General features: G+C 35.6%; 70 protein-coding genes and 4 pseudogenes. 57 read left to right on the forward strand and 17 right to left on the reverse strand.

The genetic code is table 11. The features are described from left to right. Positions 1-28: 28 nt before the first annotated feature. The 5 genes and pseudogenes from ACLHDF_RS29190 to mmsA all read right to left on the reverse strand — a co-directional run bounded on the left by ACLHDF_RS29190 (position 29) and on the right by mmsA (position 5,520). Positions 29-184 carry a class II fructose-bisphosphate aldolase gene (locus ACLHDF_RS29190; RefSeq protein ID WP_413921903.1) on the reverse strand — a complete coding sequence of 52 codons (156 nt, stop codon included), beginning with the start codon at positions 182-184 and terminating at the stop codon, positions 29-31. 28 nt (positions 185-212) lie between these two features. Beyond that, positions 213-2,112: pseudogene (gene iolD, locus ACLHDF_RS29195) on the reverse strand (3D-(3,5/4)-trihydroxycyclohexane-1,2-dione acylhydrolase (decyclizing)). Positions 2,113-2,127: 15 nt separating this feature from the next. Further along, positions 2,128-3,126: a 5-dehydro-2-deoxygluconokinase gene (gene iolC, locus ACLHDF_RS29200; RefSeq protein WP_413918286.1), complete on the reverse strand. Its 999-nt coding sequence runs from the start codon at positions 3,124-3,126 to the stop codon at positions 2,128-2,130. Between the two features lie 21 nt (positions 3,127-3,147). Further along, positions 3,148-3,966 (reverse strand): 5-deoxy-glucuronate isomerase, encoded by an 819-nt coding sequence (gene iolB, locus ACLHDF_RS29205; RefSeq protein ID WP_413918285.1) that lies wholly within the window; start codon positions 3,964-3,966, stop codon positions 3,148-3,150. Between the two features lie 90 nt (positions 3,967-4,056). Next, complete coding sequence (gene mmsA, locus ACLHDF_RS29210) at positions 4,057-5,520, reverse strand: CoA-acylating methylmalonate-semialdehyde dehydrogenase (protein WP_413918893.1); 1,464 nt, start codon at positions 5,518-5,520, stop codon at positions 4,057-4,059. 323 nt (positions 5,521-5,843) lie between these two features. Here mmsA and ACLHDF_RS29215 point away from each other — a divergent pair, with 323 nt between their 5' ends. The 9 genes and pseudogenes from ACLHDF_RS29215 (at position 5,844) to ACLHDF_RS29255 (ending at position 17,069) form a co-directional block, all read left to right on the forward strand. Further along, a complete protein-coding gene (locus ACLHDF_RS29215; RefSeq protein ID WP_413918284.1) occupies positions 5,844-6,608 on the forward strand; it encodes a DeoR/GlpR family DNA-binding transcription regulator in 765 nt (254 codons plus the stop codon). 207 nt (positions 6,609-6,815) lie between these two features. Continuing rightward, positions 6,816-7,811, forward strand: a complete 996-nt coding sequence (locus tag ACLHDF_RS29220; protein WP_413921904.1) for a LacI family DNA-binding transcriptional regulator — start codon at positions 6,816-6,818, stop codon at positions 7,809-7,811. 472 nt (positions 7,812-8,283) lie between these two features. After that, the gene (locus tag ACLHDF_RS29225; RefSeq protein WP_413921905.1) at positions 8,284-9,303 is read left to right on the forward strand and encodes a Gfo/Idh/MocA family oxidoreductase; all 1,020 of its coding nucleotides are present in this window, start codon (positions 8,284-8,286) and stop codon (positions 9,301-9,303) included. Between the two features lie 146 nt (positions 9,304-9,449). Continuing rightward, the gene (locus tag ACLHDF_RS29230) at positions 9,450-10,292 is read left to right on the forward strand and encodes a sugar phosphate isomerase/epimerase family protein (protein WP_413921906.1); all 843 of its coding nucleotides are present in this window, start codon (positions 9,450-9,452) and stop codon (positions 10,290-10,292) included. A gap of 68 nt (positions 10,293-10,360) precedes the next feature. Beyond that, a complete protein-coding gene (locus ACLHDF_RS29235) occupies positions 10,361-11,254 on the forward strand; it encodes a sugar phosphate isomerase/epimerase family protein (RefSeq protein ID WP_413921907.1) in 894 nt (297 codons plus the stop codon). 410 nt (positions 11,255-11,664) lie between these two features. Then, positions 11,665-13,089 carry a sugar porter family MFS transporter gene (locus ACLHDF_RS29240; protein ID WP_413921908.1) on the forward strand — a complete coding sequence of 475 codons (1,425 nt, stop codon included), beginning with the start codon at positions 11,665-11,667 and terminating at the stop codon, positions 13,087-13,089. A gap of 739 nt (positions 13,090-13,828) precedes the next feature. Next, positions 13,829-13,936 (forward strand): annotated as a pseudogene (locus tag ACLHDF_RS29245) (transaldolase family protein); the annotation flags it as partial. Positions 13,937-14,558: 622 nt separating this feature from the next. After that, positions 14,559-15,935 (forward strand): aspartate aminotransferase family protein, encoded by a 1,377-nt coding sequence (locus ACLHDF_RS29250; RefSeq protein WP_413921909.1) that lies wholly within the window; start codon positions 14,559-14,561, stop codon positions 15,933-15,935. 282 nt (positions 15,936-16,217) lie between these two features. Continuing rightward, positions 16,218-17,069, forward strand: coding sequence for a MurR/RpiR family transcriptional regulator (locus ACLHDF_RS29255; protein ID WP_413921910.1), 852 nt, complete (start codon positions 16,218-16,220; stop codon positions 17,067-17,069). 698 nt (positions 17,070-17,767) lie between these two features. On the opposite strand, the gene ACLHDF_RS29260 is transcribed toward ACLHDF_RS29255, so the two are convergent. Further along, positions 17,768-18,040, reverse strand: a complete 273-nt coding sequence (locus tag ACLHDF_RS29260; RefSeq protein ID WP_098579725.1) for a GlsB/YeaQ/YmgE family stress response membrane protein — start codon at positions 18,038-18,040, stop codon at positions 17,768-17,770. Positions 18,041-18,280: 240 nt separating this feature from the next. On the opposite strand from ACLHDF_RS29260, the gene ACLHDF_RS29265 reads away from it, so the two are divergent. The 4 genes and pseudogenes from ACLHDF_RS29265 (at position 18,281) to ACLHDF_RS29280 (ending at position 20,939) form a co-directional block, all read left to right on the forward strand. Beyond that, the gene (locus tag ACLHDF_RS29265; RefSeq protein ID WP_340444251.1) at positions 18,281-18,505 is read left to right on the forward strand and encodes a hypothetical protein; all 225 of its coding nucleotides are present in this window, start codon (positions 18,281-18,283) and stop codon (positions 18,503-18,505) included. 85 nt (positions 18,506-18,590) lie between these two features. Next, positions 18,591-18,752: a hypothetical protein gene (locus ACLHDF_RS29270; RefSeq protein ID WP_413921911.1), complete on the forward strand. Its 162-nt coding sequence runs from the start codon at positions 18,591-18,593 to the stop codon at positions 18,750-18,752. 1,098 nt (positions 18,753-19,850) lie between these two features. Then, positions 19,851-20,192 (forward strand): hypothetical protein, encoded by a 342-nt coding sequence (locus ACLHDF_RS29275; protein WP_413921912.1) that lies wholly within the window; start codon positions 19,851-19,853, stop codon positions 20,190-20,192. A 126-nt stretch (positions 20,193-20,318) separates the two neighbouring features. Continuing rightward, positions 20,319-20,939 (forward strand): annotated as a pseudogene (locus tag ACLHDF_RS29280) (recombinase family protein). 137 nt (positions 20,940-21,076) lie between these two features. Here the strand turns inward: ACLHDF_RS29280 and ACLHDF_RS29285 are convergent. The 4 genes from ACLHDF_RS29285 to pruA all read right to left on the reverse strand — a co-directional run bounded on the left by ACLHDF_RS29285 (position 21,077) and on the right by pruA (position 25,389). Continuing rightward, entirely contained in the window at positions 21,077-21,238 is a 162-nt protein-coding gene (locus tag ACLHDF_RS29285) for a hypothetical protein (protein WP_413921913.1), read from the reverse strand. A gap of 34 nt (positions 21,239-21,272) precedes the next feature. Beyond that, a complete protein-coding gene (locus ACLHDF_RS29290; RefSeq protein WP_413921914.1) occupies positions 21,273-22,661 on the reverse strand; it encodes an amino acid permease in 1,389 nt (462 codons plus the stop codon). 169 nt (positions 22,662-22,830) lie between these two features. Further along, positions 22,831-23,751: a proline dehydrogenase family protein gene (locus ACLHDF_RS29295; RefSeq protein ID WP_413921915.1), complete on the reverse strand. Its 921-nt coding sequence runs from the start codon at positions 23,749-23,751 to the stop codon at positions 22,831-22,833. A gap of 72 nt (positions 23,752-23,823) precedes the next feature. Further along, positions 23,824-25,389, reverse strand: coding sequence for an L-glutamate gamma-semialdehyde dehydrogenase (gene pruA, locus ACLHDF_RS29300; RefSeq protein WP_413921916.1), 1,566 nt, complete (start codon positions 25,387-25,389; stop codon positions 23,824-23,826). Between the two features lie 754 nt (positions 25,390-26,143). Between pruA and ACLHDF_RS29305 the strand changes: the two are divergent. Beyond that, positions 26,144-27,406: pseudogene (locus ACLHDF_RS29305) on the forward strand (Glu/Leu/Phe/Val family dehydrogenase). A 221-nt stretch (positions 27,407-27,627) separates the two neighbouring features. On the opposite strand, the gene ACLHDF_RS29310 reads toward ACLHDF_RS29305, so the two are convergent. Continuing rightward, positions 27,628-28,251, reverse strand: coding sequence for an FMN-binding negative transcriptional regulator (locus tag ACLHDF_RS29310; protein WP_413921917.1), 624 nt, complete (start codon positions 28,249-28,251; stop codon positions 27,628-27,630). A gap of 165 nt (positions 28,252-28,416) precedes the next feature. On the opposite strand from ACLHDF_RS29310, the gene ACLHDF_RS29315 reads away from it, so the two are divergent. The 7 genes from ACLHDF_RS29315 (at position 28,417) to ppsA (ending at position 35,732) form a co-directional block, all read left to right on the forward strand. Next, entirely contained in the window at positions 28,417-29,826 is a 1,410-nt protein-coding gene (locus ACLHDF_RS29315; protein WP_413921918.1) for a PLP-dependent aminotransferase family protein, read from the forward strand. A 405-nt stretch (positions 29,827-30,231) separates the two neighbouring features. Beyond that, a complete protein-coding gene (locus ACLHDF_RS29320; RefSeq protein WP_413921919.1) occupies positions 30,232-30,609 on the forward strand; it encodes a hypothetical protein in 378 nt (125 codons plus the stop codon). A 14-nt stretch (positions 30,610-30,623) separates the two neighbouring features. Further along, on the forward strand, positions 30,624-30,761 hold the full coding sequence (locus ACLHDF_RS29325) for a hypothetical protein (protein ID WP_413921920.1): 138 nt from the start codon (positions 30,624-30,626) through the stop codon (positions 30,759-30,761). Further along, complete coding sequence (locus ACLHDF_RS29330; protein WP_413921921.1) at positions 30,748-30,855, forward strand: hypothetical protein; 108 nt, start codon at positions 30,748-30,750, stop codon at positions 30,853-30,855. The genes ACLHDF_RS29325 and ACLHDF_RS29330 overlap by 14 nt, the downstream gene beginning before the upstream one ends. A 223-nt stretch (positions 30,856-31,078) precedes the next feature. Continuing rightward, positions 31,079-31,237, forward strand: a complete 159-nt coding sequence (locus ACLHDF_RS29335) for a hypothetical protein (protein ID WP_413921922.1) — start codon at positions 31,079-31,081, stop codon at positions 31,235-31,237. Positions 31,238-32,488: 1,251 nt separating this feature from the next. Further along, on the forward strand, positions 32,489-32,974 hold the full coding sequence (locus ACLHDF_RS29340; RefSeq protein ID WP_413921923.1) for a hypothetical protein: 486 nt from the start codon (positions 32,489-32,491) through the stop codon (positions 32,972-32,974). 139 nt (positions 32,975-33,113) lie between these two features. Next, the gene (gene ppsA / locus ACLHDF_RS29345) at positions 33,114-35,732 is read left to right on the forward strand and encodes a phosphoenolpyruvate synthase (RefSeq protein WP_413921924.1); all 2,619 of its coding nucleotides are present in this window, start codon (positions 33,114-33,116) and stop codon (positions 35,730-35,732) included. Between the two features lie 105 nt (positions 35,733-35,837). Here ppsA and ACLHDF_RS29350 read toward each other — a convergent pair whose 3' ends face one another. Next, positions 35,838-36,584 (reverse strand): gamma-glutamyl-gamma-aminobutyrate hydrolase family protein, encoded by a 747-nt coding sequence (locus ACLHDF_RS29350; protein WP_413921925.1) that lies wholly within the window; start codon positions 36,582-36,584, stop codon positions 35,838-35,840. A 290-nt stretch (positions 36,585-36,874) separates the two neighbouring features. Between ACLHDF_RS29350 and ACLHDF_RS29355 the strand changes: the two genes are divergently transcribed. The 13 genes from ACLHDF_RS29355 (at position 36,875) to ACLHDF_RS29415 (ending at position 52,283) form a co-directional block, all read left to right on the forward strand. Continuing rightward, a complete protein-coding gene (locus tag ACLHDF_RS29355) occupies positions 36,875-38,413 on the forward strand; it encodes an ABC transporter substrate-binding protein (RefSeq protein ID WP_413921926.1) in 1,539 nt (512 codons plus the stop codon). A gap of 59 nt (positions 38,414-38,472) precedes the next feature. Next, positions 38,473-39,426 carry an ABC transporter permease gene (locus tag ACLHDF_RS29360; RefSeq protein ID WP_413921927.1) on the forward strand — a complete coding sequence of 318 codons (954 nt, stop codon included), beginning with the start codon at positions 38,473-38,475 and terminating at the stop codon, positions 39,424-39,426. 9 nt (positions 39,427-39,435) lie between these two features. Next, on the forward strand, positions 39,436-40,344 hold the full coding sequence (locus ACLHDF_RS29365) for an ABC transporter permease (RefSeq protein ID WP_413921928.1): 909 nt from the start codon (positions 39,436-39,438) through the stop codon (positions 40,342-40,344). Next, positions 40,341-41,339, forward strand: coding sequence for an ABC transporter ATP-binding protein (locus tag ACLHDF_RS29370; protein ID WP_413921929.1), 999 nt, complete (start codon positions 40,341-40,343; stop codon positions 41,337-41,339). Before ACLHDF_RS29365 ends, ACLHDF_RS29370 begins: the two co-directional genes overlap by 4 nt. Then, positions 41,332-42,321 (forward strand): ABC transporter ATP-binding protein, encoded by a 990-nt coding sequence (locus ACLHDF_RS29375; RefSeq protein WP_413921930.1) that lies wholly within the window; start codon positions 41,332-41,334, stop codon positions 42,319-42,321. Before ACLHDF_RS29370 ends, ACLHDF_RS29375 begins: the two co-directional genes overlap by 8 nt. 228 nt (positions 42,322-42,549) lie before the next feature. Further along, on the forward strand, positions 42,550-43,503 hold the full coding sequence (locus tag ACLHDF_RS29380) for a hypothetical protein (RefSeq protein WP_413921931.1): 954 nt from the start codon (positions 42,550-42,552) through the stop codon (positions 43,501-43,503). A gap of 152 nt (positions 43,504-43,655) precedes the next feature. Next, positions 43,656-44,138: a Cys-tRNA(Pro) deacylase gene (gene ybaK, locus ACLHDF_RS29385; RefSeq protein ID WP_413921963.1), complete on the forward strand. Its 483-nt coding sequence runs from the start codon at positions 43,656-43,658 to the stop codon at positions 44,136-44,138. Positions 44,139-44,321: 183 nt separating this feature from the next. Further along, complete coding sequence (locus ACLHDF_RS29390) at positions 44,322-44,606, forward strand: DUF5316 family protein (RefSeq protein ID WP_413921932.1); 285 nt, start codon at positions 44,322-44,324, stop codon at positions 44,604-44,606. 468 nt (positions 44,607-45,074) lie between these two features. Beyond that, positions 45,075-47,141 carry a transporter substrate-binding domain-containing protein gene (locus ACLHDF_RS29395; protein ID WP_413921933.1) on the forward strand — a complete coding sequence of 689 codons (2,067 nt, stop codon included), beginning with the start codon at positions 45,075-45,077 and terminating at the stop codon, positions 47,139-47,141. Further along, a complete protein-coding gene (locus tag ACLHDF_RS29400) occupies positions 47,113-48,519 on the forward strand; it encodes a sigma-54-dependent transcriptional regulator (RefSeq protein ID WP_413921934.1) in 1,407 nt (468 codons plus the stop codon). Before ACLHDF_RS29395 ends, ACLHDF_RS29400 begins: the two co-directional genes overlap by 29 nt. A gap of 138 nt (positions 48,520-48,657) precedes the next feature. Then, on the forward strand, positions 48,658-49,677 hold the full coding sequence (locus ACLHDF_RS29405) for a TAXI family TRAP transporter solute-binding subunit (RefSeq protein ID WP_413921935.1): 1,020 nt from the start codon (positions 48,658-48,660) through the stop codon (positions 49,675-49,677). 61 nt (positions 49,678-49,738) lie between these two features. Then, positions 49,739-51,085, forward strand: a complete 1,347-nt coding sequence (locus ACLHDF_RS29410; RefSeq protein ID WP_413921936.1) for an MFS transporter — start codon at positions 49,739-49,741, stop codon at positions 51,083-51,085. 229 nt (positions 51,086-51,314) lie between these two features. Further along, a complete protein-coding gene (locus ACLHDF_RS29415) occupies positions 51,315-52,283 on the forward strand; it encodes an alpha/beta hydrolase family esterase (protein WP_413921937.1) in 969 nt (322 codons plus the stop codon). A 126-nt stretch (positions 52,284-52,409) separates the two neighbouring features. Here the strand turns inward: ACLHDF_RS29415 and ACLHDF_RS29420 are convergent, their stop codons facing one another. Together ACLHDF_RS29420 and ACLHDF_RS29425 are read right to left on the reverse strand one after the other, a co-directional pair. Continuing rightward, the gene (locus ACLHDF_RS29420; protein ID WP_016763750.1) at positions 52,410-52,565 is read right to left on the reverse strand and encodes an aspartyl-phosphate phosphatase Spo0E family protein; all 156 of its coding nucleotides are present in this window, start codon (positions 52,563-52,565) and stop codon (positions 52,410-52,412) included. A 350-nt stretch (positions 52,566-52,915) separates the two neighbouring features. Next, entirely contained in the window at positions 52,916-53,056 is a 141-nt protein-coding gene (locus ACLHDF_RS29425) for a hypothetical protein (protein WP_413921938.1), read from the reverse strand. Between the two features lie 536 nt (positions 53,057-53,592). Here ACLHDF_RS29425 and ACLHDF_RS29430 point away from each other — a divergent pair. Then, positions 53,593-55,044, forward strand: a complete 1,452-nt coding sequence (locus tag ACLHDF_RS29430; RefSeq protein WP_413921939.1) for an NADP-dependent glyceraldehyde-3-phosphate dehydrogenase — start codon at positions 53,593-53,595, stop codon at positions 55,042-55,044. A 106-nt stretch (positions 55,045-55,150) separates the two neighbouring features. On the opposite strand, the gene ACLHDF_RS29435 is transcribed toward ACLHDF_RS29430, so the two are convergent. Continuing rightward, entirely contained in the window at positions 55,151-55,447 is a 297-nt protein-coding gene (locus tag ACLHDF_RS29435; RefSeq protein WP_413921940.1) for a hypothetical protein, read from the reverse strand. A gap of 324 nt (positions 55,448-55,771) precedes the next feature. On the opposite strand from ACLHDF_RS29435, the gene ACLHDF_RS29440 reads away from it, so the two are divergent. The 11 genes from ACLHDF_RS29440 to fsa all read left to right on the forward strand — a co-directional run bounded on the left by ACLHDF_RS29440 (position 55,772) and on the right by fsa (position 68,542). Next, complete coding sequence (locus tag ACLHDF_RS29440; protein ID WP_413921941.1) at positions 55,772-57,544, forward strand: PrpR N-terminal domain-containing protein; 1,773 nt, start codon at positions 55,772-55,774, stop codon at positions 57,542-57,544. A gap of 258 nt (positions 57,545-57,802) precedes the next feature. Continuing rightward, entirely contained in the window at positions 57,803-58,693 is an 891-nt protein-coding gene (gene dapA, locus ACLHDF_RS29445) for a 4-hydroxy-tetrahydrodipicolinate synthase (RefSeq protein ID WP_413921942.1), read from the forward strand. A 52-nt stretch (positions 58,694-58,745) separates the two neighbouring features. Then, positions 58,746-59,912 carry an iron-containing alcohol dehydrogenase gene (locus ACLHDF_RS29450; RefSeq protein WP_413921964.1) on the forward strand — a complete coding sequence of 389 codons (1,167 nt, stop codon included), beginning with the start codon at positions 58,746-58,748 and terminating at the stop codon, positions 59,910-59,912. Between the two features lie 17 nt (positions 59,913-59,929). Beyond that, on the forward strand, positions 59,930-61,243 hold the full coding sequence (locus ACLHDF_RS29455; protein WP_413921943.1) for a four-carbon acid sugar kinase family protein: 1,314 nt from the start codon (positions 59,930-59,932) through the stop codon (positions 61,241-61,243). A 44-nt stretch (positions 61,244-61,287) separates the two neighbouring features. Next, positions 61,288-62,301, forward strand: a complete 1,014-nt coding sequence (gene pdxA / locus ACLHDF_RS29460) for a 4-hydroxythreonine-4-phosphate dehydrogenase PdxA (protein ID WP_413921944.1) — start codon at positions 61,288-61,290, stop codon at positions 62,299-62,301. A gap of 333 nt (positions 62,302-62,634) precedes the next feature. Continuing rightward, positions 62,635-64,059, forward strand: coding sequence for a sodium:solute symporter family protein (locus ACLHDF_RS29465; RefSeq protein ID WP_413921945.1), 1,425 nt, complete (start codon positions 62,635-62,637; stop codon positions 64,057-64,059). Between the two features lie 37 nt (positions 64,060-64,096). Further along, positions 64,097-65,293 (forward strand): sialidase family protein, encoded by a 1,197-nt coding sequence (locus tag ACLHDF_RS29470; RefSeq protein WP_413921946.1) that lies wholly within the window; start codon positions 64,097-64,099, stop codon positions 65,291-65,293. A 29-nt stretch (positions 65,294-65,322) separates the two neighbouring features. Next, positions 65,323-66,069, forward strand: coding sequence for an SDR family NAD(P)-dependent oxidoreductase (locus ACLHDF_RS29475; RefSeq protein WP_413921947.1), 747 nt, complete (start codon positions 65,323-65,325; stop codon positions 66,067-66,069). 80 nt (positions 66,070-66,149) lie between these two features. After that, entirely contained in the window at positions 66,150-67,052 is a 903-nt protein-coding gene (locus ACLHDF_RS29480) for an AEC family transporter (protein WP_413921948.1), read from the forward strand. Between the two features lie 254 nt (positions 67,053-67,306). Then, positions 67,307-67,816, forward strand: coding sequence for a hypothetical protein (locus ACLHDF_RS29485; protein WP_413921949.1), 510 nt, complete (start codon positions 67,307-67,309; stop codon positions 67,814-67,816). A 57-nt stretch (positions 67,817-67,873) separates the two neighbouring features. Next, the gene (gene fsa, locus ACLHDF_RS29490; protein ID WP_413921950.1) at positions 67,874-68,542 is read left to right on the forward strand and encodes a fructose-6-phosphate aldolase; all 669 of its coding nucleotides are present in this window, start codon (positions 67,874-67,876) and stop codon (positions 68,540-68,542) included. Positions 68,543-68,604: 62 nt separating this feature from the next. Here the strand turns inward: fsa and ACLHDF_RS29495 are convergent, their stop codons facing one another. Next, on the reverse strand, positions 68,605-69,498 hold the full coding sequence (locus ACLHDF_RS29495; protein ID WP_413921951.1) for a sigma-70 family RNA polymerase sigma factor: 894 nt from the start codon (positions 69,496-69,498) through the stop codon (positions 68,605-68,607). Between the two features lie 326 nt (positions 69,499-69,824). Here ACLHDF_RS29495 and ACLHDF_RS29500 point away from each other — a divergent pair, with 326 nt between their 5' ends. The 3 genes from ACLHDF_RS29500 (at position 69,825) to ACLHDF_RS29510 (ending at position 72,368) form a co-directional block, all read left to right on the forward strand. After that, entirely contained in the window at positions 69,825-70,349 is a 525-nt protein-coding gene (locus ACLHDF_RS29500) for a DinB family protein (RefSeq protein ID WP_413921952.1), read from the forward strand. Positions 70,350-70,619: 270 nt separating this feature from the next. Further along, entirely contained in the window at positions 70,620-70,940 is a 321-nt protein-coding gene (locus tag ACLHDF_RS29505; protein WP_413921953.1) for a PepSY domain-containing protein, read from the forward strand. A 372-nt stretch (positions 70,941-71,312) separates the two neighbouring features. Then, complete coding sequence (locus ACLHDF_RS29510; protein ID WP_413921954.1) at positions 71,313-72,368, forward strand: aldose epimerase family protein; 1,056 nt, start codon at positions 71,313-71,315, stop codon at positions 72,366-72,368. A gap of 414 nt (positions 72,369-72,782) precedes the next feature. Here ACLHDF_RS29510 and ACLHDF_RS29515 read toward each other — a convergent pair whose 3' ends face one another. Then, positions 72,783-73,205: a CBS domain-containing protein gene (locus ACLHDF_RS29515; RefSeq protein ID WP_413921955.1), complete on the reverse strand. Its 423-nt coding sequence runs from the start codon at positions 73,203-73,205 to the stop codon at positions 72,783-72,785. A 234-nt stretch (positions 73,206-73,439) separates the two neighbouring features. On the opposite strand from ACLHDF_RS29515, the gene ACLHDF_RS29520 reads away from it, so the two are divergent. The 8 genes from ACLHDF_RS29520 (at position 73,440) to ACLHDF_RS29555 (ending at position 81,189) form a co-directional block, all read left to right on the forward strand. Beyond that, complete coding sequence (locus ACLHDF_RS29520) at positions 73,440-73,904, forward strand: hypothetical protein (protein ID WP_413921956.1); 465 nt, start codon at positions 73,440-73,442, stop codon at positions 73,902-73,904. Positions 73,905-74,392: 488 nt separating this feature from the next. Then, a complete protein-coding gene (locus tag ACLHDF_RS29525) occupies positions 74,393-75,349 on the forward strand; it encodes a sugar kinase (RefSeq protein ID WP_413921957.1) in 957 nt (318 codons plus the stop codon). Positions 75,350-75,449: 100 nt separating this feature from the next. Continuing rightward, positions 75,450-76,460 carry an ureidoglycolate dehydrogenase gene (gene allD, locus ACLHDF_RS29530; protein WP_413921958.1) on the forward strand — a complete coding sequence of 337 codons (1,011 nt, stop codon included), beginning with the start codon at positions 75,450-75,452 and terminating at the stop codon, positions 76,458-76,460. 8 nt (positions 76,461-76,468) lie between these two features. Then, positions 76,469-77,488 carry a zinc-binding alcohol dehydrogenase family protein gene (locus ACLHDF_RS29535; RefSeq protein ID WP_413921959.1) on the forward strand — a complete coding sequence of 340 codons (1,020 nt, stop codon included), beginning with the start codon at positions 76,469-76,471 and terminating at the stop codon, positions 77,486-77,488. Between the two features lie 10 nt (positions 77,489-77,498). Then, positions 77,499-78,137 (forward strand): bifunctional 2-keto-4-hydroxyglutarate aldolase/2-keto-3-deoxy-6-phosphogluconate aldolase, encoded by a 639-nt coding sequence (locus ACLHDF_RS29540; RefSeq protein WP_413921960.1) that lies wholly within the window; start codon positions 77,499-77,501, stop codon positions 78,135-78,137. Next, on the forward strand, positions 78,134-79,231 hold the full coding sequence (gene uxuA, locus ACLHDF_RS29545; RefSeq protein WP_413921961.1) for a mannonate dehydratase: 1,098 nt from the start codon (positions 78,134-78,136) through the stop codon (positions 79,229-79,231). The genes ACLHDF_RS29540 and uxuA overlap by 4 nt, the downstream gene beginning before the upstream one ends. Then, a complete protein-coding gene (locus ACLHDF_RS29550) occupies positions 79,207-80,043 on the forward strand; it encodes an SDR family oxidoreductase (RefSeq protein ID WP_413921962.1) in 837 nt (278 codons plus the stop codon). Before uxuA ends, ACLHDF_RS29550 begins: the two co-directional genes overlap by 25 nt. Before the next feature lie 144 nt (positions 80,044-80,187). Beyond that, the gene (locus ACLHDF_RS29555) at positions 80,188-81,189 is read left to right on the forward strand and encodes a substrate-binding domain-containing protein (protein ID WP_413920036.1); all 1,002 of its coding nucleotides are present in this window, start codon (positions 80,188-80,190) and stop codon (positions 81,187-81,189) included. Positions 81,190-81,418: the final 229 nt, after the last annotated feature.

Below are 81,418 nucleotides of genomic sequence, written 5' to 3' on the forward strand. Positions count from 1 at the left end.
TAGGTAATCTACAGTCTATCAGAAGAGGCTACAATGATGGGAATTTGTCCTCTTGAGCTGCTTCTAAAATAGCTTCGGCCCATTGAAAACTATTAATATTAATCTGCGCAACCGCATACTTTTCTTCTTTTCCTTTCAAAAGCATCTCTTTCATGGAAACTAAACCTTTTAGTACCAACGTCACTTCTATCTCACCTCTCTTATTTAGCTAATTAGTATTGTTTTGCCGTCTCTAATTTTTGTTGTCTAAATTCGTGTGCTTTTTGAATACTTTCTTTATTTGATACTTCCGCCACGCCTACGTTCCACCAGCTGTCATAGCCATCTGTCATAGTCTTCGGTAGTACTTTAATATCAATTAAAGTAGAAACTTCTTGTTTCTTAGCATCTTCTAAAGCTTCCTTTAATTGTTCAATTGTATTAACACGATACGTTTTTGCCCCATATCCTTCTGCTGTTTTCGCATAGTCAATATTTAAGATTTGGTTATCATGGGTTCTGAATTCGCAGAAATAGCTACCACTACCATGATCCATTTGTAAATTGTTGATGCATCCAAAACCAGAATTATCAAATAGTATAATATTAATTTTTTGGCTATATTGAATAGCTGTTATCAATTCTGAGTGCAACATTAAGAAACTTCCATCTCCAACAAGTGAGTAGACTTCTTTTGTTGGTTCAGCCAATTTAACTCCCAATGCACCTGATACCTCATATCCCATACATGAATAACCATATTCAACGTTGTACGTATTTGGTACGGACGTATTCCAAATTCGCTGTACGTCTCCAGGAAGAGATCCTGCTGCAGTAATGATTGTACTATCTGGTGCAATCGTATCATTAACGGTAAGTAGAGCTGTTGTTTGAGCCAATTCAGTATTTAAGGTATCAGCGTACTCATTCAAAACATCTTGTGAAAAATGATTTTTAACTTCTGGATCAAAATTCTCACGTGTAAAGGTTACTTTACTTAAACGATCACGTTCAGTTATCCATTCATTCTTCAATTCAGTAATAGTTTGACCAAACTTACTTTCATAGCCGTCTAAAAGAGGTGCCAATTGTTCTAATGTTAGTTTTGCATCTGCAACAACTTGGAAGGCATCCATTTTGTATGCCTGTAAACGACTAACGTTAATGTTTAAGAATTTTGTTTGATCAAAATTAAAGGCAGTTTTGGATGAAGTAGCAAAATCCGTATATCTAGTGCCAATTCCAATAATCAAATCTGCTTGACGTGCTGCTTTATTAGCTGCTAGTGTACCCGTAATTCCCATTCCGCCTAGGTTATTCTTAAAACTAGACTCTACTGTAGCCTTACCAGCTTGTGTTTCGACTAATGGGATATTATGTTTCTCTGCTAGAGTAATTAAGATATCGCGAGCACCTGAATATTTTGCTCCTCCACCAACAAGAATAACTGGTTTTTTACTTGATTTAATTAACTCAGCTGCACCATTCAGCTCGCGTTCTACAGGTGCTTTGCGATCTAAATAATGCACACGCTTCTCAAAGAATTTTTCATCATAGTCAAATGCTTCACCTTCAACATCTTGTGCAATACAAACTGTAGCAGGGCCAGCTTTTCCGGGATCTGTCATCACTTCAAATGCACGAATTAAGCTAGACATTAATTGTTCAGGGCGTGTTACACGATCCCAGTATCTTGAAACAGGTTTTAAGGCGTCATTTGTTGTAACTGCCAAGCTATATTCCTGTTCAAATTGTTGTAAAACTGGATCAGGCTGTCTTGTTGCAAATGTATCGCCTGGAATAAACAGCACGGGGATATTGTTAGCTAAAGCTGTACCAGCAGCTGCTGCTAAGTTAGCTGATCCCGGACCAACAGAAGTTGTTACAGCGTAAATTTTCCGGCGTAACATTTGTTTACTGTAAGCAATGGCCGCCTGTGCCATCCCTTGTTCATTCTTTCCTTGAATGACCTGATTCTTGTTCAAGTGCCTGGCCTATACCTAATACATTCCCATGCCCGAATATATTAAAAATGCCTTCAACAAACGGAAACTCTTCACCGTCAACATGGATATATTGTTGATTTAAAAATTTAACGAGGGCTTGTGCTGTTGTTAACCTAATTTTCCCCATGGATATTATCACCTCTTACTTAGTTGTAACTGTTTCTTTTGAATATTCAGCAATTAATTTCTCGATTTCTTCTACCGTAGGCATTGCCTCAGAAGAACTATGTTTACTTACAACAATGGCTGCAGAAGCACTTCCATATTTTAGTGCCGTCTCAATATCTTTTCCTTTAATGAGTGCATATAAGAAGGCAGAGGCGTAAGAGTCACCTGCACCAAATGTTTTTAGTACCTTTGTTAAGTACGCTTGACCTCTAAATACCTCTCTTGACTTTGTATAAGCGTACGATCCCTCAACGCCATGTTTAATAACGATTAACTCTGGAGAATGGTTAAATAGATGATTTACAGTATCGTCATTACTACCATCTTTACTATTTTCCATCACATCAAACTCATCGCGTGTACCTACCACAACATTTGCTTGCTCGGCGACTAACGTATAGTAAGCTGATGTTTCATCAGGTGAAGCCCATGTATATGGACGGTGATCTAATTCAAAAACAATTTTCACATCATTTTTTTTCGCTAAATGTACAGCTTTTAATACGGCTTCCCGCGAAGGGCTCTTCGCTAAGGCTGTACCTGATACAAGAAGAATCTTTGCTTTCTTAATATACTCTTCACTAACTTCGGATGCTGTTAAGAAAAGGTCTGCTACTTCATCACGGTACATTAAGATGCTGCATTCTTCTGGACTTTTAATCTCGGTAAAAGCTAATCCAGACTTATGTCCTTCCTGATCCACTACCATATGAGAAGTATCTACTCCAATTTCTCTCATATATTGTTCAATAAAACGTCCATGCTGATCATCTGATAATTTGCCAATAAATCCTGCTTTTAGACCTAATTTAGACGTTCCAATCGCAATGTTAGCTGGTGAACCTCCAACATATTTCTTAAACGTCATGGTTTCTTCCATAGGACGGTTATATTCGACTGCGTTTAAATCGATGCATGCACGACCAATTGCGATAATATCAAATTCTTTTTCTGAGTTAAATTCAATCTTCATATTGCCAAATCTCCTCATTATTTATTTTCGTTCTAAAATCCATTCATGAGCTGGTTCGTTGTGAAACTTCCAAGTTCGTGTAGGTCCCGCCATAATATTTAAATAGTAAGATTCGTATCCATCTGGCACTGATACAGGATGATACCCTACAGGAACTAACACAACATCCCCATTTTCCACTGCCATCGTTTCATCAAGTGAACGGTCATCTGTATACACACGTTGAAAAACAAAACCTTGTCTAGGATTCATTTCATGGTAGTACGTTTCTTCTAAAAATGATTCATGAGGTAAGTTATCTTGGTCATGTTTATGAGGAGGGTAGCTAGACCAATTACCACTCTCTGTGAATACTTCTACCACTAATAAACTATTTGCAGAGGGATCGGAATCCGGTAAGATATTATGTACCAAACGTTTATTATTGTACTTTCCTCTATTCTCAACACTATTATCCTCTGCTTTTATGAGTCTTGTAGGCAATTGTTTCGTAGATGGGGAATAGCAAAGAATAACACGTGCTTTTGTAACGGCTTCAACCGTAAATGTTCGATCATTTGAAACATATACACTATCCGTTGGTTTCTTTTCGAAAACGCTTTCTCTAGTGCCGATACTTTCAAACGTTTCCTCTTGATCTGTTACATTAATTTTTCCTGTCAAAGCAACAATACAACATTCTACTTTTTCTAGTTCTTCTTTATAGATAGCTCCTGGGTCTAAATCTACAATTTTCATTCCTACATACTCTAATGATGAATTCTCACTTGTTACTTCATGAACTACTTTGACTCCTGGTGATGTTTCAACTGGATTGGGTTTTCGGAGTAATTTACTCATTTACTTTTCAACTCCTATATCGTTTAGTTATTTATGAATGGCTATTATCCCAGCTTAGGATACCTAGGATAATAGCCAATTTACTATTTTTTATTCAAAGGATGGTGCTTTATAATTTGCTGTTACTACTTTTTTACGCGTATAGAATTCAACGCTATCTTTACCGTTTGCAGGTAATGTTCCATAGAATGAAGATTTCCAACCAGAGAATGGGAAGAATGCCATTGGTGCTGGAACCCCTAGGTTGACACCTAACATACCTGCATCAATTTTTTCACGGAAATAGCGAATAGATGAAGCATTTGATGTATAAATGCATGCGCCATTTGCAAATTCTGATTTATTTGCTGTTACCACTGCTTCTTTTAAGTTCTTAACACGTACGATAGATAATACTGGAGCAAAAATTTCATCTTTCCAAATGTTCATGTCTGTCGTAACGCCATCAAAAATAGTTGGGCCTACAAAATATCCGCCTTCTGGCGTATTATCACGGCCATCACAAACTAATTTTGCTCCTTCTTCAATTCCTTTTTGGATATAGCCTAATGTACGTTGTTGGTTTTGCTCTCTAATAACCGGGCCTAGGAACACGCCCTCGTCTAAACCATTACCAATTTTTACGCCTTTAGCTTTTTCCACTAACTTTTCAAGGAATGCATCTGCGATACCTTCTTCTACTGTTACAACAGAACACGCCATGCAACGTTCACCTGCAGATCCAAATGCAGATGCCACTACGTTTGATACAGCAAGTTCTAAATCTGCATCATTTAAAACAATAGAATGGTTTTTTGCACCTGTTAAGGCTTGTACACGTTTTAAGTTTTCACTTCCACGTTTATAAACATATTCACCAACTGGTTGAGAGCCAACAAATGAAATGGCTTTCACTTCTGGATGATCTAGAAGTCCATTTACCACATCATGTGCACCATGTACAATGTTAAATACGCCTTTTGGAAGGCCAGCTTCTTCAAATAATTCTGCTAATTTTTGAGCTAACAATGGTGTTCTTTCAGATGGTTTAAGTACAAAAGTGTTACCTACTGAAATTGCCATTGGGAACATCCAACAAGGTACCATCATCGGGAAGTTAAATGGTGTGATTCCACCGACTACGCCGATTGGGTAACGGTAGTTTGTGATTTCTACATCCGTTGCAATCGTTGGAATTGAGTCGCCCATCATTAGAGTAGGAGATCCTGCAGCAAATTCAACATTCTCAATTCCACGCCCTACTTCACCTAATGCTTCAGCAAGATTCTTTCCGTTTTCGATTGTAATGATTCGAGCTAATTCATTTTTATTACTTTGTAATAGCTGTTGGAAGTTAAATAAAATTCTTGCACGTTTTTGAACCGGGACATCTTTCCATTTTTCAAATGTTTTTGCCGCAACTTCTACTGCATAATCAACTTCTTCTTTTGTAGAGATTGGAACTTGAGCAATTACTTCTTTTGTGGCTGGATTATATACATCTTCGTATTGAGTAGTTTTACTTTCTACCCATTCACCGTTTATGTAGTTTTTTATTTTTTCTACTTTTACCATTACTTTAGACATTTATTTTTCCTCCTTAATTGTAATTAAATAAATAGATGTTTCAGTATTTTCAAGATACTAGGTTAAATCATACTCATAAAAGAAAACCTAAAAATATATCGATTTTTTGTCATCTTTTTATAATATCTTGGTTATATTTTGGTTAAGTTAGATTAAATACTAATACTATAAATCACTTCAGTCAACCTTTAATTTTTCATTTTTTATAATTTTGGTGAAGTTTTGATGATTTGTTGGTAAAATATAATCATATAAACCATTGTTGTTTTTATTGATTTTAGAAGCTATTTTAATGCAAAGGGTGATAAAAAATGATTAAGGATAAACGTATAAATAAAATTGAAGAATATATTATTGAACACTCATCGGTTTCTTTAGAAGAGTTAACGGAGGTATTTCAAGTTTCCAAAAATACAGTTCGACGTGACATACAGGAACTAGTTGACAGAGGAGACTTTCAAAAAGTATATGGTGGTATAACTGTTAAGCAGGATAAACGTACAAGGTTAGAGTCTTTTCAAACTAGACAAGTCCGTAATCAAGACGAAAAGAAGAGGATAGGAAGAGTAGCTTCAAGTTATATACAAGATGGAGATATTATCTTCATTGACTCAGGAACAACAACAATTGAAATAATTGAATTTCTCAGTAACAAACAGATCACGGTTGTCACAAATAATATTGATTTTATTGTAAATGCACTTCCGTATGAAAACTTAAATATAATAACTATCGGAGGGATTCTTGAAAGAAAAACAAATTCATTCGGAACCATGAAATACATGAATATTTTAAATTCGTACAACATTAACAAAGCATTTATGGCATCAACAGGAGTATCCATCTCCAATGGTGTAACAAACGCTTCACCACTGGAGAGTGAATTAAAAACATCTATTGTTAAAAGATGCGGAGAAGTATTTTTGTTGGTCGATAATACTAAATTCGATAAATACGGATTAATGACTTATTGTGAATTAAATGAAATTCATTATCTAGTTACTAATAAAAAGCCTAGTGAGGCTTATTATGATTATGCAAAAGATAATCACATTGAGTTGATTATAGCTGAATAAGTGAAGAGGCTCTTTCTTGTTATTAGCGAGAATGAGCCTTTTTATTTGCTCATAATTTGGAACAGTTACTTAAAACGAGTTCGTTCAGGAGTTTTAACACTTATTTTCGAATGAAAGTAATCTTTACACCGGAATTGAACCATTCTATCTAGAATTAAAATAGGTTAGAATAGATGTATAAGCTGTTATGAGGAAAGAGGAGGAAAAATGAAACCAACAATATACGACGTAGCAAATGAGGCAGGTGTATCAATTTCAACTGTTTCAAAGGTACTGAATAATACAGGTAGTATTGCAGAAAAGACTAGAAAAAGAGTTAGGGAAACAATGCGTGAACTAAATTATCAACCTAGCGTGGTAGCTTCAGTCAAAAAGCGTATTCAAACTATCGGGCTTCTAATACCTAATATCGCAAATCCTTTTATGGCAGAAATCGCAAGAGGGATTGAGAATCATGTAAAAAAATATGGCTTTAGTCTAATGATTTGTAGTACAGATAATGATTTAAAAAATGAAATAGAATATATTTCTATACTAAAACAAAAATATGTAGATGGTGTGATAATTGCTACGGGGTTAAAAGAAAATAAAGCAATAAAAGAATTACTTAAAGCAGAGATCCCCGTTACCTTACTTTCAAGGGATGTATCATCACTAGCTGTGGATGCAGTTTTAGTGGATGATTTTCTAGGAGGCTATCAGGCTACAGAGCATCTAATAAGTCTAGGTCATGAGAAGGTTGCAATCATTACTGAAGATATTAATTTTCCTACTATACAAGCAAGGGTTGAGGGATATAAGAAAGCGCTTGAAGAAGCAGGGTTGGAATACGACGAAAGTCTAGTGTTTTCGAATAACACCTCGGTTGATGAAGGAAACCAATCCACACGTGAACTTTTAACTTCAGTTTCTCCCCCTACAGCTATCTTCGCTTCAACTGAATTTCTTGCAATTGGAGCAATACAAGGTGCACGTGAACTTGCAGTGAAAGTTCCAGAGGAGTTATCAATTATTGGATTCGATAACACTGTTTTGTCTACAATTTGTGATCCTCCTTTAACTACCATAGCTCAGCCTATTCAAGAAATGAGTGAAAAAGTTGTAGAGCTACTAGTAGCAGAGATTGAAAACCCAAAAGAAACTAAACAGCGTGTAGTTTTATCTCCAAGATTAGTAGTTCGAAAATCTACCTCGCATATTTGAATAAAAGATATAATTAAACTTTAAAGACAAGGTAAAAATGCCAATAAGACATTTTTACCTTGTCCTTTTTTATTTCTTAATTAACTATACGGTATGCAGCCTATAAACTTTATTTATTCAAAAGTTAATATAGCTATTTTAAAAAAAGAGAATGATATTTATTATTTATTTAAATTTTTAAAACATTATTGACAATAAAAAAAATTAAAGATAAACTCTTCATTAAGGAAAGAACTTTCCTTTAATTTTGTTAAAAAATTAGATAATTACTTTGTTTATATGTTTACATCAAGTGAAATAAGTAATTTTCGCTTGTTATTTCTTCAATTGTAAGGAAAGTGTTTTCCTTTTAGTCGACTTATGATGAATAAAAGGATTAATTACACAAGTGTATGAAAGCGCTACAAAAAATGTTGTAAAAAGCTCTTAATAAGAATGAGCGAATTAATATTTGTTTTAAGGAGGAAGAAAGATGAAAGAAATTAGAATTGGACTTGTTGGGGCAGGACGTATGGGAAGTTTTCATGGGAAATCTATTGCTCACAAAATTCATGGAGCTAAGCTTACTGCAATTGCTGATCCATTTCCAGGAGCAGCAGAGAGATTGGCGTCAGAACTTGGAGCTTCCAAAGCATATACAGATCCAAAAGAAATGTTTAAGGATCCAAATGTTGATGCGGTAATCATTGCAGCCCCTGCACGTTCACATGCAGAACTTGTTGTAGCTGCTACTAATGAAGGGAAAGCAGTTTTTTGTGAAAAGCCAATGGCAGTAACTTTAGAGGAAGCTGATAAAGCTATTGCAGCAGCTCAAGAAGCAAATGTTCCATTACAAGTTGGTTTTAATCGCCGTTTTGTTTCAAGTTTTAGAGCTGCTCACGATGATATTGTCGAAGGAAGAATTGGAACTCCACAATTATTAAGATCACTAACTCGTGATCCAGGACTAGGCGATCCGACTCCGATTCCAGAGTGGACAATCTTTCTAGAAACTTTAATTCATGACTTTGATGCATTACTTTATTTGAACCCAGGTACTGAACCAATTGAAGTGTACGCTGTAGCAGATGCACTTGTAAGACCAGATTTTAAAGATAAAGGCCTTCTTGATACAGCAGTTGTAAATATCCGTTTTGATAATGGAGCAATTGCAACAGCTGAAGCAAATTTCCAAGCAGTATATGGATATGATGTACGCGGTGAAGTATTTGGTTCAGCCGGAATGGTAACGGCTGGAAGTGTACAACAAACAAATATGGTCCGTTACACAGCAGAAGGAATCAGTAGCAATACATGCCGACAAGATACGGAGTTACTACATGATGCTTACGTCGCTGAATTAGCTTCTTTTGTAGAGTGTGTACGTACAGGAAGTACACCATATGCGACAGGTGTAGATGCTCGTAGAGCTCTTTCAATTGCACTGGCTTGCATTGAATCAGTTAAAACAAATGCACCAGTAAAAGTTAAGCAAAATGTACAGCTAGTCTAAACAAAGTAATTGCATTGAAAAATAGCTATTTTACCTATACCTAAAAAGAAAGCGGTATCATTATATATTTATCCTGTTCTTTTAGGTATAGATTTCTGTAATGCACATTTTTAGATAAATTAAATACGTAAAAGAGGGAGAAAAGAATGAAGATTTCAATTTGTAGCTGGACTTTTGGGGATATACCTTTAGAAAAGACAATGGAGTTTGTAGCTAATACGGGATATGACGGAATTGAAATTAGGGCGGCAGTAGATGATTATAATTGGAACGATATTAGAAAACATGCAGAAAATTTAAATCTAGAAATAAGTGGTTTAACAGGAGATACTGGTTGGCCAAATGAAGAACAAGATTTAGCAAATGCAAGTGCAGATAATCGAAAAAAAGCAGTTGCTTACTTTGAACGCCAAATTGAAGCTGTTAAGGAAGTAGGAGGAGAGTATTTAGTTGTTTGTCCTTCTGCTGTTGGTAAAACAGCACCAATGGGAGCACCAGGAGAAGATTGGAAATGGTCTATTGATTCTGTACAAAAACTAACAAAAAAAGCAGAAGAACTAGATATTACACTTGTAATTGAACCTTTAAATAGATATGAAAGTTGTCTTGTTAATACTGGAGCTCATGGTGTAGATTTCGTTGAAGAAATTAATCACCCAAAGGTAAAAATGTTGCTAGATTCATATCATATGAATATCGAAGATCCAGATCTTGAGTCACCTTTTTTGAATGCAGGTAACAAACTACATATACTTCATGTAGCTGATAGTAACCGTAGAGCAATTGGACGTGGCCATATTGACTTTACTTCATTTATTTCTGGAATTAAGAAGGTAGATTTTGATGGATATGTTGTCGTTGAAGCAATGGCTCCAGGTCCAAATCCTTTCCAGCCAAATAAAGGAGCTAATATGGATATGATCTATACCTTTACGAAAGAAAATTTAACTTTCTTACAAAACAACTTTAAATTTACGAAACAGCTTTAAATGATAATATCTCTTTTTTATAAAAAACGTGTCTAAAGGAAAGATAATATGGAAGAGGGATTTTTATTATGAAAATAAAGTTTGGGACGGCTCCTTGTTCCTGGGGGATATGGTTTGCTGAAAACGAAAAGCAAACGGATTGGAAACGTTGCCTTGATGAAATACATGAGGCCAAGTATGAAGGCATTGAGCTTGGACCGTGGGGATACCTCCCTAATAAATATCACCAATTAAAAGAAGAACTTGAGAAGAGAAATTTAAATCTAACTGCTACAACTCTCATGGACGACCTTACTTCTGATAGCACAACAGAAAAGATGATTGCGACACTTGATGAAATGGCACAGTTACAACTGAATTTTTCAACTGCTCGATATGTAGTTTTAATTGATGCATGTTATACAGATCTTTTTACGGGAGAACTTATTCGACCAAAAGTGCTAACTGATAGTGAATGGGATAGATTTGTAAAAAACATCAATAAAATAAAAAACCATGCAAAAACAAAATATGGACTTGAAACTATATTTCATCCTCATGCGGAAACTCATGTTGAAACAGAAGAACAAATTGAGCGTTTATTGCGTGATACAGATATTAAATTGTGTTTAGATACAGGACATCATGCTTATGCAGGAGGTAACCCTATTACTTTTATGCGTAAACATTATCTCCGTATCCCATATCTTCATATTAAAAATTGTAATTTAAAGATAAGAGAAAAAATGCAAAAAGAAGGCTGGTCCTTAGCAAAAGCAGTAAGTGAAGATATTATGTGTGAACCTCAACTTGGTGTGGTAGATATGAAATCATTTTTCAAAGTCCTACAGGATGTTAACTTTAAGGGTTGGGCTATTGTTGAACAAGATATGTACCCTGTTGCATTTGAGAAACCACTTCCAATTGCTAAGAGAACGAGAGAGTATTTACAAAAAATCAGTCAAGAAACGGTAACAAATTAACATTTATTATTATGTCCTTATATCTGAACGGAGTATAAGGACACAATTTTATAGCTATACAGCATGAGAGAATTTATATAATATGCACTCTTTGTATACTAGGCTATCCTCACTCAACAACTCTTGGTTTATTGGTTAGGATTTATAACCTCTACATAATGAAGTTAAATCTTTTTCTAAAACAAAAAGTAAGCGCTTTAAAATAGAGGAAGATACTTATAAAAAACTATCATTACACATAGAGGCTATCACTTATAGAATAAAAAGCACCATAATTTTCTGAAAATTTAATCAAATTTAGATATTAAAAGGTCCGGTAAAGAACCAAATTTATTTGATGGTTAGGCCTATAAGCCTAATATGGTTACCTGTTCATTTGGTCATAGAAATTTTATAAGGGGATGAATAAATTGGAGATAAATAAGGGGAAAAAGAGAATAACAGACATTGAAGTATCAGACCAAGCTTCTGAAAAAGTGGGATCGAAATGGTTTTCCTATATGATTTATTTCTTTGGTGGCTTAGGTGGATTGTTATTTGGATATGATACAGGGGTTATCTCAGGTGCCTTGCTCTTTATTAAGCAAGATTTAGGTTTAGATCCTACATTGGAGGGTTTTGTGGTTAGTAGTGTAATGTTTGGTGCAATATTAGGTTCTGTAGTGACTAGTCCTCTATCCGACAAATTTGGACGTAAAAAACTAATCGTTATACTTGGTTTGCTTTTCACTGTTAGTAGTATTGGAACAGCTTGGCCTCCTAATGTTTATGTAATGATTGTCTTTAGAGTTTTACTTGGTATTGCAGTTGGAGGCGCATCTGGGTTGGTACCTATGTATTTAGCAGAGCTAGCGCCTGCCGCAAAGCGAGGAATAATAACGGCATATAATGGAATCATGAATGCAACAGGCATGCTTTCAGCTTATGTAGTCAATTACCTGCTAGCACCATCAGGAGATTGGCATGTTATGTTAGGAATTGCAGTAATCCCTTCTGGTTTATTATTACTTGGTATGCTGTTTATGCCAGAAAGCCCAAAATGGTTAACACAGAACCGTAAATCAAATAAAGCAAGAAAAGTCTTGTTGATGACATATGACAGTATTGAGGAAGTCGACAAGGAAATGTTTGTAATGGAATCCTTAGCAAAAAGGAATGAGAAAGGAAACTTTTCACTTTTATTTGCTAAGTGGGCGCGTCCAATTGTATTGACAGGAATATTGGTTGCTGTCTTTCAACAATTAACAGGAGCTAATACCATCTTTTATTATGCACCATCTGTTTTGTCTGCTGCTGGGTTAGGGGATTCAGCTGCAATCGCCGGTACAATTGGTGTTGGGATTGTAAACTTATTTATGACAATTGTTGGATCTTATCTTGTAGATCGATGGGGACGGAAAAAATTGTTGCTGTTAGGTAGTATAGGGATGGCATCAGCCTTAGTAATACTAGGGTTGGCTGAATTGATACCTGGTATCCCACCTATGTTAATATTAGTAGCTATGTGTTTCTTCATGGTTTCGTATTCTACTACATGGGGAATGGTTGCTTGGGTTGTATTAGCAGAGATTTTCCCACTAAAAATCCGAGGAATGGCAATGGCTGTTTGTACGTTCTGTTTATGGAGCTCTAGTGCAGTTATTGCTTTAGGGTTCCCGATAGCTGCTAACGCATTTGGACCAGCTGCTATTTTCCTATTCTTTGCGGGACTTTGCATACTTAGTTACTTCTTTGTTAGAAATAAACTACCTGAAACAAAAGGGAAGACGTTAGAAGAAATCGAATTAGACTTTCGTTTTGAGAAAAATTTTGAAAAACAACAAATGGTTAAATAAAACGATAAAATTATTAGAAAGTCTCAGTAAGCCCTGCATTAATCAATCAAGATAAAAATAGGATATATAATAGGGTGAATAACCACATATTAGTACTGTCTTTGACCCTTACTTCCATAAGGGTTCTTTTTTATGGTGGATTCCGCCAAAAGTGATTATGGCAACTCCCTTTGAATAGCTAGTTTTTTAAAGAATCAATGATAGCAAGAAAACAAAAGTTTCTAAAGCGCTGAAATTTGCATCGAATGATTCATTTTATACGTAAAAACAAATTTAATTTTCTCAGAGAGCGTTTCCCTGCATAGTAAATACATATATTTGACGTTTTCCTACCCGAAAATAGTGAATTTTTCATTTAGTGAACAAATTATGCTCCTAAGAGGGCTTACTCAAGCTTGTTGCTTGCTTTATTAATACCACGTAGAAATTAGGATGAAGATGGAGGGGACAGTTTGATACAGCGTAATCTTATTTTTTATCCATGTTAATTGCTTCTAGTTTTTCGGAATATATAGAAAAAGACTGACTAGGAATTGTTTCGTTACTTCTCTTTCTTTTTTATAATAAGGAAACGACCCTCTAAAGAGGGAGTTTCACTTTATAACTGTGGTAATTTCAGGTAGAATGAAAGAGGCTCCTCAGCGATCTTGAAGCTTGGGAAAGTATAGATTTCATACATATAACTCTATTGTCAAGAAAAAATAAATTTTGATTTTTAAACTATTGGAGGAAAGAAATTATGAAATTTTTTATTGATACTGCAAACCTTGAAGACATTAAGAAAGCATACAAAGTGGGAGTTTTATCTGGCGTTACAACCAATCCATCTCTAGTAGCAAAAGAAGGCTAAAGGGTGAAAGTGGAAAAACGTCTCTAACACTTTTGCTTCCTCTTCAGATGGAGAGGCAAGATCTACCCAGAACCACTTAATTGAAGGTCAGATAAGTGATCAAGGGGGACATCTTCTTTGACGTGTAAGTTTTGTGTAATAGCCACTTTCGAATCATGATGTTGTTCCCCCATGTGATTAATGCTTCTCTATTTATAGTATGTTACATAGAATAAACAATTAATCCCACTGCTAACAAGGTAATGAAATCTTTCGGATGTTTTCTTCTCTTTTCTTCACTTGTATCGATAAGGTTAGATAAAAAAGAGAAATTCTTATTTGTTCAGGAACTTTCATCTTTTTTTCACTATTAAATGATAAATTAATTGTTAATCATGCTGTAAAGCATTTTTTCATAGATATTCCCCTTTCCATTTTCAGGCTTACCTATAAGAGGTGAGCTTTTTTTCTTATAATCTGCATTTTATTTACATAATGTTTTTTTATCGGTAGAAGGTCCGTTATTTAAACTTATTTCCTTTAAATCAAGAAAATCTCCCTGTTTTGAAATTTATATTTCATGATATAATATTTAATGAAATTATTGTTTCTTTACAAATAATACAGTGGAGGTTTTTTTATGAAAATTCAAGAAGAGGTACTACTTTCCGAAAAGACTAAAAAGTCTGCAAGTTTTTTCCGCAAAGCATGTGAAGTAATTCCTGGAGGTGTTACAGCAAACATTAAATATTTTAATCCTCACCCATTAATGATGGAAAAAGGAGAAGGAAGTAAACTTTTTGATGTGGATGGAAACGAATATATTGATTATCTTTTATGTTATGGTGCTCTGATCTTAGGACACGGACATCAGCAAGTATTTGAGGCTGTAACGGAACAAATGATGGAGTCGGGTACAACTATTTTCGGTACGCCGCATAAAATGGAAACAACGATGGCAGAAAAATTAGTTGAATTATATCCTGGTATTGAAATGGTTCGCTATACAAACTCAGGGTTAGAAGCTACACTTTTAGCTATTCGAACAGCGGTTGCCTATACAGGCAAAGAAAAAATTGCTAAATTTGAAGGTCATTATCATGGGGGATATGATCAAGTTTTAGTAAGTGTTAATCCTGATATAGATAAAGCAGGGGAGGCAATAGCTCCTAAAGCAGTAGAGGAATCAAGAGGACTGCCAGATTATTATCTTGATAATACAGTGATTCTTCCATTTAATGATTTAGAAGCAACAGAAAAGATTTTAAAAGCTCATGCTCACGAACTAGCAGGTGTAATTTTAGAACCTATTCAAGGTGGATTTATCCCAGCTGATCAAGATTTCATGACTGGTCTTCGTAAAATTACGGAGGAACTTAATATTGTGTTGATTTTTGATGAAGTAAAGACAGGTTTTAGAATTTCACTTGGGGGAGCACAAAAAATCTATGGAGTTAAACCAGATATTACTGCTTTAGGAAAAGTACTTGGCGGAGGTTTTCCAGTAGGGGCTATTGGTGGTAAAAAAGACATTATGATGATTAGTTCTGCTAGAGATGGACGTGATATTTTAACAGCTGGAGCAGAGAATAAGAATAAACAAGATCCTCTATACCATAGTGGGACATACAATGGTCATCCAACTATACTTGCGGCAGGTTTAGCTACAATTAATGTATTGGAGCAGGAAGGTACAATGGACCAATTATTTGCAAAAACTCAATTATTAAGAGATCAATTAGAAGAAGTATATAAATCCCACGGGTTGACTATGCAAACAGTTGGTATGGGGAGTATTTTTAATATTATTCTCGGTGACGGGAATATCAAAAATTATCGTGATATGAGTAAAGTAGATACAAAATTACGTAAAAAAATTGATTATGAGTTATTGAAACTAGGTGTCTATACGAAGCCACTTAACCGTTACTCTACGTCCGTTGTTCACACAGAAGAAGATATCCAACGTACAGTAGCAGCACATGACGAAGCAATTAAGCGTGTAATCAATAAATAATACATCAATTCATTAAGAGCTATAATAACTATGCACATGCATAATTTGTTATAGCTCTTCTTTTTATTAGATGCTTCTATTTAATATGTAAATGTTTTCGGAAAAGTATAGACTAGTCGTTATCGGTAATCTTTTAAAAACCTTGAAGGGCATACGCTAGAAGGGTATTCTAAAACTAATCAATTTTTTGAAGGGCATTTTAGTTTATAATGGTGAATATATAATTTAAAATAATTTTTAGTATATATAACTCGATTAGATCGAAGGAGATTATTAAATTAAATGGAAAATGTTTATAAGCATATTGCAGAACAGATGCCTACTATGAGTAAATCAAATTTGAGAATAGCTAAATACATTTTAGAAAATCCTAATACGGTTCCTTTTTTAACTGGAGATAAGTTAGCCAAGATTACAGGGGTTAGCCCTGCAACTGTTGTGCGCTTTGCTACTTTTTTAGGATATTCGGGTTATCCAGAACTTCAACAATACATGCAAAGCTCTGCCCAACAACAGTTGACAACAACTGAGAGGCTCAAAATTTCCAAAGAAGTATATAATGACCAAGATCAAAGCGTATACGATATCTTTTTAGATGATATTTCAAACATTAGATCCACTTTAGATAGATTAGATATAGAGGTCTTTAAAAGTGCGGTAGAGAGCCTAATTAAAGCTAAAAGAGTATATATTGTGGCAAATAGAAGTGCTACAGCTTTAGGCGTATTTTTACAGTACTATTTGCAACTCCTTTTAGAACAAGTCGAGCTCATTCATTCAATTGAGAATGTATCAGAACGTATATTTGATTTAAATGAAGATGATGTAGTAATTGGAATTAGTTTTGCACGATATACGAAAAGTACACTAAAAGTTCTTTCATATGCGAAGGAAAAAGAAGCAACAACCGTTGCAATAACAGATAATCTATTATCGCCTCTAATACCTTATGCAGATATCCCATTAACAGCATCTAGTCAAATGCCGACTTTTATTGATTCATTTGTAGCTCCACTTAGTCTTATAAATGCATTAATTATATCTGTGGGAAAAGAAAAAGAAGAAAACTTTCAGGATAAACTAGAGTCCCTTGAGGAAATATGGGATAAATTTAATATTTTTTATAAAAATTGATTGAAATAGAGTTAAATTATACGTACATAATAAAATAAATAAAGCAAGCTCCCCTTGAAGATCTGCTTTATTTATTTTATTTTAGTCAATACAACTCCTATCAATCAATTGTATAACTGATTCTATTTAAATTATCTAGATGATAAAAACTTATCTATTAAGTAAACTACTCAAGATGTATAAAAACATCACGGCTAGCTTCTAATTACGTCATGAAAAAAACTACTGGTCCCTGATGAGCCAGTAGTTTTTTTCTGTTTTCAGAATGTATATAATATACAGCATTAGTTAACATAAACACTCTTTCCGGAACAAATAAAAAAACACCCTGCCACGCGCCCAGGGGGAGTGTTCAATAAAGTATAAATAACTTTAAATGTTGCCTGTAAATAAGAACTTCCGTTCTTTATTTCTAAACATTCTCCATAATAATAATAAGCGACCTTATATATTCTAAACTGAATTAACAAGGTCGCTTATATTATATTCTGATTTAAAATCTTTTTGTCTTTTCCTCTAAAAAGTACCTTACTTTTCATTAAACTCTTGACTCATTATCATTGTCATTATTAATTTGATTAAACAAAAAAGTAAGATAAGAATCTAGTTCAAATCGATTTTCTTCAAAAAAGTTAGATAACATAGACTTGTTTTCTTCTTTCGCTTTTAGTTACTCCAATTTAAATTTTTTCGCTATCTTATGCATGATGACTATGATTATTCTTTTGACCCATTTTTCGTAAAATAAAGCTTATAACTAATACTAAAATAATTGATCCAATAATTGCGGGAATGATTGCGAATCCACCAACAACTGGTCCCCAATCCCCCAAGATAAGGCCGCCTAACCAAGCACCAATAAAGCCTGCAATAATATTGCCAATAATACCCCCAGGAACATCACGCCCCGTAATCAAACCAGCAAGCCACCCGATAATTCCACCTACGATTAGCATCCATAGAATTTCCATCAGTAATTCACCCCTTTTAAAATATTTAGTTGACTTTACCCCTATCTAAAACCAATTAATCATGGTATTTTTTTCTTATTTAGCGTCTTTTCCCTCATTTTATTTATCTTTATAATTGAGTCAAAACTTCGATAAGGATAGGTTTAAGATCACCTTCGTTAGGATAAAAGTAAATAAAATATTTCACCTATAGGAGGAGATCTACATGGATATATATAGTCGAAACAGGGGGGGATTAAAATGACAGAGTCAAGAAAAAAATCCCCTCATCCTCAAGAGACTAAAAGAAGGGATCATGCCGAGCAGTATCCTACGGAGAATGAAACTCTATTTGATCGCTTTAAAATTGAAGAGACAGTCGATCCAATACCAACTGAAGAGTTAAAGATAGAAAAACAAGATGAAAGGAATAAAAAGAAAACTAAAAATGAATCCTCCACTGAAAATAAATATAAAAAAAATTAATATTAAATCAATAGCATGAAAAAGTAGATATTCTAATTACTTATTAAACTAAGTTACTAAAAAGTATTTGAAAGGAGTCGGAAGAATGGAAAAAACAGAACTACAGCCGGTTTTTGTTTATTTACATCCAGATGTATTAGCACAAGGGGGTATTTATTTTATCGGACTAAATAAACGAGACAGGGAGCTTCCTCCGGCGAGTATTGAACATTTACGTTTAGATATGGCTAAACAATATTTCCCTTGAGATCTTGAAGCTCACCTTGTTGTAGAAGAAGGAAGATTCCAATAGGATGCTGTAAAAAAAGACTATATAGAAATCGTCGCCTAATAAAAATCTCGACATTTTACTATGTCGGGATTTTTTGTTTAAATAGTTTATTTTATAGAATAGGGAGCTAACGCTATATAAGTAAATGAAGTTTCAAAATAGATAATAATTAAAATTCCCATCTTAAATATATGGAAAAGGTTATTATAGTGGATCCAATTTGAATATCTAACATGATTATTTTCCCAGTTTATTATAATAATTTAAATGGGAAATAAACAAGAAAACAAGAATGCTCTAAGGAGTTTTAAAGATTATTCGTTATCTATATAAATATTCTATTTTTCTTGAATTAATTAAACCTCTCTTACAGTAGATTTATTAAATTAAAGGGAGGAGAAAGATGCCAAATTTTAAAGAACAAAATTAATCTGTAAAGGAGTTTGCAGTAGAAAAGGCATACCTACAATTTATTTTTCCATTTGCTTTAAAAAAAGACCGTTCAGATAACCTAATTCAACAGCTTCAGAAACAAGGCTATGAATTTTTCACACTTAATAATGCCCAATTGCAAGATAAATACTACGGTGAACATACCGTTTCACATTATCATATGGAGAAAATTTTCCTACCTCATATTGAACCCATTATTTCCCCCTCTGATTCAACGAAAAAAGAGGGTTTTAGAAGATTCTCTAAGATATTTAATCAGGAGTATTTCCTAAAAGGAAAGTATCTTCAAACAAATTTTCAACTATTGTCCATAGATATTATTATTTGTCCTTTTCAAATAGGCATGATGAATATACGCGTTGAATTACCTGATAACATGTCTTATTCAGAAGTAATAGAATTCACTGACTTATTTCGTGTAATGGAACCACTCGTAGATGAAGATTCAGATATACAGGTAGGGACAAAAGTCAATCTTATAAAAGGATAAAAGATTTCATTTTCGAATCATTATGTCCTTTTATGAAAGATTTTCTTGATCAAAAAAATATAACTTCTTTTTATTTTGGAAGCTTACCTTTTTATATAGATGAAAGACTATATGTGGTAGGATATATAGCATTGCAAGAAGGGAGTATCCTCGATGTAGAAGAAATTTATCGATTAGGAAACATCAGTGGATTTGACAATAAAGGTCATCCGTTTATTGGAGCAAAAAATCCTGCTTATATGAAGCGATTTTATGATAATCATGTATACGACAGATGGGCAGATGAAACGTATTATGTGGTAACAGATTATACATTTTCCTGTATGACCAAATCACAGGGAGAAGTTACATACATGCTTGCCAACCAAATGTTTGGACAATACTACTATTCCTTTCTTCTTTTTTGTTATTACCGAATTGCACTTATGAAGCTTACCTATGACCAAAGAAAACTTCATAAAGGTATAAAATGAAAAGACTGCTCATCGAATATTGTAGGTGTTTTATAAATTTAGATAGTTTATTTCGGATAAAAACAAAATAAGTAAAGAAACAATCATAAATCTAATTTTTTAATATTGAATAATAAAGGAGAAAAAATGGAAAATAGAAGATTTGGATACATACGTGTGAGCAGCTGAGATCAAAATGAAGGTCGTCAACTTCAATCGATGCAGGAAGTGGGTATTTCTTCTCGTGATATTTTCATTGATAAACAAAGTGGAAAGAACTTCAATCGCGAACAGTATCAATTATTAAAAAGAATGATTCGTAAAGGGGATACCCTTTACATTCATTCCTTAGAGCGTTTTGGTCGCAATAAAGAAGAAATTCTTCAGGAATGGAATGCCATTACAAAAGAGATTGAGGCCGCCATTGTAGTTTTAGATATGCCGTTGTTAGATACAACTCAGTATAAAGACAGTCTCGGAACATTTATTGCGGATTTAGTTCTGCAAATTCTATTTTGGGGGGCTCAAGAAGAACGGGACCGAATTCGTAAGCGACAACGTGAGGGAATTGATGCTGCGCTAAATAAGGGAGTGTCTTTTGGGCGACCTAAAGCTCAAGTCAGTCAGGAGTTTATTGAAGTTTATAATCGATGGAAGCAAAAAGAAATTACAGCCGTACAGGCAATGAAGGAAGCAAATGTAAAAAAGACAACGTTTTATAAGTTAGTAAAGCAACATGAAAATACGCTTGGTGTGACTAATATATAATAGGAAGAAACTCGTCTGAAAATTGCTTACTTTTGAGAGATAAGCTTATTTTAGACGAGCTTTTTATAATGATTATGAAATAAACGTTAACTTTTAAAACTTATAAACGTTAATAATGAATCATACAATAAAAGTGATTAGTATACATCCAAATCTAATTTAGAATCATTAAAATAAATAACCTCTGAAAGGATTCTACAACCTTGGATTTCTTTGAAGGCTTTTCTTGCTTCTATTTCGTTTTCATATTCAAACATTGTAGTATTGTTTAGATTTGAATAAGTAGTGATTATCCACATAAAAATAGCTCCTTTATTTATATTGATTTTAAATTTAAGAAATATTTTTCTCTATTTCTATTTTTGTTATATTCCTTCTGTTTTTTGTAAGAAAGAAAGATCCTATAATGAATAAAGCTATTAGTAAAGTTAAAAAAAACTGTATACGTAAAGAATCAATAAAAGGCATTGCAATAAAAATACTAGTAATGCCAACAATCGTGCCGTATGTTAAGTAAGGGAACAGCCACATTCTTATTTTGAGTTTCTCAGGCCGCTCCTTTTCATAATTTTTACGCATACGTAACTGAGAGAAAGCGATTACCAAATATACAAGAAGAGCGACTCCCCCAGAAGCATTGACTAGAAACAAAAAAATCTTATCAGGAGAAAGATAATTAAAACCTACGCTGATATAAGAAATAGTTGTACAGCCTATAATTGCATTAAAAGGAATTCCTTTTCTATTTACCTTTAAAAATAGTTTAGGAGCATCTCCTTTCTGAGCCATAGAAAATAACATGCGGGAACTTGTATAAAGACCTGAATTTAAGCAAGAAAGTACAGCTGTTAACAAGATAAAATTCATTACTTGAGCTGCTGCTGGAATATTGACGATTTCTAACAGCGATACAAAAGGACTTTTCATCAAACTAGAAGAATCCCACGGAAGAACTGTTACAAGAATCAGGATAGAACCAAGATAGAAAAGTAAAATTCTGTAGATGACGGTATTTGTTGCGGATATAATTGCTTTCTCTGGATGAGGTGATTCACCTGCTGCTGTGGCTACGATCTCAGTTCCCATAAATGAAAACATTACAACCGTTACTCCTAAAAAGACCGAACTGATTCCATTGGGAAGGAATCCGCCTCTATGAAAAAGGTTAGATGTTCCAGGTGACTCTACTCCTGGTATAAAACCGCATATGATAGCCCCTCCAAGGATTAAAAACAGAACAAGACTCACTACTTTAATTAAAGAAAACCAATATTCAAATTCACCAAAAGACTTAACAGAAAATATGTTAGTTAAGGTTAATAGAAAGGTAAGAATTAGGCTCACAGACCAGGATGGCAAAGAAGGAAACCAATATTGAATAATTGTTGAACCAGCTATTGCTTCAACGGCAATAACAATAACCCAAAAGAACCAGTACAACCAACCAATTGTATATCCGGCCCATGGGCCAAGTGCTTCTCTAGCGTAAGTAGCAAACGAACCACTGGATGGATTGGCTGTTGACATTTCACCTAGCATCCGCATTACTAAAATGACTAATAAACCAGCAAATGCGTATGAGATAATTGAACCAGGACCTGCAGTATTAATTAATGTTCCACTTCCGATAAATAGTCCAGCACCAATGACACCACCAAGAGAAATCATTGTGATATGACGCGTTTTTAATTCTTTTTTGAGCTCAGGCTGTTGATCATGCATATCTTATAACCTCCTTTGTAAGAATGAATATCCCTATCCATTAAGTAAGAAAATTTAATAGTTGAGCAGAGAAGAAAGTCATTAGAAAAAGCCTTTGCTCACATAACAAAAGCTCTTTAACTCTTAGCAGAATCTAGTTGACATCTAAATATTATGAATTTTTAGATGTTTACTTAGAAAAGAAGCCTTTTAGTGCAAATGCAACATTTTGTGGTCTTTCTGCCATACGACGCATAAAATATCCAAACCAGTCATTTCCAAAAGGGACATACACACGCATTTTGTAGCCTTCTTTGGCTAAACTCAATTGCATATCGGTTCTAAATCCATACAGCATTTGAAACTCAAACTGATTACGATTAATATGATGCTTTTCAGCAAATCCTTTTACTTTTTCGATAATATTATGATCATGAGAGGCAATTGCTGTATAGCTTCCACTTAATAAATGTTCTTCAATAATTCTCATATAATTATTATCTATTTCCTTCTTTTCTTGGTAAGCTACTGTAGGAGATTCTTGATAAGCCCCTTTAACCAATCTAAGAGAAATGCCTTTTAAGTCTTTTACATCTTGCTCAGCTCGAAATAAGTATGCTTGAATAACTGTACCTACGTTATCATAACCATATGTTTGACGTAATTTTTTTAAGGTATCTAACGTAATTTGGCAATGTGCATGGTCTTCCATATCAATTCGTACAAAATTATTATATTTTTTTGCCGTTTCAAGGATTCGACGCATATTTTCTATACAGAAATTTGGATCAATATCCAAACCAAGCTGAGTCATTTTAACGGATAGATTACAATTTACCTCTGATTTCCCCATAGCTTCTAATGTACGTACGTTATATTGTGTTGCTTCTATAGCTTCTTCTCTACTGGATACAAATTCTCCTAAATGATCAAGAGTGCAAACTAACCCCTTTTGATTTAATTGATTTACTTTTTTGATGGCACTCTCAATTGTGTCCCCCGCCACAACTTGAGAAGCTCCAAATTTAAGACCCCATTTTTTTGCAGCCTTATTTAGTACTTTGTTTTGAGAAGCATGAAGAAAAACATTTTTTGAAACCTCTGCCAACATGAAAATTTCCCCCTAAATATATATACGTATTATTTTCAGGTGGGACAGCCTAGAAAGGCTGTCCCATTGTTTTTAAAGTGCTGTACTTGTTGTTTTTGCTTGCATGTGCAGGATTAAATAATCAGGTCCTCCGGCTTTTGAATCAGTTCCAGACATGTTGAATCCGCCAAACGGATGGTATCCTACAATTGCACCTGTACAACCACGGTTGAAATAAAGATTACCTACATGAAATTCTTCTTTTGCTCTTTCAATGTGAGCAGGTGTATTAGAAAGTAATGCACCCGTCAGAGCATAGTCAGTATTGTTTGCAATCTCCATCATATGATCGAAATCTTTTGCTTTACAGAACGCTACAACAGGTCCAAAAATCTCTTCTTGCATTAAACGTGCTTTCTCATCTACATCTGCAAAGATGGTAGGCTGGATGAAGTAGCCTTTAGAATCATCAGCTTCTCCTCCTGTCATTAAGCGACCTTCTTCTTTGCCAATTTCAATATAAGATAATACTTTTTTATAAGAAGCTTCATGGATGACTGGCCCCATATAAGTCGAAACTTCTTCTGGGCTTCCAACTGTTAATGTTTTTGTTAATGCAACTGCTTTTTCAAGTACAATGTCATATACATCCTGATGAACCACAGCACGAGAGCCAGCTGAACATTTTTGTCCTGAGAAGCCGAATGCAGAGTACACGATAGAAGATGCTGCTAAGTCTAAATCTGCATCTTTATCAACAACAACGGTGTCTTTTCCTCCCATTTCTGCAATTACTCGCTTTAACCATTTTTGCCCTGGCTGTACTTTTGATGCTTTTTCATAGATACGGCAACCAACTTCACGAGAACCTGTGAATGAAACAAAGCGTGTTTTAGGATGTTGAACTAAATAGTCACCAATCTCAGGTGTAACGCCAGGAATAAAGTTAAGTACTCCTTTTGGAAGTCCTGCTTCCTCCATTACTTCTACAAATTTTACTGCTACGACAGGAGTTGCATCAGCAGGTTTTAATAAGATTGTGTTTCCTGTAACGATTGCTGCTGCTGCAGTTCCTGCCATAATAGCTAATGGGAAATTAAATGGAGAAATAACGATGCCTACACCAAGTGGAATATAATTAAATTTATTTTCTTCTCCTTCACGACTTTGTACTGGTACTCCATCTTTGAGTTTCAGCATTTGACGAGCATAAAACTCAAGAAAATCAATGGCTTCAGCTGTATCTGCATCAGCCTCATTCCAAGGTTTAGCAGCTTCTTTAACAAGATAACCTGAGAATTCATGCTTGCGGCGACGGATAATATCGGCTGCACGGAATAAAATATTTGCACGCACTTCTGGATCTTCTTTTTTCCATGTGTTGAATGTAGAGAGTGCTGCTTGCAAAGCTTTTTCAGCTAATTCTTGGTTCGTTTTAGACACTCGACCAATAATCTCTACTTTATTTGCTGGGTTAATCGATACAATTTTTTCATCTGTTGTAATTAACTCTTCACCAATGAATAGGGGATAATCTTTTCCTAGTTCGGATTGTACAGTTTCTAAAGCCTTATTAAATTCTTTTTTATTTTCCTCAAGTGTGAAGTCTGTAAACGGCTCATGTGTATATGCTTTGATTTCTGTAAGAGTTGTTGTCATTGTACTATTCTCTCCCTTAAAAGTTTTTATTAGATTTTTGATGTTAAAATCTTTCTTAGTACTGGCCAATACTATTTTCAAACTATAAATACTTATCAGATGATTAGTTCTAAAAATTAATAATGATAGATATATTTTAAAATTTTAGAACATTTAATCTTTATAAGAATGTATTATAAACACCTTCTATGGGTTTTGTACATACTTTTTTTACAAAAGTGTTAAATTTGTTTATTTTTGAACACTTTTGTTCATGAGATAGAATGATTATATTACTTTTAAGTTTTTATGCAAATATATGGTTAGATAATCTGACATATTTTTTATTTCTTCGCTATTTAATCGTTTTTGAGCAAATTTATTTCCATTTTTTAAATTGCACATGAATTTTAAAAATAGTGTTTGGCTACCATATGAGCTGATTTTTTATTTCCACAGAAATTTAATCTTAGATTCATTTAAATTAAAAGATTTTTATTGGTTGAATCGGGCCATAAAGTTGTACATAAATTTTTTTATTATAAAAATAACATGTTAAATTACCTGACAATATTGTTGCAAATAAAAATGCCCATAATATGATCATCTCGTCACATAGAGAAAATAGTTTTCTATTTTTATTTATAACTATTTAAGAGTTTTAATAAGACTACTCTTAAGTTTCACATTAATAAATTTGGCAAGTGGAAAGCTTTTTGACTATAAAAAATGACAATTAAAAGGGGAAGTGAAATGAGTGTTCAACCAAAAAGGAATGATTAAAGAAAAAGAAAACTCAAGAGAGCAAATGAATGCGTTAGAGAGAACCCAAGAAGTTATTCGTCTAGATCTTGAAAGAATGCACTATAAGCAGGAAGCATATGATTTGGTAAAGGAACCTTTAAGGTTACTAACTGTTCATATTCCTATAAGAATGAACAACGGTTCTGTAAAAGTCTTTACAGGGTATCGTGCTCAGCATAATGACGCCGTCGGGCCTACAAAAGGTGGGGTTCGTTTTCACCAGGATGTTACAGAAGAAGAGGTGAAAGCACTCTCTATGTGGATGAGTATAAAATGTGGGGGGGCAGATCTTCCTTATAGAGGAGGCAAAGGTGGGATTCAGTGTGATCCCAGAACTATGTCTTTCAGAGAATTAGAACGTTTGAGTCGCGGCTATGTACGAGTCATTAGCTAAATTGTTGGGCCCACTAAGAACATCCAAGCTATAATTTGTTCACTAATTCACAAATTATAGCTTGGATGATGGACAAATATAGCCGTATTCGAGAATTTGGTTCACCTGGGTTTATTACAGGTAAACCCTTAGTTTTAGGCGGGTCTGTGGGAAGAGAATCATCTACTGCTAAGGGAGTAACTATAGTGACAAGAGAAGCTGCAAAAGTAGCAGGAATTAACATAAAGGGATCAAAAGTGATGATTCAGGATTTTTGGAATGTAGGTAGCTTTTTGGCTAAATCCCTTTATGATGAAGGTACGAAGATAGTAGGTATATCAGATGCTTATGGGGCTTTATATGATCCAGAAGGGTTGGATATCAATTATTTATTAGACAATAGGGATCCCTTTGGGACTATTACAAAATTATTTTCAAATATAATTCCAAATAAAGAGTTATTAATAAAACCATGTGATATCCTTATCCCTGCAGCTCTCGAAGACCAGATTATAGCGGAAAACGCCCCTGACATTTAGGCGAAAATTCTAATAGAGGCTGCGAACGGCCCCACAACATTAAAAGCCACCGAAATATTGGCTCAAAAAGGGATATTAATTGTTCCTGGTGTCTTAGCAAATGCAGAAGGAGTCATTGTTTCTTACTTTGAATGGATACAGAATCATCAAGGTTTCTATTGGACAGAAGAAGAAGTCAGCAATAGACTTGAAAATATTTTAAACACCTCTTTTCTAAACGTATATGATGCTTCTAAGAAGAATGATATTGATATGAGGTTAGCTGCTTATATGATAGGTTAAAAAAATGATAGAAGCCTCTCAATTTAGAGGGTGGATCTAAATTAAAAATAGGAAAAGGAACTTCTATATAATTTTCAAAAGCAGAGTTGGCGCCTTTCTTTGATAGGTACTAACTCTGCTTTTGAAATTTGCCTTCACAAATTCTTCTAAAATACTAATTTATACGGTGATAAAGAATGAAAATGTTTATTTATATAAAAATATAGGGGTTTCAATATTATGAAATATAGAATTGGTTTACGAACATTAAAAACAGGCGAACTAATTTAAATCTTTAATTTGTTTCATTGCATCTGCAAGTTGACGGGACTCTAACTCTTTTTCTTCATATAAATTGTGAATAATATTGTTATAATCTTCTTCATTACGATTTTGGCTTAGCTTATATGCAGCTTGAATGTCTTGTACTTTTACTCTAAAGCCTATAATACCCTTTAGTTCGGCTTCTAATAGACTAGACGAAAGTTTGTCCCATAATATTGGTGCTTTACGATGGCTCTCATATTTATATAACAGGTTAGTAAGTGACTTTTTTAGTTCATCTTGATTCAATATTTCTACCTTACCGTATACATGTACAGCCTGATAGTTCCATGTAGGCACATTTTCATCCTTATACCAAGAAGATGATATATAGGCATGGGGTCCTTGATACATTACTAGGGCTTCTTCGGATTCCTCAAATATCCTCCATTGTGGGTTTCCGTAAGCGACATGACCCGTTATGTAATAATTATCCTTTTCATTTTTTTCTAACAGTAAGGGAATATGTGTAGCAATTGGTTTTCCATTTTTCGTAGTAACGATAGTACCAAAGGAATTGTGTTGAATAAAATCTTCAATTTCCTCTACAGCAGTAATTTTGAAATACTTTGGAATAAACATAAAAAACTCCTTTCATCTCATATATAGATTTAAAAATGCGACAGGAAGCTTTCTCAAAAAATGAAATATTTGATATCGATGCTTGATATAAAATATAGTATTATACAAACTGACATATAAAAAGGTACAATTTTAAATAAATAAACATGTCAAAGAGGTTTTTAAATGAAAAATATTATTTTTGCCTTCGAAGATGACTTACCTAAATACAAACAAATCTATGAGCAATTTAAATTATTAATTGAGCAAGGAAAATTGAATGCAAATGAACAATTACCTTCTATCCGTGAATTAGCACAATCTCTTCAAGTGAGCCGAAATACGACATTAATGGCTTATGAGCAACTTGTAGCTGAAGGATACATTAGGGGAGAAGGGAGAAAGGGGTATTTTATAAATGAATTAGAGACTCTGCCATTTCAAGTCACGCTAAGTTCATCTAACAAAAAGCCATCAGAGTCATCAAACCCTATTCTTATTGATTTTCGACCAGGTGCTGTGGACCAGAAGCAGTTTCCTTTGAAAACTTGGCGAAGACTGTATAATCAGGCCTTGACATTACCGGAAAGCTTTCAATATGGAGAACCGTTTGGTGAACTATGCCTTCGAGAACAAATCGCTACGTACTTGCTACAATCTAGAGGCGTAAGAACAGAGGCAGATTCTATTATCATCGGCAGTAGTACGCAACAAATGCTTATTAATCTTGGGAATATACTGAAAAGTGATTTTCCCAGTGTTATAGTAGAGGATCCCGGGTATGATGGAGCTAGGGAAGCATTTCAATTCCATCGATTTTCATTTGAGGCTATACCAGTGCAGGAAACAGGTGCTAACCTTTCACAATTAGAACAAATGAAATCGAGGTTAATCTATGTAACACCTTCTCATCACAGTCCATATGGAGTAAGCATGTCCATCCAACAACGGCATACACTGATCCAATGGATTAATAAGAGGAAGGGGTATATGATTGAGGACGATTATGATAGTGAATTTCGTTATACACAACAACCTTTCCCAGCTCTTGCCTCAATTGACCCAGCAAGAGTCGTTTATTTAGGAAATTTTTCAAAATCCTTTCTTCCAGGAATTCGTTTAAGTTATATGGTATTACCGCAGCCTCTTTTAAAGGTATATAAAAAGCAGTTTTTATATTTTGAGAGTACTACGTCAATTCTTAACCAATTTACCATGGCTAAGTTTATGGAAAGTGGTGAATGGAGTCGTCATATTAAACGTATGCGCCTTGTTTATAAACAAAAAATGCACTATATAGTATCTGAATTAAAAACACAATTTAAGGACAATATCACGATTATCGGCGAGCAATCTGGTCTTTACTTATTAGTGAAAGTTCACTGGGATTGTTCAGAAGAACTGTTAATCCAACAAGCTTCTTTTTATGGCATAAAGGTGTACCCTACTTCTATCTATTTTGTTAACAATAATACGGATAAACCTATTATTAAGCTTGGTTTTACTAACCTTACTTTTGAAGACATTAAATCTGGTATAAGCCTTCTAAAGAAAGCTTGGCTGAAAAAACTACCTGTGATTATTAATTCTGTCTAATAATCACAGGTAGTTTTCTTTGTTTTGTAATAAATGGGACTATCTATTTTTACTATAATTCCAATATAGATTTAAAAACTTTCCTTAAGTGGAAGACTGATTTATATTTCTCCCCTCATAAAATAGCAATAATCGGGAAAACTTAATAGTTTTTATTGAATAAAGAACGTTTGCTCTTATAAAAAAAGAGAACAAATGTTCTTTGTTTAAGGAATACTTTCAATGGATTACGGGCAGCTACCAAACAGAGGCATTATTTGTATCGATACGAAATCATTTTTTGCCTCGGTTTCCTCTGTCATACGAGGATTAGATCCGTTAAAAACATAGGAGATATCAAACGGTCGGGGTCGGTTGTGTTAGCTGCCACACCCTTATTAAAGAAAGAAGGGAGCAAAACAGGTCGTGGCGCAAACTGTCCATTTATCCATTGGCTACAGCAAACAAACAGACGGGAGGTTCTCCAGGCAAAAGAAAATAGGGAGAGCTTCGAATTTAAGCCAAGATATCTTTCCGTATTGTTTAATCATCTTACATACGTTTGATATTGGTATACCGATTCGCTCCATTGGCATTTTATTATCAAATACCAGCATTCAAGAAGAAGAGCAAATGAGCTTATTTGAAGATAGTGATCAATGTGAAAGAGCCTATGCATTAGCCAAAACGATTGATGAAATCTGGATGCGTTATGGGAAGAATAGTGTTCTTCGAGCGTCAAGCTATCTGGAACATTCAACAGCTCGTTATCGAAAGGGCCTTTCAGTAGAGCATAAAGCATAAAGGGGGAAGATGCTATGCAGAACAGAGGAATGAAAAAATGGCGGCCGTTCGCCACTATGCCAGAGCAATACAGAGGATTACAGGAAATTATAAAAAAAGCAATCAGAGATACATCAACCTTTTTTAACAGAAGATCAAATGGAACAGATTAACTTCACCTTGATTGAAGCGCTTCATACACATAAAAAAGTATACCTTACCTATTATAATCATGGGCAATGTATAACAGAAACTGGAGTTATTTAGTTTGGTGATTCCCTTGGAGGATTATTTGTTTTTATAGATGAAAGACGTAAACAAACGAATAAAATGAGGTTAAGTGAACTAGTTGATGTGCGTTTCATGTAATAGAAAGTAATAAAACAGTTTATTTACATAAGATTTCCATACATAATTAGTATAAGCTTAAAGAGTACCTAATCATTTTTCATAGATTCATTTAATAATATGGCATAAGGAGGCCGATAATATGAAGCAGGTTTGGAATGAATTTGAGCAGTGGTTGAAGATAAATCGACCAGAAGCAGTAGGAACACTTAACGAGGCAGCTACTGAATCAGAAATTGTAGAGATTGAAAAAAAGATGGGACTAACATTCCCTCAGAACCTTAGAAGCATCAAACGATAAAAATCAACGATTGGATTTTAGAAGTTGATGTTGCAGAAAGGAATAAACAGTACTTAAAGGATTGGAATTTGTGCGATTGTCTATAGTAAAGTTTAATAAATTATATAGTCTATAAACAAGGCAAGCGGTCGCTGTGATAATTCCAAATCAGCTTACTCCAAAAATTTTATGAAGAAGCGTCTTTTCACGCAACTATCATCAGTGTGGAATGAAGCATTCTAGATTAAACCATCAGCCAAGAGACAGCAAAAACCTTCAAGAAAACGCAAAGGCATTAATATCCTTTGCGTTCTTTAATCAAGCTCCTGTAAACCAATAATAAGCCGTAGGCTTTCTTTCATCGTTGAAAACTGCTAACAATTGAATAGTATATGGCTGCAATGATTAAAAGCACAGCAACGATATATAAGGTATATCTTAAAGTTTTGGTCATAGAAATATTCACCTTTCTGTTTTAATTTTAATACAATAAATTTTTATTAGTTTGTTTAATCAAAGAAGATATGATGCATGAAAAGAATAGATGGACTCTTTTTTGTTTCCTGAAAGAGTTACTCATTATGATAACTAAAATTAGTATTATCATTTGCATATAGGGGAGAAATGCTGTTTAGATATGCTGGAAAAAAGTACTCACAAGAGTGCTTTTTTACTTTATTTTAAGGAACAATTCTAAAGAGATCCTTTGATAGATAGGTATTTCTACATACTCCATGTACAAAGAACTGGAAAAAATTCTCTTTGACAATTTATAATAATAGAGAACTGTGTCGAATCTTGAATATTGGAGAGATTACTATATGAGAAGACTACTTCCTTTTATAATTTTTACCATTTATTGCATTCCATACGTTTATTTATCTATGCAAAAAGATTTCGAAGAGGATTCAAAGCTAACCTATATAATCATGGCCATAGTCACAATAGTACTATCGTATCTAAGCGGGCTAATTAGAGCGGATTTATCACTCATTTTAGGAAATATAATTTCTTTTAGTACTTCATACTTTTATAACGCACTAAGGCTTCCCGATCCTAAGTGGGAGAAATATTTTACACCCTTTAATTCTGTTGAGCAGATAGTGCTGATAAGCCTCGCGGCGCTTGTACTGCAGATGATTGTTTATTCACTTGGGAGAAGACGAGCGAAGCGATACATTCAGAACGCTATGATTTCGAAATAAATAAAAAAGAGAGTTAGGCATCTGATGAGCAAGACTCTTCAGGTGACTAAATGAAAGAAGGATTAAAATGAGGAAAATTGCTGAAATCTTATCCTCTAAAAAGGAAGTTCTAAATGAGGAAGATCAACAAATACTTCAAAAGCTAATTAAGAAGCTGCATTCTTTTTCGCATGCTCCATTAAATAGAAAGCACTGCTTACGTATGCAACCGTTTAGTGAATCAGCTGAAGTATCACGTCTTGTTGGGAGTGTCATAAAGTCTTATGAATTAAAGTTAATGAACAACAGCTACCATAGTGACTTTGATATTATAGGGTACTATTACTGCATCGCATTACTTGCTTGCTGCGTTGCATTTGAAAAGGGTAATATAAAAGAAATTTATTCTGTATTAGAAAACGAAGTGATAAAAAATATTGAAAAGAATTCTCTTGCAGTCAAACGAGGTGGGGAGAATCGCAGCGTTATGGCACGTGTACTTACCTATTTAAAAAAAGATACGAATCAATTAGATAAACTAGTTCAACAACTTGAAGATGCAAAGCTAAAATAATATGTAATCGCTGACAAAATGTTATATAACTCTCTTCCTATCTTAATTATACCACATAAAAAAACGCCGATATAGACTGTTTATTCTCATTTACTGCTGGTAAAATCAATAAAACATTACCGGTTAGGAGAGATGTTGAATGAACTCTTTAGTTCTTAGCTTTCAAGAAATAAAAGAAACACAGCTTTCACTTGTTGGAGGAAAAGGCTTGAATTTAGGGGCGTTATCAAAAATTCAAGGAATACAAGTGCCGGAAGGATTTTATGTGACAGCAGTCGCGTATCAAAAAGCCCTTGAACAAAACGAAACGTTTCAAGAGTTGCTGAACCAGCTAATGATGCTAAAAGCAGACGACCGAGATCAAATTGGTGAGGTCAGCGAAAAAATTCGCCAAACCATTTTGGCAATAGGTATTCCTTCCGACGTTGTAAAAGCAGTTACTCATTACCTCTCTCATTTAGGCGAGGAGCATGCTTATGCAGTTCGTTCAAGTGCAACTGCTGAAGATTTGCCATATGCTTCTTTTGCGGGTCAACATGATACCTTTTTAAACATCACAGGCAAAGAAGCAATCCTTCAGCATATTAGCAAATGCTGGGCTTCTCTGTTTACAAACCGTGCGGTAACTTATCGTACAAAAAATGGATTTGACCATAGTCAAGTGCAGGTATCTGTTATTGTTCAACGAATGGTTTTCCCGCAGGCTTCAGGTATTTTATTTACCGCTGACCCAGTCACTTCCAACCGAAAGCTGCTATCAATCGATGCAGGCTTTGGACTTGGAGAAACGCTAGTATCTGGTTTAGTATCTGCCGATTGCTATAAAGTAAAAGAAGGAGAAATCGTCGATAAAAAAATAGCAGCTAAAAAGTTAGCTATCTATGGATTAAAAGAAGGCGGAACAGAAACCAAAGAAGTTCATTCCGATCTGCAGAAAACGCAGGCGCTCACTGACCGTCAAATTTTACAGCTAGAACGCATTGGAAGACAGCTTGAAGCTTCTTTTAATTGTCCACAAGATATCGAATGGTGCTTGGTTGATGATACATTCTATATTGTCCAAAGCCGGCCAATCACTACTTTATATCCAATTCCTGAAGCAGATGATCAGGAAAATCACGTTTATGTATCTGTTGGACACCAACAAATGATGACCGATTCCATGAAGCCACTGGGATTGTCTTTTTTTCTGTTAACGACTAATGCACCCATGCGTAAAGCTGGTGGAAGGTTGTTTGTTGATATCACGCATATGCTGGCTTCACCTGACAGCAGAAAAATGATATTAGGTGCCATGGGCCAACATGATCCGCTCATGAAAGACGCACTTATGACCATAATAGAGCGAGGAAACTTCATAAAACCTTTATTAAATGATAAGCAAGAACAGGATTCTTCGGGCAGAAGCAATAAAAGCGTGCCGTCTACGAATTCTAAAGCACAAATCGAAAACGACCCGACAATCGTTTCTGATTTGATTAAGAAGAATCAGTCATCAATAGAAGAGTTAAAACAAAACATCCAAACGAAATCAGGATTGGAATTACTTGATTTTATTTTGGAAGATATCGGAATATTAAAGAATATTTTATTTGACTCACAGAGTTCAGCTGTGTTTATGGCCGCTATGGATGCTTCATCATGGATCAATGAAAAAATGGAGAAGTGGCTAGGTGAAAAAAATGCGGCAGATACACTTTCTCAATCTGTACCAAACAATATTACTTCGGAAATGGGTCTGGCGCTATTGGATGTTGCAGATGTGATTCGTCCTTACTCAGAAGTCATTGATTATTTACAGCACGTAAAAGATGATAACTTTTTGGAGAAACTGGTTAAGTTTGAGGGTGGACAGGAAATCCAAGACGCGATCTATGATTATCTCAGCAAATACGGCATGCGGTGTCCCGGAGAAATTGATATTACAAGAACTCGCTGGAGTGAAAAACCAACTAAACTTTTGCCTCTCATTCTCAGCAACATTCAAAACTTTGAGCCTAATGCCAGTAAACAAAAATTTGAAAAAGGCCTGCATGAAGCCTTAAAAAAAGAGCAAGAGCTATTAAATCGATTAAAGCAATTGCCGGATGGTGAACAAAAAGCAAAAGAAGCAAAAGAAAAAATTGATCTCATTCGAAATTTTATTGGTTATCGTGAATATCCCAAATACGGCATGATTAATCGCTATTTTGTTTATAAACAGGCTCTGCTGAAAGAAGCCACTCAGCTCGTAAAAGACGGCCTTATTTATGAAACAGAAGATATATACTATCTGACGTTTGAAGAACTTCGTGAAGTTGTACGTACACATAGACTTGATTATCAAATGATCAACAAGCGTAAAGAAGAGTACAAATTATATGAAAAGCTAACTCCGCCGCGTGTAATCACGTCCCATGGTGAAATCATTACAGGTGCGTACAAACGAGAAAACCTTCCACCCGAAGCAATTGTAGGTTTACCTGTTTCTTCAGGTGTGATAGAAGGGCGAGCGCGCGTCATTTTAAACATGGAAGATGCTGATTTATCAGATGGAGATATATTAATCACTTCCTTTACTGACCCTAGCTGGACCCCGTTATTTGTAGCGATAAAAGGCCTTGTTACCGAAGTTGGTGGACTGATGACTCACGGTGCGGTCATTGCACGCGAATACGGATTGCCAGCGGTTGTCGGAGTGGAGAATGCTACTCAGCTGATAAAAGACGGACAGCGAATTCGTGTACATGGAACAGAAGGGTATATTGAAATACTGTAAAAGCTTATGTGCTGTGACTATGTTGTGCATCTTTGGTTAATACAAAAAGGCAGCCCATTGTAGTTGGCTGCCTTTTTCGTATTGGTGACGAAGTAGATTGGAGCGTTAAATAGTTACCTTTTTCTTAGTCGAATGCTGCACATGTTCCATAAACAGTTTAAACAAGTTTAGCATTGAAGTATGTTCTTTTGCCATCATTTCTGGATGCCACTGCACGCCGACTACAAATTGCTCTCCTTGTTTTTCAATGGCTTCAATGACTCCATCTTTCGCCCAGGCGGAAACTTCAAAACCAGAGGCTACATCTTTAATCGCTTGGTGGTGAAATGAATTAATAAGAGCTTGATTGCCATAAAGGCTATGTAAGTGTGTTCCTTCTTTAATGATAATGGAATGAGAAGGGTCGCTTGTATTGCTGTATTGATCGTGTTTGATAAATGACTCTTTTATTTCTGACATGTCTTGATAAAGAGTGCCGCCGTAAGCAACGTTTAAAATTTGTAAACCGCGGCAAATCGCTAATACCGGCTTTCCTTGATCAATAACATGCTTTAGCAACAGCCGTTCAGACTTATCACGTGCTAAAAAAGGTGAGCCTGTTTTAGTTGTCGGTTCTTCTCCATATAAAAGGGGATTAACGTCTTGTCCGCCTGATAAAATTAAGCCGTCTATATTTTCTGCCTGCGCTTTAATCATTTCTTCGTCTTCTAGCACTGGCAAGATAAAAGGAACCCCGCCGTTAAGCGCTGTTGATTCGATATAGTCGTTGTTTACATACGCTCGCTTATACCCTGGAAAACGTCCTCCTTGATCCACAATAATGCTTCCTGATATACCAATTAAAAGTCCCAATGTTGTTTTCTCCTTTTTTATTAAATTACCATTTTTCGAGATGTTTTTTCTTTTTTTATTTCGTTAATAAATGGTTCTCAACTGCTTACTCTATAAGAAATAGATAGTTCCTTTATTCAACTATTATACAGATATACCATATTTTTAATGAAAAACGATATAATAGCCTCTGTATGTCAAAAATTCTAATTGCCAAAGGTAAAAGGTAGTGCTACAATTGTTCACATTCCTACTATTCTTCTTATTATAGTCGGATTAAAATTTTATACAAGGAAATAGGAGTGATTTTAGTGAAAAGGACTTATTTACTTTTCATCTCTCTTTTAGCCATTGCCCTCATTGTAGCAGGGTGCAGTGGTAACGCAAGCAAAAATTCTTCAAGTGAAAAAGAAGGAAAAGAAGGCGGAACGCTAAACGTCGCGTCTCAAAGTGAGCCAGCAACGCTAGATGCTCAAATCACTGGGGACTCAGATGTTAAAGATGCAACGCGCAGTATCTATGAAGGGTTAATGATTTTAGACAACAAAGGAAATCCTAAGCCTGACTTAGCGTCTAAAGTAGATATTAGCGATGATAAAAAAACATACACGTTCCAATTAAGAAAAGGGATTAAATTTCATAACGGTAAAGAAATGACTGCAGATGACGTTGTCGCTTCTATTAACCGCTGGATTAAGCTATCGTCTCTTGGAAAAACGAACTTCTCTGGTGCTGAAATGACAAAAACCAATGATGATACAGTTGAGCTTCATTTACAGTCACCTAATGTTAACACGCTATCTTTATTAGCTGATCCAATTCCCGCAGCAGCTATTTTACCAAAAGAAGTGGTTGACAATGCATCTGATGAAGGGATCAAAGACTACATAGGAACAGGCCCATATAAAGTAAAAGAATGGAAGAAAAATCAATATCTTTTATTAGAGAAATTTAAAGACTATTCTTCGAAAGGCCGCGAAGTTAAGAAAACTCCTCACGTCGATGAAATTAAGATTAGTTTTGTAAGCGATGAGTCAACTAGAATTTCTGGTATTACAACCGGACAATTTGACGTTGCGCTATCTGTATCAAGCGATAATGCCAAGCAAGTTGAAGGCAGCCAAAATGCAAAAGTAGAAATATCACCAGGCGGATTTATGGGACTTTTCTACAACGCAGACAAAGGCGTCTTTAAAGACATCAATGCACGAAAAGCAGTTAACGCAGCTCTTAACTCAAAAGATATTTTAGATAGTTCTTACGGAAGCTCAGATTATTACAAGCTTTCTTCATCCATTGGGAATAAAGAGTATCCAAATTACTACAGTACAGCCGGAAAAGAAGAATATAACCAGCATGATAAGAAAAGAGCAAAAGAATATTTGAAGAAATCTGGTTACAACGGGGAAGAAATTCGATTAATGGCGTCTCGTGATTACCAAGATCAATACAATACAGCGGTTGTGGTTCAACAAGAATTAAAAGACATTGGTATGAATGTAAAACTAGAAGTATACGATTGGGCGACGTTCAGCGATAAAATGAGCGATACAAATCAATGGGACATGTATCCTGTTGATTGGAATGCACGTTCTACCATCTTCCAAGGATTCTGGACTACAAAAGGTACATCAGTTGAAAAATCAATGGACTACTTAAATAAAATTAAAGCTGCTCCTTCTGTAAAAGAAGCTCGCGGTGACATTGATGCGATTCAACAATACGTATGGGACGAGCTTCCATTCACACTTATTGGTCATAAAGTGAACATCAATGCCGTTTCTAACAACGCAAAAGGCTATGAGTATAATTTAGGTCCAATTTTCTATGATATGAGTTTAACAAAATAATATTTTACTAATTTAATAAGTAGAGGGCAGGTGCTCTCTGCTTTAGAAAGGAGTTTACGATGGGAGCTTATACAATTAAGAGACTTTTTGCACTAATTCCTGTTTTATTCATTGTGTCTATTGTTGTGTTCTTAATTACGCGCTTAACGCCTGGAAGTCCTGCGGCTATCATTTTAGGACAAGGAGCAAGTCCGGAACAAATTGCAGCGCTGAGCAAAGAAATGGGATTGGATGAGCCTGTTGTGAATCAATACTTTATTTGGCTATCTAACATCTTCCACGGAGATTTTGGCTATTCCTATTTTTTAAATAAACCTGTGCTCGGGGCGATTTGGGATAACGTAGGCCCTACGGTTTCTCTAGCGATACTCGCACAAATTTTTGGCGTGGCGTTTGCTTTACTATTCGGTATATATGCAGCTAAACATAAAGGAACGATTCGTGATGAAAGCATTATGGGAGCCAGCCTTTTAGGTATTTCCATTCCTAGCTTTCTTCTCGGTTCATTCCTTATTTTGCTTTTTGCTGTACAGCTTCGACTTTTCCCTGTTTCAGGATACGTTCCGTTAAATGCTGGATTATTTGAGTACTTAAAATATTTAGTTTTACCAACGATTACGCTTGGAGCGATTCAAGCTGCATTAATTACTCGTATGACGCGTTCATCTTTACTCGATACCATTTCTGAGAACTTCGTCAAAACGGCAAAATCAAAAGGATTAAATGAACGTACCATTATGCTTAAGCATACGCTGCGCGTGAGTTTTTTACCGATTTTAACAGTTATCGGAGAATCATTTGCGGGGCTTGTGACCGGAGCGGCGGTAACAGAATCATTATTTAACATTCCGGGGCTAGGCCAACTGATTGTTTCATCAATTGAACGCCGAGATTACGCGCTTATTCAAGGAGCCGTACTTTTAATTACGGTTGCTTATGTGGTAATCAATTTAGTTGTTGATCTGCTGTATGCTGTGATCGACCCACGTGTACGCAATTCTTATCATGATTAAAGGAGGGTGATGAATGTGAACGTACAACAAAATACAGAAAGCATTTCAGTAACTGTAAAGAAAAAAAGAAACCCAGCAGTAGCGCGCTTTTTCTCAAATCGTTTGCTAGTCAGAGGAACAATACTTATTTTATTATCTATTTTGATTGCTATTTTTGCTCCGCTCATTTCTCCTTTTGGTAGCTTACAAATCGACCCTGCAAATCGATTAGCGCCGCCATCAAGCACGCACTGGTTTGGGACAGATAACTTTGGACGAGATGTATTTAGTCGGACAATGTACGGAGTCAGAATATCATTAATGATTGGAGCCGCAGTAACGATTATCGCCACTGTACTTGGGTTAATCGTTGGACTTTTATCTTCTTATTATAAAATTCTTGATTATATCTTAATGAGAATTTGTGACGGCTTGTTTGCTTTTCCTTCTATTTTGCTAGCAATTGCAGTCATGGCTGCTCTAGGACCAAAAACAAGCAATGTTATTATCGCACTGAGTCTTGTATTTATTCCTTCAATCGCCAGAATTGTTCGTTCAGCTGCGCTTGTTGTAAAAGAAAAAACCTTTATTGAAGCTTTAAAAGCTCAAGGCGCAAGCTCGTTTCGAATCATTTCTTTTCATATGGCGCCAAACGTCTTATCGCCTTTAATCGTTCAAGTAACGTACGTGTTCGCGGTGACGATTCTAACAGAGGCGTCACTAAGCTTTTTAGGAGCTGGGATTCCTGCGCCAACACCAAGCTTGGGAAATATGCTGTATGACGGAAAGCTTGCAATTTACAACGCTTGGTGGATGACTGTGTTTCCTGGTGTGTTTATCATTTTAATTGTACTGGGTCTTAATTTATTTGGTGATGGCCTGCGTGACTGGCTAAATCCGAAAAATGTAACGCTGAAGAAAAGGAGGAAAAAACGTTGAGTAACGCTCTTTTAAAATTAGAAGACTTACAAGTAACTTTTACAACTTATAGCGGAGAAGTAACGGCTGTTGACAACGTATCTCTTCAATTAAATAAAGGAGAAGTATTAGGGATTGTCGGTGAATCCGGATCTGGAAAAAGCGTAACGTCCGAATCTATTCTTCAGCTATTAGACCAAGACTTAACAAGCTACGGCGGCAAAATTTTATTTGAAGGAAAAAACTTATTAGACATGTCTTCAAAGCAAATTCAGCAGCTAAGAGGAAACGAAATCTCAATGATTTTCCAAGATCCTATGTCGTCCTTAAATCCCGTTATGCCAATTGGAAAACAAATTGCTGAAGTAATTCGTCTGCATCAAAAAGTCTCTAAAAAAGAAGCGCAAAAGAAAGTGGTAGAGCTTTTAAGACTAACAGGTATTCCGTCTCCAGAACAGCGAGCAAAAGAGTATCCGCATGAAATTTCAGGAGGAATGAGGCAGCGCATTATGATTGCGATGGCTTTAGCCTGCGAGCCAAAGCTTCTTATTGCCGATGAACCAACAACGGCTTTAGACGTAACCATTCAAGCCCAGATTCTTGATCTCATGATGAACTTAAAAGACAAGCTCAATATGGGCGTGCTGTTCATTACTCATGACTTAGGCGTTGTGGCTAATGTTTGTACAAAAGTAGCTGTGATGTATTTAGGACAAGTGATGGAAGAAACGGATGTTAAAACGCTGTTTTCAAAGCCGCTTCATCCTTATACAATGGGCTTAATTAAATCGGTGCCTCATTTAGATGGCGACAGAACAAAAGAGCTTTCGTCCATTCCAGGAACGGTTCCGCCGCTTTCAAACGTGCCAAGCGGCTGTCGTTTTGCACCAAGATGCCCATTTGCAACGGAAAAATGCCATAAAGAAGTACCGATTTTAGAGCATGCCGATGATACGCATCGCGTTAGATGCTGGCACTATGAAAAAATTCAAGAAGGAGAGGTTGCGCATGTCTAGTGAAGCAAAACAGCAAAGAGTGAAGCCCTTGCTTGAAGTTCGCAACCTGCAAAGATATTATTCGGTTCGTTCTGCTTTAGGAAAAGCAAAAGGACAAATCAAGGCGGTCCAAGATTTGTCCTTTGACATTTATGAAGGCGAAACGTACGGATTAGTAGGTGAATCTGGCTGCGGGAAAAGTACAGCGGGACGTACGCTTTTAAAATTAGTAGAACCAACAGGCGGAGAAGCACAGTTTAATGGAGAAAGTATTTTTGAATCCAAAGCATCGCGCTTACGAACGATTCGTAAAGATTTGCAAATGATTTTCCAGGATCCGCATACTTCCCTTAATCCAAGGAAAAAAATTGGTGCTTCCATTCAAGAAACATTAACGATTCATAATGTAGGCGCAAAAAGAGAACGAAAGCAGCTTGTCATTGATTTATTAAAAAAACTTGGGTTTAACGAAGAAGATTACAACCGCTATCCGCACGAATTTTCAGGCGGTCAGCGCCAGCGCATAGGTATTGCGCGTTCGTTGATTTTAAACCCAAAGCTCATCATTTGTGATGAGCCGGTTTCAGCACTGGACGTATCCATTCAAGCACAAATTTTAAACTTGCTGCGCAGTCTGCAAAGAGAAATGAAGCTTTCATATCTCTTTATTTCCCACGATTTAAGCGTCGTAAGGCACATTGCAGACCGCGTTGGCGTGATGTATTTAGGAAGATTAGTAGAAGAAGGGCCAACAGATGAGATTTTTTCAAACCCTCGTCATCCTTACACAAAACTTCTTTTATCATCTGTTCCGACGATTAACGAACATGAAAAATGCGAAAAAATTGAGGTGAAAGGTGAAATTCCATCTCCTCTTAATCCACCTTCAGGCTGTGCATTTCATAAAAGATGCCCGTTCGCATTTGACCGCTGTATGAAAGAAACACCTGAGGATACAGTGGTTAATACCAAGCATAAAGTGAAATGTCATCTTTATAGTTAAGGTGAAAAGCTTTACTATATAAACGATGAACGTATTGATGCAGTGGAACAATTGAATGTATGGAATGAAAAAAGTCACTAGTACCTCTAGTGGCTTTTTTTGTGAAAACAAGGAGTTTAAAGGGGATACAAAAGTTCTTATTTAACATATTAGATTCGTTTTTATGTAAAAAACGAATATTTTAACGGCAATAAAATTACATAAATATACATAAAAGAGAGTTTTTTGATGAAAAAAGAATCTTTTGTTTTGGCGATGATATTACTGTTATGTGTAGGTGGCTTAACCGGATGTGGCTTTTTAGATGAAAAGGAAACTGCTACAAGCGGTCAAGAAACAAAGAAAAAGGTAGAAACAAAAGGAGAAAGCAACGAAGCAATCAAAAAGAAAGAGCCTCAAGATAGTGCTACTAAAGGTTTAGATAAAGACACAAATAAAGTGACAGAAAAAGAGAAAGACTCCTCAAAGCAGGAGAATAAACAGCAAGAAGATTCTACGAAAGTAGCAGAAGAAACTGAAACAGCATCTAGTAAAGTTGACTGGGGAAGCACCTGGAGCAGAGATATTGATACAGATCCTGCTGGAATAGATATTACTAATGTAAAGGGTAATACGTTTAAATTTAAGCTAAATGCAAATCATTTAGATAACCCGAAAGATGTCAGCACGGGGCTTGTAAGCGCAGGGGACGTGGAAGGAACTGTAAAGGTTGACGGAAATGTCGCTACTCAAATAACAGATGATATAGAAAGTGGTTGTAGGATTAAGATGACCAACCATACGAGTTATATAGAGGTTAAAGAGATTTCTAATTGTTCAAGAGCTGGGGGAATAGGAGTTTACTACGAAGGTACATATCAAAAAGCTGATATAGCTTCACAGGAAGAAAAAACTGATAACAGTACAACTTCAGAGGATGCCGATGAAGGTAAGCAAGACCAAGAAAAAAGCGAAGAACCAAGCACAGAAGAAACTCCACCAGAAAAAGAACAACACCTGTTGACACATAAAGAAGCGGAACAACGTGTAAAAGAATTTTTAAACCTTCAGAGGATAATATGTACTATGTTTACGATGGAGATACAAAAGAAGGATACTACTACTCTATACGTGTCTATCAATATCAAGAAGCAACAGCAGATTCAACTGAACAAGAAGCTTTTTATGGTTTTTATACAGTGAATCCGCAAACTGGAGAAGTAGCCGATGCATATGCCGATTTAAAAGAAAGTAACTAAAACATCTTTATAAACAAAATAATCCTTGCTAAGCTACCTATCCTAATATATGGAGATATGAAAACGAAACGTGTTATGATAGTATCGGTGATAATTATGGGTAAAAAAGCAGATAAAACAAATGTAATGCGAATTTTAGATCAGAAAAAAATTGAGTACAACTACTATTCTTATGATACTAAAAATCTGAGTGGGGTACAGGTAGCTATTTCGCTTGGAGAAGACCTTTCTAAAGTCTTTAAGACTCTGGTGACGGTGGGGAAATCAAAAGAACATTATGTCTTCATGGTACCAGTTGAAAAGGAGCTTGATTTAAAGAAAGCGGCAAAAGCAGCTGGTGAAAAGTCCTTAGAAATGATTCCTCAAAAGGAATTGTTGCCTCTTACAGGATATGTTCACGGCGGGTGTTCTCCTATCGGAATGAAAAAGCAGTTCGAAACCTTCATTGACTCTACGGCAGAAGATTGTGAAACGATTTATTTTTCGGGTGGACGTGTAGGTCACCAGATACAGTTACCACTAAGTGACTTATCAAAAGCAATACGTATACGTTCGGCAGACATCACAAAGGATAGTTGAAATGTAGCGCCCTTGAGCGAAATGCTTTTAGACATAAGCGTTTCGTTTTTTTAGTTGCTTTAATTACTTCCTGTCTTTTTACCTGTTAGAATAAGAAAAATAAAAGTGAAAATATAGAAAAAATGATATTGTATAGCTAATATGTGGAAATTTTATAAAAAAGCTAGGGGGGGGGAGACAAAAATGATCAAATCAATTATTGGTGGATTCATTTTATCTTTTATTCTTTTAGTAGCATGTACAATAGCTAACGTAAACTCAGAAACAGTACTTTTCACCGCTTTCATTATATTAGTGGGGCTAGCTCTTATCATATCTGGAGCAGCTGTAAGTGGTGATCGAATGAGAGCTAATCTTGCCACGGAATCAAAAACAGACAAGAAGTGGAGAATTACAAATTCTATAAACCTTATGTTGACTGCCACTCCAGTTCTCGCCGTGTTTCTTTTTATTCATTATTTTATATAGTTATTTTCTGTCATGTAAAGTAGCTAACAGAGAATGGAGGTATGAGCATGGAATTTTTAACGGCAGTCGCAGTAACAATTTCAATTTTGTCTTTTGCTTGGATTACAGGACAAAGAGAGCAGCAGGATGACCAATAACGAAAGCAAATAAAAGGCACTCAAAATATGGTATAATACATTTAGCAGCTCCTTATATTTATAGAGCTAAAATTACATTACATACAACTTAACATTAAAGAAGCTAAAGGCCGAGCGTAAAAGAATATTAATTACCGAACAAAGATATTTTGTGTGCGATAACAAAAAGCCTCTAGAAAGAGGCTTTTCTTTATAGAGATGATTGACAGAATATTTCAATATCATTTTGTTTTAGTTCTTGAAATTTGAATACTTTAAGAAATACATAATGATAAAAGAAATTGCCCATTTACTTAACTAAAGATTTTTTAAAAGGAGACAGCTATATCTTATGCATGTTACACTCCGCCCATTTTGTTATATTTTATCTATTATTATCTTACTTCTAGCTTATCTTCCGGTTTCTGTAAGAGCAGAAACCGTACCCGATAAAAAAGCAAATTACGCAGCCGAGAAGAAGACATACCGCATTGCTGGAGAAAAGCATCTTGCGCCTTTTTCTTACGTCAATGACGAAGGAGTGTTTACTGGTTTTAGTATTGATATGCTCAATCAAATAGCGAAAGAAGAAAATGTGAAATTTACATATATTCCAATGGATCTTTATCAAGCAACAAAAGCTCTCCAAGAAGGCAAAATTGATGCCATTATGGGTTTGGAGTATTCAGCTAACCAAAATCAAGTGTTTAAATTTTCCGATCCATATTTTACGATGGCAGATGCCTTAGTTATTCCGAACTCCTTGAAATCTTCGGTTACATCTTTAACCGATTTACGAGGTAAAACAGTTGCGATGCGAGAAGACAAAATTTCCTTTGAGCTACTGATGAATGTAAGAAACATAGAGTTTCAGATGGCTTTAAATCCAGAAGATGCGCTCAATCTCCTATTTTTAAATCGGGCCGATGCGTTTTTTTCAAACAAGTGGACTGCGGAGTTTTATCTTGAGAAATCAAAGAAAAAGGGACAGTATACCGTACTAGATAATGTAGGGATACCTTCAGAGTTTGCCGTTGCAACCCGGCCTGAAAATACAAGACTTTTGTCGGCGATCAACCGTTCGATTTCACATATGCAAGCCAATGGAACTTATCAAGAATTATATAGAAAATGGTTTGTTTCTTCTTCAGAAGAACGCTTAAAAGAATTACGTAATTGGATTATTGTTCTTCTTATTATAGTTGTATTAACACTAGGTAGTTTATTTATCATATATCTTTGGAACAAGCGATTAAAAAAAGAAGTGAAAAAGCGTACATCCGCACTTGCTGATGCGAATCAAAAGCTGAAGATTCAGCAAAAAGCAATTTCACAGGCGCATGCATTTCAGACACAAGTTATTAACCATATGTATTACGGAATTCTCACATTTGATCAATCGCTAAATCTTACAACTATCAATCAAAGGGCAAAAGAAATTCTTCTTATAAAGGATGAAACATTTCAATCTAGTAATATTCATAAACATCCGCTTATCCAGCAAATCTTTAAAACGTATAAAACGATAAAGCAATCGCACACGACATTGCCATTTACAAAGGAAATTCAGCATATACAAAATGGAGAAGTCTATTTTGTATTGTATCGAGTGATTCCGCTTTATGAAGATACAAATAAAATGAACGGTTATTTACTTACACTAGCCGATCGTTCTGAAGAAAGGCTGCTTGAGAAGAAGCTGGCAACCCAAGAGAAAATGCGCGCTCTAGGTCAACTTGTAGCAGGTGTAGCGCACGAAATTCGCAATCCGCTTACATCTGTAAAAACATTTATTGATTTGCTGCCAAATAAATATGAAAATCCAGAGTTTCGAAAAGAACTGTCTAAGCATGTTCCAGAAGCACTAAGAAGAATGAATCGTATTGTTGAAAGTTTAGTAGATTATGCCCGACCTAAATACCCTCAGAAAGTAGCGTTTGATGTAGAAACGTTTATAAACTCTGTAGCGGTTATTATTAGCCCTACATTAAAAAAGAAAGCGGTTCACTTATCCTTTGATATCGAATCAGGTATGCAGGTTTACAGTGACCCTGATCAAATCAAACAAATTATGCTAAATCTTATGTTAAATGCGCTGGACGCGATGGAAAACAGCCCTCACAAGCAGCTCTCTATCAGGGCTGTATCAGAAAATGGGTTAGGTTTTATTGATGTTAGTGATACAGGAAAAGGCATAGATGAAAAAGACATCCCACATATTATGGAACCTTTCTATACAACAAAAAAGCAGGGAGTAGGTCTTGGTTTATCGCTATGCTATCAATGGATAGAAGAGAATAACGGTGAAATCACGATGCATACAAAACAAGGAAATGGTACAACATTTACAATTATCTTGCCTGTTACGAAAGAAAAAGGAGGACACGCATATGAAACCGACCGTTCTCATACTCGATGACGAACCTGCTATTGGTTCATCTCTTCGTTTCGCTCTAGAAACTAACTATGAAGTGACCAATCTTACAGAAGTACCGGAAGCTTATCAATTTTTACGCAGTCAGCCTGTACATGTTGTTTTGTTGGATTGGCGCCTCGGCGAATACAATGGGCTTGAAGTGCTGAGTAAAATTAAAGATATTCAGCCTCAAACATCCATTATTATGATGACAGCTTATGGCACGATTGAATCTTCTATAGAAGCTATTAAGAGGGGAGCGTATCATTACATTACGAAGCCTCTTGATATTGAAGAACTTCATATCTTAATTGAAAAAACGCTTGAACACCAGGAACTTCATGATAAAGTTCGTGAACTAAGTGAAACGATTGAGAAAATAAAAGGCTACGATCAAATGATTGGTGAAAGTGCAGCTATGAAACAAGTTTTTTCGATTATTAATAGAGTAAAAGACATTGATTCGAACGTGCTTATATTTGGTGAAAGCGGCACTGGAAAAGAACTAGTAGCGCGAGGGATTCACCGTCAGGGAAAGAGAGCAAACGGACCATTTATTTCCGTTAACTGTGCGGCTATTCCAGAGACTTTACTTGAAAGTGAACTTTTCGGTTTTGTAAAAGGCGCTTTTACAGGAGCTACTCGCAACCAAAACGGGAAAGTAGCCGCAGCCGATGGAGGAACTCTTTTTTTAGATGAAATTGGTGAAATGCCCCCATCCTTGCAAGCAAAAATGCTTCGATTTTTACAAGAAAAAGAAATAACGCCTCTTGGCTCATCAGAAACAAGAAAAGTAGATGTTCGTATTGTGAGTGCCACTAATAAAGAATTAAATCGTATGGTGAAGGAAAATGGCTTTCGTGAAGATTTATATTTCCGCTTAAATGTCATTCCCATCACACTACCGCCATTACGTGAACGAAAAGAAGATATAGCGCTTCTTATTCCATACTTTTTGCAGAAATACTCAGAAGAAATGGAGAAACCGCTTTGCGTGCTTTCTTCAGATGCATATAAAAAGCTTTTAACGTACGATTACCCAGGAAATGTAAGACAGCTAGGAAACATTCTTGAATATGCCGTTGCTATGACCAAAGATGGAACGATTATGGAAAAAGATTTACCTATAACCGTTCAACACGAACAGCAGACCTCTTTGTCACGCTATGAGAACTTCACTGAAGAAATAAAATCAATTAAAATCCCAATTAATTACACGATGAAAGAAGCCGAACAGCTAATTATCGAGTCAGTCCTTGAAGAGTGCGGAGGCAACCGTAGAAAAACAGCTCAGGCACTTGGTATCAGTGAACGAAGTATCCGTAACAAACTTCATCTTTATCGCACAATTCAACAAAAAGAGGCAAAAAATGCCGAGTAGGAACATATTTCCGTTCCTCCCCGGCATTTTTTGCCGGGTTCTTGTCAGTTTCTCTGCCATTTAAGTGGGTTTTTGTTGGCACGAAAATTGCATTATATTATTGTAAGCGCCCACATTAAAGAAAACAGAGGTGAATAAATGAAAAAATATATAGCGGCGGCGCTCGTTTTTTGTTTGATATTTGTCATAGCGGTCTTAAATAGAGATCTACTAGCTATTCATCAAAAAAAAGAGAACAGCACTGACTCTAACATAAAGGCTAGTGAAGATGCTGATAACAAACCGCTTACCATTTTGACAGGAGGACCAACAGGTGTTTACTTTCAGTTAGGCAATGCTTTAGCCAGAATTTATGGAGAAAAGCTAGGAATTCAAGCTAGTGTACAGACGACGGAAGCTTCTGTAGAAAATATTAGTAAAGTTGCACAAAAAAAGGCCGAGCTTGGTTTTTCTATGGCCGATATGCTGGCAAGTTCTCAGGAAAAAGAAGAAGCCGTAATTAATAAGAAAGATTTACCTAATGTAAGAGCAGTGGCCTCTTTATATCCAAACTATATGCAAATTGTAGCTCTTAAGTCAGCTAAAATTCATACGCTTCAAGACTTAAAAGGAAAAAAGGTAGTGGTAGGAGCGCTCGGCAGCGGTACAGAGGTATTGGCCATGCGAATTCTAAAAGAAATGCATATCAGCACGCAGGATTTTCATGCAAGATTCTTACCTTTTTCTGAAGGAATTGAAGGAATTAAAAATGGAACTGCAGATGCAGCTTTTCTTTCTTCTGGATATCCTAACTCGGGAATAACAGAGTTAGCTTCAACAAACGAGATTGAACTGATTTCAGTTCCTGAAGAAGTGACAGAAAAATTAAAAAAATCATACCCGCCACTAGGAATTGGGATGATTCCGGCTGATACATATAAGGATGTCAACACAGAAACAAAAACAGTCATGGTTAACAACCTTTTGATTACCAATAAAGATATGCCACAAAAAAAAGTATATGAGCTGACAAAAGCTTTGTTTGAGAATGTAAAAACGCTTGAGCAAACGAATAGCTCTGCTGAAAAAATAACGTTAGCAAAAGCTGCAGAACAACTTCCTTTACCGTTGCACCCAGGTGCCAAAAAGTATTACAAAGAAAAAGGCATTATAAAGTAATCTAAATCTCTATCAAAATAGTACACAAGAATATATTAATCAAAGAAAAGAGGGATCAATCATGGCTCATACTAGTGAAGCTGCAAACAACAGGCGTGTTACAAGTAATATTTTTAAAGGATCTATTGGAAATTTAATTGAATGGTACGATTGGTATGTTTACTCTGCTTTTGCCGTCTATTTTTCATCGCAATTCTTCCCAGAAGGCGATCCAACAAGTCAGCTGCTTAATACAGCCGCAATCTTTGCTGTTGGTTTCTTGATGCGTCCAATTGGTAGTTTATTAATGGGACGGTATGCAGATCGATATGGTCGCCGGGCTGCGCTTACCTTGTCTATTACGATCATGGCGAGCGGATCTTTTATTATCGCTTGTACTCCTAGCTATAGTACGATAGGGTTATTATCTCCAATTATTCTAGTACTAGCACGTTTGCTTCAAGGAATCTCCTTAGGAGGAGAATACGGAACGTCTGCAACTTATCTTTCTGAAATGGCAAGCAGCGGGCGAAGAGGATTTTATTCAAGCTTTCAGTATGTGACGCTTGTTGCTGGTCAGCTAGTGGCATTAGGTGTTCAAATTATTTTACAAAACATTCTTAGTGAAGCAGATATGGTTTCATGGGGCTGGCGTATTCCTTTTGTTATTGGAGCAATTGGCGCGCTGAGTGTGTTATGGCTGCGTCGTACAATGGATGAGTCAGAGCAATTTTCTAAAATGGACTCTGAAAGCCGTGAAAATGCAGGGACTATTAAAGCACTTATGAAGCATCCTAAAGCGGTGTTGACCGTTATTGGATTAACATTAGGAGGAACAGTTGCTTTTTACACGTATACAACGTATTTGCAAAAATTTATGGTAAATAGTGTAGGGCTAGATAAAGGAGTCGTAAGCTGGATTAACTTCTGCGCGCTACTTGTATTTGTTGTCCTTCAGCCAATAGCAGGTATGCTGTCTGATAAAATCGGACGCAGGCCGCTGTTAATGAGCTTTGGTATTTTAGGAACATTACTGACTGTACCGCTGTTTCTTTTTATGAAACAAGCTCACAGCCCAGTCATGGCTTTCCTATTAATGACAATCGGACTTATCATTGTAACAGGTTATACATCTATTAATGCTATTGTAAAAGCTGAGCTTTTCCCAACAGAAATTCGAGCTCTTGGTGTAGGGTTACCGTACGGACTTACAGTTGCTATATTTGGAGGCACAGCAGAATTTATTGCTCTATGGTTAAAAAGTATTGGTCATGAATCACTTTTCTTTTTCTATGTAGCCGGATGTATCGCTATTAGCTTTATTGTCTATTGGCATATGGGAGAATCTTCTAAAGATTCATACATAGAATCTGAGCTGAAGACAGATAACACAGATAACAATGTACCCCCAAATAACATTAGTTTTTAATTTTACTTAAGCAAATAATCGAAGGATATACAAAGGCATTTGTAATTTAGATAAGAAAACTAGTGAAAGAATAGAAGAGGGAAAAAGGACTGGCTATAAAAAGCCATTCCTTTTTTTATCCTCTTAAAAGATATTTATTTTGTAGTCGATTCAGAATAAGAAAAGGATTATTCTGTGATATAACGAAATAGAGAGTATATACATCAGAAATAGAGAGAGGGAAAACTTCATGAATACTTTATGTTCCTTTTTTATGAATCCAGTTTTAACTACTTCTAGGTTTTTAATAGAATTACAGAGCGTGTTCTTTCATCCTATTTGGAAAGAGTATAATTATGATGATTATTTTACCTATAAAGTGTATGTTCCTAGTACATATACTGGGTTAAGTAAAGTACCATTAATCGTTATGCTTCATGGATGTCAACAAGATGCAGATGATTTTGCTGCGGGTACGGAGATGAATAAGCTGGCGGAAGAAAAAGGCTTTATTGTTCTCTATCCTCAGATGAATTCCTTTGCTAACTCTAACGGGTGCTGGAATTGGTTTTATGAGTATAATCAATTTCGTGATAATGGAGAGCCAGAAATAATAAAAGATATGATTGATCATATAACCACTAAATATGCTATTAATTCTACTAATATATACCTTGCTGGCATGTCAGCGGGAGGCTTTATGGCAAATGTGCTGGCTATTGCTTATCCTGATGTATTTAAAGCCGTAGCTATTCATTCAGGAGGCAGTAATTCGTATGCTGTAGACCTTATCACAGCTGCACAAGTCATGCTATACGGCTCTTTAAACCCTGAATTTGATGGTGATGAAGCTTATAAGAGAATGGGAAATTTTGCACGGCCTATTCCCATCATTACACTTCATGGTCAATCGGATACAGTAGTCAATCCGGTTAATGCGTCTACATTAATTCAGCAGTGGATTTATACATACAAGCATTTCGGTCTAGCTATACATGAAAATGCTACTTCTTATACTTCAAAAGAAAAAGAAAATCATTATAGCTACATAACGTATGACTACGTAGATACAAAAAATAAAATTTGGATGAAAAAAATCATGGTAGAGGGTATGGAGCATGCATGGTCTGGAGGAAATAGCAATGGATCAAATACTGACCCAAAAGGCCCTAATGCCTCAAAAATGATTTGGGACTTTTTTGAAGAACAGAAAGATTAAATAGAGCATAAAAGAGTGCACCACTAAATACTATCAGCCTTTCATTTTTTAAAACAAATAACCGTCTACAAACAGCAAAAAAGGATCTTATCGAAAGATCCTTTTCCTATTATCAATGAGCATTTCTTAACAAGTAGCTTCAAACCGATTTAACAATACATCCAGATCCTGACTGATTTTAATTGTATTACTACTTGTAAATCCTTCCTCTAGGGCAATCATCATCATCATTTTTCGTATAAATTCTATCTTTATTAGCAGTAGTCTACATTTGAAACACATTAAGTTTCCTCCACTTGCCACGTCATTTTAAAGGCTTAAATTGTTGAATCATTTATGCCAGAACGTTTTCTGAATAGATAACCTAAAAAATATAGTAACAAATAGATAGTGTCGAAGTCTGTCGTATTTTGAATTCGAATATCTCTATTTAAAAAGAATTGGCTTTTAAACGTGTTATTATTTTTATTATAAGCTTAATGAACCTGCACATCCATAGGCTCTGTTTTATCTGTTTAACTATCTATGACTATCAGGCACTGATAAGCAAGGGTGGATGATAGGGTGAAGGCTACTTCTAATTACCATAGAGTTTTTAGAAAATATAATAAAAAAGCGTCTGTTAAGACGCTTTATATATAATACATATACTGCTCTTCTTTATTGGCATTTTTTGTTTCGTGGATTATTTCTTCTGGGATATTGGACGTACGGTTAGTAAAAAGCATAAACAAAGCAATAATTGATGCCACAAAACCTAAAGTAACAATCACAATAAATCCCTCCCTTTAGAATATATATTCTACTTTTATCTTCATTTTCCTATATTTATTTTATACCCTTATTTCATTTTCTCAACACATAGGATAAAAGATAAAAAGAGTGTATTATACATCTCCTAAATCTCCGATCCAAAGTAAATACAAACAAGGAAGCTTAAAACACCCAATTCCCTTAAAAGAGTAGAGGGCTATAAAGATTTCTTTCTATGAGTGATATAATCATTAAAATTATTAATCACTGAGATAACTTATTTGTATTGTACGAATGAAAGAAATTTATATATATTAAAAATACAAAATATTCATTAAATTATACATGGCTTTGTTTTTGAGTTAAAAAGAAAAAAACTGCTGCTTTAAAGCTAACAAGTAAGCAGTATAAGATTAGGGAAGTTACAGGGGATATAAAAAATGATAGAAATGAATACAGGTAGAGTTTTTTTGCTCAGATATTCACAAGGTTTTCATTCGTAAATTAGACTGAAAATTTTGATAATAAATTGTATTTTTTCTAAGGAGGAATTTTTATGACAACAACGGTTTTAAATGTATTAACTTATTCTTTTTATCTTAACGGTGAGTGGAAAGAAAGCAACTCAGGGCAGACGATCGATATTATTTCTCCGTACCGTCATGACGTGATTGGAAAAGTGCAAGCTATCACAAAAGAGGAAGTCGATGAAGCGGTACATTGCGCACAGAAAGCTCAGAAGGGGTGGGCAGAAACTTCTCTGCAAGAACGTGCAAAATATTTATACAAGTGGGCAGATGAGCTGGTAAACATGCAGAGTGAAATTGCCGAAATTATTATGAAGGAAGTTGGAAAAAGCTTAAAAGATGCAAGAAATGAAGTGGTGCGTACAGCGGATTTCATTCGTTATACAGTTGAAGAAGCACTTCATATGAATGGCGAAAGCATGAAGGGAGATAGCTTTCCTGGAGGTTCTAAGTCTAAAGTTGCGATTGTTGAACGCGTGCCTTTAGGTGTTGTACTCGCGATTCCTCCTTTTAACTATCCGGTAAACTTAGCAGCTGCTAAACTGGCGCCTGCTCTTGTTTCAGGAAATGCAGTTATCTTCAAACCCGCAACGCAAGGAGCGATCAGCGGTATTAAAATGATTGAAGCCCTTCATCAAGCAGGTATTCCACAAGGTCTTGTAAACGTCGTAACGGGTCGCGGATCTGTAATTGGTGATTACTTGGTTGAACATAAAGGCATTAATATGATTTCATTCACCGGGGGAACAAATACGGGTACTCAGTTAGCCAAAAAGGCAGGCATGATTCCTCTTGTACTAGAACTTGGAGGAAAAGACCCTGGTATTGTATGTGAAGATGCAGATTTACAAGAAGCAGCAAAACATATTATAAGCGGAGCATTTTCTTATTCCGGTCAGCGCTGTACAGCCATTAAACGTGTACTTGTGCATGAAAAAGTAGCAAGCGAGCTTGTGACTATTTTAAAAGAAGAAGTACATAAATTATCAGTGGGTTCTCCTGAAGATGGATGTACGATTGTTCCATTAATTGACAGTAAGTCCGCGGACTTTATTCAAATTTTAATTGCAGATGCACTCGGAAAAGGTGCAGCAGTTGTCACGGGGAACAAGCGTGAAGGCAACCTTATCTATCCTACTCTTTTAGATGACGTGAATGACAGTATGCGTGTAGCATGGGAAGAACCATTTGGACCTGTATTACCAATTATCCGCGTCGCTTCTGACCAAGAAGCCATTGATATAGCAAACGAATCGGAATTTGGCTTACAGGCAAGTGTTTTTACAAAAGATATTAATAAAGCCTTCTCAATTGCAAATAAAATTGAAGTCGGTTCCGTTCAAATTAACGGTCGTACAGAACGCGGTCCTGATCATTTTCCTTTCATCGGTATAAAAGGATCAGGTATGGGCGCTCAAGGTATTCGTAAAAGTATTGAATCTATGACTCGCGAAAAAGTAACCGTATTAAATTTACAATAATTAAATTCCAAAAGCTCTCCAAATCGAGCTAGTAGAGTGTAACGGATCTCATGGAAAAAAGCCTGTGCTTGAGGAAGCACAGGCTTTTAAAAATCTTATTTAACTGTCACTCAATTCCATCTTTATAGTTCTTATGCCAGTTTTTATCACCTATGTGCTCAATATCCTCAACGGTTTTTTCAAGCTCTGACATAATGAGTGTTTTTACTTGATAAATGGTATCAAAAAAAGCTTTCTCTTCATCCGGGTTAGGCTTTATTTTGGCTGCTGCTGAAATATCAACATATCTGCGATGTTCAGCTGTTAATTTATCAAGCGCCTCAAAAATATGAGAGGTGAGCACAGCAACCTCCTTATGATTATCAGGCAGCTTTTCTTTTAATGTTTCTATCCTTTTATCCATATTAACATCCCCTTATTTATAGCGTGTCGTATTTATGTAACTTTCCCACTAATAAAAACGAATAACCTTAAAAGGCAAAAATTAATGGGAATTAGCATATGAAACAAAATTATATACTGCAGGATATCATGTTAAAGTGAAAAAACGGTGAAAGGAGTGGCTAATTTAGTGAAAAAACGGAGTCTTATTGGTACTTTCCAGCCTTTCTTATATTCAATCAACATAAAGTTTCTTCAAAGATATTTGTAAGATGACTCATTTTGCATCAAAAGATTTTTTTGGTATATTATAGATGTGTTTAAAAATGCAACAGAAGGTGATTGGATGAAAGTAATGGCTATCGCTCCTTATAACGGTTTAAAAGAGTTAATGATTACTCTAGGGGAAAAAGAAGAATTCGAATTGCAGGTAGAGATAGGTGATTTACAAGAAGGTCTAACTCTTGCCAAGGATGCAGTAAATAACGACATAGATATCATCATCAGCCGAGGGGGAACGGCGGAACTTATCCAAAGAGAATTGACAATTCCGGTTGTCGAAATTGAAGTTTCTGGTTACGATATGCTGCGCGTACTTACGCTTGCAAAGGACTATCCAGGAAAAAAAGCTATTGTTGGGTTTTCTCCTATTTCAGAAGGAGCCTCTACAATTTGTGAAATACTTGATATTAATATGTCTGCATACAAAGTCAAAGAAGAAAAAGAAATTGAGCCTATCTTAATTCAATTACAGCAAGAAGGTTATACAAATATTATCGGAGATGCAGTTACGGTGAAAACAGCTGAAAGGCTTGGACTAAATGGTATATTGCTTACTTCTGGAAAAGAAAGTGTTTTGAAATCTTTTCAAAATGCAAAAAAAATATATCGATTTCTTTCATCTTTTAAAAAAAACTATTTGATTTCCTTTGATATTGTTCAAAACGAAACGGAAGGAATTGTTGTTTACAATTCAACGTCTCAAGCTATTTTTGCTAATCCTTATTTTAATGATAACTTTAGTGATAACTTCAAGCATAATCTTAATATACAAGATGCAGTAAAGACTGTATGTAATACAGGTTTTTTTGAAACAGTTTTTAATACGAATAATACTTTTTGGAAAATAAAAGGTTATCCTCTCGAAACCTCACATTCAAAATTGATTGTGTTTCGTATCAATAAATATAGGTCCAATGACAATCAAGATATAGATGGAATCTCGATTGTCTCTTTAAAAAACGAAGTGAATTCTACAGGTAGCCTTACTAATATCGTCACAAAAAATGAGAGAATGAACAGGATTTTAAAAGCTTCAACTATTTACGCTGATACAAAAGAACCTATATGGATTAGCGGTGAAGAAGGAACTGGAAAAGAACGCTTAGCAAAGCTCATTCATGTTAATAGTGAAAGACGTGAACATCCGCTGCTTATCATAGATTGTGAAGTTCTCTCAAAAGGACAATGGGCATGCTTATTAGACAGGAGTTCTTACGATAATTTATTAGCCCATAATCCAAATGGAAGCGTTGTTTTAAAGAATATAGATTCTTTAGAGTTGGATACTCAAAAAAGGTTAGCAAGTTACTTGAAAAAAGGTTTAACCACATGCCGTTTTATAGCTTTATCACGTAAAAGTATGGAATACTTAACTGAAACACAGCGCTTTGATCAAGAATTATATTATTTACTAGCCAGTTTAACCCTGGATCTTCCTTCATTAAAGGAAAGGAAAGAAGATATCGAAAGTTTAGCTCTTTTCTTTATCGGAGAATGTAATATAAAATTTGGTAAGCAAATTGTAGGAATACGTAACGATGCAAAGGAAGATTTAAAGAATTTTGAATGGATAGGAAATATAAAACAGCTAAAACAGATCATTCAAGAGAGTGTGCTATTAGCTGAAGGGGCTTTTCTAGAGCTTCATGATTTGAAGAGAGTAATAAATAAGATCCGTGTTACAAGTGAAAGTCATGAAATTGATTTAACCGGAACATTAGAAGAAATTGAACGGGAAATTATAAAAAAGATATGGTTAGAAGAAGGTATGAATCAAACGAAGACAGCGGAAAGATTAGGTATAAATCGAACCACTCTATGGCGGAAATTGAAATAAAAACTTCATCTGTATGTACTGTTGAGCCAAATTTGAAAAACCACTTTATCTGTAAGGACTTGTAGATAAAGTGGTTTTTATTGTTTAATTTTTAAACAATTTAGAAAAAAATAAATTTTATGTAGTTTTAGTGTTGATTAATTAAACAGTTATGTATATAATTCGAAATGTAAACGTTTTAAAAAATAAATTATATATTAATGTTGCAAAAATAAACAATAAACTTTTTGTAAATAGTTACCGTAAGGAGGAAGGAATATGGAGTTAAAAGGAATTATTCCAGCGTTATTAACACCTTTAACAAAAGAGCAGACAATAAATGAACAGGTACTGCGTCAATTAACCAATCATCTTATTGAATCTGGTGTGCACGGCATTTTTGCTTTAGGAACAAATGGTGAATTTCACCTCTTCAAAAAAGAAGAAAAAATAAAAATTGCTCAAATTATTATTGATGAGGTCAAAGGAAGAATTCCCGTAATTATTGGTACAGGAGGAAACAGTACAGAAGAAGTTATTGAATTGTCAAAGCAGATGGAAGACCTTGGAGCAAATGCTCTTTCTGTTATTACTCCTTACTTTGTTACACCAACCCAAGAGGAAGTGACCGTTCATTTTCAACGAATAGCAGAAGAAACATCTTTGCCCGTTCTTTTATATAATATCCCTTCAAAAACTGGAATGAGCTTAGAGCCTGAAACCGTTGCAAAGCTAGCAAATGTTCCTAATATTGTAGGAATTAAAGATAGCAGCGGTAACTTTGAAAATATTAAACGCTATATTCATGCAACTAAAAACAAAGATTTTTCCGTGTTTGCAGGAACAGACTCTTTAATACTAAAGACCTTAGAAGCAGGAGGAGTAGGGGCAGTTGCAGCAACTGCAAATATGGTTCCTGATATCGTAGTATCCATTTACAACAACTGGGTAAAGGGATTTAACAACGAGGCAGAAGAAGCTCAAAAAAAATTACAGCCGCTTAGAGATACACTCCAATACGGGACGCTTCCATCGGCTCTGAAAAAGGCTGTAGAACTTTATGGGATTCCAGTAGGCCCTCCTAAACTGCCGGTCTCTGAACTATCAGGAGACGGACTTGAAAAAGTGAAAGTAATGGTTAGAGGTTATAAAAAGCAGGACGTACTTTGAAAAGGAACTACTTGAGTAGAATGAACTAACTATAGGGAAAGAGGTTAAAATGATGCAAAAACTATATCAATTCCAAACGGCAAATCATCTTATTGCAGGACCAAATTCAATTGAAAGAGTAGGAGAACACCTTTCTCTATTAGGAACAGAAGTTAAGTCAGCCTTAATTATTACCCAGCCATCGATGAAAAGATTAGGATTTGTTGAAAAGCTTATCGATCAGTTATCTGACAAAGGCATAACAACCAACGTAAATGTTGATGTTCTTCCAGAACCAACAGTTGAAAATATTGAAGAAGTTTTTCAGGCTATTAGAAATGAACAGCACGATGTACTAATTGGATTTGGTGGAGGCAGTGTCCTTGATGCAACAAAAATTCTATCCGTTTTAAAAACGAATAATGAATCTATTCGCGAGCTATTAGGTACAGATTTAGTTAAAAACCCTGGTACACCAACTGTATTAATTCCGACTACTTCAGGTACAGGTTCTGAAGTAACGCCTAATGCTATTGTTACACTGCCGGATGAAGAATTGAAGATTGGAATCGTAAGTAAATATTTACTGCCTAAAATAGTAGTACTCGATCCAGTCCTAACGTTAAGTTTACCAAGACCTATCACAGCCGCAACAGGGATGGATGCCTTTACTCATTCATTAGAATCATTTATTTCAAATAAATCAAATTTAATTAGCGATATGGTTGCATTAGAATCAATTCGTCTTATCTCATCTAGTATTATAGAAGCCTATCAAAATGGGAATTCAGTTGATGCAAGAGAAAAAATGCTTGTCGGTTCTATGTATGGCGGAATGGCTCTAACAAGTGCAGGTACTGCTGCGGTTCATGCATTAGCATATCCGTTAGGCGGAAAATTTAAAATCCCTCACGGTGTAGCTAATTCGATGCTTTTACCTCATGTAATGGAATTTAACATGGATGCCATTGAAGATCGCTTGTTCCTTGTAGCCGAGCCTATGGGAATTAAAGTAGAAGGTCTTTCTAAAACCGAAGTAGCTCAAAAAGTAGTAAGTCGTATTGTAGAGTGGACAAATGTTTTAGAAATTCCACAAAATCTTAAAGAGTATGGAGTAAGAGAAGAAGACGTTCCAGGTCTAGCTCTTTCTGCCTCAAAAGTAACACGATTATTAAATAATAACCCTAAAGAAGTAAGTTTAAAAGATATGGAAGGAATTTACCGTAAATTACTTGTTTGAAAAGGTGATGACATTCTATGAGAATATCCGTTATTTCTGATGATTTAACAGGCGCAAGTGATTGCGGAGGGCAATTAGTTCGTTATGGGTTAGATGTTTCTGTAGTTTTAACAGGTCACAATAGTAATTTGAATAAAAAAGAAGCTCTTATATTTAATACAGATAGCCGCGCTGTTTCAGAGAAAGAGGCTTATGAAAGAGTTAAAAAAGTTTGCGAACGGGTTAAAAGTGAAGCATTTGATGTTATTTATAAAAAAATTGACTCCACAATGAGAGGTAATATCGGACAAGAAATTAATGCCGTTTACGATGTATTCCAACCCGATTTTGTTTTTATCGCTCCAGCCTTTCCAGAGGCTGGACGGCAAGTGATTAACGGAGTTCATTTTCTGAATCAAAAACAATTACATGAAACTGAAGTAGGGAATGATCCTAAAACTCCTGTAAATGATTCTTTGATTACCCGTGTGATTAAAAGTCAGGCTCAAAGAGAAGTTGGTCATCTTTCGTACAAAGATCTTCATGCTGGATATGAATTTGTCATCAAAAAGCTCAAAGCATTCAAAAATCAAAAGGTTTCATACATCACAGTAGATTCCGTTCATGAATCAGACCTTAAATATCTCGTTGAAATGATAAAAAAGACAGAATTTTCTGTTGTGTGGTCAGGTTCAAGCGGGTTAATCAATTATTTGCCTCAAGCTTATGGACTACAGCAATATAAAAAGAAAGTCAGTTTTCTAAGAAAAGATAAACCCGTGTTATTTGTTATTGGAAGCGTAAGTAAAGTTGGAAGAAATCAGCTGCGTCAATTGTTACTAAACTCTGACACCATTGGTTTAGAAATTAACCCATCAAAAATTATTCTAGACAGCGCTTCTAAACAAAAAGAACTAAGCCGGGTAACAGATAAGGCTTTAAAATCTTTAGAAACAGGAAAGAGCATTGCTTTATTTTCTTCAGGAGAAGTAAAAAAAACACACGAAATCGGTAAAAAACAAGGCTTTAGCGCTATTGAAATGAGTGACTATATTTCAATGACGATGGGAGAAGTAGCTGTAGCTCTAATTAACCAATGTAATATTACTAATCTTTTTCTTACAGGAGGAGATACAGCTCAACAAGTGTTAAGTCAATTACAGGTTCATAAATTTCATTTGCTAGATGAAGTGGAGCCTGGTATACCACTTGGCAAGTTAGATTATAAGGGAGAAATTTTTGCTGTAACGAAAGCAGGAAGTTTTGGGACAGATTTAGCTATGCTTAAAGCCAAATCGAAGCTGCAGGGGAAAAAAGATGCCTGGGAACACTCTGTAATATTGAGCAAATAGTAAAAGAGTGCCATAAAAATCAAAGTGGATTTTAAAGGAGGAATATGATGAAACCCGTTATAGGAATTACAATGGGAGATGCATCTGGAGTAGGTCCAGAGGTTATTGTAAAAGCACTGGCAGATCCGTCAGTTTATCAAGTTTGCCGTCCTATTGTTATAGGAGACGCTAAAATAGTAGAAAGAGCAATTGAAATGACACAAACTTCGTTAACTGTCCACCGAGTTAAAGAGGTAAATAAAGGAGCATTTACTCATGGCGTAATTGATTGTATTCATATGGACTTAGTACCTGAAGATCTTCCAGTTGGAGAAATCTCATCATTAGCTGGGAGCGCAGCGTTTAAATTTATTGAGAAAGCGATTGAACTAACAAAAAAGAAAGAGATACAGGCCATTTGTACAGCCCCATTAAATAAAGAGGCATTACACAAAGGTGGCTACACTTATCCTGGTCATACTGAAATCTTGGCAGAGCTCACGAACACAAAGGACTATTCAATGATGTTATCTTCCCCAAAGCTAAAAGTCATTCACCTTACTACTCATGTAGGGTTAAAAAAGGCAATAGATGCTATTACACCAGAAAGAACGTATACCGTCATCAAGCTTGCTCATGAAACATTAAGTCGCGCAGGCTATAAAAACCCGCGAATTGCCGTTTGCGGAATTAATCCTCATGCTGGAGAGAACGGTTTATTTGGAGAAGGAGAAGAGGAGGAAAAGCTAATTCCTGGTATTCAAATCGCGGCTTCTGAAGGAATAAATGTTACGGGGCCATACCCCGCAGATACATTATTTTTCCGTGCAGTGCGAGGAGACTTCGATATTGTAATCGCTTGTTATCACGATCAGGGACATGTACCAATTAAAGTCTTAGGGTTAGAAGAGGGAGTTAACATTACAGTTGGTTTAAACGGGGGTGTTATTCGCACTTCTGTTGATCACGGTACAGCATTTGATATTGCAGGAAAAGGAATTGCCGATGAGAGAAGTATGCTAGCTGCTCTTCAGTCCGCTGCCGAGCTGTCTCCTAAAAAGGTTTTAAATAAGTTTTAAAAATGACGTTGTTATCAATTCTTGTAAAAACGTCTTCGGGGCAATTTGAAAACCTTTCACTGTAAGTGCAGTAATACCAATAAGGTGAATTGCAATTAAAGAACTCCGAAGACAGTAATTTGTATTTTGTGATTTAAAATTTTCATTGATTATTTACAGGAAACAAATGAAAGCGCTTAAAAATATCTGCATAAAACAGTTTTACTACTGACCAATGGATCTCTTTAGGACAGAAAAAATGATAGAAGCATTGAGAAAAAATAAACCGTGAAATATTGAAATTTTTATCGACATATATCAAAATTCTGTTGTTATTATAGGAGGAAATCTATAATGAAAGCATTAAATCCTTCAAGCCTGGTTTTTGTTTTAGCAGTAATTGTTGTATATATTCTATTTACAACATGGTTAACAATGAGATTAAGAAGTAAATCCAGCGCAGAATTCAATAACGCAGCCAAAACATTGCCTGCTCTTGTAGTTGGAATTTTATTAATGTCAGAGTTCATCGGAACTAAATCAACAGTAGGGACTGCTGAATCATCATTTACAGATGGTATTGCGGCTTCTTGGTCACTTATTACTGTGACAATTGCTTTTTTCCTCTTTTCATTCTTTTTAGTTAATAAATTCTATGGTACTGGAAAATATACTATTTCCGGTATAATTGAGCAGAAATTTGGAAGGTCTACAAAGACTGTTGTATCGGTTATTATGATAGCTGCTCTTTTACTTGTAAATCTAGGAAACTACCTCAGTGGTTCTGCAGCCATTGCATCTCTGTTAGGTTTGCCATTGATGACATGCGCTATTATTACAGCAATTGTTAGTACATTTTATTTTACATTTGGGGGAATGAAAGGAGTAGCTTGGGTAACCATTCTTCACTCATTTGTAAAATATGCGGGTGTTTTAATTACAGTAGGAGTTGCATTATATCTTTGCGGTGGATTCAAGCCTATAGTGCAAGAGCTGCCAAAAAGCTACTTTACATGGGATGGCACGATTGGTGGAGGAACAATTTTTGCATGGCTTATCGGAAATATGGGAGCTATTTTCTCTACACAATTTATTATTCAAGCAATCACATCGTCAAAAAGTGCAAAAGCAGCTAAAAAGTCAAGTTTATATGCAGCACTATTATGCTTGCCACTTGCATTGGCAATCGGAGTGATTGGGGTATGTGCACGCTATTTGTATCCAAATATCGATCCTATCTATGCGTTTCCAGTATTCTTAGAACATATGAATCCAGTATTAACAGCAATTGTAGCAACATCCTTAGTAGCATCCATTTTCGTTGGGGTTTCAACCGTGGCTTTGGCTACAACAACATTAATTGTGGACGATTTTTATGTTCCAAAAGCTAAACCATCTGCAGAAAGGCAGATGAAGATGACTCGAATTATTTCTATTGTTGTTGGTATTGTCCCATTACTTGGTGTGGTTTTAGCTCCAGAACTATTAACTTTATCTTTTTTCACCCGTGCTTTGAGAACATCTATTGCTGTGGTAGCTGCAATGGGATTTTATCTCCCATTCTTTAGTTCAAACCGAGGCGCAACAATAGGTTTAGCAATGTCAGGTATTTTCACAACTGTATGGTATCTGCTAGGAAACCCTTTTGGCATTGATAATATGTATGTTGCTGTCATCACTCCATTTATTGTGATGATAATTGATCGATTTATCGGTAGAAAAGATAAAGAGTCTGAAAATACTGAATCCAATACTGTAGAATATATAGATGCAAAGTAGAAAATATCTTAGTTTAAGTTAAAAGGAGAGAAATGTAATGAATAATCAACCAACGACTATTGTAGCAGATGGAAAACTAAAAACGTGTTCAGGTGGATTAAAACATGTAGAGGCATATATTCCGTCTGATTGTATACAAAATCACGCTTCTAATTTACTTGTACTAGATAACGGAGACTTATTATGTACTTGGTTTGGCGGTACACAAGAGGGAATAGCCGACATTCATATCTACCTATCAAGGCTTAAAAAAGGCGAAAAAGAATGGAGTAGAGCTGTAAAACTTTCAGATGATTCAACTCGTTCTGAACAAAACCCAATTTTATTTCGTGCCCCGGATAATAAATTGTGGTTATTGTACACGGCACAAAAATCCGGGAATCAAGACACAGCGATTGTAAGATATCGTATTTCGGAAGATGAAGGCTATTCGTGGGGACCTATTGAAACTTTATTTGATCAGCCAGGTACTTTTATTCGACAGCCTATTGTTGTATTAGATAACGGTGATTGGCTTTTACCTGTTTTCTATTGTATTATTTCTCCAGGACAAAAGTGGACAGGCAATAAAGATATAAGTGCGGTAAAAATCTCAAAAAATCAAGGTGAGTCTTGGGAAGAGTATGAAGTGCCTAATAGCTTAGGCTGTGTTCATATGAATATCGAAAAATTAGATGACGGAACGCTTTTAGCATTATTCCGAAGCCGCTGGGCTGATCATATTTATAGCAGCCATTCGACTGATCATGGAAGAACGTGGAGCGAGCCGATTCCTACACAATTACCTAATAACAATTCTTCTATTCAATTTACAAAATTGAATAACGGACATTTAGCGTTAGTTTTTAACAATATGAACGCCGATAATTGCACGGAGCGCAGGCTGTCGCTTTATGATGAAATTGAAGATGAAGAGGATATGGATATTTTGTCCCCTAATCAAGACACGCCTGAAAAAGATGATGAAGAAGACAGGGCTGCATTTTGGGGAGCGCCTAGAGCACCGATGACAATTGCGATTTCAGAAGATGGAGGGAGAACATGGCCATATAAAAAGGATATTGAAACAGGCGATGGCTATGCGATGACCAATAATTCAAAAGAAAAATTAAATAGAGAATACTCATATCCTTCTATTAAACAAAGCGCTGATGGAAAGATTCATATTGCTTTTACGTATTTTAGACAAGCCATTAAATATGTGTGTGTTTCAGAAGAATTCATAAAAGCTTAATAGCTTCATATACTTCGGAGGGGTAAAGTATGCTGTTGGAAAACAAAACTGCAATTATTACAGGGGCTAGTAGAGGTATTGGAAAAGCTATTGCTTTGACTTTAGCTAAAAACGGTGCCTCATTAGTTATACACGGTACGAATAGGAATTTATTAAATGAATTAGCTTTGCAGATTGAAGGCTTAGGTAGAGAATGTATTGTAAAAGCTGGGGATGTAGCAGATCCAAATGTTGCAACAGAGGTTGTACAGGCTGCTGTAGAACGTTTTGGAAAAATTGATATTTTAATAAATAATGCGGGTATTAATATGCGTAGCTCAACATTAGAAATGACTTTGGATGATTGGAAAAAGGTATTAGATGTTAATTTAAACGGGACTTTATATTTCTGTAAAGCCGTCTTACCTTATATGATTGAGCAAAATTACGGTAAGATTGTCAATGTAAGTTCTACAACAGCAAAAACTGCTCATAAAAATGCAGCGCCATCTTACGGAGCTTCAAAAGCTGCAGTTAACTACCTTACTATGCATTTAGCTTTAGAAATGGCGCCTCATAATATTTTTGTGAATGCTGTATGTCCAGGTCCTGTAGAAACGGACATGAACAATCAATGGACAGATGAATACCGGAAAGAGGTAACAAAGAGAATTCCATTAAATAAGTTAGGAACTCCTCAAGATGTTGGAGAAAGCGTTCTATTTTTAGCTTCAAGTATGTCTGATTTTATAACGGGTGAATCCATTAATGTCAATGGCGGAACATACATGAATTAGATAGCAAAAAGCCTAGAAAGTTGACTATCTAGGCTTTTCAATTGTTTCTCTAAAGAATAGAATATAAACAGGTGATTAAAATGGAATTTTTAACAATCTTATTACCTATTTTCGGCATATTTGCATTAGGATTTATTGGACAAAAGAAAATAGGATTTGATACGAAAACGATATCTACCATGGCTCTTTATTTAATGTCCCCAGTATTAGTTTTTAGAACGTTTTATACGACAAAATTTCAGTTGGATTATTTATATCTTACTTTTTATACATTTGCCCTTTGTTTTGCTTTAATTATAGTTGTATATATTGTGGCATTTTTTCAGAAGTACTCCACTACAGAGACATGCGGGATGATACTAGCCTCTTCTTTCATGAACAATGGAAATTATGGTACTCCTGTGATTTTATTGATCTTTGGAGTTTCGGGGCTTGACTGTGCTATCATTTTAATGGTTATTCAGCAGCTTGCAATGTGTACAATTGGTGTCTACTACGCTGCAAAAGGAAGTGCCCAAGGAAATGGTATACGTTCAACTATTCGTGCTGTTCAGCGTATGCCTGCTATATATAGCGCTTTTTTGGGAGTTTTTTTTCAACTTTTTAATATTCATTTAGGAAAATCAGTCCTCGAAGCGGTGGATTTGGTAGCGAATGCAGCAATCCCTACAGTTATGATCGTACTCGGAATGCAGCTAGCGAAAATATCAGTTAAAAATTTAGCTAAGAGTAAAGTTTCTTTATCACTTATAATTAAACTGATTATTTCTCCTGCCGTTGCTTATGTACTTACTTTGTTCCTTCCAGTTGATGACATGGTTAAACAAATTATGATCATTACTGCCGCCATGCCCACAGCAGCAAACACAACTATGTATGCGCTGCAATTTAATACCGAGCCAGAATTTGTGTCGAGCGCAACGCTTATTAGTACATCATTAAGTTTAGCTACTTTACCGATAATTTTTATGATTGTATTATAAAAATCTTTTATAACTACGTATTTTTTATGCTCTATGAACTTTTTTGACTACTTTTTATAATTTTATGACTTTTTTTGAACGAATCTGATTGTTTTTGATGATTTTTCGAATAATCTGATATATAATGAAAGCGTAAACAGTAAAACATGTCGGTTGATTAAGAAAAACGTCCACAAAACTGGATTAGTTATTACATAAAATCAGACCTCTGTTTTTTATAAAAATAAATAGAATTTGAGAAAAGGAGAATGAGAATGGACATATTGGATGCAAAAGTAGTGAATACAAAGTATGGTTTAGAGACATATCTGGATGTACCAGAAAGCGTGGAAATAAAAGAAATTCATATGCCGAGTTCAGATAACCAATCTCATAAAATTAAATTTGGAATTAAGTATTTTCTTTTAAGAGAAGGAAAGTATTACGATAGCCAAAAAGGTTATTTTTGGCTTTGTATGAATCACGATTTTAGCAGCCTTATGCTGAGTGAAACAGAAACAGAGAGTTTGTTTGCGGTTAAAAGTGAAGAAGAAAGAGAAGCAACAAAAACACTATTAGCAGAATGGTTTATCCAAACGAATGCGTACAAAGAAGTCATCAGCGAATGTATCGATCAGATTAAGACGGAGAATATTCGTACAGAAGAAGACATTGAAGACCGAGTGGACGCCATACAATTTTTAGAAAAATTAAAAGTATTAACTGCAAAAGAGATTGAAAACGCTTATATAGAAAACCTATATGCGCTCCAACAAATTGGCTAAGCCATACGCGTACGTTGAAATGCAGATTTACATATAACAATAAGGAGGAATAATGAGATGAAATTTTTTATTGATACAGCAAACCTTGAGGATATTAAGAAAGCGTACAAAGTAGGTGTTCTAGCTGGTGTGACAACCAATCCGTCTTTAGTAGCAAAAGAAGGTGTAAGATTTGAAGACCGCATCGAAGAAATCCTTCAAATGGTGCCGGAAGTTGAATCCGTTTCCGCTGAGGTAACGCCTGACGCACTTTCTGCTGAAGAGATGATTGCTCAAGCTGAAGAGTTGATTAAAATTAATGACGGAGATAAAAATATTACGATTAAACTGCCTATGACATTAGCTGGATTGGAAGCAACGCGTTACCTTGCAAAAAAAGGCGTAAAAACAAATGTAACGCTAATCTTCACTGTAAACCAAGCGCTTTTAGCAGCTCGCGCTGGAGCGACGTATGTTTCTCCGTTTTTAGGCCGTCTTGATGATATTTCAGAAGATGGGGTACAGCTAGTATCTAAAATTGCTCAGTTATTCCGCGTTCAAAATATTGAATCTCAAATTATTGCGGCATCCGTAAGACATCCGGATCATGTAACGCGCGTAGCACTTGCAGGAGCTCATATTGCCACAATTCCATACGCTGTTATTGAGCAACTGGCAAAACATCCGTTAACTGACCAAGGGATGGAAAAATTTGCAGCAGATTGGGAAAAAGCAGTTAAAGCTTAACAAAGAGGCATATCAATAAAAAAGCTTGGGGTAAGCATAGCTTATTCCAAGCTTTTTATCGTTTAACTAGCTAGTTTCTTTTTTCGTAATCGCTCTAAGCGTCGCTGCACGCTATTTCTCGAACGCCCGAGCAGCTGCCCAATTTCTCGCTGATTACGCTTTTCCTGATAAAACATATTCCACAGTCTGGCATCTTCTTCTGCTGTCCATTTTTTATGCTCGTATTTAGGGCGCTTTATATAATCTAGTTTTCTTTGTTCATCCACCCATGCAGGTTCTGGAATAAGCGTGTTTTTAGGTATTTTAAAAAAATTAAGGCACGTTTTATTTTGTTCAGCCCACTTCCAAAAAGATTGAATGTCAATTCCCATAAATTTTCTTGTCTTGGCGATGATGATTTTATAAGGTAGATTCTCTTTATAAATCCACTTGTAAATTGTATGAACATCCACTTCAAGACAGGCTGCTAGTTCACACACTGTAATGTGTCCTACGTGCGATTTGGCTCCATACACCTCTAAACGACTTAACCTCGATTCTAGTGCCTGCACGCTTCGCTGTAACTTAGCTGATATTTGAAAAAGAGATTTTACTCCGTAATATCTTAGCAAATAATCATCTTCTTGTACGGTCCATCTCCGCATCGATGTTTTTCGTGTTAGTCTCAAAATTTTTATACGTGTAGCAATAGACGAAGGACTTCTACCTAAGGAGTTCGCAATTTCACGATTATTCATGCTATCAATATTCCGTTGTAAAAAAGCATCTTGTTCAGGCGTCCATTTTTTACGTAAAGCTGTATTTGAAGCACGAAGATTTAATCGAGTAAGTCGTTTATTAACCGATTCCTTGCTTCTATGTAAATGCTCACCTATTTTTTGAAGCGTCATAGCGCTATAGTGTTCGATGAGAAAGGTATCTTCTTCTTTTGTCCATCGCTTTTGATTTTTACTCACTGCTGTCTCCCTCCAATTCACACGGAAAGCTCAAGATGAAAAAGTCGCTAGCAATCTATTTTACGAATGAGAAGTGCCTATTCAGACTGATACTCACTACGTTCTAGCCTATATACATTTTATCATATTTCTACACAAAAACCAAACATGTGTTCTGTTTTTTGTTTAAGTAAGCATTAAGATAAGTAGAAGAATAGCCGGCTCCTTTAATAGGAGATAATTGTGATAAAATTGACTATAATTACGAGAATTAGTACATAACTGACAGCTCATCATCATCATTACGTAGAAAGTCATATTTATCGAAAAGAAAAAGGGGAATTCACATGAATTTTAATTTAAAAGAAGCGATCGAAATACTTGAGCATACGCCACAAGCGCTTGAAAAACTTTTGTCTGGACTATCTGCAGGGTGGCTGCAATGCAATGAAGGAGAAGGAACTTGGAGTACCTCCGAAGTAATAGATCATTTAATAGAAGCAGAAAAAAACAATTGGATACCAAGGCTAGAATTTATCCTTCAAGAAGGAACGGAGGGAGCTTTCCCTGCGTTTGACCGCTATGCCCACTTAAACAAGAAATCTACTAGTTCTATTGAAGAGAAGTTTCTTGAATTTAAAATGGTAAGAACACAGAATCTATGTCAACTAAAGCTGCTAGTTAACCATGAAAAACATCTTGAAGTGAGAGGAGAACATCCGGAGTTCGGGGAAGTAAAAGTCAGAGAGTTACTCTCGACGTGGGTTATTCATGATTTAACGCATATTGCGCAAATTGTTCGAGTAATGGCAGAACGATATAGAGAGGATGTGGGACCTTGGGAAGAATACTTAGGAATACTGAGAAAATAGGAAGAAATCTCTTGTGTTAAAAAAGCTTGGCTAGATGCAGTAACAAATTATTCAGCAAGTATTAAGTTTAGATTCACATTCGCTTCATGTTCACTCTTTATAGTAAAGCTATAGCAAAGGACTTCATCTGTCATTAAGAAAAGAAATCACGTTTTTTCTTTTTTATTATTCGTAATTTCAACTATAGGGTACAAAACAGCTACTTTCATTCACTGTTATCAGATAAGTCCTTTGCTGTTTAATCAAGCATAGTAAGCGGGAGGGTTTGTTATGAGCGGAAAGGCAATAACAAAAAAGGTAATGGCAGGATTGGTTTTAGGGGCTATAGTAGGGACAAGTTCAGTTTCTTCAACGTTTGCAGCAGAGAATCATCATACAAATTCAGCAAACGCAATAAGTCAACATCAAGTGAAGCATGTCAGTGAAAGCCAAGCTAAAGCCATTGCGTTAAAAGCAAAGCCAGGTGCATTTAAATCAGTGTCGTTCCACAACAATGTATATACATACATTATTCACAAAGATGGACATGATTTTAAAGTAAACGTAAATGCAAAAACGGGTAGTGTGTTAAAGGTTGTAGCTTTAACATAATTTTAAAATGAAGATTAGTAAAAAAAGCTCCCGATAAGGAGCTTTTTTTTAATTCTATTAGTCTAGCTTACTAAATAGCTCTTTTTTTAGATCAGCTAGATGAGCGGTTCGTAGCATGCGCAGTGACAGGATACTCTAACATCGCCCCTGTACGCGTCCATGCATCATTTAATAGCAAAACATTTAATGACAAGCAGTAGCCAGCCTTTATTATTCAAGCTTGAATTAGGAAATGTACACGTTTACAATAAAATGAGAGTAATGAAGATTCAGGAAGGAGTACGGAGGGAATATAAGAACATATCCGGTGTTTATAACATGTAGATTCCGTTAAGCGATTTACGAATAAAAAGAGGATTGGACTGATTAACGATGAAAGTAAATTCAAAGAAATTTGGAGAACTAGACAATCAAGCTGTACATGCTTATACCTTACTAAATGATGAAGGACTTAAAATCACCTGCCTTGACTATGGATGTGTGATATCAACTATTGAAATGCCGGATTCTGAAGGGAAGATTGAAAGCGTTGTATTGGGATTTGATTCAATAGAAGAATATCAAAAGTATTCTCCTTATTTTGGAGCTGTAGTTGGACGTGTAGCAGGACGTATAGGAGGAGCAGCATTTCAACTTAATAATGAAACCTATCATCTAGAGAAAAATGAAGGAAACAACCATTTGCACGGCGGGTCAGAAGGATTTAGCCACAAAATATGGAATGCAAAAACAATTGAAGCAAGTGATCATGTAGGTGTTGAATTTACATATTTAAGTAAAGACGGAGAAGAAGGGTACCCTGGCAATCTTGAAGTGAAAGTTACGTATACATTAACTAATAAAAATGAGTTCCATATCTCTTACGAAGGAACAACAGATCAAGAGACTCTTATCAATTTAACAAATCATACGTATTTCAATTTAAGCGGAAATCTAAAAGAAACGGTCTTAGATCATGTTTTGAAGTTGAAAAGTAACGAATTCTTAGAGTTGAATGATGAACTTTTACCTACTGGAGAAGTGTTAAATGTCACGGATACTCCATTTGATTTTAGAGAAGGACATAGTCTCAAGGAAGGAGTGGAATCCACTCATCCGCAAAATGTATTAGTTGGTAAAGGATACGACCATCCATTTCTTTTAGAAAAAGAAACGGAACATCAGATGTCACTAAGTGATCCTGCAAGTGGTCGCAAAGTAGAAATAAAAACGGACCAGCCTTCAGTAGTTCTCTATACAGGAAATCATCTAGACGAAGAATTCGAAATTAGAGGGGTTCACTCAGAGAAATACCTTGGTGTTTGCCTGGAAACACAAGGTTTACCAGACGCTATTCATCATAAGCATTTTCCTTCTTGTATATTAAAGCCCGGTGAGAAGTATGAAGCATACACTCACTATACATTTATAACTGATCACAGCATGTAACAAAGCATGATGATAAAAAGGATTACGGACGATTCTCTGCCGATTATAATCCTTTTTATTATTACTTTTTCTTTTGACTTTTTGCCGATTAGCGTCAAGCTCCGCCGCAGATTCCTTTTGGGACTTTCCTTGCTTTTGACTCTCAGACTGATTTTTTTAAATTTGGCAGATTAGCACCTTCTTGCAGACAGGGTTATTTTGTACAAGCATTAAGGATTTATACGCTAAAAATGGGATAAGAAATAAGCTTTTATGCTGACTTTATAAAAGTGCTGTGGAGAAATAAGAATATCATCATGAAGAGTTAAACATTTTATTCAAAAAGAGGAGAAGTTCAAATATGGTTCCATGCATAATAAAAAAAGCTTGGAATAAGAAATATGCTTCCAAGCTTTTTAAAAATGCTGAAATGTTTTAATGAACTTGATTAGAGATTTCGCTTAATGCTGCACCTGCTTCATCCACATATACATTTACTGTCGCAAGGTCACCAATTGCGCAGATTCCAACCATATCATTATTTTCCACTACAATAATGCGGCGAATTTGATGGTCAGCCATCATACGTGCACACTCATGAATGTCAGTATCCGGTGAACAAGTAATTACATCTTTAGTCATACAATCATGGCAATGAACAGTGTTGCAGTCTTTTCCATCCGCCACGCAATTTAACACGATATCCCGGTCTGTGATCATTCCCATTACTCGATTTTCTTGACAAATCGGCACAGAACCACAATTAATATCACGCATTAATTTTGCAGCTGCTGTTACTGGATCGTGCGGTGCACAAGCTTTCACATCTTTAGTCATAACTTCACGTACTGTAGTCATTTTTAATTCCTCCTTTTAAACATTCACCTCCGTATTTTCTCCATGCACGTGCAGAATATGAGAATCAATAATTTCCTGACAGCGAAAAAGTACAGGGTTAAAGTAAAGAAAGGAAGAAACCTTTTAACAAAATCCAAACACATTGGAGTAAGCACATAAAAACAAGCCCATTACGTAAACTAAAGAGGATACCATCTATCTTACATTTTCGTAACGGCAGGAGTTGGGTACATAATGAAAGGAAAGTTAATGCTTTTGGCAACACTTTTACTGCCTTGGCTGTCTATAGTAAAAGTTGATAAATTTGTTTTTAAAAGATACTTACCTGTTTTAACTTTTAGTTCACTTGTTATTGCCTTTATCAGTGAGCTATCTAAAAGCTTTACTTGGTGGAAAGTGAAAAAACCTCTTTTCCCTAAACTTGCAAGCGACATTTCTTTTATCTTTGGACCATTTTTTATAGCTAATTTTTGGGTATTCAAATTAACCTATGGAAGTTTCAAAAAATATTTATTAGTTAACGTTCTATTTGACTATCTATTTGCTTACCCTTTGACCAGTCTGGCAGAAAAGCTGAAGGTATATAAAATGGTAAACATGACGCGTTTTCAACTTTTTATCATCTCAATTGCGACTGCTCTTATTAATTATTTGTATCAGCATTTTATAGAAGATGTATTAAGGAAAGGCAGACAATAGCTAATATATTACCATTCCAATTTTAAATTAATGCTTAATAAAAAAGAATTATTAAGCACACGCAAGCAAATTAATTTTCTAAGTTAATTTTACACTAGAGGATTTCTTATCGCTAAAATAATTAAAAATTTCTAAAAACAAAGGTAACATAAAAATCAGCTATTTCTAAACGAGGGGTGAAATTTATTTATTTTAAATATTATATAAATATCCTGAAAATAGGTCATTTATGCAATAATCAGAACGGGAAGAGATTTATTTTTCTGAATTTTTATAATAATAAAGGTTTTATTATTGAAAATGTAAGTGCTTTCAATTATACTTTTAATAAATCGATTTACAAAACCGGTTTACAAAACCGGTTTACTTTGAAAACTTGTTTAACTTCAGACACACTCAATTGTTTGTGTTGTTTATGTGGCTTTAACCAGATTAGCTAGTACATCATATAAGAAAAGTGATATCTAGTCAGAAAGGTAGGCGATTTAATGTCTTCTACATGTGGTGTTTTCACTTTAGGTGATGCTATGATTACTCTCAATCCATCCATAACAGGGCCTCTGCGATTTGTGCCAAATTTTGAACGAAAAGTAGGAGGGGCTGAACTTAATTTTGCTGTTGGCTGTGCACGACTTGGCTTACGTACAAAATGGCTGAGTCGTTTAGGGAAAGATGAATTTGGTCGTTTCATTTATAACTTTGCCCGTGGTGAAGGAATAGACATGGAATACGTTTCGTTTATAAATGGCTTTTCTACATCTCTAAACTTTAAAGAAATTAGAGAAGATGGTTCAGGAAAAACTTTTTATTATCGACATCAGTCTCCTATTTTAACATTAGAACCAGAAGATATTCAGGAGACGATGTTTGAGAACATTCATTTAATACATATAACGGGTGTGTTCTTAGCTATAGACTATAAAAATATTGAAATTGTCAAAAGGATAATTGAAATTGGGGCAAAAAGAAGAATCCCTGTTTCATTCGACCCTAATATAAGACTGAAGTTATGGACAATTGAAGAGGCGCGATCTGTTTATTTCGAAATTTTTCCACATGTTGATATTTTGCTAACTGGACTTGATGAAATAAAGATGATCACAGGAAGTAATTCTGAAAGTGAGTTAGCAAGCCTAGCCAGACGTTACAGTATCGATCAACTTGTAATTAAAGACGGCGCGAATGGTTCGAAGGTATACGGCAATGGAAAGTGGTATCGAAAGAATGCTTTTAAAGTTAAAGCGATAGACACAGTCGGTGCAGGAGATGGTTTTGATGCTGGCTATGTCTATGGATATTTACATGGATTATCTTTAGATGAAAGACTAGAACTTGGGAATAGTGTAGGAGCTCTAGTTACGACTGTATCAGGAGATAATGAAGGGCTGCCTTACTTGGAAGAGGTTTCAGCTTTTATGCAGAAAGAAGTGATTATAGAAAGGTAGATTAATTAATAGAAGCTATCAGAATAAAATTCTGATTGTTCTAACTATTCAATGGTAATTTGAATTTATCAAACCTTTTTATCATGTAGGGGGGATAAAAATGTCCACAGTAACTGTACCAGTGGAAGAAGTCAAACAGCTAGTTGTTGAAAAGTTAACTAAGGAAAAGGTAAACAAAGCGTACGCAGAGAAAATCGCAGACGTTTTGACTCACGCAGATTTGAGAAATGTAAATTCACATGGTGTATTAAGAACAGAGCACTACATAAATCGTTTGCGAGCGGGTGGAATTAATCCTGATGCTAACATTTCTTTTCGTTCTACGGGACCTGTAACTGGAATTGTTGACGGAGATGACGGGTTTGGTCATGTAATTGGCGACATTGCTATTAATCATGCGATTAAGATGGCTCGTGAAAATGGAGTTGGCATGATTACTGTTATAAATAGCAGCCACTGCGGTGCATTAAGTTACTTTGTTCAAAAAGCAACAGAAGCCGAATTAATTGGAATGGCCATGACACACACAGATAAGATTGTTGTACCCTCTGGAGGAAAAATACCTTTTCTTGGAACGAATCCAATTGCTTATGGTATACCTGCAAAAACAAAAAAGCCATTTATTCTTGATATGGCCACTTCCAATGTAGCTTTCGGAAAAATTCTTCAAGCCCGTGAAGAAGAAAAAGAAATTCCTGCAAGCTGGGGAGTAGATGAGAATGGTGTTCCTGTCACAGATCCTAACAAGGTCGTTTCTCTTTCTACATTTGGCGGACCTAAAGGGTATGGTTTATCTGTGATTGTAGATGTATTTTCTGGATTGCTATCCGGAGCTGCATTTGGCCCTCACATTAGTAAAATGTACGGAGATCTTGATAAAAAAAGAAAGCTTGGTCACTATTTTTGTGTAATAAACCCTTCTTTTTTTACAGATAAAAATCACTTTTTAGAACAAATGGATCAAATGATAGAAGAGCTTCAGCAAGTACCGCCCGCTCTGGCAACTGAACGTGTATATGTGCCAGGAGAAATTGAACAGTTACATGAAGAAAGAAACCTAGAAAAAGGGATTACGATCGCCTCAAGCGTATATGAATTTCTAAAGAAGTAGGTGGGAAAATGAAAGCGATTCAAATTAAACAAGCTCATAAACTCGTTATCCAAGAAACAGAAAGGCCAAAAATTTTAAATCCTACAGATGTTTTAGTTAAGACAAAGCGAGTAGGAATTTGCGGATCTGATATGCATATCTATCATGGTACAAACCCTCTTGCTACTTTACCACGTGTCGTTGGTCATGAAGTAGCAGGAGAAGTTATGGAGGTTGGTAAAAGCGTTACCGATATTCAAATTGGTGATCATGTAGTTGTAGAACCCATTAATTACTGTGGAGAGTGCTACGCATGCCAAAAAAAGAGGCCAAACGTGTGTGAAAATCTATCCGTGTTCGGTGTTCATGAAGATGGTGGTATGAGGGAATGGTTCGTACTTCCAGAGAAGCAACTTCATGTCGTAGACTCAACTCTCCCCTGGGAAGAAATCGTATTGGCAGAACCTTACACTATAGGTGCCCAAGCTGTTTGGAGAGGTGAGGTGGAAAAAGGAGATACGGTACTCATTCAGGGGGCAGGACCTATTGGGATTTGTATATTAAAATTAGCAAAACTTCAAGGGGCAACTGTGATGATGACAGACTTAAGTGAAGAGCGACTAGGGTTTGCGAATGAAAATGGAGCTGATGTTACCGTTCATGCTGGGCAGGAAGACGTTCGACATCGAGTTAAAGAATGGACTAATGGAAAAGGAGCAAACGTAGTAATTGATGCCGTGTGCTTACCAAATACATTTCAATTGTCCTTTGAAGTAGTATCTGCTGCAGGAAGAGTAGTCGTGCTTGGATTTGACGAAAGGCCTTCTGCTATCCCACAGCTGCCTATTACTAAAAAAGAAATAACAGTAACAGGATCGCGATTGCAAACAAATCAATTTCCTAAAATTGTTCAACTATTAAATGAAAAAAAGCTGTGTCATAACGGTTTAATAACGCATCAATTTGCATTAGATGAAGTACAAGAGGCGTTTAATTTTGTAGAAGCACATCCAAAACAAGTTCGTAAGGCCATTATTGTATTTGACTAGGGAGGAAAAAATGAATAAATATTTAACTGTTAACGCATTAACAAGTACAAAGGTAGTCGCTGTCATTCGTGGGAAAGATGCGAATGAAGCAACTGAATTATCTAAAGCAGCGATAGAAGGCGGCATTAAAGCAATCGAGTTAACGTATACTACCTCTCAAATTGAAGATACATTTAGAGCCTTAAAAGGGCTAGATGTCCTTTTAGGAGCAGGTTCTGTACTAGATTCAGAGACAGCTCGTCATGCTATTTTAAATGGTGCAAAATTTATTGTAAGTTCTCACTTTGTTGAAGATGTGGCTAAACTTTGCAATCGATACGGTATTCCTTATATGCCCGGATGTATGAGTATTCGAGAAATGGCTAGTGCTCTTGAACTAGGATGCGACATTCTTAAACTATTTCCTGCAGGTCACTTTGATCCATCTTTTATTAAAGCTGTAAATGGTCCTCTGCCTAACGTAAAAATTATGCCTACAGGCGGAATTAACTTAAATAACATGGAAGAATGGCTAAACGCAGGTGCTGTAGCCATTGGTATTGGGAGTGATTTAAACAAAGCCTATCAACATGGAGGGTATGAAGCTGTTGTTCGATTAAGTGAGAAATATATGAAAAAAAGTATCACATTAACGGAGGTGTTATCATGAATATTACCTTTAGATGGTATGGAAAAGGAAATGATACAGTTACTTTAGAACAGGTTAAACAAATTCCCGGGGTAAAAGGAATTGTTTGGGCATTGCATGAAAAGCCTGTAGGGGATGTATGGGAAATAAAAGAAATCCAAAAAGAAATCGAGTATATTCAATCATTTGGTTTTCATATGGATGTTGTTGAAAGCGTTAATGTTCACGAATCTATTAAATTAGGGAATGCAGATCGAGAATTTTATATCGAGAACTATAAACAGACAATTCGTAATCTTGCAGAATTTGGTGTTAAAGTCATTTGTTATAACTTTATGCCAATCTTTGATTGGACTCGTACTGAAATGTTTCATCCTTTAGCGGATGGATCTACTGCTTTATTTTATGAAAAAGGAAAAGTAGAAAATATTGACCCTAAAGAGCTAATTCGTACTGTGACAGCAGCCTCAGATCTGACGTTACCTGGGTGGGAGCCTGAGAAACTGGATCACATTTCTGAGCTATTTGATGCTTACAAAAAGATAAACGAAGATTTATTATGGGGAAATTTAGAGTTTTTCCTTAGAGAAGTATTACCTGTGGCAGAGGAATGTGGAATTAAATTGGCCATTCATCCGGATGATCCACCTTGGTCTATTTTTGGGTTACCGCGTATTATTACAGGCGAAACAAGCTATGAAAAATTGATAGCTATATCCGATTCGCCATCTAACGCGTTTACTTTATGTACAGGATCAATGGGCGCTAATCCTAAAAATAATATGGTGGAGATTGCTAAAAAATATGCTTCCCGTTCGCCTTTTGCCCATGTTCGCAATGTGAAAATCTATGAAAACGGCGACTTTGTAGAAACTTCTCATTATACACAAGATGGATCCATAAATATTCAAGGTGTTGTAGAAGAATTAAGCTATCAAAACTACAGCGGTTACGTAAGACCTGATCATGGTCGTCATATTTGGGGAGAAGTTTGTCGTCCTGGCTACGGGTTGTATGACCGAGCCTTAGGAATCATGTACTTACTTGGTCTATGGGATGCTCATCAAGTTAATAAGGTAGGGGAAAAAGAATGGGTTCAGTTCACGAAAATTTAACTGGAAGAGTTGCTGTAATTACTGGGGGCAGCGGTGTACTTTGTTCTAAAATGGCACAAGAATTAGCAAGGCAAGGTATGAAAGTAGCTATCTTGAACAGAACTATCGATAAAGGAAGAGAAGTAGTTAGTGAGATTACAGAATCAGGCGGAACGGCTATTTCTGTTAAGGCCGATGTGTTAGATAGAGATTCTTTATTACATGCGAGAGAGGAAATCCTTAAAACATTTGGCTGCATTGATTTACTCATTAATGGTGCGGGTGGGAACCATCCCGATGCTATTACAGAGGGGGAGAAATATAGTGAAAAGGGGGAAGAAAAAACATTTTTCGAATTAGACGAAAATGGTTTTTCACAAGTGTTTTCTAGTAATTTCATAGGAACATTTTTAGCTAGTCAAGTTTTTGGAAAAGCATTATTAGAAGCGAGTTCCCCTGTTATTATTAACATTTCTTCTATGAGTTCATATGCACCGATGACCAAAGTACCGGCATATAGTGCTGCTAAAGCTTCTATTAATAACTTTACCATGTGGATGGCTGTTCATTTTGCCGAAGCTGGCTTACGAGTAAATGCTATCGCTCCAGGATTCTTTTTAACAAAACAAAATCGAGATTTATTGCTTAATAATGATGGAAGCTTAACAGAAAGATCTAATAAAATCGTCACTTCGACACCAATGAAGCGGTTTGGAAAACCAGAGGATTTACTTGGAACGTTACTTTGGCTTGCAGATGAAACGTATTCAGGCTTCGTTACAGGTATCACAGTACCCGTTGATGGAGGATTTATGGCTTACGCAGGCGTTTAGACTATCCTATTCATTGTTAAATGGGGCGTTAGAAATTAAAACTATTCACAAATAATTGTAAATACATTCCTAATACAATAAAATATTGTTTGATTACATGAATCATGGATCACAATTACTCTTTATAAGTTAGGAATGAATAATATGAGCAAAGTAACTATTGCAGATGTAGCTCAACATGCTAAGGTATCCAAAAGTACAATTTCTCAGTTTTTGAACAAGCGATACGAACATATGAGTGAAAAGACCAGAAAAAAGATTGAAGAAGCAATTAAAGATTTAAACTATGAACCTAATATTTTGGCCCGTAGTTTAAAGCAAAAATCGACGTTTACAGTAGGAGTTGTTGTCGCGAATATACTCCATACGTTTTCAACCCAAATCATCCGTGCGATAGAGAATTATTTTTACAACCAGGGATTCCATATTATTGTTTGTAACGCTGATGATGAGCCAGATAAAGAAAAAAATTATATTCAAATGTTAAAAGCAAAACAAGTAGATGGTATTATTATTTTCCCTACAGGGGGCAATCCAGACTTATATAAGCGAATGAAAAAAGAAAAATTCCCTATTGTATTTATGGATCGAACCATTCCAGAACTTGAAATTGCGACGGTCATGCTTGATAATCACTTAGCGGCTAAGCTGGCAATTGATCACTTTGTTGAAAAAGGATATAAAAATATTGCTATTGTAACTACGTCCATCATCCGAAATATTAGTCCGCGGGTGGAGAGAATTGAAGGATATAAATCTTCATTGTTATCACATGGAATAAATCCCAATGAAAATTATATTAAAACAGCAGATATAGAAGCGCTTTCAGAAGCACTTTCTGAACTATTCAGTTTATCCCAGCCGCCTAAGGCAATATTAGCAGGGAACGATATTGTTCTTAATGAAGTCTTGCAATATATAAAAAAAGAAAATTTAAGAATACCACAAGACCTAGCCGTTATTGGTATTGATGAGGTATCGTTTGCAAAACTTTATACGCCAACGATTACCACTATTAAACAGCCAACCGTACAGATGGCGAATTTAGCAGCAGAACTTCTTTTTAATCAAATCAATAAAACAGATAAAATCGATACCAGCATCCATCGTTTGAAACCAGTTCTGCTTCTTGGAACTTCTTGTTAGAAACCATCAAGCAAAAAAGAAGAACTTTTTTGCTTGATCCTTAGTAAATCGATTTACTTTTCAAAATGACCTTGCTTGGAGAAAGAAATTATTTAGCTTTGGTTTATAATGGAATCGCTTTCAAAAGAAAGTAGTGGCTGTACAAACAAAGGGGGGCACTTATGTTTTCACAAGGGAAAAGGTATTGTCATTCTATTTTTATTTTTAGCAGGAATTATTAATTACTTAG

The organism is Priestia megaterium (assembly GCF_046599315.1).
GTDB classification, from domain to species: domain Bacteria; phylum Bacillota; class Bacilli; order Bacillales; family Bacillaceae_H; genus Priestia; species Priestia megaterium_F.

Bases quoted from the DNA above. Each gene is read 5' to 3' on its own strand.
- iolC (WP_413918286.1), bottom strand. From the start codon at position 3,126: ATGAAGATTGAATTTAACTCAGAAAAAGAATTTGATATTATCGCAATT.
- iolB (WP_413918285.1), bottom strand. From the start codon at position 3,966: ATGAGTAAATTACTCCGAAAACCCAATCCAGTTGAAACATCACCAGGA.
- mmsA (WP_413918893.1), bottom strand. From the start codon at position 5,520: ATGGTAAAAGTAGAAAAAATAAAAAACTACATAAACGGTGAATGGGTA.
- ACLHDF_RS29215 (WP_413918284.1), top strand. From the start codon at position 5,844: ATGATTAAGGATAAACGTATAAATAAAATTGAAGAATATATTATTGAA.
- ACLHDF_RS29220 (WP_413921904.1), top strand. From the start codon at position 6,816: ATGAAACCAACAATATACGACGTAGCAAATGAGGCAGGTGTATCAATT.
- ACLHDF_RS29225 (WP_413921905.1), top strand. From the start codon at position 8,284: ATGAAAGAAATTAGAATTGGACTTGTTGGGGCAGGACGTATGGGAAGT.
- ACLHDF_RS29230 (WP_413921906.1), top strand. From the start codon at position 9,450: ATGAAGATTTCAATTTGTAGCTGGACTTTTGGGGATATACCTTTAGAA.
- ACLHDF_RS29235 (WP_413921907.1), top strand. From the start codon at position 10,361: ATGAAAATAAAGTTTGGGACGGCTCCTTGTTCCTGGGGGATATGGTTT.
- ACLHDF_RS29250 (WP_413921909.1), top strand. From the start codon at position 14,559: ATGAAAATTCAAGAAGAGGTACTACTTTCCGAAAAGACTAAAAAGTCT.
- ACLHDF_RS29255 (WP_413921910.1), top strand. From the start codon at position 16,218: ATGGAAAATGTTTATAAGCATATTGCAGAACAGATGCCTACTATGAGT.
- ACLHDF_RS29260 (WP_098579725.1), bottom strand. From the start codon at position 18,040: ATGGAAATTCTATGGATGCTAATCGTAGGTGGAATTATCGGGTGGCTT.
- ACLHDF_RS29265 (WP_340444251.1), top strand. From the start codon at position 18,281: ATGACAGAGTCAAGAAAAAAATCCCCTCATCCTCAAGAGACTAAAAGA.
- ACLHDF_RS29270 (WP_413921911.1), top strand. From the start codon at position 18,591: ATGGAAAAAACAGAACTACAGCCGGTTTTTGTTTATTTACATCCAGAT.
- ACLHDF_RS29285 (WP_413921913.1), bottom strand. From the start codon at position 21,238: ATGTGGATAATCACTACTTATTCAAATCTAAACAATACTACAATGTTT.
- ACLHDF_RS29290 (WP_413921914.1), bottom strand. From the start codon at position 22,661: ATGCATGATCAACAGCCTGAGCTCAAAAAAGAATTAAAAACGCGTCAT.
- ACLHDF_RS29295 (WP_413921915.1), bottom strand. From the start codon at position 23,751: ATGTTGGCAGAGGTTTCAAAAAATGTTTTTCTTCATGCTTCTCAAAAC.
- pruA (WP_413921916.1), bottom strand. From the start codon at position 25,389: ATGACAACAACTCTTACAGAAATCAAAGCATATACACATGAGCCGTTT.
- ACLHDF_RS29310 (WP_413921917.1), bottom strand. From the start codon at position 28,251: ATGTTTATTCCAAAGTATTTCAAAATTACTGCTGTAGAGGAAATTGAA.
- ACLHDF_RS29315 (WP_413921918.1), top strand. From the start codon at position 28,417: ATGAAAAATATTATTTTTGCCTTCGAAGATGACTTACCTAAATACAAA.
- ACLHDF_RS29325 (WP_413921920.1), top strand. From the start codon at position 30,624: ATGCAGAACAGAGGAATGAAAAAATGGCGGCCGTTCGCCACTATGCCA.
- ACLHDF_RS29330 (WP_413921921.1), top strand. From the start codon at position 30,748: ATGGAACAGATTAACTTCACCTTGATTGAAGCGCTTCATACACATAAA.
- ACLHDF_RS29335 (WP_413921922.1), top strand. From the start codon at position 31,079: ATGAAGCAGGTTTGGAATGAATTTGAGCAGTGGTTGAAGATAAATCGA.
- ACLHDF_RS29340 (WP_413921923.1), top strand. From the start codon at position 32,489: ATGAGGAAAATTGCTGAAATCTTATCCTCTAAAAAGGAAGTTCTAAAT.
- ppsA (WP_413921924.1), top strand. From the start codon at position 33,114: ATGAACTCTTTAGTTCTTAGCTTTCAAGAAATAAAAGAAACACAGCTT.
- ACLHDF_RS29360 (WP_413921927.1), top strand. From the start codon at position 38,473: ATGGGAGCTTATACAATTAAGAGACTTTTTGCACTAATTCCTGTTTTA.
- ACLHDF_RS29365 (WP_413921928.1), top strand. From the start codon at position 39,436: ATGAATGTGAACGTACAACAAAATACAGAAAGCATTTCAGTAACTGTA.
- ACLHDF_RS29375 (WP_413921930.1), top strand. From the start codon at position 41,332: ATGTCTAGTGAAGCAAAACAGCAAAGAGTGAAGCCCTTGCTTGAAGTT.
- ACLHDF_RS29380 (WP_413921931.1), top strand. From the start codon at position 42,550: ATGAAAAAAGAATCTTTTGTTTTGGCGATGATATTACTGTTATGTGTA.
- ybaK (WP_413921963.1), top strand. From the start codon at position 43,656: ATGGGTAAAAAAGCAGATAAAACAAATGTAATGCGAATTTTAGATCAG.
- ACLHDF_RS29390 (WP_413921932.1), top strand. From the start codon at position 44,322: ATGATCAAATCAATTATTGGTGGATTCATTTTATCTTTTATTCTTTTA.
- ACLHDF_RS29395 (WP_413921933.1), top strand. From the start codon at position 45,075: ATGCATGTTACACTCCGCCCATTTTGTTATATTTTATCTATTATTATC.
- ACLHDF_RS29400 (WP_413921934.1), top strand. From the start codon at position 47,113: ATGAAACCGACCGTTCTCATACTCGATGACGAACCTGCTATTGGTTCA.
- ACLHDF_RS29405 (WP_413921935.1), top strand. From the start codon at position 48,658: ATGAAAAAATATATAGCGGCGGCGCTCGTTTTTTGTTTGATATTTGTC.
- ACLHDF_RS29410 (WP_413921936.1), top strand. From the start codon at position 49,739: ATGGCTCATACTAGTGAAGCTGCAAACAACAGGCGTGTTACAAGTAAT.
- ACLHDF_RS29415 (WP_413921937.1), top strand. From the start codon at position 51,315: ATGAATACTTTATGTTCCTTTTTTATGAATCCAGTTTTAACTACTTCT.
- ACLHDF_RS29420 (WP_016763750.1), bottom strand. From the start codon at position 52,565: ATGTGTTTCAAATGTAGACTACTGCTAATAAAGATAGAATTTATACGA.
- ACLHDF_RS29430 (WP_413921939.1), top strand. From the start codon at position 53,593: ATGACAACAACGGTTTTAAATGTATTAACTTATTCTTTTTATCTTAAC.
- ACLHDF_RS29435 (WP_413921940.1), bottom strand. From the start codon at position 55,447: ATGGATAAAAGGATAGAAACATTAAAAGAAAAGCTGCCTGATAATCAT.
- ACLHDF_RS29440 (WP_413921941.1), top strand. From the start codon at position 55,772: ATGAAAGTAATGGCTATCGCTCCTTATAACGGTTTAAAAGAGTTAATG.
- dapA (WP_413921942.1), top strand. From the start codon at position 57,803: ATGGAGTTAAAAGGAATTATTCCAGCGTTATTAACACCTTTAACAAAA.
- ACLHDF_RS29450 (WP_413921964.1), top strand. From the start codon at position 58,746: ATGCAAAAACTATATCAATTCCAAACGGCAAATCATCTTATTGCAGGA.
- ACLHDF_RS29455 (WP_413921943.1), top strand. From the start codon at position 59,930: ATGAGAATATCCGTTATTTCTGATGATTTAACAGGCGCAAGTGATTGC.
- pdxA (WP_413921944.1), top strand. From the start codon at position 61,288: ATGATGAAACCCGTTATAGGAATTACAATGGGAGATGCATCTGGAGTA.
- ACLHDF_RS29465 (WP_413921945.1), top strand. From the start codon at position 62,635: ATGAAAGCATTAAATCCTTCAAGCCTGGTTTTTGTTTTAGCAGTAATT.
- ACLHDF_RS29470 (WP_413921946.1), top strand. From the start codon at position 64,097: ATGAATAATCAACCAACGACTATTGTAGCAGATGGAAAACTAAAAACG.
- ACLHDF_RS29475 (WP_413921947.1), top strand. From the start codon at position 65,323: ATGCTGTTGGAAAACAAAACTGCAATTATTACAGGGGCTAGTAGAGGT.
- ACLHDF_RS29480 (WP_413921948.1), top strand. From the start codon at position 66,150: ATGGAATTTTTAACAATCTTATTACCTATTTTCGGCATATTTGCATTA.
- ACLHDF_RS29485 (WP_413921949.1), top strand. From the start codon at position 67,307: ATGGACATATTGGATGCAAAAGTAGTGAATACAAAGTATGGTTTAGAG.
- fsa (WP_413921950.1), top strand. From the start codon at position 67,874: ATGAAATTTTTTATTGATACAGCAAACCTTGAGGATATTAAGAAAGCG.
- ACLHDF_RS29500 (WP_413921952.1), top strand. From the start codon at position 69,825: ATGAATTTTAATTTAAAAGAAGCGATCGAAATACTTGAGCATACGCCA.
- ACLHDF_RS29505 (WP_413921953.1), top strand. From the start codon at position 70,620: ATGAGCGGAAAGGCAATAACAAAAAAGGTAATGGCAGGATTGGTTTTA.
- ACLHDF_RS29510 (WP_413921954.1), top strand. From the start codon at position 71,313: ATGAAAGTAAATTCAAAGAAATTTGGAGAACTAGACAATCAAGCTGTA.
- ACLHDF_RS29515 (WP_413921955.1), bottom strand. From the start codon at position 73,205: ATGACTACAGTACGTGAAGTTATGACTAAAGATGTGAAAGCTTGTGCA.
- ACLHDF_RS29520 (WP_413921956.1), top strand. From the start codon at position 73,440: ATGAAAGGAAAGTTAATGCTTTTGGCAACACTTTTACTGCCTTGGCTG.
- ACLHDF_RS29525 (WP_413921957.1), top strand. From the start codon at position 74,393: ATGTCTTCTACATGTGGTGTTTTCACTTTAGGTGATGCTATGATTACT.
- allD (WP_413921958.1), top strand. From the start codon at position 75,450: ATGTCCACAGTAACTGTACCAGTGGAAGAAGTCAAACAGCTAGTTGTT.
- ACLHDF_RS29535 (WP_413921959.1), top strand. From the start codon at position 76,469: ATGAAAGCGATTCAAATTAAACAAGCTCATAAACTCGTTATCCAAGAA.
- ACLHDF_RS29540 (WP_413921960.1), top strand. From the start codon at position 77,499: ATGAATAAATATTTAACTGTTAACGCATTAACAAGTACAAAGGTAGTC.
- uxuA (WP_413921961.1), top strand. From the start codon at position 78,134: ATGAATATTACCTTTAGATGGTATGGAAAAGGAAATGATACAGTTACT.
- ACLHDF_RS29550 (WP_413921962.1), top strand. From the start codon at position 79,207: ATGGGTTCAGTTCACGAAAATTTAACTGGAAGAGTTGCTGTAATTACT.
- ACLHDF_RS29555 (WP_413920036.1), top strand. From the start codon at position 80,188: ATGAGCAAAGTAACTATTGCAGATGTAGCTCAACATGCTAAGGTATCC.